The organism is uncultured Roseobacter sp. (genome assembly GCF_947501835.1).
Lineage (GTDB): Bacteria > Pseudomonadota > Alphaproteobacteria > Rhodobacterales > Rhodobacteraceae > Roseobacter.
Genome location: NZ_CANMXR010000002.1, coordinates 1 through 115051, shown reverse-complemented (window position 1 = coordinate 115051; position 115051 = coordinate 1). Strand labels below are relative to the sequence as shown.

At 58.7% G+C, this 115051-nt stretch carries 107 protein-coding genes (1 of these 107 cut by a window edge); 55 read left to right on the top strand and 52 right to left on the bottom strand.

What is annotated here, in order from left to right:
• The 8 genes from Q1A20_RS04400 to Q1A20_RS04365 all read right to left on the bottom strand — a co-directional run.
• Positions 1 to 1243: the 5' portion of an extracellular solute-binding protein gene (locus Q1A20_RS04400; protein WP_298968984.1), read on the bottom strand. It extends 77 nt beyond the left edge of the window; the window shows 1243 of its 1320 coding nt (coding positions 1-1243); its start codon is at positions 1241 to 1243; its stop codon lies off the left edge, out of view.
• Between the two features lie 189 nt (positions 1244 to 1432).
• A complete protein-coding gene (locus Q1A20_RS04395) occupies positions 1433 to 2344 on the bottom strand; it encodes a DMT family transporter (protein ID WP_299401654.1) in 912 nt (303 codons plus the stop codon).
• A gap of 192 nt (positions 2345 to 2536) precedes the next feature.
• Complete coding sequence (arfB, locus tag Q1A20_RS04390; protein ID WP_298968987.1) at positions 2537 to 2959, bottom strand: alternative ribosome rescue aminoacyl-tRNA hydrolase ArfB; 423 nt, start codon at positions 2957 to 2959, stop codon at positions 2537 to 2539.
• 9 nt (positions 2960 to 2968) lie between these two features.
• Positions 2969 to 3331, bottom strand: a complete 363-nt coding sequence (locus Q1A20_RS04385) for a VOC family protein (RefSeq protein WP_299401656.1) — start codon at positions 3329 to 3331, stop codon at positions 2969 to 2971.
• 259 nt (positions 3332 to 3590) lie between these two features.
• A complete protein-coding gene (locus tag Q1A20_RS04380; protein WP_299401659.1) occupies positions 3591 to 4211 on the bottom strand; it encodes a queuosine precursor transporter in 621 nt (206 codons plus the stop codon).
• Between the two features lie 87 nt (positions 4212 to 4298).
• Entirely contained in the window at positions 4299 to 5216 is a 918-nt protein-coding gene (locus Q1A20_RS04375; RefSeq protein WP_299401662.1) for an esterase-like activity of phytase family protein, read from the bottom strand.
• The gene (mepA, locus tag Q1A20_RS04370) at positions 5195 to 6124 is read right to left on the bottom strand and encodes a penicillin-insensitive murein endopeptidase (RefSeq protein ID WP_299401664.1); all 930 of its coding nucleotides are present in this window, start codon (positions 6122 to 6124) and stop codon (positions 5195 to 5197) included. Before mepA ends, Q1A20_RS04375 begins: the two co-directional genes overlap by 22 nt.
• Positions 6121 to 7548: an MFS transporter gene (locus Q1A20_RS04365; RefSeq protein WP_299401667.1), complete on the bottom strand. Its 1428-nt coding sequence runs from the start codon at positions 7546 to 7548 to the stop codon at positions 6121 to 6123. The genes mepA and Q1A20_RS04365 overlap by 4 nt, the downstream gene beginning before the upstream one ends.
• Positions 7549 to 7645: 97 nt before the next feature.
• On the opposite strand from Q1A20_RS04365, the gene Q1A20_RS04360 reads away from it, so the two are divergent.
• From Q1A20_RS04360 to yaaA, 3 genes are all read left to right on the top strand, one after another.
• On the top strand, positions 7646 to 7933 hold the full coding sequence (locus Q1A20_RS04360) for a YggT family protein (protein ID WP_299401669.1): 288 nt from the start codon (positions 7646 to 7648) through the stop codon (positions 7931 to 7933).
• Positions 7934 to 8066: 133 nt separating this feature from the next.
• Positions 8067 to 10112: a DNA helicase RecQ gene (gene recQ, locus Q1A20_RS04355; RefSeq protein ID WP_299916107.1), complete on the top strand. Its 2046-nt coding sequence runs from the start codon at positions 8067 to 8069 to the stop codon at positions 10110 to 10112.
• A 51-nt stretch (positions 10113 to 10163) separates the two neighbouring features.
• Complete coding sequence (yaaA, locus tag Q1A20_RS04350; RefSeq protein ID WP_299401674.1) at positions 10164 to 10943, top strand: peroxide stress protein YaaA; 780 nt, start codon at positions 10164 to 10166, stop codon at positions 10941 to 10943.
• Here the strand turns inward: yaaA and Q1A20_RS04345 are convergent.
• From Q1A20_RS04345 to Q1A20_RS04325, 5 genes are all read right to left on the bottom strand, one after another.
• Positions 10928 to 13225 carry a response regulator gene (locus tag Q1A20_RS04345; protein WP_299916106.1) on the bottom strand — a complete coding sequence of 766 codons (2298 nt, stop codon included), beginning with the start codon at positions 13223 to 13225 and terminating at the stop codon, positions 10928 to 10930. The genes yaaA and Q1A20_RS04345 overlap by 16 nt on opposite strands.
• A gap of 110 nt (positions 13226 to 13335) precedes the next feature.
• Entirely contained in the window at positions 13336 to 15378 is a 2043-nt protein-coding gene (locus Q1A20_RS04340; RefSeq protein ID WP_299916104.1) for a hypothetical protein, read from the bottom strand.
• Complete coding sequence (locus Q1A20_RS04335) at positions 15375 to 18152, bottom strand: DUF4159 domain-containing protein (RefSeq protein WP_299916102.1); 2778 nt, start codon at positions 18150 to 18152, stop codon at positions 15375 to 15377. The genes Q1A20_RS04340 and Q1A20_RS04335 overlap by 4 nt, the downstream gene beginning before the upstream one ends.
• Positions 18149 to 19030: a DUF58 domain-containing protein gene (locus tag Q1A20_RS04330; protein ID WP_299401685.1), complete on the bottom strand. Its 882-nt coding sequence runs from the start codon at positions 19028 to 19030 to the stop codon at positions 18149 to 18151. The genes Q1A20_RS04335 and Q1A20_RS04330 overlap by 4 nt, the downstream gene beginning before the upstream one ends.
• A gap of 20 nt (positions 19031 to 19050) precedes the next feature.
• Positions 19051 to 20058 carry a MoxR family ATPase gene (locus Q1A20_RS04325; RefSeq protein WP_298969011.1) on the bottom strand — a complete coding sequence of 336 codons (1008 nt, stop codon included), beginning with the start codon at positions 20056 to 20058 and terminating at the stop codon, positions 19051 to 19053.
• A gap of 68 nt (positions 20059 to 20126) precedes the next feature.
• Between Q1A20_RS04325 and Q1A20_RS04320 the strand changes: the two genes are divergently transcribed.
• The 4 genes from Q1A20_RS04320 (at position 20127) to Q1A20_RS04305 (ending at position 22612) form a co-directional block, all read left to right on the top strand.
• A complete protein-coding gene (locus Q1A20_RS04320) occupies positions 20127 to 20702 on the top strand; it encodes a DUF1285 domain-containing protein (RefSeq protein WP_299916099.1) in 576 nt (191 codons plus the stop codon).
• Positions 20703 to 20793: 91 nt separating this feature from the next.
• Positions 20794 to 21480, top strand: coding sequence for an SDR family NAD(P)-dependent oxidoreductase (locus Q1A20_RS04315; RefSeq protein ID WP_299401690.1), 687 nt, complete (start codon positions 20794 to 20796; stop codon positions 21478 to 21480).
• A gap of 36 nt (positions 21481 to 21516) precedes the next feature.
• Positions 21517 to 22281: a TIM barrel protein gene (locus Q1A20_RS04310; protein WP_299916097.1), complete on the top strand. Its 765-nt coding sequence runs from the start codon at positions 21517 to 21519 to the stop codon at positions 22279 to 22281.
• A gap of 100 nt (positions 22282 to 22381) precedes the next feature.
• Positions 22382 to 22612 (top strand): DUF2798 domain-containing protein, encoded by a 231-nt coding sequence (locus Q1A20_RS04305; RefSeq protein WP_299916095.1) that lies wholly within the window; start codon positions 22382 to 22384, stop codon positions 22610 to 22612.
• A 23-nt stretch (positions 22613 to 22635) separates the two neighbouring features.
• On the opposite strand, the gene polA is transcribed toward Q1A20_RS04305, so the two are convergent.
• From polA to Q1A20_RS04285, 4 genes are all read right to left on the bottom strand, one after another.
• Positions 22636 to 25431, bottom strand: a complete 2796-nt coding sequence (gene polA, locus Q1A20_RS04300) for a DNA polymerase I (protein WP_299916094.1) — start codon at positions 25429 to 25431, stop codon at positions 22636 to 22638.
• 84 nt (positions 25432 to 25515) lie between these two features.
• Positions 25516 to 25971: a hypothetical protein gene (locus tag Q1A20_RS04295; protein ID WP_299916093.1), complete on the bottom strand. Its 456-nt coding sequence runs from the start codon at positions 25969 to 25971 to the stop codon at positions 25516 to 25518.
• A 74-nt stretch (positions 25972 to 26045) separates the two neighbouring features.
• Positions 26046 to 26225, bottom strand: a complete 180-nt coding sequence (locus Q1A20_RS04290) for a zinc-finger domain-containing protein (protein ID WP_299403174.1) — start codon at positions 26223 to 26225, stop codon at positions 26046 to 26048.
• Between the two features lie 76 nt (positions 26226 to 26301).
• Positions 26302 to 26769 (bottom strand): DUF1203 domain-containing protein, encoded by a 468-nt coding sequence (locus tag Q1A20_RS04285; RefSeq protein WP_299401700.1) that lies wholly within the window; start codon positions 26767 to 26769, stop codon positions 26302 to 26304.
• A 290-nt stretch (positions 26770 to 27059) separates the two neighbouring features.
• Here Q1A20_RS04285 and gpmI point away from each other — a divergent pair, with 290 nt between their 5' ends.
• From gpmI to Q1A20_RS04270, 3 genes are read left to right on the top strand one after another with little or no spacing between them, the layout of a single operon-like run.
• A complete protein-coding gene (gpmI, locus tag Q1A20_RS04280) occupies positions 27060 to 28577 on the top strand; it encodes a 2,3-bisphosphoglycerate-independent phosphoglycerate mutase (protein ID WP_299401702.1) in 1518 nt (505 codons plus the stop codon).
• The gene (locus Q1A20_RS04275) at positions 28574 to 29704 is read left to right on the top strand and encodes a peptidase M23 (protein WP_299401705.1); all 1131 of its coding nucleotides are present in this window, start codon (positions 28574 to 28576) and stop codon (positions 29702 to 29704) included. The genes gpmI and Q1A20_RS04275 overlap by 4 nt, the downstream gene beginning before the upstream one ends.
• A gap of 6 nt (positions 29705 to 29710) precedes the next feature.
• A complete protein-coding gene (locus tag Q1A20_RS04270) occupies positions 29711 to 31051 on the top strand; it encodes a S41 family peptidase (RefSeq protein WP_298969024.1) in 1341 nt (446 codons plus the stop codon).
• Between the two features lie 55 nt (positions 31052 to 31106).
• Here the strand turns inward: Q1A20_RS04270 and Q1A20_RS04265 are convergent, their stop codons facing one another.
• The 3 genes from Q1A20_RS04265 to ilvD all read right to left on the bottom strand — a co-directional run bounded on the left by Q1A20_RS04265 (position 31107) and on the right by ilvD (position 34192).
• Positions 31107 to 31478 carry a hypothetical protein gene (locus tag Q1A20_RS04265; protein ID WP_299401709.1) on the bottom strand — a complete coding sequence of 124 codons (372 nt, stop codon included), beginning with the start codon at positions 31476 to 31478 and terminating at the stop codon, positions 31107 to 31109.
• A gap of 9 nt (positions 31479 to 31487) precedes the next feature.
• A complete protein-coding gene (locus Q1A20_RS04260; protein ID WP_299916092.1) occupies positions 31488 to 32261 on the bottom strand; it encodes a DUF6478 family protein in 774 nt (257 codons plus the stop codon).
• Positions 32262 to 32428: 167 nt separating this feature from the next.
• Entirely contained in the window at positions 32429 to 34192 is a 1764-nt protein-coding gene (ilvD, locus tag Q1A20_RS04255; protein WP_298969027.1) for a dihydroxy-acid dehydratase, read from the bottom strand.
• Positions 34193 to 34398: 206 nt separating this feature from the next.
• Between ilvD and Q1A20_RS04250 the strand changes: the two genes are divergently transcribed.
• The 5 genes from Q1A20_RS04250 (at position 34399) to Q1A20_RS04230 (ending at position 41405) form a co-directional block, all read left to right on the top strand.
• Positions 34399 to 37488 (top strand): ABC transporter transmembrane domain-containing protein, encoded by a 3090-nt coding sequence (locus Q1A20_RS04250; RefSeq protein WP_299916091.1) that lies wholly within the window; start codon positions 34399 to 34401, stop codon positions 37486 to 37488.
• Positions 37489 to 37498: 10 nt separating this feature from the next.
• Positions 37499 to 38398 (top strand): CPBP family intramembrane glutamic endopeptidase, encoded by a 900-nt coding sequence (locus Q1A20_RS04245; protein WP_299916089.1) that lies wholly within the window; start codon positions 37499 to 37501, stop codon positions 38396 to 38398.
• Positions 38399 to 38456: 58 nt separating this feature from the next.
• Positions 38457 to 39410, top strand: coding sequence for an acetyl-CoA carboxylase, carboxyltransferase subunit beta (gene accD / locus Q1A20_RS04240; protein ID WP_299916087.1), 954 nt, complete (start codon positions 38457 to 38459; stop codon positions 39408 to 39410).
• Positions 39407 to 40681, top strand: a complete 1275-nt coding sequence (locus Q1A20_RS04235) for a folylpolyglutamate synthase/dihydrofolate synthase family protein (protein ID WP_299916086.1) — start codon at positions 39407 to 39409, stop codon at positions 40679 to 40681. Before accD ends, Q1A20_RS04235 begins: the two co-directional genes overlap by 4 nt.
• A 193-nt stretch (positions 40682 to 40874) precedes the next feature.
• A complete protein-coding gene (locus tag Q1A20_RS04230; RefSeq protein WP_299401723.1) occupies positions 40875 to 41405 on the top strand; it encodes a hypothetical protein in 531 nt (176 codons plus the stop codon).
• On the opposite strand, the gene zapE is transcribed toward Q1A20_RS04230, so the two are convergent.
• On the bottom strand, positions 41402 to 42460 hold the full coding sequence (gene zapE / locus Q1A20_RS04225; RefSeq protein ID WP_299401725.1) for a cell division protein ZapE: 1059 nt from the start codon (positions 42458 to 42460) through the stop codon (positions 41402 to 41404). The genes Q1A20_RS04230 and zapE overlap by 4 nt on opposite strands.
• 132 nt (positions 42461 to 42592) lie before the next feature.
• Between zapE and Q1A20_RS04220 the strand changes: the two genes are divergently transcribed.
• Positions 42593 to 43834 (top strand): MFS transporter, encoded by a 1242-nt coding sequence (locus Q1A20_RS04220; protein WP_299401727.1) that lies wholly within the window; start codon positions 42593 to 42595, stop codon positions 43832 to 43834.
• Here Q1A20_RS04220 and Q1A20_RS04215 read toward each other — a convergent pair.
• The 7 genes from Q1A20_RS04215 to mbfA all read right to left on the bottom strand — a co-directional run bounded on the left by Q1A20_RS04215 (position 43831) and on the right by mbfA (position 49598).
• A complete protein-coding gene (locus tag Q1A20_RS04215) occupies positions 43831 to 44754 on the bottom strand; it encodes an alpha/beta fold hydrolase (protein ID WP_299401728.1) in 924 nt (307 codons plus the stop codon). The genes Q1A20_RS04220 and Q1A20_RS04215 overlap by 4 nt on opposite strands.
• Positions 44751 to 45668 (bottom strand): ornithine cyclodeaminase, encoded by a 918-nt coding sequence (locus Q1A20_RS04210; RefSeq protein WP_299401730.1) that lies wholly within the window; start codon positions 45666 to 45668, stop codon positions 44751 to 44753. Before Q1A20_RS04210 ends, Q1A20_RS04215 begins: the two co-directional genes overlap by 4 nt.
• Positions 45665 to 46285, bottom strand: coding sequence for an HAD family phosphatase (locus tag Q1A20_RS04205; RefSeq protein WP_299401732.1), 621 nt, complete (start codon positions 46283 to 46285; stop codon positions 45665 to 45667). The genes Q1A20_RS04210 and Q1A20_RS04205 overlap by 4 nt, the downstream gene beginning before the upstream one ends.
• Before the next feature lie 15 nt (positions 46286 to 46300).
• Positions 46301 to 46765 carry a YaiI/YqxD family protein gene (locus tag Q1A20_RS04200; RefSeq protein WP_299401734.1) on the bottom strand — a complete coding sequence of 155 codons (465 nt, stop codon included), beginning with the start codon at positions 46763 to 46765 and terminating at the stop codon, positions 46301 to 46303.
• On the bottom strand, positions 46762 to 47592 hold the full coding sequence (fghA, locus tag Q1A20_RS04195; RefSeq protein ID WP_299401737.1) for an S-formylglutathione hydrolase: 831 nt from the start codon (positions 47590 to 47592) through the stop codon (positions 46762 to 46764). The genes Q1A20_RS04200 and fghA overlap by 4 nt, the downstream gene beginning before the upstream one ends.
• Before the next feature lie 65 nt (positions 47593 to 47657).
• A complete protein-coding gene (locus Q1A20_RS04190; RefSeq protein WP_299401740.1) occupies positions 47658 to 48587 on the bottom strand; it encodes an AEC family transporter in 930 nt (309 codons plus the stop codon).
• A 36-nt stretch (positions 48588 to 48623) separates the two neighbouring features.
• Positions 48624 to 49598, bottom strand: coding sequence for an iron exporter MbfA (gene mbfA / locus Q1A20_RS04185; protein ID WP_299401743.1), 975 nt, complete (start codon positions 49596 to 49598; stop codon positions 48624 to 48626).
• Positions 49599 to 49734: 136 nt separating this feature from the next.
• On the opposite strand from mbfA, the gene Q1A20_RS04180 reads away from it, so the two are divergent.
• The 16 genes from Q1A20_RS04180 to Q1A20_RS04105 all read left to right on the top strand — a co-directional run bounded on the left by Q1A20_RS04180 (position 49735) and on the right by Q1A20_RS04105 (position 68066).
• Entirely contained in the window at positions 49735 to 50352 is a 618-nt protein-coding gene (locus Q1A20_RS04180) for a TetR/AcrR family transcriptional regulator (protein WP_298969059.1), read from the top strand.
• Between the two features lie 282 nt (positions 50353 to 50634).
• Positions 50635 to 51639 (top strand): Gfo/Idh/MocA family oxidoreductase, encoded by a 1005-nt coding sequence (locus tag Q1A20_RS04175; RefSeq protein WP_299916081.1) that lies wholly within the window; start codon positions 50635 to 50637, stop codon positions 51637 to 51639.
• A complete protein-coding gene (locus tag Q1A20_RS04170; protein ID WP_299401749.1) occupies positions 51636 to 53207 on the top strand; it encodes an acyl CoA:acetate/3-ketoacid CoA transferase in 1572 nt (523 codons plus the stop codon). The genes Q1A20_RS04175 and Q1A20_RS04170 overlap by 4 nt, the downstream gene beginning before the upstream one ends.
• Entirely contained in the window at positions 53204 to 53971 is a 768-nt protein-coding gene (locus tag Q1A20_RS04165) for an enoyl-CoA hydratase/isomerase family protein (protein WP_299401751.1), read from the top strand. The genes Q1A20_RS04170 and Q1A20_RS04165 overlap by 4 nt, the downstream gene beginning before the upstream one ends.
• A 4-nt stretch (positions 53972 to 53975) precedes the next feature.
• The gene (locus Q1A20_RS04160; RefSeq protein ID WP_299401753.1) at positions 53976 to 55511 is read left to right on the top strand and encodes an aldehyde dehydrogenase family protein; all 1536 of its coding nucleotides are present in this window, start codon (positions 53976 to 53978) and stop codon (positions 55509 to 55511) included.
• Between the two features lie 77 nt (positions 55512 to 55588).
• A complete protein-coding gene (locus tag Q1A20_RS04155) occupies positions 55589 to 56794 on the top strand; it encodes an ABC transporter substrate-binding protein (RefSeq protein ID WP_299403176.1) in 1206 nt (401 codons plus the stop codon).
• Positions 56795 to 56882: 88 nt separating this feature from the next.
• A complete protein-coding gene (locus tag Q1A20_RS04150; RefSeq protein ID WP_299401755.1) occupies positions 56883 to 57776 on the top strand; it encodes a carbohydrate ABC transporter permease in 894 nt (297 codons plus the stop codon).
• Complete coding sequence (locus Q1A20_RS04145) at positions 57776 to 58657, top strand: carbohydrate ABC transporter permease (RefSeq protein ID WP_299401758.1); 882 nt, start codon at positions 57776 to 57778, stop codon at positions 58655 to 58657. The genes Q1A20_RS04150 and Q1A20_RS04145 overlap by 1 nt, the downstream gene beginning before the upstream one ends.
• Positions 58658 to 58759: 102 nt before the next feature.
• Positions 58760 to 59872 carry an ABC transporter ATP-binding protein gene (locus tag Q1A20_RS04140; protein WP_299401759.1) on the top strand — a complete coding sequence of 371 codons (1113 nt, stop codon included), beginning with the start codon at positions 58760 to 58762 and terminating at the stop codon, positions 59870 to 59872.
• The gene (locus Q1A20_RS04135) at positions 59872 to 61368 is read left to right on the top strand and encodes a GMC family oxidoreductase (protein WP_299401761.1); all 1497 of its coding nucleotides are present in this window, start codon (positions 59872 to 59874) and stop codon (positions 61366 to 61368) included. Before Q1A20_RS04140 ends, Q1A20_RS04135 begins: the two co-directional genes overlap by 1 nt.
• Positions 61365 to 62123 (top strand): 3-ketoacyl-ACP reductase, encoded by a 759-nt coding sequence (locus Q1A20_RS04130; protein ID WP_299401764.1) that lies wholly within the window; start codon positions 61365 to 61367, stop codon positions 62121 to 62123. The genes Q1A20_RS04135 and Q1A20_RS04130 overlap by 4 nt, the downstream gene beginning before the upstream one ends.
• A gap of 9 nt (positions 62124 to 62132) precedes the next feature.
• Positions 62133 to 63725 (top strand): GMC family oxidoreductase, encoded by a 1593-nt coding sequence (locus Q1A20_RS04125; RefSeq protein WP_299916077.1) that lies wholly within the window; start codon positions 62133 to 62135, stop codon positions 63723 to 63725.
• Entirely contained in the window at positions 63722 to 64030 is a 309-nt protein-coding gene (locus Q1A20_RS04120; RefSeq protein WP_299401772.1) for a Dabb family protein, read from the top strand. The genes Q1A20_RS04125 and Q1A20_RS04120 overlap by 4 nt, the downstream gene beginning before the upstream one ends.
• 9 nt (positions 64031 to 64039) lie before the next feature.
• On the top strand, positions 64040 to 65200 hold the full coding sequence (locus Q1A20_RS04115) for a dihydrodipicolinate synthase family protein (RefSeq protein WP_299916075.1): 1161 nt from the start codon (positions 64040 to 64042) through the stop codon (positions 65198 to 65200).
• 13 nt (positions 65201 to 65213) lie between these two features.
• Positions 65214 to 66212 carry a LacI family DNA-binding transcriptional regulator gene (locus tag Q1A20_RS04110; protein ID WP_299401777.1) on the top strand — a complete coding sequence of 333 codons (999 nt, stop codon included), beginning with the start codon at positions 65214 to 65216 and terminating at the stop codon, positions 66210 to 66212.
• Between the two features lie 300 nt (positions 66213 to 66512).
• Positions 66513 to 68066: a PAS domain-containing hybrid sensor histidine kinase/response regulator gene (locus tag Q1A20_RS04105; protein ID WP_299401779.1), complete on the top strand. Its 1554-nt coding sequence runs from the start codon at positions 66513 to 66515 to the stop codon at positions 68064 to 68066.
• Between the two features lie 100 nt (positions 68067 to 68166).
• On the opposite strand, the gene Q1A20_RS04100 is transcribed toward Q1A20_RS04105, so the two are convergent.
• The 3 genes from Q1A20_RS04100 to Q1A20_RS04090 all read right to left on the bottom strand — a co-directional run bounded on the left by Q1A20_RS04100 (position 68167) and on the right by Q1A20_RS04090 (position 74499).
• Positions 68167 to 68895 carry a serine protease gene (locus tag Q1A20_RS04100; protein WP_299916072.1) on the bottom strand — a complete coding sequence of 243 codons (729 nt, stop codon included), beginning with the start codon at positions 68893 to 68895 and terminating at the stop codon, positions 68167 to 68169.
• Positions 68896 to 69052: 157 nt separating this feature from the next.
• Positions 69053 to 70765, bottom strand: a complete 1713-nt coding sequence (locus Q1A20_RS04095) for a POTRA domain-containing protein (RefSeq protein ID WP_299916070.1) — start codon at positions 70763 to 70765, stop codon at positions 69053 to 69055.
• A complete protein-coding gene (locus tag Q1A20_RS04090) occupies positions 70765 to 74499 on the bottom strand; it encodes an S-layer family protein (protein WP_299916069.1) in 3735 nt (1244 codons plus the stop codon). The genes Q1A20_RS04095 and Q1A20_RS04090 overlap by 1 nt, the downstream gene beginning before the upstream one ends.
• A 377-nt stretch (positions 74500 to 74876) precedes the next feature.
• Between Q1A20_RS04090 and Q1A20_RS04085 the strand changes: the two genes are divergently transcribed.
• Positions 74877 to 75734, top strand: a complete 858-nt coding sequence (locus tag Q1A20_RS04085) for an SDR family oxidoreductase (RefSeq protein WP_299916067.1) — start codon at positions 74877 to 74879, stop codon at positions 75732 to 75734.
• 21 nt (positions 75735 to 75755) lie between these two features.
• Here the strand turns inward: Q1A20_RS04085 and Q1A20_RS04080 are convergent, their stop codons facing one another.
• Positions 75756 to 76769 carry a LacI family DNA-binding transcriptional regulator gene (locus Q1A20_RS04080; RefSeq protein WP_299916065.1) on the bottom strand — a complete coding sequence of 338 codons (1014 nt, stop codon included), beginning with the start codon at positions 76767 to 76769 and terminating at the stop codon, positions 75756 to 75758.
• A gap of 302 nt (positions 76770 to 77071) precedes the next feature.
• On the opposite strand from Q1A20_RS04080, the gene Q1A20_RS04075 reads away from it, so the two are divergent.
• The 7 genes from Q1A20_RS04075 (at position 77072) to Q1A20_RS04045 (ending at position 84089) form a co-directional block, all read left to right on the top strand.
• Entirely contained in the window at positions 77072 to 78340 is a 1269-nt protein-coding gene (locus tag Q1A20_RS04075; protein ID WP_299916063.1) for an ABC transporter substrate-binding protein, read from the top strand.
• A gap of 104 nt (positions 78341 to 78444) precedes the next feature.
• Positions 78445 to 79290, top strand: a complete 846-nt coding sequence (locus Q1A20_RS04070) for a carbohydrate ABC transporter permease (protein WP_299401794.1) — start codon at positions 78445 to 78447, stop codon at positions 79288 to 79290.
• Positions 79287 to 80126, top strand: coding sequence for a carbohydrate ABC transporter permease (locus Q1A20_RS04065; RefSeq protein WP_298969101.1), 840 nt, complete (start codon positions 79287 to 79289; stop codon positions 80124 to 80126). Before Q1A20_RS04070 ends, Q1A20_RS04065 begins: the two co-directional genes overlap by 4 nt.
• Before the next feature lie 32 nt (positions 80127 to 80158).
• Entirely contained in the window at positions 80159 to 81202 is a 1044-nt protein-coding gene (locus tag Q1A20_RS04060) for an ABC transporter ATP-binding protein (protein ID WP_298969103.1), read from the top strand.
• 3 nt (positions 81203 to 81205) lie between these two features.
• Positions 81206 to 82486 carry a hypothetical protein gene (locus tag Q1A20_RS04055; RefSeq protein ID WP_299916061.1) on the top strand — a complete coding sequence of 427 codons (1281 nt, stop codon included), beginning with the start codon at positions 81206 to 81208 and terminating at the stop codon, positions 82484 to 82486.
• Positions 82483 to 83184: a D-lyxose/D-mannose family sugar isomerase gene (locus tag Q1A20_RS04050; protein WP_299916059.1), complete on the top strand. Its 702-nt coding sequence runs from the start codon at positions 82483 to 82485 to the stop codon at positions 83182 to 83184. The genes Q1A20_RS04055 and Q1A20_RS04050 overlap by 4 nt, the downstream gene beginning before the upstream one ends.
• Positions 83185 to 83300: 116 nt before the next feature.
• Positions 83301 to 84089, top strand: a complete 789-nt coding sequence (locus tag Q1A20_RS04045) for an SDR family NAD(P)-dependent oxidoreductase (protein WP_299916057.1) — start codon at positions 83301 to 83303, stop codon at positions 84087 to 84089.
• Between the two features lie 44 nt (positions 84090 to 84133).
• Here the strand turns inward: Q1A20_RS04045 and Q1A20_RS04040 are convergent, their stop codons facing one another.
• Positions 84134 to 84430, bottom strand: coding sequence for a DUF1653 domain-containing protein (locus tag Q1A20_RS04040; protein WP_299916055.1), 297 nt, complete (start codon positions 84428 to 84430; stop codon positions 84134 to 84136).
• Positions 84427 to 86151 (bottom strand): adenosylcobalamin-dependent ribonucleoside-diphosphate reductase, encoded by a 1725-nt coding sequence (locus Q1A20_RS04035; RefSeq protein ID WP_299916053.1) that lies wholly within the window; start codon positions 86149 to 86151, stop codon positions 84427 to 84429. The genes Q1A20_RS04040 and Q1A20_RS04035 overlap by 4 nt, the downstream gene beginning before the upstream one ends.
• Positions 86152 to 86380: 229 nt before the next feature.
• On the opposite strand from Q1A20_RS04035, the gene Q1A20_RS04030 reads away from it, so the two are divergent.
• Entirely contained in the window at positions 86381 to 87169 is a 789-nt protein-coding gene (locus Q1A20_RS04030) for a glutathione S-transferase family protein (protein WP_299401810.1), read from the top strand.
• Between the two features lie 110 nt (positions 87170 to 87279).
• On the opposite strand, the gene Q1A20_RS04025 is transcribed toward Q1A20_RS04030, so the two are convergent.
• Both Q1A20_RS04025 and Q1A20_RS04020 read right to left on the bottom strand, forming a co-directional pair.
• Positions 87280 to 87678, bottom strand: a complete 399-nt coding sequence (locus tag Q1A20_RS04025; protein ID WP_299401812.1) for a hypothetical protein — start codon at positions 87676 to 87678, stop codon at positions 87280 to 87282.
• Positions 87679 to 87828: 150 nt separating this feature from the next.
• The gene (locus tag Q1A20_RS04020) at positions 87829 to 88029 is read right to left on the bottom strand and encodes a hypothetical protein (protein WP_299401814.1); all 201 of its coding nucleotides are present in this window, start codon (positions 88027 to 88029) and stop codon (positions 87829 to 87831) included.
• Between Q1A20_RS04020 and Q1A20_RS04015 the strand changes: the two genes are divergently transcribed.
• On the top strand, positions 88030 to 89283 hold the full coding sequence (locus Q1A20_RS04015) for a bifunctional diguanylate cyclase/phosphodiesterase (RefSeq protein WP_299401816.1): 1254 nt from the start codon (positions 88030 to 88032) through the stop codon (positions 89281 to 89283).
• A 303-nt stretch (positions 89284 to 89586) separates the two neighbouring features.
• Here Q1A20_RS04015 and Q1A20_RS04010 read toward each other — a convergent pair whose 3' ends face one another.
• The 5 genes from Q1A20_RS04010 to Q1A20_RS03990 form a co-directional block, all read right to left on the bottom strand.
• Positions 89587 to 90396: an ABC transporter substrate-binding protein gene (locus Q1A20_RS04010; RefSeq protein WP_299916049.1), complete on the bottom strand. Its 810-nt coding sequence runs from the start codon at positions 90394 to 90396 to the stop codon at positions 89587 to 89589.
• Positions 90397 to 90967: 571 nt separating this feature from the next.
• The gene (locus Q1A20_RS04005) at positions 90968 to 91522 is read right to left on the bottom strand and encodes a VPLPA-CTERM sorting domain-containing protein (RefSeq protein ID WP_299401821.1); all 555 of its coding nucleotides are present in this window, start codon (positions 91520 to 91522) and stop codon (positions 90968 to 90970) included.
• A gap of 418 nt (positions 91523 to 91940) precedes the next feature.
• Positions 91941 to 92258: a polymer-forming cytoskeletal protein gene (locus Q1A20_RS04000; RefSeq protein ID WP_298969120.1), complete on the bottom strand. Its 318-nt coding sequence runs from the start codon at positions 92256 to 92258 to the stop codon at positions 91941 to 91943.
• Between the two features lie 1562 nt (positions 92259 to 93820).
• Positions 93821 to 94567 carry an ATP-grasp domain-containing protein gene (locus Q1A20_RS03995; protein ID WP_299916047.1) on the bottom strand — a complete coding sequence of 249 codons (747 nt, stop codon included), beginning with the start codon at positions 94565 to 94567 and terminating at the stop codon, positions 93821 to 93823.
• A gap of 323 nt (positions 94568 to 94890) precedes the next feature.
• Positions 94891 to 95790: a LysR family transcriptional regulator gene (locus Q1A20_RS03990; RefSeq protein ID WP_299401832.1), complete on the bottom strand. Its 900-nt coding sequence runs from the start codon at positions 95788 to 95790 to the stop codon at positions 94891 to 94893.
• A gap of 119 nt (positions 95791 to 95909) precedes the next feature.
• Here Q1A20_RS03990 and Q1A20_RS03985 point away from each other — a divergent pair, with 119 nt between their 5' ends.
• The gene (locus Q1A20_RS03985) at positions 95910 to 96695 is read left to right on the top strand and encodes an SDR family oxidoreductase (protein ID WP_299401835.1); all 786 of its coding nucleotides are present in this window, start codon (positions 95910 to 95912) and stop codon (positions 96693 to 96695) included.
• 72 nt (positions 96696 to 96767) lie between these two features.
• Positions 96768 to 97211, top strand: coding sequence for a nuclear transport factor 2 family protein (locus Q1A20_RS03980; protein ID WP_299401837.1), 444 nt, complete (start codon positions 96768 to 96770; stop codon positions 97209 to 97211).
• A gap of 172 nt (positions 97212 to 97383) precedes the next feature.
• Here the strand turns inward: Q1A20_RS03980 and Q1A20_RS03975 are convergent, their stop codons facing one another.
• Positions 97384 to 98274, bottom strand: a complete 891-nt coding sequence (locus Q1A20_RS03975) for a LysR family transcriptional regulator (protein ID WP_299916044.1) — start codon at positions 98272 to 98274, stop codon at positions 97384 to 97386.
• A gap of 132 nt (positions 98275 to 98406) precedes the next feature.
• Here Q1A20_RS03975 and Q1A20_RS03970 point away from each other — a divergent pair, with 132 nt between their 5' ends.
• The 4 genes from Q1A20_RS03970 to Q1A20_RS03955 are packed head-to-tail and all read left to right on the top strand — an operon-like array spanning position 98407 to position 100359.
• Positions 98407 to 99081, top strand: a complete 675-nt coding sequence (locus tag Q1A20_RS03970; protein WP_299916042.1) for an NAD(P)H-dependent oxidoreductase — start codon at positions 98407 to 98409, stop codon at positions 99079 to 99081.
• Positions 99082 to 99104: 23 nt separating this feature from the next.
• Positions 99105 to 99650 carry a nuclear transport factor 2 family protein gene (locus tag Q1A20_RS03965; RefSeq protein ID WP_299916040.1) on the top strand — a complete coding sequence of 182 codons (546 nt, stop codon included), beginning with the start codon at positions 99105 to 99107 and terminating at the stop codon, positions 99648 to 99650.
• A gap of 11 nt (positions 99651 to 99661) precedes the next feature.
• Entirely contained in the window at positions 99662 to 99892 is a 231-nt protein-coding gene (locus Q1A20_RS03960) for a hypothetical protein (RefSeq protein ID WP_299916038.1), read from the top strand.
• Between the two features lie 29 nt (positions 99893 to 99921).
• Positions 99922 to 100359 (top strand): nuclear transport factor 2 family protein, encoded by a 438-nt coding sequence (locus tag Q1A20_RS03955; RefSeq protein ID WP_299916037.1) that lies wholly within the window; start codon positions 99922 to 99924, stop codon positions 100357 to 100359.
• Between the two features lie 296 nt (positions 100360 to 100655).
• On the opposite strand, the gene Q1A20_RS26120 is transcribed toward Q1A20_RS03955, so the two are convergent.
• The 3 genes from Q1A20_RS26120 to Q1A20_RS03945 are packed head-to-tail and all read right to left on the bottom strand — an operon-like array spanning position 100656 to position 101846.
• The gene (locus Q1A20_RS26120) at positions 100656 to 100793 is read right to left on the bottom strand and encodes an SDR family oxidoreductase (RefSeq protein ID WP_367180871.1); all 138 of its coding nucleotides are present in this window, start codon (positions 100791 to 100793) and stop codon (positions 100656 to 100658) included.
• Positions 100748 to 101374 (bottom strand): SDR family NAD(P)-dependent oxidoreductase, encoded by a 627-nt coding sequence (locus Q1A20_RS03950; protein ID WP_299916035.1) that lies wholly within the window; start codon positions 101372 to 101374, stop codon positions 100748 to 100750. The genes Q1A20_RS26120 and Q1A20_RS03950 overlap by 46 nt, the downstream gene beginning before the upstream one ends.
• A gap of 31 nt (positions 101375 to 101405) precedes the next feature.
• On the bottom strand, positions 101406 to 101846 hold the full coding sequence (locus Q1A20_RS03945) for an ester cyclase (protein WP_299401844.1): 441 nt from the start codon (positions 101844 to 101846) through the stop codon (positions 101406 to 101408).
• 115 nt (positions 101847 to 101961) lie between these two features.
• On the opposite strand from Q1A20_RS03945, the gene Q1A20_RS03940 reads away from it, so the two are divergent.
• A complete protein-coding gene (locus tag Q1A20_RS03940; protein WP_299401845.1) occupies positions 101962 to 102852 on the top strand; it encodes a LysR family transcriptional regulator in 891 nt (296 codons plus the stop codon).
• 333 nt (positions 102853 to 103185) lie between these two features.
• Here Q1A20_RS03940 and Q1A20_RS03935 read toward each other — a convergent pair whose 3' ends face one another.
• Together Q1A20_RS03935 and Q1A20_RS03930 are read right to left on the bottom strand one after the other, a co-directional pair.
• Positions 103186 to 104211, bottom strand: a complete 1026-nt coding sequence (locus tag Q1A20_RS03935) for a hypothetical protein (protein WP_299401846.1) — start codon at positions 104209 to 104211, stop codon at positions 103186 to 103188.
• Positions 104212 to 105091: 880 nt separating this feature from the next.
• Complete coding sequence (locus Q1A20_RS03930; RefSeq protein WP_299401848.1) at positions 105092 to 105928, bottom strand: YgcG family protein; 837 nt, start codon at positions 105926 to 105928, stop codon at positions 105092 to 105094.
• A 266-nt stretch (positions 105929 to 106194) separates the two neighbouring features.
• Between Q1A20_RS03930 and Q1A20_RS03925 the strand changes: the two genes are divergently transcribed.
• Entirely contained in the window at positions 106195 to 106620 is a 426-nt protein-coding gene (locus Q1A20_RS03925) for a hypothetical protein (RefSeq protein WP_299916032.1), read from the top strand.
• 91 nt (positions 106621 to 106711) lie between these two features.
• Here the strand turns inward: Q1A20_RS03925 and Q1A20_RS03920 are convergent, their stop codons facing one another.
• The 4 genes from Q1A20_RS03920 to Q1A20_RS03905 all read right to left on the bottom strand — a co-directional run bounded on the left by Q1A20_RS03920 (position 106712) and on the right by Q1A20_RS03905 (position 109758).
• A complete protein-coding gene (locus tag Q1A20_RS03920) occupies positions 106712 to 107242 on the bottom strand; it encodes a hypothetical protein (RefSeq protein WP_299916030.1) in 531 nt (176 codons plus the stop codon).
• A 9-nt stretch (positions 107243 to 107251) separates the two neighbouring features.
• Positions 107252 to 107752: a helix-turn-helix domain-containing protein gene (locus Q1A20_RS03915; protein WP_299916028.1), complete on the bottom strand. Its 501-nt coding sequence runs from the start codon at positions 107750 to 107752 to the stop codon at positions 107252 to 107254.
• A 451-nt stretch (positions 107753 to 108203) separates the two neighbouring features.
• Complete coding sequence (locus Q1A20_RS03910; RefSeq protein ID WP_299916026.1) at positions 108204 to 108635, bottom strand: hypothetical protein; 432 nt, start codon at positions 108633 to 108635, stop codon at positions 108204 to 108206.
• 61 nt (positions 108636 to 108696) lie between these two features.
• Positions 108697 to 109758, bottom strand: coding sequence for an XRE family transcriptional regulator (locus Q1A20_RS03905; protein ID WP_299916024.1), 1062 nt, complete (start codon positions 109756 to 109758; stop codon positions 108697 to 108699).
• 150 nt (positions 109759 to 109908) lie between these two features.
• On the opposite strand from Q1A20_RS03905, the gene Q1A20_RS03900 reads away from it, so the two are divergent.
• The 5 genes from Q1A20_RS03900 (at position 109909) to Q1A20_RS03880 (ending at position 114287) form a co-directional block, all read left to right on the top strand.
• Positions 109909 to 110511 carry a patatin-like phospholipase family protein gene (locus Q1A20_RS03900; RefSeq protein WP_299916022.1) on the top strand — a complete coding sequence of 201 codons (603 nt, stop codon included), beginning with the start codon at positions 109909 to 109911 and terminating at the stop codon, positions 110509 to 110511.
• A 42-nt stretch (positions 110512 to 110553) separates the two neighbouring features.
• Complete coding sequence (locus tag Q1A20_RS03895) at positions 110554 to 110934, top strand: hypothetical protein (RefSeq protein ID WP_299916020.1); 381 nt, start codon at positions 110554 to 110556, stop codon at positions 110932 to 110934.
• The gene (locus tag Q1A20_RS03890) at positions 110931 to 112133 is read left to right on the top strand and encodes a nucleotidyltransferase (RefSeq protein WP_299916018.1); all 1203 of its coding nucleotides are present in this window, start codon (positions 110931 to 110933) and stop codon (positions 112131 to 112133) included. The genes Q1A20_RS03895 and Q1A20_RS03890 overlap by 4 nt, the downstream gene beginning before the upstream one ends.
• A 178-nt stretch (positions 112134 to 112311) precedes the next feature.
• Positions 112312 to 112599, top strand: coding sequence for a hypothetical protein (locus Q1A20_RS03885; protein ID WP_299916016.1), 288 nt, complete (start codon positions 112312 to 112314; stop codon positions 112597 to 112599).
• A 314-nt stretch (positions 112600 to 112913) separates the two neighbouring features.
• Entirely contained in the window at positions 112914 to 114287 is a 1374-nt protein-coding gene (locus tag Q1A20_RS03880) for a hypothetical protein (RefSeq protein ID WP_299916014.1), read from the top strand.
• A 44-nt stretch (positions 114288 to 114331) separates the two neighbouring features.
• Here the strand turns inward: Q1A20_RS03880 and Q1A20_RS03875 are convergent, their stop codons facing one another.
• Positions 114332 to 114670, bottom strand: coding sequence for a hypothetical protein (locus Q1A20_RS03875; RefSeq protein ID WP_299916012.1), 339 nt, complete (start codon positions 114668 to 114670; stop codon positions 114332 to 114334).
• Between the last annotated feature and the right edge of the window lie 381 nt (positions 114671 to 115051).

Sequence of the window (115051 nt, the reverse complement as noted above, 5' to 3'; positions counted from 1 at the left end):
GATCGGCCACCACGTAGTCGTGGATGCGTTTCTGCATCGCCAGCAGCAGTTCGGCATAGGCCGGCTCCTGCCAGAAGTCCTGCACCGCGCCCATGGCTTCGATAAAGTCCCCGGCAAAGGGGGCGCTGTCTTTGAACGTCGGGCTTTCCAGCACGGCCTTATGCGCGGAATAGCCGCCCAAGTCCCACCATTTCTGCTGGACCGCCGGATCGGCAAACCATTTGATGTACTCAAGGGCTGCGTCCTGCTTGTCGGAATAGGCCACGACGGAGATGCCCTGACCGCCCAGCGTGGAGCCTGCCTGATTTTGCGGCGGGTTCACAAAGAAGTCGATCTTGTCACCGCCGGTGTTGGGGTCGGCGTAAAGGCCCGGAAAGAAGGCAAACCAGTTCATCGCCATCGCCACCTGACCGGATTTGAAGGCGTCGAGCGATTCACCCATATAGGAATTCGTATAGCCCGGCGGGGTCGCGGTTTCATAGAATTCCTTATAGAACTCAAGTGCCTCAACAGCTTCGGGCGAGTTTACAGCGCCTTCCATATCATAGGAGCCGGGGGTGTTTTCATATTTGAAGCCCCAGGGGTAAAGCGCGCCGGTCACACCCATGGTGATGCCTTCGGATCCCCGTTCCGTGAAGATCGCGGCGCCATAGACGGTCTGGCCGTCGATTTCGCGTTCCTGGAAGAATTGCGCGATTTCGAGCAGCTCTTTCTGGGTCTTGGGTTCCGCCAATTCGCGGCCCGTGGCCTCCTGGAAGGCCGCTTTGATGTCGTCACGCTCGAACCAGTCCTTGCGGTAGAACCAGCCGTTGGCGTCCCCCATCGCGGGCAGTGCGTAGTAGTTCGGCGTGCCCTTCGGCCATGTGGAATAGGCGTAGACCGTCGCGTCGGCGAAATCACCCATCGAAATGCCTTCGGCATCGAAGAAATCGTTGAGTTTTACGTAGTGACCATTTTCGGCGCCGCCGCCGATCCATTGGCTGTCACCGATCAAAAGATCGCAAAGCTTGCCGCCGGAGTTGAGTTCGTTGAGCATGCGGTCCGCAAAATTCGGCCACGGAATAAATTCAAAGCTCATTGTGTGCCCGGACTGGGCTTCAAATTCTTTGCTGAGTTCAACAAGCGCGTTTGCAGGGTCCCAAGCGGCCCAGCACAATGTCAGATCTTCGGCCTGAGCGGATGCGCCCATGCTCGCGACGACGAGGCTGAGGGCGCTGACCGAAGCCAGTTTTGAATGTTTCATGTGTTACCTCCCATAAGTCCTCTCCGACCGGTCCATGCCGATTCGATTTTAGGACATCCTCAGGCTAATTGAGGGGCGTACCTCATGTCGATGATTTTCTTGAGGGGCGTACCTCAAAAATATCTAACCAAATGATTTAAAGAGAAAAGTAGTTGCGAAGGTTCATGCCGGTTGGATCGGATTACTGATCTATTCTGCAACGCTGGCTTTGCTGCGTTGTCGTAAAACCCGCTCGCGCCAGATAATCATCAGGCCTCCGGCGGCGATCAGAAGCGCGCCCGGAAACAGAGCATCGAAGGGTGTTTCGTCAAAGAAGATCCACCCCAGAACAAAAGCCATCGGAATGCCGAAATAGCTGAACGGGGCGAGATTGCTTTGCTCTGTCATCCGGTACGAAACAACCAGAAAGAGCACCGCCGTGCCTCCAACCGCTCCCATTGCGACGATCCATGCCATGTCCGTGCTATTGGCAATTGGGGTGAATCCGCCCCAGAAAAGAGCGACGACAAATGCCCCTGCGAGCGAGGTGACAGAGGAGTAGAGGTTTACAAGCGGGCTGGGCACATCATCGTCGAAGAGCCGCGCGGTGACACCTACGAGAGCATAGAGGAAGGCCGCAATCAGCGGGAGCAGCGCGTCGGTTGAAAAGGCGTCGGAGCCGGGTTGCATCACGAGGATGACGCCCACGAAACCGATCATGACCGCCGCCCACCTGAGCGGCCCGACTTTTTCGCCGAGCAAGGGCACAGCCATGGCCGTCATGAACAGCGCATTCGCGTATGTGATGGTAGACGCTGTCGCAAACTCCAGCCGTCCCAGCGACAGGTAAAAGCTCAGCTGCGCCCCGGTGACGATGGCGCCGCGCGCCAGGGCAAGCCGCCATTGACGGATGCGCAATTTACGACCGGCGTTGTGCCAGGACCGCGAGGACCAGAGCGCAATAGTGGCGGGTACCAGGCCAAACAGGTTGCGCCAGGCAGAAAGTTCGGCGGCTGAGTAGCCAGCCGATAAATGTTTGATGATCAGCCCCATTGCGTCAAATAGGGCGAGGGCAATTAGGCTGAGCAGTATCGCCAGGCCGGTGCGATCTTTGGTGGGCATGAAGGTTCCAGTTTGCTCGGCTCACCCTACGCGCGAAATATGGGATGTCACGCAAATAGGTGTGATGGACGCGATGGTGCAAAAGGGATCTTTACAACGTTTCGTGAAATACGAGGGTCATTTCTGCGCTGCCATGCGTCTTGGTCTCAAACGAAAAGCGATGTTCGGTGTCTGAGGTTTTTCCGAAACGCGTCAGGTGTCAGGATCGACCCGGCCACGCAGGGCCTTGACGTCGCCACGGACCTTCTTGGCTTTGAGTCGGCGCTTTTTGGACCCCAGGGTCGGTTTGGTGGCGATGCGGCGTTTGGGCGGAACAAGCGCCTTGCGGATCAACTCGGCCAGCCGATCACGGGCGATTACCCGGTTGCGGGCCTGGCTGCGGGTTTCGTCGCATTGGATGACCAAAGCCCCCTCTGACGTCCACCGTCGGCCCGCCAGCCGTTTCAAACGGGTTTTCACCGGACCAGGCAAGGAAGGAGAACGGGCTGCTTCAAACCGCAATTCCACGGCGGAGGAGACCTTGTTCACGTTCTGCCCGCCGGGGCCGGAGGCGCGCATGAAGCTTTCGGTCAACTCCCAATCCTGAAGGCTGATGTCATTGTTGATCTGCAGCACACGCTTTCCCTACCCATTTGCCAGGCGACCGGACACGCTGACCGAATTGCCGGACGGATCCTTGGCATTGGCAAAAACATAGCCGTCTGCGTGATGCAAGCTTCCAAAAACCAGCCCTTTTGCGGCGCTGGCGTCACAAAAGGCAGGCACATCTGCCACGGTGAAGACCAGTTTGACTGCGGCCTGACCTTGGCGCGCGCCCTTCGCTGCGGGGTGCAGCAATAGAATTGTGCCGTTGTCTTTTGGGCGCAACTCCACGATTCTGTCGTTGATCAGATCGTGACGTGAATAGCCGAAATGATCGACGTAGAATGCCGCCATTGCGTCGATTTTCCTGGTGTAAAGGATGAGGCTTCCAAGTGTGGGCGTCATGATACACTCCGATCAGGGCAACGTAAAAGGGCCACACCCGGAAGTGTGGCCCAATCGAATGGTTTCAGGAGGGGGACCGGTTAGACCGATGTCCACTCAAGTGGTCTGCCCGTCAAGGGCTGCCTCAGCAGGCGACCTCCAAAGCTGTTCCGACACCTCGCTCCAATACCTTTCTTGACACTGGATCACCTCCTTTACCTATCTGTTGACGTTGAAAGAATCGTCGCACAGGTTTCGGAAATCACCAAGCTTTTTTTCGTTAATGCGCGGGGCTCAGCCGGGCGGTGATCACATGGAAGGGGATGAGCGCCAAGAGCGCGAGGCTCAATTTCACGCCCCAGTCGGCAACCGCCAGTGACACCCAAAGCGGTGCGGCAGGACCAAAGCCCAAGATAGGGAGCACTTCGCCCGCCCAGCTGACATCGTTGGTCGGCTCAAGAAACACCAGGCTGGCGGAAAAGGCGATGGTGAAAAACAGGGCGGTGTCGACCGTGCTGCCGATCAGGGTGGAGGCTAGCGGCGCGCGCCACCAGCGCCCTTCGCGCAGTGCGGAAAAGATTGCGACATCCAGCAATTGTGCGGTCAGAAACGCGATGCCGGAGCCCAGGGCGATGCGCAGCGTCACCAGCGGGCCAAACTCACCCATGATCTGCGTACCGATCAGCGAGCAAATCAACCCAACAACGAACCCCACCAGCACAACGCGGCGGGCGGCGGCGGCACCATAGACGCGGTTCATCACGTCGGTCACCAGGAAGGCAAGCGGATAGGTGAAAGCCCCCCAGGTCAGCCATTGGCCATAGAGGAATTGCACGAGAATGTTGGAGGCTACAACGATGGCAGCCATGGCAAGAATGCCGGGAAGGTGGGCGCGTGTCATTTGAATATCCGTTTTGGCAAGGGTGCGGCACTTGGTCTGACGGGGCCAGACGCGCGGTCTTTAGGCCCTATCGAACGCCAGCGCAAGTCATTCGTTCAACACGTATTCGATCAGATCGGTGGGCAGGAGGAACAGGAAGTTATCGTCGCTGACCATGGTGAGCCGGATGCTGCCGGTGCTGTCCACCCAGACCGCAAGCCCTTCGACATTGCCATGCTGCCGCAGCGGCGTCTGCAGGATGATTTCGATGTCTTCGATCCCGGCCTCCGTCACCGTCATGCGGCGCACCTGACTGCGGAACCCGTAAGGGGTGAAGTCCCGCTCCAGAAGGTAGAGTTTTCCGTCCGGACCGAAATCGCCGCCGACCGGTGCGAAATCCGGCGTAAGCGGCAAGGTAAACGGCTGATCCCACTTGCTTTGCGGCAGACGGCGATAGACCAGCGCCTCATAGGCACCCACGGCGACCTTCTCGGGAATGGTGTAGAGCGTGCCGCCTGCATCGACGGCAACCATTTCCATCCCGGCATTGTTGAAGAACGACCGCCAGGCCCGCGTATAAGACGGCCACTTGGCGTCGCTGTCCCAGGTGTCATAGCGCAGGATACGGTGAACATGCTCGAACGACACATTCAGGCGGCCCTGAGCATCTAGCGCCAGGCCCTCGGCATCGGTATGTGGGAATTCCCGTGTTTGTCCTTTGTCATCCACCAAAGGTTGGGCGTCTTCGATCTCAACGCCCGAAAGAACGCCATTTTCCCGTTTGAGAGTGCCGCGCAGGATGTAGCCGCGATCCGTGACGGCATAGAAGGCCTGCCCATCTGCCGTGACTTCGATCCCTGATAACCCGCCAAACCAATCGGCATCATGTGTCCAGTTCAGCGTCGCGCTGTGTTGGGCGAGTTGATCCGTCGCGGCAATCTCCGGGCCCGAAGGGGGCGGATGCAATGCCAGAACCGGGGCGACACCAAGGGCCGCGATGAAAGCTACTGCAAGACTGCGGCGCATTGAGCGGGCAAGTCCGCGAGCAGGATCTCACGCTTTGGCTTTGGTTTGGGGGCGTTGGGGTCGGGCGGCGGCGGGTTCAGGATGTTGTTCACCCAGGCCTGCGCATCTGCACATCCATCTCCGGGGGGCGGCGGGTTTTGATCTATACATCCCTGTGCCCCGTCGGGACAGGCCAGTCGCACATGGAAATGGTAGTGGTGTCCATACCAGGGTCTGATCTTGCGCAACCAGCTGCGGTCGCCCTTGGCGTCATTGCACATTTGCACCTTTGCGCCCGGGAAGATGAAAATCCGGGCCACGCGCGGGTCTGATGCGGCTGCCTTCAGGATTTCGTGATGTGCCGGTGTCCAGTTATCGTTCACGAAGGCCCCAGCATTCCGCCGCATGGAGATGGAGGAAATGCTTTCGCGCGCGCTTCTGCTCAGGGTCAGGTTATCCGCGGGGCGCAGCCAGATGTCGGCATCCAGACCGATCTGATGGCTGGCATGACCCGACAGCATGGGCCCACCGCGTGGTTGGCTCAGGTCGCCGACATAAAGACCATTCCACCCCGGTTGCCGTGCGGCCTTTGCGCTGAGTTTCTGGACATAGTCCACGGTTTCAGGATGCGCCCAGTTGCGGTTGCGGGACAGGCGCATGGCTTGCCAGGTGGGGCCGGTTTCAGGCAGACGCGCAGAGCCTGCCAGACACCCCTTTGAGTAGCTGCCAAATGCAGCAGAGGCTGCTGGGGAAGCGACTTCTTTAGCGCCAAACAGCTTTTTCGCGGGCTGGTTGGCCTGAGTGTGCCCGGAGGTGCCGATGGTTGGCAGGATGGCGGAGGCCTGTTGCTGCGATTGCGGTGTGCCATGGGAGCAGGCCGCGACACCTGTTGCAAGGACGGCGATGGTGACAAATCTGCGCAGGTTCATGTTTGGAAATCCCCTTTTGGCTTGACCCATGCTAACAGGATCAGCCCAAGAATAAACAGCCCTGCGACAGGTGTAATGCCCAAGCGCTGGCTGCCGCTGATATCACTAGCCAATGCGATGAGCGCAGGCGCTAAAAAAGATGTGGCTTTGCCGGAAAGTGCATAAAGACCAAAGGCTTCGGTCATCCGGTGCGGATCTGCCTGATGGGTCATCATATTACGCGATGAGGCTTGCAAAACACCGCCTGCTGCCCCGATCAGCGCACCCGCCACATAGAACATGATGTCTGGCAGCGAAGATCCCTCGGACAGGGTGACGCCCAGAACCGATGTTGGCGTCAGCGAGATGATCAGACCTGATGTCAGGATCAGCGCAACACAGCAGGTCACAATGACGGGTTTGGGACCGATGCGGCGGTCAATGCGCCCGCCGACCCAGCAGAAAAACGCGCCGCTGATGGCGGCGAGAATGCCGAATACGCCGATTTCCGTGATCGACCAGTTCAGCACCCCCAGCGCGTAGATGCCGCCAAAGGTGTAGAGCCCGTTGAGCGCGTCGCGATAGAACATCGATGAGCCGAGATAGGCGAGAAGCGAGGGGTGTTGCGGTAGGTTTTTCAACGTGCGCCAAAGGTCGCGTATGCCCGCACCCAGTTTGAATACCGTGGCGTTGGGGTCCACGCGGTCCCGCGTGTAGAGAAAGAAGGGGATCATGAAGACGGCAAACCAGAGGGCCGTGAGCGGCCCCACTATGCGGGTGTCTGCGCCGGTTTCGACATCGAGCCCGAAAAGCGGGGTCAGACCCGCAATCGTCCGCCCGGTGTCCCCCGCCTGAAACAGCGCCAGCATCAGGATCAGCGCGAGCACGCCACCCAGATAGCCAAAGGCCCAGCCCGAGCCGGAGATGCGTCCGCGCTCATTTGGGTCATCGTGCAATTCGGGCAGGTAGGAATTGGTGAAAATCGTGGTGAACTCCATGCCAATGAGGCCGATACCGAAGAAAAACAGCGCCCAGATGACGGAGAAATCGTCGGGCGCGGTCCACCACAGCCCGCCCGCGCCAACCACGTAGAGGGCAGAGAAAAACCAGACCCACGGTAAGCGTTTGCCAGAGCTGTCAGCGACCGCGCCGAGAATGGGGGCGAGGACCGCAATGCTGATCCCTGCCGCTGTCAGCCCATATCCCCAATAGGCCTGCGCCTGCGCTTTGGCCGCCGCCACATCCATACCTTCTGCGACCAGGGCTGCGGTCGCGGTCTGGGCAAAATACGGGCCAAAGATGAAGGTCAGTAACAGCGTGTTGTAGGGTTGGCTGGCCCAGTCAAAGAAGTACCACCCCCAGATGCGTTTGCGCGCGCTGATCATTGGCCTGCCTGTGTCGCTGCTCTCGGTGGCAGGTAGAGCAGGCTGGCGCGGATCAGGCAAGCAAAGCTTTGAGCGGCGTCAACCATGACCGGCCTGTTGGTCTTGCTTATTTTAGGTGGCTTGCTTACTTGAGGCAGACGCAAAGAGAGGTCCGCCGATGCAATCGCTGTTCGAAATCCTGATGCTGCTGCTGAACGTGCTGTGGTTCTTCATCATCGCCCATGTGATCATGAGCTGGTTGATCAATTTTCAGGTATTGAACACGCGGCAGCAGTTGGTGTCGCAGATCTGGTACGGGCTGAACCGTATCCTGGAGCCGATTTATGCGCCCGTTCGGCGGGTTCTGCCCAATATGGGGGGCATTGATCTGGCACCGCTTGCTGTTTTGTTGGGCGTTGCGATTCTGCGGATTGTCTTGGTGAACAACTACGGTCTGTTTCTCTGATTTCCAAAAGAAAACCGGCCAGAAACACGCACTGATGCGGCAGTTTTTCGATGGCAGGTCGGTTGGGGGCTTGTTCACGATTCCTTAGTGTGGGACTCTGCAAAAAAGAGCAGAACCGACGTAAGGAATTCGGATGTCAGGCGCGGCCAGGCTGTTACAGGATGTCTTTGGATTTGATGATTTTCGCCCCGGTCAGGTCGAGATTGTCGAGGCTGTTGCTGATGGCGAAAACGTGCTGGCCATCATGCCAACCGGTGGCGGTAAATCCCTTTGCTTTCAATTACCTGCCCTGATGCGGGATGGGGTGACGGTGGTAATCTCGCCCCTGATTGCCCTGATGCGCGATCAGGTTTGCGCGCTGCAGGAAGCTGGTGTCAGCGCGGGCGCCTTGACCTCGGGCAATACGCCGGAGGAAACGGACGCGGTATTTGAGGCGTTGGAGGCGGGTCGGCTCAAGCTTTTGTACATGGCGCCAGAGCGTTTGGCGGCGGGTGCAGCGGTTGGGTTGTTGCGCCGTGCGGGGGTGTCCCTGATCGCCGTGGATGAGGCGCATTGTGTGAGCCAATGGGGGCATGATTTCCGACCAGACTATCTGCGCATTGGTGCGCTGCGGCGTGATTTGAACGTCCCATTGGCGGCCTTTACCGCAACTGCGGACGCCGAAACGCAGGCAGAGATTGTCGAAAAGCTGTTCGACGGGGTGCCACCACGCGCTTTCCTGCGCGGGTTCGACCGACCCAACATTCATCTGGCCTTCGCCGCCAAGGATGGACCGCGGCGGCAAATTCTGGACTTTGCAGCAGCACGCAAAGGGCAATCGGGGATTGTCTACTGCGGCACACGTGCCAAGACGGAAAGTCTGGCGGTCGCTCTGCGCGAAGCGGGACATACCACACTGCATTACCACGGCGGTATGGAAGCCGAAGACCGCCGCATCGCCGAGACTCGATTTCAGCGCGAAGACGGGCTGATCGTGGTGGCCACGGTGGCTTTCGGCATGGGCGTCGATAAACCGGACATTCGCTGGGTCGCCCATGCGGACCTGCCCAAATCCATCGAAGCCTACTACCAGGAAATTGGGCGCGCAGGACGCGATGGCGCTCCGGCTGAAACGCTGACTTTGTTTGGCCCGGAAGATATTCGTTTGCGCCGGTCGCAGATCGACGAGGGGCTGGCATCGCCCGAACGACGTGCGGCCGATCACGGGCGGCTGAACGCGCTCTTGGGTTTGGCGGAAGCGTTGAAATGCCGACGTCGTACCCTGTTGCAATACTTTGACGAAACCGATGTGTCTTGTGGCAACTGCGATCTGTGCGACCGCCCTGCAGATGTGTTTGATGGTACTACGGCGGTGCGCAAAGCGTTGTCCGCCATTTTGCGCACGGATGAGTGGTTTGGCGCTGGGCATCTGATCGATATTCTCACCGGAAATGAGACGGATAAAGTGCGCCAGCGTGGTCACCAGACCTTGCCGACCTATGGCGTTGGCACAGAATACGACCGGCGGCAGTGGCAGGCGATTTTCCGTCAGATGATGGGGCATGATCTGGTGCGTCCAGACCCGGAACGCCATGGCGCGTTGCGGATGACGGACGCGGCGCTGCCACTTTTGCGGGATGAGACTTCGATCGAGTTGAGACGCGATAGCATTCGTGCCGCCGCCTCAACCCGGCGTCCGGCGGTCAAAGCCATGGTCTCAGAGGAAGATGCCCCGCTATTGTCTGCGCTCAAGGCCAAGCGTCGGGCCTTTGCCGAAGCGGCAAAAGCCCCCGCTTATGTGATTTTCAATGACCGCACGCTGATCGAAATGGCGGAAACGCGACCGCAATCCTTGGATGACATGGCGCGCATCGGCGGGGTCGGGGCAAAGAAATTGGAGCGCTATGGCGCGGCCTTTCTCGAAGTGATCGTCGGTGAGGCCCAGCAAATGCACCCGACCCGGCGAAAACTGGCGGGACGCGAAGCAGGTACCGTCTACGACCGGCTGCTGGCGGTGCAGGCGGATTTGACCCGCGGTGCGGATGGTGTCGAGAAACCATTGAGTTGTTCAGCCTCATTGCTGGCGAAGGTGGCACAGATGCGTAACGCCGACCCTTCTGCGCTGGAACGATTGCTGGGAGACAGGCGGGCGGAACGATTTGGCCCTGCTTTTCTGGACGTGCTGCGGGAGGCGAGCTAAGTCATCGCGCAAGGGCGCCGTGCGCAGGACAGGCAAGATGGGGGATTAGGTATGTTGGTGGTGATTTCGCCGGCCAAGCGGTTGGATTGGACAGAACGGGGCGTTCAGACAACCGAACCGGCTTTTCAGGAAGATGCGGTCAGACTGGCCAAAACCGCGCGCAATCTCACCTTGGGAAATCTGCGGCGTTTGATGGATTTGTCGGATGATCTTGCCCGGCTCAACCGCGATCGTTTTGCCGCTTTCGAAGATGCGCCTGAGACTGAGGTTACACGCCCGGCCGCACTGGCTTTTGCCGGAGACACGTATCAGGGGCTGCAGGCAGATAGTCTGGATGAGGACGATCTGGCCTGGGCGCAAGAGCATTTGCGGATTTTGTCGGGCCTTTACGGATTGCTGAAACCTCTGGACGCCATTCAACCGTATCGCCTGGAAATGGGCAGCCGGTTGAAGACGCGGCGAGGTAAGACCCTCTATGAGTATTGGCGCGACGGCTTGTCCAAGGCGCTGAACGCGCAGGCGAAAGTGGTCGATACCGATACGCTGGTCAATTGCGCCAGCCAGGAATATTTTGGCGCAGTGGCGCCAAGTGCGCTGAAACTGCGCGTCATCACGCCCGCCTTCATGGAAGACAAAGGGGATGGGAAGGGGCCAAAAACCGTCAGCTTTTTCGCAAAGAAAGCCCGCGGGGCCATGGCGCGCCACATTGTCCAAAACAGGCTGACCTCACCTGAGGCTTTGCAGGATTTTGACCATGAGGGATATCAGTATCGCGCAGATTTATCCGCGGTAGACAATCCTGTCTTTGTCAGACCTTATCCAACCGCTTGATCCGGCAGCTCCGGACGCGGATTGACCGCGTCCGCCGGGCAATAAGCCATGATGTGTGTGTGCATCTCTGCCTTGCGCACGGGCTTGGACATGTAATGATCGAGACCAACCGCGAGTATTTCTTTGCTGTCTCCCTGCATGGCGTGGGCGGTCAAGGCGATGATCGGTACATGATCGCCGGTGCCTTCTTCTGCTTTGCGAATGGTTTGCGTAGCCTCTTTGCCGTCCATTCGCGGCATTGAGATATCCATGAAGATGAGGTCCGGCACGAAAGATTTGTGGGCCTCCACAGCTTCCAGCCCGTCATTTGCAAACTTCAGATCAACGTCAAAGTCCTTGAGCATTTTGCGCAAGACGAGCTGGTTGGTTTTATTGTCTTCTGCCGCCAGGACCCGCATGCGCCGTGGCCCGGTTTGCGGCGATTCAGTCTCTTCAAGAGCGGGTTTTTCGGTGGCCGTCTTGACCACTTCAAGAGGGGGATCAGCCGCCTTGCCACGCTTATGGGAAAATGTCGGCACGTCCAGCTCGGGCAGTTGATCGGGGTTGTCTTCAGCCTCTTCCACTTCAGCTGAGGACAGCCATTGCAGTATTTCGCGACGTGGAAACGGGCGCGGCGCAATGGAATTGACGGCGTCTTTCCCCGGATCGGCCTGCGCATGCCCGACATTGGAACTGAGCAGGACCATCGGCATTTCGTGTCCCGCCTTGCGCGCGGTTTCGGCGAACTCCAACCCGTTCATATCAGGCATGATGTGGTCAACCAGAACGATATCCACGCTACGGTCCAGCAGGGCCAGCGCGCTGGCGGCATCCGGGCATGAGGTTACCTTCAATCCGAGCGCTTCGATCTGTTGGCTCAGAATGTGCAGGTTGGGTTCAAAATCATCGACCACCATCACATGCCGCAGCGATGGTGGCAGCGCCGGAGTGTCAGGCTTGACCTCCTCGGCACCTTCAAAGGTAACCTCAAAACCAAAGCACGAGCCCACACCCTCCTCTGAGGTCAGCCAGATTTTACCACCCATCATGTTGATCAGGTGTTTTGTGATCGACAGGCCAAGCCCGGTGCCATCGAACTGACGATTTCGTTCATTTTCCACCTGGTTGAACTGGCCAAAGACATGATCGATCATATCTTCCGGAATGCCGATGCCGGTGTCTTCCACGGTGACGCTGAGTGTATATTTCTTGCTCGTATCGTCCAGCGCACCCCGCACTTTCACGATGACATGGCCCTGCTGCGTGAACTTCACGGCATTGCCCATCAGGTTGGTCAGAATCTGCCGCAACCGGCCCGGATCACCGATGAAGCGCGAGGGCAGGAACATGTCATAGTCGAGCGCGAGCATGAGACCCTTATCGCGGGCCGAGGACTGCAGCAGCATGATGATTTCAAGGATCGATTGCTCAAGATCGAAAGGTTCCGGATGAAGCTGCAGACGTTCCGCTTCGATCTTGGAGTAGTCGAGTACGTCGTTGATGATGACCAACAGCGCCTCGCCCGAGTTCTTGATCGTGTCGACATAAAGCCGTTGTTCTTCGGTCAGGGGCGTGTCGACCAGCACATCCGCCATGCCGACAACGCCGTTCATCGGCGTCCGAATCTCGTGGCTCATATTGGCGAGGAATGCCGATTTCGCCCGGTTCGCAGCCTCCGCACTCTTGCGGGCGGCTTTCAGCTTCTTCTCATATTCAACGGTTTCGGTGATGTTGAGCCCCAGCGAGATGATGTCGCCATCCGGCCCCCGTTGGTCGATCATCTTGATGTATTCGCCGTTCCACAGGCGAATGACCACCGGTTCCGGTTCCGGGCTCTGCACCCGTTCGATCATGTTCTGGCGCCAGTCGGCGGGTTTCATATCGCCGATGTTGACGATGCCCTCATCCGTCAGCACCTGCAGGATAGTGACGTAGTTCACCCCTGGCTTGACCTCTTCAAGCTTGTCGAAAACAGCCAGATATGACCGGTTTGCCATGATCATTTCCAGACCCGGCGTGAAAAACGCAAAGCCGTCGTTGATGGTTTCGATCGAGTGCCACAGCCGTCGTTCGACCAGCTCGATCTTTTCATGCGCGGCGGAAAGGTCGGATTTGACGCGCTGGTTTTCATTTCGGACCGTGGCCACTTCGGCACGGGTTTCGACGATTTCATGCGAGAGCTGCTTGGCGTGTTCGCCAAGTTTTCTGTTGGCGGCAAAAAGCTCCGCCTGCTTGAGTTCAAGCAGGCGTTCTGCGGCCAATCTGCCACGCCGTTCTTCTGCCAATTTGTTGGCAAGACTCATCCGACCACCGGCATTTCCAATCCTTTTGCATAGATTGGCATGGGCAGGGTGAATATCTGTTTAACTCAGACGTCAGGGCAGGGCGGGCGTTGAGCCCGATGGTCAGCGGATCAGCGGCGGCCCTCACGCAACCACGCCGCGGTGATCAAAGCGGCGGACAACAAAAGGACAAGCCAGCCGGGCAAAAGACCGGTCTGACGCACATCGCGGGTTTCAAACGCATCGCGTGGGGTCAGGCCGATCCACCCGCGCCCGGCGGCAGGCCTGCCAACGCGGATATTGCGCAGGCGTGGCAGGCCTTCTTCGATGCGGACAACACCGCCACGCAGGTCTTCGAGCACTGGCGCCATGACATCCCCGGTCGCGATGGTCTCTTCGAACTCGCGCGGCGCAGCAGGCCCAAGTCCGATCACGGCGTTCTGATCACCGTTGGCCAGCCGATAAAGGCCGATTTCGGGTCCTTCAAAAATACCCTCAAAAACGCCGGGGCTGGTCTCTGTGAGCGACAATTCCGTCTCATTGCCCGAGGGGTCGGTGATCGTTAGCGGCGGTACGGTGTCTTCGAGCGTGCGGCGCTTGATCCGCATGGTCTGCCCTGTCGCTTCTGCAGTCAGCGATTCCTCTTCGAGCTCAGGCTCTTTCATCATCCAGTGCGCCAGCCTGCGCAGCAGTTCCAATTGCGGCCCACCGCCCTCATAGCCGCGATTCCACAGCCACGCGTGATCGGAGGCCAGCAGGGCGACGCGGCCTTGGTCCACCCGATCCAAGATAAGCAAGGGGCGTTCATTCACACCGGACATCACGACGTTGCCGCGCGCTTGCGCGATATCAATCTGGCGCAGCCAGCGCCCCCAGTCGCCATTGCCTGGCAGTTCGGTTGTGACCGGATGCCGCTTGCCCAAATCGGTAATGGCCGGCAGGTAGGGTTCATCGAGCACGCGCGCGGTAGGCGAAGCAGGCAGCACCGTGCCCAGCGGTGAGCGATAGATGCTATCGGCGCCGGCAAAATCGGCACCTGCCGCCACCAGAACAGCGCCGCCTTGCCGGATGTAATTGGCCACATTGTCAAGATAGAGCGCGGGCAGGATCCCACGTCGCTTATAGCGATCAAAGATGATCAGGTCGAAATCGTCGATCTTTTCCAAAAACAGTTCCCGCGTCGGGAAAGCGATGAGGCTGAGTTCGCTGACCGGGACGCCGTCCTGTTTTTCAGGGGGGCGCAGGATGGTGAAATGCACCAGATCAACCGAGCTGTCGGATTTCAGCAGATTGCGCCAGGTGCGTCCCCCGGGATGCGGCTCGCCACTGACCAGCAGCACGCGCAGGCGGTCGCGCACACCATTCATCTGGATGAGGGCAGTGTTGTTGCGATCGGTCAATTCGCCCGCTGCCACGGGCACGGTGAATTGGATCACGTTGCGCCCGCCGTGCGGCAAGGTCACAGGCAGTTCGATGTCCTGGCCCAGAGGCACCTCAAAGCGTTGCGGTGTGTCACCATCCACGGAGATTTCCAGCGGCGCCAGCCCGGTGCTTTCCGGTGCCGCGCCCATGTCCTCAATCCGCAGTGTCAGCGTAACCGGCTCGCCGATGATGGCAAAAGCGGGGGCGTTTCGAATGCTCAGGCGGCGGTCCCAATCGGTGGATTTTCCGGTCAGCAACAGATGCATCGGGGCGGGCAGATCAACCGGCAGATCGGCGTCATGAACCTGCCCATCGCTGAAGGCGAGAATTCCTGCGATCCGGGCACGGGGCTCTTCGGCCAGGGCGCTGGAAAGCTTTGTCATCAGCTGCGTGCCTGCGTCCCCTTCGCCATCGGGCACCATGATCCGGCGCACTTCGGTATTCGGGCGGGCGGCGATCTGTGCGGCGAGGCGATCTGCGGCGGATTTTGTCTGTTCCGGCCTGTCCGAGAGTGCCTGACTGGCGCTTTCGTCTTCCAGCAACATCACGATATCGGTCAGCGGTGCGCGATCTTCCTGCTGGTAAGAAGGGCCAGTCAACGCGCCGAGGATGACCATCGCGGCCAGCGCACGCAGTGCCCAGCCGTTGAGCCCCCGCACCGCGGCCAATATCACGCCAATGGTGGCAATGACGGCAACCGCCGCGACAAGGCTCCAAGGGATGAGCGGGTCAAATATGATGCTGCCGGTCATTGGCCCAACCTGTCGAGCAAGGCAGGCACATGTACCTGATCAGATTTGTAATTCCCGGTTAGCACATGCATCACCAGATTGACCCCGAAGCGGAAGGCAAGCTCACGTTGACGCTCGCCGGTAAAGCCGCGCCCGATGGGCACCAGGGGCGCGCCCGAGGCTGCGACCGCCCAGGCCGCCGCCCAGTCGTTGCCGCCGATGACCACCGGCGTCACACCGTCATTGAGGTTGCGGAAGGGCATGCCCTCCACCTGCTCCGCATCGGGCGGGGCGGCTTCGACCCAGAGGTCGCGGCTGGTGTGGCGACCGGGGAAATCCTGCAGCAGGTAGAAGGTGCGGGTCAGCACGTGATCCGATGGCAGCGGTTCCAACGGCGGAATGTCGAGCGGCGCTGCAAGGTCCTGCAGCTTGCGCCCGTTCGGGCTGGCCGCACCAAAGCGCGCGATATCGGCGTCGCGCGTGTCGAACAGGATCAACCCACCGGATCGCAGATAGGCGTTGAGCCTGGCATAGGCCTCTGACGAGGGGCGGGGCTGATCAGGGGTGATCGGCCAGTAGAGCACCGGGAAAAACGCAAGTTCATCGGTTTCCAGATCGACGCCGACGGGTTCGGCAGGCTCCACCGAGGTGCGGAAGAAAAGCGTGTCCGACAGTCCGCGCAGCCCCGCGTCCGACATATCATCCACGCGGGTGTTGCCGGTCATCACAAACGCCAGTGCCAGTTCTTCCGTGGCATTCAGGGCAAAGGCATCGGCATCGGTGGATTGGGCTTTGATAGGTTGCGGCAAACCGAGGGGCAAGAGAGCGACCAGAGCGACCGTTGCCGCCCGGTTCACCTTGCCCAGCAGCCGCCCCGACAAAGACAGCGATGCGACAACATCCGCCAGCAGCAACAGGATCGCAAGGCTCAGAAGCCACCCGGCAACAGGTTGCTCCGGCGGTACGGCAAAGCCTTTGATCGGGATGCGCGCGGGCCAACTGACCGGCATCAGAACGCTGTCCGCGGTGATGACGTTGCGGGCCAAACGCCGGTCGCCGGAGGCATAGATGCCAGGCTGCATATTGGGGCCGGGCGGTGCGTTTAGCAGATCCGGTCCCGGCACACCGGGCAGGTTACCTGCATCGCGCAGGGAACCGAAACCGTCCATGACCTGTTCCGGGGTCCAGGTGGTCCCTTCGAGCTGGCTGGCATCGGGTTGCGAGGCTGAGGTGGAGATCGCCAGCCGCTCCAGCATCTGCACGAAAAGACCCGACAGCGGCAGCGTTGACCAATCCGCGGTGGCGGTGATGTGAAAGAGCACGATTTGCCCCTGCTCGCGGGATTTGCGCGTGACCAGAGGGGTGCCGTCCGTGAGTTCCGCGATCACCCGTTCCGCCAGAGTTGGATCAGGCTGCGCCATCACCTGTGATGTGATTTGCACATCATCCGGAATGGCCAACCCAAAGAACGGGGAGGTTTCGCGGAACGGGGCCAGCACCTTGGGCGCGCCCCAGCTCATCGCACCACCCACGGTACGACCCCCGGTGCGCAGGCGCACGGGCATCATCGGGTCCTCGTCAATCCGGCTCACATCGCTGGCCGCCACACGCGGGCCCGCAAACCGCACCAGCATGCCGCCCTCGTCAACCCAGGCGCCAAGCCCTTCCGCTTCAGACGGCGAGAGGGTTGCGATATCTGCCAGAATAATCACATCCGGATTGGCGGGCAGGATGTCGGTGATCGATCCGCGGATCAGATCGGCATTTGGCGCAAGCGCCTGTTCGATGTAGTGCAGTGGCGACAGCAGCTGCAATCCCTCGCGGCTTTCGCGTCCGGCGATCAGCCCAACCTCACGGCGGCGTAATCCGTCATCGGCGAGCGTGGTGGCGCCCGCGGACCGCTGGCCTTGCAGGTCAAAACGTGTGATCCGCGCGCGCAATTCCGAGGGTAGCGAGAGCGCGGTATCCGCGCTTGTCGCGTCCTCTTCGAAGACCGCAGTGGCAGTGGCGAGAATACTGGCATTGCCTGCGGGATCACGTCCCTGGGCCTGCACGATGACTTCGCGTTCCGGCCCGCCTGCCGCGCGTTCTGCGGTGATCTGAACCGCGCCGTCCTCGAACCCGGCAGGCCGCAGTGCGAGCACGTTTGCGGCGGTCTGATAAACCTCCACCGCGCCCTTGGCTTCAAATGCGGCGAGCACATCTTCGCGCCCGGGATAATCGAGACCATCGCTGAACCAAAGGGTGTCAAACCCGTCCAGTGTCTCCGCGAAGGATACTGCTTGCGCGGATCGCGCCGCATCCGGCTGCCAGGGGGCTGGCCTGAACCCCGGTAACCTGCTGCGCCAGGCATCAGCGGTTTGGAAAACAGGCTCTTGCGGGCGTGCCATATCCAGGAAGGCAACGGTGCGGCCTGCGCGGCTGGCACGGGTCAGCTGTGCCGCAATCGCGTCTTCCTGCTCTGACCATCTGGTCGCACCGGCCCAGCTGCCATCCAGCACGATCAGCAACGGGCCACTGCCCTGCGCCTGACCTTCATTGGGGTTCAGGACAGGACCGGCGAGGCCGAGAATGATCGCCGCCACCGCCAACATGCGCAGTAACAAGAGCCACCAGGGCGTGCGATCAGAAACGCTTTCGTCATCCTGGAGGCCCAGAAGCAGGGCAACGCCGGGAAAGCGCCTGCGGATCGGGGCGGGGGGTACGGCGCGCAGAATCAGCCACAGGATCGGCAGCGCCAGCAACGCCATCAGCAACCAGGGGGCGGTGAACCCGATGCCGCCCAGAACGGTCATCGCACACCTCCGGTATCAAGCGCGCGGTAGAGCCACAGCAGGGCCGATTGCGCCGAGGCATCGGTGTGGTGCAGCCCGTATTGCCACCCGGTCACTGTGCAGATCTTTTGCAATTCCTCTTTGCGCTCCGCAAGTCGCGCGAGATAGCGGGTTTTGAGTTCGTTGGCCTTGAGCGTCTCATGCCGAAGGCTGCCGCCGACGCTTTCAAAAATGGTGCGTCCGCGGAACGGAAATACCTCTTCGGAGGGATCGAGTACATGCATCAGAACGCCGCGCACACCGCGATCTGCGGCCTTTGTCAGCGCCAGCTTGACCTCTTCGATGTCCCCCATGAAATCCGAGATGAACAGCGCGCGGGCAGAGGGGATCATCGCCCGGTGTTCGGGGGGCGCGTAGTCCTCCGCGGCATCTGTGGTGAAACTTTCGGCCAGCCTGAGAACCTGGGCATTGCCGCGCCGGGGGGGCAATGTCGTGCCCGTCAGTCCCACACGTTCGCCGCCGCGCACCAGCAGGATTGCCACGGCGAGCCCAAGCAGGCGCGCGCGGTCGGCCTTATGCGGCAAGGCATCGTCGCTGGAAAACCGCATCGATGCCCCCTGATCGACCCAGAGCATCACTGATTGCGCAATCTGCCATTCGCGTTCACGTACGAATTCCTGATCTCCGCGCGCGGAACGGCGGTGATCGATCAGACGGCGGCTGTCACCTACTTGCGCAGGCCGATATTGCCAGAAATCGTCCCCCAATCCGGCGCGGCGGCGACCATGGTCGCCCAACAGCACCGCACCCGCGAGATGTTCGGCGCGCGCTAACAGCGCGGGCAGCGAGGCCGCCTGCTCTTCGGCCTTTGCCCGAAGCGCTGTAGGCTGGGAGGACATTTGGAGAGGGGCGGGTGAGGTCACGCGGCGGCCTTCGCTCCAGCAAGATCGGCAGCGGTGGACTCAATGAGCCCCGCAAGGCTATCGCCCCGCGCCCGCGCCGCAAAGTTGAGCGCCATTCGGTGGCTCAGAACCGGGCGTGCCATATCGAGAACGTCCTCAGCCGAGGGGGCAAGCCGCCCTTCCAGTAGCGCCCGCGCCCGCACGGTCAGCATCAGCGCTTGCGCCGCGCGTGGACCAGGGCCCCAGGCGACGGTTTCGCGCACTTGCTGCGATGCGCCTTCCTCTTCGGGGCGGAAGGCACGCACGAGGTCAAGGATCATTTCCACAACACTGTCGCCCACCGGCATGCGGCGCAGCAACTGCTGTGCGGCGATCAGTTCGGCAGCGGTAAAGACTTCTGTCGACGCGGCCTCTGACTCACCCGTCGTGGCCAGTAGAATATCCCGTTCTGTGTCACGGTCCGGATAGGCCACATCGATCTGGACAAGAAAGCGGTCAAGCTGCGCTTCGGGCAGCGGGTAGGTGCCTTCCTGCTCAATCGGGTTTTGCGTTGCGAGCACGTGAAACGGCATGCCTAGACTGCGGTTTTCACCCGCAACGGTCACTGTTTTCTCCTGCATCGCCTGCAACAGTGCCGATTGCGTCCGCGGGCTGGCGCGGTTGATTTCATCCGCCATCAGCAACTGGCAGAAAATCGGGCCCTGAATGAAGCGAAAGGCGCGGCTGCCGTCTGCTGCGGTATCAAGCACCTCCGAGCCCAGAATGTCGGCCGGCATCAGATCGGGCGTGAACTGAATGCGGTTGCCATGCAGCCCCATGACCGTGGAAAGCGTCTCAACCAGCCGGGTTTTACCCAGTCCGGGCAACCCGATCAACAGCCCGTGGCCACCGCACAGCAGAGCCGTGAGCGTCAGCTCCACGACGCGCTCCTGACCAATGAACCGCTTGGTGATCGATGTGCGCGCTTCGGCAAGCTTGTCTTCCAGCGCCTCGATTTCCGCGACCAGGTCTTCTGCTTCACTCATGACAACGTGCTCCGATGGATTATATGCTTGATGTAACTCTAACGTGCGCATGGGAAATGGCAAAAGCAATGAGTGGACAAAAAACCGTGACACCGTCGGCAGAAAGTCTTGCTGCATCATTAACTGCTGCAAAAACACGCGGATTGCCGCCCGTGCACCTTTGGAATCCGCCTTTTTGCGGTGATCTGGACATGCGCATCGCCCGGGATGGCACGTGGTTTTACCAAGGCACGCCAATTGGGCGGCCCGGTTTGGTTAAATTATTTTCATCGATTCTCAAGAAAGAGGGCGAGAAGTACTTCCTTGTCACCCCGGTTGAGAAGGTTGGCATTACCGTAGACGACGCCCCCTTTGTCGCCGTGGACTTCGAGGCGGCGGGCGAGGGTGTCGACCAGATCCTGACATTCACGACCCAGGTGGGCGACAGTGCCACTGCCAGTGCCGATCTGCCAATCCGCGTGGTGCGCGATGCGGATACCGGTGAGCCATCGCCCTATGTACTGGTGCGTGCAAACCTCGAAGCGCTGATCGACAGAAAGAGTTTCTACCGTCTGGTGGATTTGGGCCAGCATCACGATGGCTGGTTTGGCATCTGGTCCAAGGGGAGTTTTTTCCAAATCATCCCAAGCGCAGAGCTGCCATAAAGGGCAGCGCACAGCCCTTGTGCGGTGACGTGGCTTTGCCCTGTCCGAAAGGGGATTACTATCTGTGGGTGACTCACGAAAGGGATAGATCATGAGCAAGGGAACAGCGGTGATTGTTGGCGCGGGCAGCGGGGTGTCGGCATCTCTGGCGCGCCAGTTGGCGGCAAAGGGATATGATTTGGTGCTGGGCGCGCGGAATACGGCCAAGCTTTCTGATCTCGCAGCAGAAACCAATGCAAAGACCGTATCGCTTGATGGCAGCGATCCAGCCCAGATGGCGGCTGTTTTCGAGGCTTTGCCAAGCGACTTGCGGGTCGCCATCTACAATCCATCAGCGCGGGTGCGGGGCAGTGTGACCGAACTGGACCCGGAGGCGGTGCGCAACGCCATGCAGGTAACGGCCTTCGGGGCGTTCCTGTTGGGTCAGCAAGCGGCCATCCGGATGGCGCAGAACGCAGGCGAGACCAAGGGCACAATTCTCTTCACGGGCGCCTCGGCAGGGGTCAAGGGCTTTGCCAACTCCGCGCCCTTTGCCATGGGAAAGTTCGCACAACGCGGGTTGGCGCAATCCATGGCACGGGAATTGCATCCGCAGGGCATTCACGTCGCCTGGGTCAATATCGATGGCGCAATTGCCACTCCCGGGCGGGAAAACGATGGATCGGATCGGATGCTGGACCCCGAAGCGCTTGCCGTGGCCTATCTGCAACTGATCGATCAGCACCGCTCGGCCTGGAGCAGTGAAATTACACTGCGCCCTTGGGTGGAAAGCTTCTGAGCCTTAGGCTTTCGCGAAATTACGCGCAGAGGTCAGATGCTCAAACTCGCCGCCAATCTCAGTCACCTGTGGCAAGAGCTGCCCTATCTGGATCGGTTCGACGCCGCGGCAGAGGCCGGGTTCGACGGGGCGGAGGTGCTTTTCCCCTATGACATGCCAGCCAAAGATACGCAGCGCGCTTTGCTCAGATGCGGCCTGCCGCTGGTTCTGATCAACGCGCCGCCGCCAAATTACACCGGCGGAAAGCGCGGGTTTGCCGCCGTTCCCGGGCTGGAGGGCCGGTTTCGCTACGATTTGCGCCGTGCTTTGCGCTATTGCGAGGCGTTGCGCGTGCCCATGTTGCATGTGATGTGCGGTGTGGCGGAGGGCGCCGAGGCGCGTCAGACCCTGATTGAAAATCTGCGGTGGGCATCTGGTGAGCTGCCGCAGGGCCTGACCTTGATGCTGGAGCCGCTCAACGCCGAGAGCATGCCGGGGTATTTTCTGAACGATTACGGTTTGGCCGTGGACATCCTGCAAGAGCTGTCATTGCCCAATATCGCACTGCAATTCGATAGCTTTCATGCGCAATCCATCCACGGCGATGCGGTGAAGGTCTATCAAACGCATAAATCCTGGGTGCGCCATGTCCAGATCGGCGATGCGCCGGGCAGAACGACACCAGGGACGGGGAGCGTTGATTTCGAAAGTCTTTTTGAACATCTGATCGCGGACAACTACGCCGGTTGGGTCAGTGCGGAATACACACCCGGCCCCGAGACCGACGCAAGCCTGGCGTGGCTGCAAGCGCTGCGCAGCTGATCAACATATCCACAAAAATTGCGGTTTTAATGTGCGTTGACGCGCATGTAATCCCGGTTGCGGCATCCTATGTTCGGCGTGTTGAAACTGGGGGCGTGAGATGATTCCAGCAAAGTACCAGCATTTTGTATTCGGGTTCATCCTGTCGGGGTTGATGTCGTTCATGGTGTCAGGGATTGCTACGTTCCGCACCGTTGGCCTTATCGACGGGTTCGTGATGCTGTGGATCACCAATTGGCTGCCAAGCTGGTCGGTTGCCTTTCCCACCTTGCTGCTGGTTTCACCGATCGCACGGCGGATCGTCGCCAAACTGGTGCGTGCTGAGGCTTAATCCGGTAAACCGCTGTTCGGGGGCTAGTGAGCGACGGCCCAGTTAGGCCCCTGACCGGCATCGACGCTTAAGGTAACATCCAGTTTCACCACTGGATCCGGGGCCGCTTCCATCACGGCCTTCGCCGCCGCGATCAGGTCATCTTGCGCACCCTCTTCGACCTCAAAGAGCAGTTCGTCGTGCACCTGCAGCAGCATTTTCGCAGGCAGATCGGCAATGGCGTCCGGCATCCGCACCATGGCGCGCCGGATCACATCCGCCGCCGTGCCCTGAATGGGCGCGTTGATCGCGGCGCGGGCGGCAAAGCCCGCGTGCGGGCCCTTGGCGCCAATGTTGGGCGTGTGGATGCGGCGGCCAAAGAGAGTCTGTACGTAGCCGTGTTCCTTCGCAAAAGCCTTGGTGTCATCCATATAGGTGCGAATGCCAGGGAAACGCTCGAAATAGCGGTCGATGAAGCCCTGCGCCTCACTACGCGGGATGCGCAGGTTGCGCGCCAGGCCAAAGCCGGAAATGCCGTAGATCACGCCGAAGTTGATCGCCTTGGCGCGGCGGCGGATTTCGGGTGTCATCTCCTCCATCGGCACGTCGAACATCTCCGAGGCGGTCATCGCATGGATGTCGTCACCGCGTTTGAACGCCTCCTTCAGCGCCTCTATGTCGGCGATGTGGGCCAGGATGCGCAGTTCGATCTGGCTGTAGTCGAGCGCCACCAGGGTCTTGCCCTCTTCGGCGACAAAGGCCTCGCGGATGCGGCGGCCTTCTTCGGTGCGGATCGGGATGTTCTGCAGGTTCGGATCGGTCGAAGCCAGACGCCCAGTGGACGCCCCCGCAATCGAATAGGACGTATGCACGCGGCCCGTGTCAGGGTTGATATGATCCTGCAATGCGTCGGTATAGGTTGATTTCAGCTTCGATAGTTGCCGCCAGTCGAGTACGCGGGCGGGCAATTCATGCTCGGTCGCGAGGTCTTCGAGCACATCGGCCCCGGTGGCATAGGCCCCGGTCTTGCCCTTTTTCCCGCCCTCAATCCCCATCTCGTCAAAGAGGATTTCGCCCAGCTGCTTGGGGCTGCCCACGTTGAAGCTACGGCCTGCCAACTCGTGGATTTCGGCCTCCAGCCCCGCCATGCTCTGGCTGAAGGCGTTGGACATGCGGCTCAACGTATCACGGTCTACCTTGATGCCGGTTCGTTCCATCTGCGCCAAAACCGGCACCATCGGGCGTTCGAGCGTTTCATAGACACGAGTGACCTGCGCGCGGTGCAGCGACGGTTTGAACTGCTGCCAGAGCCGCAGGGTGATATCGGCGTCTTCGGCGGCATAGGGCACCGCGTCCTCCAGCGGCACCTTGTCGAAAGTGATCGCGGATTTGCCGGAGCCCAGCAGCGGTTTGATCGGGATCGGCGTGTGGCCCAGATAACGGTCGGACAGCGTGTCCATGCCGTGATTGTGCAGGCCGCCGTGCATCGCGTAGGACATCAGCATGGTGTCGTCTATGGGCGCGACATCAATGCCCATCTGCGCGAAAATCTTGGCATCGTATTTCATGTTCTGCCCGATCTTGAGGATTGACGCATCCTCAAGCACAGGTTTCAGCATCTCCAGAGCCTGGGCGACCGGCATCTGACCGTCGGCCAGATCGTCGGACCCAAAGAGACCATCGCCCTGATTGGCTTTGTGGATCAGCGGGACGTAGCAGGCCTGCCCGGCTTCGACGCAGAGGGAAATGCCCACTAGATCAGCGGTCATTTCGTTCAGACCCGTGGTTTCTGTGTCCACGGCCACATAGCCACGTTCATAGATCCGGTCGATCCAGAGTTGCAGCTCTTCTGCGGTGCCGACTTTGCTATATCCCGCGCGGTCAAACGGGATGTCTTCGACCTCCGGCGCATCTGGGGCCGCGGCGGGTGTGTCATCGATGGCGGGCGGTTCGACCCCCAACTGATCCGCAATCCGTTTTGTCAACGTGCGGAACTCCATCTCGGCCAGAAAGGGCATCAGCTGATCGGGGTCCGGCGTGCGCACCTCCAGATCGTCGAGCGTGAAATCCAGCGGGGTCTCTTCGTCCAATAGCACCAGTTTGCGGGACAATCTGATCTGTTCGGCGTGGTCGATCAGGGTCTGTCGGCGCTTGGGCTGTTTGATGTCGCCCGCGCGCTCCAAGAGCGCGTCCAGATCGCCATATTCATTGATCAGCAGGGCGGCAGTCTTGATTCCGATGCCAGGCGCGCCGGGGACGTTGTCCACGGAATCGCCAGCCAGGGCCTGCACATCGACAACGCGGTCGGGGTAAACGCCGAATTTCTCAAATACGCCATCCCGGTCGATGCGCCTGTTCTTCATCGCGTCCAGCATTTCGACGCCGTCACCGACCAGTTGCATCAGGTCCTTGTCGGAGCTGATGATCGTGCAGCGCCCACCTGCCGCACGGGCCTGCACCGCCAGCGTCGCAATAATGTCATCGGCCTCGTAGCCTTCTTTCTCCTCGCAGGCGATGTTGAAGGCGACCGTAGCGCGGCGGGTCAGGGGGATCTGCGGGCGCAGGTCTTCGGGCATCGCTTCGCGGTTGGCCTTGTACTGGTCGTACATCTCGTTGCGGAACGTATGGCTGCCCTTGTCGAAAATCACTGCCACGTGGGTGGGCGCATCGTCGCCCTTGGTTTCCTCCAGCATCTTCCAGACCATATTGCAGAAGCCCGAGACTGCGCCAATCGGTAACCCGTCCGATTTCCGCGTGAGCGGGGGCAGCGCGTGGTAGGCCCGAAAGATAAAGGCCGACCCGTCGATCAGATGTAGATGATGCCCTTTGCCAAATGCCATGTCTGTGACCCCCTTGTCGCGCTACACCGTTCATGGCGTGCGCGCGACGTGAAGTCCAGAACCTGATCTGGTTGCCCGCGCCGATCAGCCGAGAATGGAATCCAGATTTTGCATGATGCCGATCAAAAGCACCACGCCCGCGATCAGCAGAACGGCGTAAAGCAGAACCTGTATCATCACAGCCATTGCACCGAAGGCGACGCCACAGAGAACCAGCTTGGTCGGTTCTTTTCGGATCATGCCAACAAGCGCCACGACAATTGCGAAAACGCCCATCGTTGGGGCGACGGCTCTAAGAATGCGGTCAATGTCCCAGGCGCGGGCGACCGGTGCCGGTTGTTCCTGACCCAGCAAGGCGCGTTGTGCTGAGTCGCGAATACCGGCAGCAATCTCACCGATCGAAACCTCTATGCTTTGCGTTGGTGCAAAAGGACCCGCAAAAGTGTGGATCAGTGCGATTGCCATCGCGAGGGCGGCCAGTCCAATGCCAACCAGTGCGAAAGGCGCATGTAGATGTTGGGGGGCTGGTTCAGCCGTCATGCCTGTTTTCTTCCATCAAATCCACTGTAGTTGTCTTCTGCTACAGCGACATGAGGGCGGAAATGGGGCGAGACCTAGACCTTACTTTCAAAATCCTTGTGGATGTATTTGCAGTCGCAATAGCCGCATTCGACCCAACCGGTGTCCTTGGGGATCTGCAGCCAGACGCGGGGATGGCCCAAAGCGCCTTCGCCGCCATCACAGGCGATGCGAAAACTCTCAACAATCTTTGTCTCGGGCGGTTGCTGCATGATGGGCGTGTCCTTTGGCTCTGCGGTGCTGTTATGACCAAAGCGCAGGCGTGGAGCAAGCCCATGCCGTTGCAATTGGTCAATCGCGTTCGATCCGCGCCTGATAGCAGTTGTTGCGGGCAGAGCGGACGTGGATGAAGGCGACATCAGGGTTTTGGAAAACATCAGCAACTTTGGCCTGGATGTCTTCGGTCGCGACGACCTCGCCGGTACCGTAGACAATGCGCTCATCCGCTGAATAACCTTTGACCAGATAATCGGGAGAGGTCGTCAGGATCGGCGGCAATGTATCTGTGTCGCCGCCACGGGGGCAGGGGTTTGCACACAAGAAGATGGGGCCCGTTTCGGCATAGGCATGCACACCCTCAAAGGGTCGGTGCGCGAGGATCAGCATTTCCTCCCCCGCAGGGACGTCTTTCAGGCAGTGTCGGCAGGGTGTGCCCTTGCCATCCGAGATCTTGCGGTCGGGTATCTGACCATGAACGTCTTTGCCACCATTTTGCCAATGGCGCGCGATATCAGTCTTTAATGCGATGAACTTGTGCATGTATCTTCTCCATCTCCGGGGTTTGTTTTGAGGTGAATATCCGGGCACGGCGGTAAAAATCGATCCGAATGATGCGGTTTCGACAGGGCTTTGCAGTGCCTTACGGCGGCGCTGGGCGTGCAGGCGAGTGCACCGCCTCTGGTGCAATTGTGGTCCGGGGCAACGCCCCTGGCTGACAGGAAGGTAGTGGGAGATTTTCAGCCCTGAAGCAGGCAGACCCCGTGAAAGAGGTTCACCCCGCGCGCCGCAACCGCTAAAAGGCCCCCAAACCCGTCAGAGGAGATGAGCAGATGAGCGCGCGCAAACCGGTGGTGTTATGCATCCTCGACGGCTGGGGTCTCAGTGATCGCCGCGAAGGCAATGCGCCCTTGCTGGCAGAGACGCCGACGATGGATCGGATCATGGCCACATGTCCCAACGCGACACTGACGACTTTTGGCCCCGATGTGGGCCTGCCCAAAGGGCAGATGGGCAATTCCGAGGTGGGCCATACCAATATCGGCGCGGGTCGCGTTGTTGCCATGGATCTTGGCCAGATCGATCTGGCCATCGAGGAGGGCGCATTCGAGAAAAACGAACGCTTATGCGCCTTTATCGACCAATTAAAAGGCACCGGTGGTACCGCGCACCTGATAGGCGTTGTCTCGGACGGCGGTGTCCACGGGCATCTCAATCACATGATTGCGGCCGCCAAGGCGCTGGATGCAGCAGATGTGCCCGTCGTCATCCACGCGCTGACCGACGGGCGCGATGTCAGCCCGTCTTCGGCGCTTGGGTTCTTTGAAACGCTTCAGGCCAATGCGCCGGATGCCGTCCGGATTGGCACGGTCACGGGGCGCTATTTCGCGATGGACCGCGACAATCGCTGGGACCGCGTTGAAAAAGCCTATCGCGCCATCGTCAGAGCGGAGGGCGCGCAGGCCGCGTCAGCCCCTGCTGCCGTTGAAGAAGCCTATGCGCGCGGCGAAACGGATGAGTTCATCGCGCCCACGGTTCTGGATGGGTATCGCGGCGCGCAGGATGGGGACGGCGTCTTTTGCCTCAACTTCCGGGCAGACCGGGCGCGTGAGATCATGGCGGCGATTGGGGCACCTGACTTCGACGCTTTCGACACCGGGAAGCGCCCGGATTGGGCCAGCCTGATGGGCATAGCGCAATACTCCGAGGCGCATTCCGAATACATGTCCGTGGTCTATCCCAAGCCCGAGATCATCAACACGCTGGGCGATTGGGTGGCGCAGCAGGGATTGAAACAATTCCGGCTGGCCGAGACCGAAAAATACCCGCATGTGACCTTCTTTCTGAATGGCGGCGAGGAGGTGTCCTTTGACGGTGAAGACCGCAAGATGCCGAAATCGCCTGACGTCGCGACCTACGATCTGCAACCTGAAATGTCGGCGGGTGAGGTGACGGATGCGCTCGTCGGCGCGATTAAGGCAGGCTACGACCTGATCGTCGTGAACTACGCCAACCCCGATATGGTGGGTCACACGGGCGATCTTGAAGCGGCCATCAAGGCCTGTGAAGCGGTGGATCAGGGTCTCGGCCGGGCGGTCGCGGCGCTGGAGGCCGCAGGTGGCGCGATGATCGTGACCGCCGATCACGGCAATTGCGATATGATGATCGATCCCGAGACCGGCGGTGCGCATACGGCCCATACGCTCAATCCCGTGCCGGTTGCCGTGCTCGGTAGCCCGGACGGCATGCATTTGTCCAAGGGGCGCTTGGCAGATCTGGCGCCCACGGCCCTATTTTTAATGGGCCTCGAGGTGCCGCCGGAAATGACTGGCCGGTGTTTGCTGTCATGAAATGGGTCTGGCTGATAGCCGTGCTGATGCTGCCGACCATCGGGGCCGCGCAGCAGGACAATGTTGAACGCGCGCGGGCAGCGATGGACATGCTGGAAGCGGCATCACAACAATTGGTGGATGCAGAGTCTGCACGCGACCGTGTCCGCGCGCTGACCAGCACAATTCAGGCCTTTGAGGAAGGGTTGAGCGCTTTGCGTAGTGGCTTGCGACAGGCCTCTGTGCGGGAAGAGCAGCTCGGCGCGCAATTGCAGGCGCGCGACGAAGAAATCGCCGGTTTGCTGGTGGTATTGCAGCGTATGGGCGCAGGTCCGTCGCCGGTGGCCCTGCTGCATCCGGGGGGACCAACAGGCACGGCACGCGCAGGCATGCTCCTGGCGGAGATGACACCAGCCCTGAATGCACGAGCCTCACATTTGCGCCGCGACCTCGAAGACTTGCAGGTATTGCGCGGCATGCAGACGGATGCGGCGGGTCGTCTGGTGGACGGATTGCGCGAGGTGCAGGACGCGCGCACCGCCCTCAATCAGGCCATCGCGGAGCGGACAGAGCTGCCGATGCGGTTTATCAATGATCCCGTGCGCGAGGCCATCCTGATTGCCTCCGCCGAAACGCTGGAGAGTTTTGCCAGCGGTCTTGAACGTGTTGCGGTCGATGTCAGGGCCACTGCACCCGCCCGGATCAGTGGCGAAAAAGGGGACTTGCCGCTGCCCGTTCAGGGGATCGTGCTGCGGGGGGCGGGCGAGGCCGATGCTGCGGGCATCACCCGGCCGGGCATCATCCTGGCGACCCTGCCGCGCGCCATTGTGACCAGCCCGGTCGCCGCGACGATCCGCTATACCGGCCCGCTGTTGGATCTGGGGCAGGTGGTGATTCTGGAGCCGCAGGCGCAGGTGCTCTTTGTGCTGGCGGGTTTAGATACCGTTTACGGTACCGCCGGAGAAGTCATTGACGCGGGCGCGCCACTGGGGCTTATGGGCGACGCTGCGGCGGAAAATCGGTCAGAGCTGTCAACAGATGGTGATGACACTGGCGCTGAGCGCTCAGAAACGCTCTATATAGAGGTAAGACAGCAAAACTCGCCTGAGGACCCGAGCCTCTGGTTCCGAACCGATAAGGATGGATAGAGAGACATGAAAAAATTTGCCATGGCGGCAGCGGGCGGTATCGTCGCAGGTGTCGTTGCCACAACCCAGATTGCGGGCCCCCTGCTGGCGCAAGAAGCGGCAAAGTCGAGCGGTGTCTACGAGCAACTGGATTTGTTTGGCGATATCTTTGAACGTATCCGCGCCCAATATGTCGAAGAGGTGGAAGCCGGTGAACTGATCGAAGCCGCGATCGACGGCATGCTCACATCGCTTGATCCCCACTCCAGCTACCTTTCGCCGGATGATGCTGCCCAGATGCGGGTACAGACACGCGGCGAATTTGGCGGGCTGGGGATTGAGGTTACCCAGGAAGAGGGCTTTGTCAAAGTTGTTTCGCCCATCGATGGCACCCCGGCGGATGAAGCCGGGGTCGAGGCGGGCGATTTCATCACCCATGTGGATGGCGAATCCGTTCTGGGTCTGACGCTCGACGAGGCGGTTGAGATGATGCGTGGCCCGGTTGGATCGGAGATCCTGATCACCGTCGTGCGCGAGGGTGAAACTGAGCCCTTTGACGTCTCGATCATCCGCGACACCATCAAGCTGACGGCTGTGCGCACGCGGACCCAGGGCGATACCGTGGTCTTGCGGGTCACAACCTTCAACGATCAGACCTACACCAACCTGGAATCCGGTCTGAGCGAGCAAATCGAAACGGCCGGGGGCATGGACAAGATCAACGGCATCGTCGTTGACCTGCGCAACAACCCCGGCGGCCTCCTGACACAAGCAATCCGGGTGTCCGATGCCTTCCTGGATGAAGGTGAGATTGTCAGCACGCGGGGCCGCAACATTCAGGATGGCGAGCGTTTCAATGCGACAGAAGGCGACCTGGCACAGGGCAAGCCGATTGTCGTGCTGATCAACGGTGGCTCCGCCTCGGCCTCTGAAATCGTTGCGGGTGCCTTGCAGGATCACCGCCGCGCCATTGTTGTGGGCACCAAAAGCTTTGGCAAAGGCTCCGTGCAAACGGTCATGCCGCTGCGGGGTGATGGTGCGATGCGCCTGACAACGGCGCGGTATTACACACCATCGGGCCGCTCGATCCAGTCGCTGGGCGTTTCGCCGGACATCGTCGTTGAACAACCACGGCGCGCGCCTGAAGCTGAGGAAGAGGACGAAGATAACGCGGCACGTTCCCTCCGGTCGGAGGCAGATTTGCGGGGCAGTCTGAACAACGACAGCCTCACCGACGACGAGATCAAACAGATCGAAGCGGACCGTGCGAAGGCAGAAGCTGCCGCCGCGCTGCGCGAAGAGGATTATCAACTGGCCTATGCCATCGACATCCTCAAAGGTCTGAATGCATTGGTGCCCGTCGAATAATCTGACGGCTGCTTGAACGAAATGGCCCCGCTGGTTTTCCGGCGGGGTTTTTTTGTCATGTGGTTTCGACACAATGCCGCCGAAAGGCGCGCTTGAGCATGTCGAGTTCAGCGCGTAGCAGGTCCACTTCAGCGCGCAAATCATCGCCAAGCGCTTCGCCCGCGATCAAAGTGAAACTGGCGAGGCGTTCATCTGTTTCCCGATCAGAAATCAGAATTGTCTGCACCCCATCGGAAATCGCATCCGCGGGCACCGGTATCTGCAAAAGCCAGCTGTCGGCCTCGCTGGCCGCAACGGTGGTCACATCCGCCACCGGATTTTCCAGAAAAGTGACGCTGAGGTCGGGTGCCGCCCCGCCGGGCCCGGTCACCAATCCCTGCCAGATACCGTTCTGCATCCTGGTCTGTGTCACCACCCATTGGCTCATCGCGTCATCCTACATCTGTGCGCGCTGGCAGCGCGAAAAGGTGGTGTCACGGAGCGTGACCATGTTCATCTCAGGTCCTTCAAAGATGAAATCGACCCATGCTTTTTCAATCCGTTTCTCGTTCAGGTTCGAGTAGGCCAGATCGAATTCGATGCTCACCTCTTTGTCGTTCAGATCAAACTCGCGCACGATCTGTTCCGTGTTCGGCCCGTGACGGATGTTCAGGCGCGCGAATATCTCAATGGGTTTTTCCATTTCGATGATGCTGTTCACACGCAGGATATGCATGCGTTTCAGACCATCCGTCGCCGCGCCTGGCAGATCGACGACGATGGACAGGAAGGACCCGTCGAACTTGAACACATCGACCCGCAAACCGTAGGGTGCGAGGTCTTCCTGTCGGGTGTTGCGCACCTGGCGCAGCGTGATCTCCGACCGTCCGCAGTCGTGAAACAGGGTCACCTCATCGCCCAGCATGGATTTGTTCTGCACCGACGAGATGCCGGGGCTCGCCAAAGGACCACGCCAGAGTTCCGGCCGCCACGCCCAATCCGCGTTATGTGGTTTGGGGAAGCTGTTGGAGCCCACAACCGGCAGGGCCAGCCTTGCGTCAGCAGTGTGGATCAGCTTGTCGAGATGGGCACGCAAAAGCCTTGCGCGCGTGCGCTGCTTGCGCAGAACGTTTAACTTCGAGGTGCTCGCCTTGCGCGCCGACAGCGCCCAGCGTTGCAACGCCCGCCGATAAATCGCCGTATCCCAGAAGGTATCCCCACCTTTGCCCATCGGTCTGTGACTGCCTTTGTGCCGCTCTTTGCCCTTATCTAACGAAAGGGTTGCTGACATATAAACCAAGAATTCCGGACAATGCGCCGATTTTTTGGGAATTGTTGCTTTCAACCCGAAAGCGGGCGGATCTGCGCGCCGGAAAAGACGCGCAGAGGGGCGGAGCGTTAAAGCGCCATATAGTCGTGGCCTTCTTCCTTGGCGCCTGGGTGGGTGACGGCGCCAAGATAGGTCGGCCCCACCAGTTTAGCATATTTCCACAGCGCGCCCGCGCCATAGATGGTTTGGCGTGGCCCTTTCCAATCGGCTTTGCGCGCGGCCATCTCATCGTCAGACACATCCACGGAAATGGTGCCTTCGATCGCATTCAGGGTGATCATATCGCCGTTTTTCAACAGGGCGATAGGGCCGCCGTGGGCGGCTTCGGGGCCAACGTGCCCGACGCAAAAACCCCGGGTCGCGCCGGAAAAGCGGCCGTCGGTGATCAGGGCGACTTTTTTGCCCATGCCTTGGCCGGACAGGGCCGCCGTTGTCGCCAGCATTTCGCGCATGCCTGGTCCCCCTGCGGGGCCTTCGTTGCGAATGACAAAGACATCACCCTCTTCATAGGTGCGGTTCTGAACGGCTTCAAAAGCGTCCTGTTCACATTCGAAAACACGCGCAGGGCCGGTGAAGAGCTGGTGCTGCGGTTCCATCCCGGCGATTTTCACGATGGCCCCTTCCGGCGCGAGGTTGCCTTTGAGGCCCACAACACCGCCGGTTTTGGAGAGCGGCGCATCGACGGGGTAGATCACGCGGCCATCGGCCTCCAGCGTGACCCTGTCGATCTCTTCGCCAATGGAATAGCCGGTTGCGGTGATGCAATCTTCGTGGATCAGGCCCGCCTTGCGCAACTCCTTCATCACGACCGGCACGCCGCCTGCCTCATAGAGGTCTTTGGCCACATACTGCCCGCCGGGTTTCAGATCGACGAAATAGGGCGTGTCGCGGAAGATCTCGCAGACGTCTTCGAGGAAGAAATCAATGCCCGCCTCATGCGCCATCGCGGGCAAGTGCAGGCCCGCGTTGGTTGAGCCACCAGTGCACGCCACGATGCGCGCGGCGTTCTCGAAAGCTTCGCGCGTGCAGATGTCACGGGCGCGGATGTTCTTTTCGATCAGGTTCATGACTGCCGCCCCAGAGGCCTCGGCATAGGCATCACGGCTTTCGTAAGGAGCTGGCGCACCTGCCGAGTTGGGCAGCGCCAGGCCAATCGCCTCGGACACACAGGCCATGGTGTTGGCGGTGAACTGACCACCACAAGCCCCGGCAGAAGGGCAGGCCACACGTTCGAGAATTTCCAACTCCGCCTCGGTGAGCGAGCCACTTTGCTGGCGGCCCACGGCTTCGAACATGTCCTGCACGGTCAGATCACGGTTGGCGAAATCTTCGGGGATGGCCGAACCGGTGGGTGCCCGACCCGGCAGGATCGACCCGCCATAAAGGAAGACCGATGGCACGTTCAGACGGATCATCGCCATCATCATGCCGGGCAAGCTCTTGTCGCAGCCTGCCAGACCCACGATGGCGTCATAGCAATGCCCGCGCATGGTCAGTTCAACCGTATCCGCAATCGCCTCGCGCGACGCCAGCGAGGAGCGCATGCCCTCATGCCCCATGGCGATGCCGTCGGTGACGGTGATGGTGGTAAATTCGCGCGGGGTGCCGTACTCGCGTTTTACACCCATTTTCACCGCCTGCGCCTGCCGGTTCAGCGCGATGTTGCAGGGCGCGGCCTCGTTCCAGCAGGTCGCCACGCCAACCAGCGGCTGGTGAATTTCCTCATCCGTCATGCCCATGGCGTAGTAATAGGACCGGTGCGGCGCGCGCGCGGGCCCTTCGGTCACATGGCGGCTTGGCAGTTTGGATTTATCAAAACGCTGGCTGGACATGGGTATTCTCCCCTTCAAATCTGTTGCACCCGAATAGCCAACCGCCATAGGGCCTGCAAGGCTCTAGCGTTCAGATATGCACAACCCTTGACCGTTTGCGCGCTTGTATTGGGAATTGTGCGGACATAAGTTGGGTGAAGCCGCACGAAAGTGCGCTTGGCGACCCGCAGTGGCTCCCACGTCAGCCCCATACCGAAAGCCGTTTCATGGAATCTTCACTCTTCGCGTTCATTTGGAAGTTTTCCAAGCGGGAACAACTGTTTCTGCTGTTCTTTACGCTGTTCACCTTCCCGTTCCTCTACGCGACGCTGGAATTGCCCAAGCGGATCATCAACGACGCCATCGGGGCACAAAGCACCACCGTGACCGTGTTTGGTGTCACGATGAGCCAGACGCAATTCCTGATGGCTTTGTGTTTTGCCTACCTTGGCGCTGTGCTTTTGCACGGGCTGCTCAAAATGCGCCTGAATACCATGAAGGGGGTGCTCGCGGAGCGGCTTTTGCGGCGGTTCCGGTATCAGCTGATCAACCGGATGACACGGTTCCCGCGGGCCTATTTCCGCAGCACCAGCCAGGGGGAATTGGTCTCGATGGTGACCTCCGAGGCGGAGCCGATGGGCGGGCTGATGGGAGACGCCGTGGCGCAACCGGTGTTTCAGGCCGGGCAGATGCTGATCATCGTGATCTTTCTCTTTGCGCAAAGCGTCTGGTTCGGGCTCGCGGGCGTCGCGCTGATCCCGCTGCAGGCCTATGTGATCCCGATCCTGCAACGGCAGATCAACCAGCTGAACAAGAAACGCATTGTCGAAGTGCGCCACTTTGCATCCGAGATCGGCGAGACCGCCGCCGGTATCGGTGATCTGCGCACCAATGGTGGTTTGCGGTACCGCCTGGCCGCGTTTACGGATCGGTTGGGCCATCTCTTTGAGATCCGGTTCCAGATCTACCAGAAAAAATTCTTCATGAAGTTCCTCAACAACTTCATCACGCAGCTGACGCCGTTTTTCTTCTATTCCGCGGGGGGGTATCTGGCGATCCGCGGGGATATCACCGTGGGCGCGCTGGTCGCGGCACTCGCCGCTTACAAGGATCTGAGTTCCCCCTGGAAAGAGCTTTTGACCTACTACAACCAGGTGCAGGACATGTCCCTGCGCTGGGAGATCGTGACCGAGCGCTTTGCACCCAAAGGCATGATCGATGAAAAGCTGATGGAGGGTGAACCGACCGAGATCCCGCATCTGGATGGCGCCATTTCAATTCACAATGTCACCGTGCGTAACTCGGACGGGAATGCCGTGATCGAAAACATCAATCTGGAGATCCCGGCAGGCGCACGCGTGGCCATTCAATCCAGCAGTCAGATCGAACGCACGGCGCTGGCCGAGGTGCTGACCCGTGAGGTGATGCCAGCGCGCGGCAGCGTCACCATCGCCGGGCACGATCTGGCGGAAATGCATCAGTCGGTGATCGCGGCACGCATCGGCTATGCGCATTCAAGGCCCTATCTCTTTGACGGGACCTTGGGTGACAACCTGCTGATGCCGCTTAAATCCAGCCCGAAAACCGTGCTCTGGGACCCCAATCAGAAAGACAGGAACGGCATTGAGGCCAAACGCTCCGGCAACAGTCTCGACAGCATCAAGGCCGATTGGGTGGACCCCGGGTTGGCCGGGCTGAACACGACAGAGGAAATTCGCGGCTGGTGGTTCCAACTGGTTGAGGCGATGGGGCTGGACGAGTTCATGTTCCGCCGCATGCTGGGGTCGCGCATCGATCCCGAGACGCATACGAAACTGGCTGCGTCTATCGTCAGTCTGCGCGCCGAGGTCTATGACAAACTGGTTGAACGGCAGCTGGACCGCTTCGTCAATCGGTTCAACCCGGATGAATTCAACCCCTCGATCCCGCTGGGTGGCAACCTGATGTTTGCCTCGCCAAAACGCGATATCTCGCAACAGGGCCTTGCCGCAGAGCGGAGCTTTCTGGCGTTGGTATCCGAACTGGGCCTGGCCGAGCAGGGCATTGCGATCTCGCAGACGCTGATCGAGACATTGCACCAGACCTTCGGCAGAGACGGCACCAACCATCCCTTGTTCACTGCATTGGGGATCGAGGAGGAGCTCTATGAACGATTGGTGGACATCGCGACACGACGTCAGGAAAAAGGCGATCAGGCGCTGACCGAAGAGGAGTTTTCCCTGCTTCTGACGGTACCTTTTGCCTTTACCGCTGAACAGATTGGCCCCGGTTTCCCGGAAAGTTTCAAGGAGGAAATCCTCGAAATCCGCAAGGAAAAGAGCGATGAGATGCGCGAGCGGATGCGTGGAATGTTTGTGCCGGTGGCCCCTGACAACTACTTGCCGCGTCTAACGCTGATGGAAAACGCGCTTTATGGGCGCATCTCAGCGATTGCCGGTGTGCAGGGCGAATTGATCGAAGACCTTGTAGCCGAGGTCGTGGCGAAGCATGAGCTGAAACGTCAGGTGGCGGAGACCATTCTGGACATCAGAACCGGCCTCGGCGGGACCAATCTGGCCAGCGCCTTTCAGGAACGGGCTGCCTTCAGCCGTGCCGGGATCAAGCGCCCGGATATCCTGATCCTCGATACAGTTCTGGCCAGCCATGATGCGGCGAGCCGCAAGAAAACGCGCGCCAAGCTGCGGGATCTGCTGCCCAAGGCGACGATGATCTTCCTGGAGGACAAATTCGAAAATCCGACCGCCTACGATATCTTTGTGGACATCAAGAACGGCCGGATCGATGGGGTGGAACAGCCGGAAACTCAGGACGGCGAAGACAGTGGCTCAGACGATCTGCGCCGCAAGATCAGGGTGATCTCTCGCACCGATCTTTTCGCCAATCTGGATTCGCGCAGCCAACGCCTGCTGGCCTTTTCCGCGCAATGGTACAAGGCCAAGGCGGACACGCGCATCTTCACCATGGGCGAACGCGCGGATGCGGCGTATCTGTGCCTGTCCGGCAATGCGATGATGGGGTACCGCGATGACGATGATAACTGGCACGATGTGACGGCGGTGGGCCCCGGGCGGCTTATTGGTGATCTGGCGATCATTCTGGATGAGCCGCGCCAGCTTGATCTGATTGCGCAGGAAGACACCAAATTTCTGCGGATCGGGGCAGATGAGTTCCGGTCGGTGATTGCCACGGATCCAACCGTGCTCATGCACTTGTTGCAAACGGTGGCCGGGCATTTGACGGGCGCTGCCGAACTCTTGCGCGAAGCGCGTGTCAGCATTCCGCAGGACACGCAAGACACTGAACGTACAGACGCGTAGGGTGCTGCTGATGATATTGCGCCCCGCGTATCGCGCGCATGAACATTTGCTCGCCCCGGCGCGTGAAACCGCGCAGGTCTGGCGTCTGATCATGGGGCTGATCATTGCATCGGGTGTCTACCTGATCTGCAACCAGACGATGTTTCGCACGCTCTACACCTGGCAGGGGAAGAACGCGCCGGCTTTTTCCGAAACCCTGATCGCGGGTACCACGCCGTTTGCGATGTACGTCCTGTTGCTGAGTTTCGGGTTCATGACCCTGGGCGTCGCAGTGGCGCTCAAGGTGGTGCACAAACGGGGCTTCCCGGAAATTTTGGGCAATGCCGCTCTGTTCCGGAGGCAGCTATGGGCGGTGCTGACCATTCTGGTGCTGATCAATCTGGCGATCTGGATTCTGCCGCCGTGGGATATGGGGGCGCCGCTGGTTTCCAACATGAGCCTTGGCGGTTGGTTGATCCTCTTACCAGTTTCCCTTCTGGCGGTGTTTGTCCAGGTCAGTGCCGAAGAGGTCCTGTTTCGCGGTTATATCCAACAGCAGCTGGCGGCGCGGTTTCGCTCGCCGTTGGTCTGGATGGCCGTGCCCGCGCTGCTTTTTGGCGTTGGCCACTACGTACCGGAGGAGGCGGGTTCGAACGCCACGGCAATCGCGCTCTGGGCGGTTGTTTTTGGCCTGCTGATGGCAGATCTGACCGCGCGCGCCGGGACGTTGGCGCCCGCCATCGCGGTGCATTTTATGAACAATGTCACGGCCATTCTGATCATTGCCCTGCCGGACAATCTGTCAGGGCTCGCGCTTTACATCAGCCCGTTTTCGCTCTCCGATGCGGAGGCGGTGCGTGCCTGGCTGCCGGTGGACTTCGGGTTCATGATCGTCAGCTGGCTGGCCGCGCGTCTCGCAATCCGGCGCTGATTGCACTTTGCCCAAGAGGCGACTAATTAGAACCTGAGGGACGCCAAAGGAACGCCACATGAACTGGATCACCAACTATGTCCGGCCGAGGATCAATTCGATTTTCTCGCGCCGCGAGACGCCGGACAACCTGTGGACCAAGTGCCCTGAATGCGGGACCATGCTGTTTCACCGCGAAGTGTCGGACAATCTGAATGTCTGCACGAACTGCAACCATCACATGCATATCACGCCGCGGGATCGGTTCACCGCGCTTTTTGACGGTGGTATTTTTACGGAAGTGAAGGTGGAGGCACCCAAGCCCGACCCGCTGAATTTCCGCGACCAAAAACGCTATCCCGACCGTTTGAAAGCCGCACAAAAGCAGACCGCCGAGGCGGAGGCGATGCTGGTCGCCAATGGCGAGATCGGGCGCACCCCCATTGTGGCTGCCGCACAGGATTTTTCCTTCATGGCCGGATCCATGGGCATGTATGTGGGTGATGCGATCATTGCCGCCGCCCAGGAGGCGGTGAAGCTGAAGCGTCCCCTGATCCTGTTTTCGGCTGCGGGTGGTGCGCGGATGCAGGAGGGCATCCTAAGCCTGATGCAAATGCCGCGCACCACGGTTGCGGTGCAGATGCTGAAGGAAGCAAGGCTGCCCTATATCGTTGTGCTTACGCACCCGACAACGGGCGGGGTCACCGCCAGCTATGCGATGCTGGGCGATGTGCATATTGCGGAACCAAACGCCTTGATTTGTTTCGCCGGTCCGCGGGTGATTGAACAGACCATCCGCGAAAAGCTGCCCGAGGGCTTCCAGCGCGCCGAATACCTGCTGGATCACGGGATGCTCGACCGGGTGACGCACCGCGGCAAGATGCGTGATGAGCTGATTTCGATCACGCGGATGCTGCTGGGGCTGCCCCCTGCGGTGCGGGGTGATCTGCCCGCGCCTGAACCGGGCGCGGACCTGCCGCATGCCCTGTCCGAGGACGAAGCAGCACCAGAGACCGAGACCGCCAAGAAATGACCGCGGCCACATCGGACGCCATCCTTGCACGGATGATGGCCCTGCACCCGAAAATCATCGACCTGACGCTGGACCGTGTCTGGCGGTTGCTCGACGCATTGGGCAACCCTCAGGATAATCTACCGCCCGTGATCCATATCGCGGGCACCAATGGCAAGGGGTCGACGCTGGCGATGCTGCGCGCCGGGCTGGAGGCATCCGGCCACAAGGTACATGCCTACACCAGCCCGCATCTCGCGCGCTTTCACGAGCGGATCAGGGTTGCCGGTCAGCTGATTTCCGAGCCGGACCTGACAGCGGTTCTGGATGAGTGTTATGCGGCGAACAAAGGCGAAAACATCACCTATTTCGAGATCACGACCTGTGCGGCACTGCTCGCCTTTTCGCGCGTGCCCGCAGATTACACCTTGCTTGAGGTGGGCTTGGGCGGGCGTCTGGATGCCACCAATGTGATCGCGCGTCCGGCGGTTAACGTGATCACGCCTGTTTCCATCGATCATCAGCAATTCCTTGGCGATACCCTTGGAAAGATTGCATTCGAGAAGGCGGGTATCCTGAAACGCGCGGTACCTTGTGTTGTCGCGCGACAGGATAACGAAGGCCTTGAGGTGATCGAAGAGGTGGCAGACCGCATCGGTGCCCCGCTACTGGCCTACGGTCAGCATTGGCACGTGGGACCGGAACGGGACCGCATGACCTATCAGGATGAAACGGGTCTGCTGGATGTGTCACGTCCGAACCTGCCCGGCGCGCATCAGATCATGAATGCCGGTGCAGCCCTCGCCGTGCTCCGCCATCTGGGCGTCGGACCCGAGGCGTGCGAAGCGGCGGTCACCCAGGCAGAATGGCCAGCGCGGATGCAGCGCCTTGTGACTGGACCATTGGCAGACGCAGTGCCAGGCGTGGAGCTTTGGCTGGATGGTGGTCACAACCCGGCGGCGGGACAGGCACTTGCAGAACACCTCCAAAGCCTGCCCAAGCGCCCGACCTATCTGATTTGCGGCATGCTCAACACCAAGGACATCGGTGGATATCTGCGCCCGCTTTCCCAGGTTGCGGATGGCCTGGTGGCGATTTCCATTCCCGATGAGGTCAATACGCTACCCGCCGAGACAACCGCCGACGCGGCCCGGGCCGCCGGGTTCGATGCGGATATTGCAGAGAGTGTACGAAACGCCTTGTCCGGGATCGCGGCAAAGGCTCCGGAGGCGCGGGTGCTGATCTGTGGCTCCCTCTACCTTGCCGGGAGTATTCTGCGCGAAAACGGGTAAAATACCCAATTTTACAACTCCAGATTTAGAGATTTCCTCTTTATATTGACGGATTTGCAGATGCCCACCTATATGTTGCGTCGGGGAAGAAATGCACCTGAATGGCGCGGTAAAGTGCAGGGGCTGCATAGTGGGGGTCACTAACATGCCACAGGATGATCGGGGGTCCGCCTCCGAACTGGACTTGAGTCGTATGATCACGCGGCCGCATGCGCCATCGTTCGCGATATGGTGGCCCTTGGCGGGCCTGTGCCTGCTGGCGATCGTCACTGTATTCAGCCCATCGCTCTTTGGGATGACGACGACCACCGTAGCCCCTGAAGACTCCTCGAAGGCGCCCAATCCGTCCCCTCAGGTGTCGCGGGCTGCGACCAGCCTGCTGGAGGTGCCGGAGCTTACACATTTGCAGCGCGATTTACCTGTCAGCCATCTGTTGCGCCACCCCGTGCGGCTGACGGATTACTCGGCCGAAACCCATGACTTGCTACAGACAACGGCCCGGGCACTCGCGCGTTTCGGCCACCATCCAACAGATGACGATGTTCTGCACCAGCTGCTGGTCAAAACCCTGGCCGAGGGCCAAAGCGACGCTTATATTGACGCGGTGCTGAATGCGGCCCTGTCGCGGGCCGAATTTGCCGCACCGATCGCGCTGACCACACCCTTTGGAGAGTTGGATACCATGCGCCTGCTCGCGGCGGTTCTGCAAGAGGTGCCGCGTTAAAGGCCCCAGCCTTCCGATTGCATTTCACGCAGGCGCGACGCGGTGCGTTCGAATTCAAACGTCCCTTCACCTTCAAGATAGAGCATTTCGGGTTTGGCCGCCGCTGAACAAATGAGCCGGACCTTGGCCTCGTAAAGCGCGTCAATCATCGTGACGAAGCGTTTCGCCTCGTTGAAGTTGTTGCGCGACAGGGCGGGCACCCCGTCCAACATCAAGACTTTCACCGCCTCCGCCAGCGCCAGATAGTCCCCCGGGCCCAGCGGTTTACCGCATAGATCGTGAAACCCCGCGCGGGCCACGCCATTGCGAAAGGCGGGCACTTCGACGTCGCGCCCTTTGACCTTGAGCACGAGCACCTCGCCTTTGCCGCCCGCAAGATCATCCCATACCGCATCCATCGCGGCACGGGCCTCGGCGTTCACCGGTGTGAAGTAAACCGGCTGCCCCCCCAAACGGTCCTGCCGGTAGTCCGTGGGGCTGGCCAGTTCGACCACGTTCATCTTTTCCTGGATCAGGGCGATGAACGGCAAAAACAGGTCACGATTCAGCCCGTTTTTATAAAGCTCATCCGGCACCCTGTTGGAGGTGGTGACCACGACCACCCCGTCTTCAAAAAGCGCCTGAAAGAGCCGGCCCACAATCATCGCATCCGTGATGTCGGTGATCTGCATCTCGTCAAAGGCCAGCAGGCGCACGGAGGCGGCAACATCGGCAGCCACCGGAGCAATAGCATCCTCAACCCCGGTCTTGCGGACCTCATGCATGGCGGAATGGATCTCCTGCATGAAGGCATGGAAGTGGACCCGGCGCGCGGGAATACCCTCCAGATGCTCGACAAAGAGATCCATCAACATGGATTTGCCACGCCCGACGCCGCCCCAAAGATAGAGACCCTTGGGCGGTTCGGGGGCCTTGCGAAACAACCCTTTCTTGACGGGCGCGCTGAGCTCGGTTCGGATCCGTTCGAATTCGGGCATGACGTTCAACTGCGCGTCATCGGGCTGAACTGTGCCGACCTCAATCAGGTCCTGATATATGGCGCGCAGGGTTTGCATGAACTTTCAATAGCTTGCGGATGTGCCGGTGAAAAGAGCGCTGACACATCAGAATATGTGATGCGAGCGTCAAAACCTTTGAATTGACCCGCAACGGGCCTGCGGTACTGTCGCTCCAACGGAGGACCCTGCATGCAAAGCCGCACGCCTTTATTCACACCGGTTCTGATTGTCGGCTGCGTCATTATCATCGTCAGCTTTGCGATCCGTTCGACCTTTGGTGTGTTTCAAATCCCGATTGCCGAAGAATTTGGGTGGCTGCGTGTCGAGTTTTCGCTGGCGATTGCCATTCAGAACCTCGCATGGGGGGTAGGCCAGCCGCTCTTTGGCGCCTTGGCAGAGAAGATCGGCGACCGGAAGTCCATTGTGCTGGGCGCTGTGATCTACGCACTGGGGCTGATGCTGACGGCGCAATCCACCACGCCGGTGGAACATCAGCTTTACGCCTGGCTCGTCGGTTTCGGGATCGCGGGCACCGGGTTTGGAGTGATCCTGGCGGTGGTTGGTCGTGCAGCCTCCGATGAAAACCGGTCTATGTCGCTGGCGATTGTATCGGCGGCAGGCAGCGGCGGGCAGATCTTTGGCCCGCCGACGGCGGAATGGATGCTGGGGTTTCTGACGTGGCAGAGCACTTTCATGCTCTTCGCGGCTGCGATCATCCTCGTTCTGCTGACCTTGCCGATGATGCGTGCACCAGCGATGGCCAGCAAGACCGAGCTGGATGAGAGCCTCGGCCAGATTCTGGTGAAAGCCTTCAAGGACCCCTCCTATACCTTCATCTATCTGGGGTTTTTCTCCTGCGGCTATCAGATTGCCTTCATCACGGCGCATTTCCCGGCCTTCGTGACGGAGCTTTGCGGGCCGATCATGCCGGGCGGGACGCTCGACAGCATGGGGATCAGCACAACATCGGCGCTGGGGGCCCTCGCTATTTCGCTGATCGGTATCGCCAATATCGCGGGCACGCTGCTGGCGGGCTGGGCGGGCAAGTATTATTCCAAGAAATACCTGCTGGCGGGCATCTACACCGGGCGGACCATCATCGCGGCGCTGTTCATCATGTTCCCGATCACCCCCACCAGCGTTTTGCTGTTTTCCGTTGCCATGGGCATGCTGTGGCTGGCGACCATTCCGCTGACCTCCGGCCTTGTCGCGCATATCTACGGGTTGCGCTACATGGGTACGCTTTACGGCATTGTGTTCCTCAGCCACCAGGTGGGCAGCTTCTTGGGTGTCTGGCTGGGCGGGCGCATGTATGACGTCTATGGCGACTACACGCTGGTGTGGTGGGTCGGGGTTGCGGTGGGCGCGTTCAGCGCGCTCATCCATCTGCCCATCCGCGAACGGCGCCTGGAAGGGCTGCGCACGGCCTAGCCGCTTTGCTGCGTAAACTCTGTAATATGCGCCAGCACCTCGACGGTGTGCGAGTAGGTCAGGCCATGGCCGGCGCCGTCGATCACCACATTCTGGACAGAGCTGTTCCAGTCGCTGATCGTTTCGGCGCAGGACAGCGGGATCACGTCATCCTCGCGCCCCCAGATGGCGAGCACGGGCACCGCTTCGCGTTCCAGAACTGCATGATCGGGCGCAAGGTTTTCCGACAGCATGCCGCGCAGGCTCGCTCTGACGCTGGGCACAAACCCGCGCCAGTTCAACTCCGCCTCTTGCAAGGCGTTGATGTTCTCGACACTGGTTGGCGTGCCTTTTTCCGCCTTGAGGCCCTTGCGCAAGATGGTCGGGTAGAGTTCCAGCATCAGCCATGTGCCGATGATCGGCGTGCGGGCCGCAAACCCGACGATGCCCTTGCCAACAGGGCGCATACCCGCAGGCGCCAGCAGGATCAGCTGCCGGATACGGTCGGGCTGGTCCGCGGCAAAGATCGTCGAGATGGCGCCCCCCATGGAATAGCCGATCAGGGTAATGTCATCCTCGACCCCCTGATCCGCCAGCAAATCGTTGAGCTGCTGCAAAAAGAACGCACGATCCTGAAGGCCACTGGGACGGTCAGAATACCCACGCCCAAAAAGGTCATAGACCAGAACCCGAAAGCCCATCAGGGCCAGCCCTTTGGCCAACCCCCGCCAGACGAAACTCGGCGTTGTCAGACCATGGACACAGACAGCGACGGGCCCGTTTTCGGGACCGTACCATTGATAGTGAGTGACGCCTTGTGACAGCTCGGTAAATTCACCCGGGGCATCCACGCGCGCGGCATCGTTCATCTGTTTGCGTGTGGCTTCGATGATCAACGGCGTCGCGACGAGGGCGGCCAGGACCAGATACAGCCAGATCAAACGCCCGCCTCCCATTGGTCCAGAATGTAACGGCAGGTCATCAGGTCCAGATGCGCCCCGCCGCCATTTTTAAAGATCGTGATCTCGTCCTCCGAGCCGCGTCTGAAATCCTCGGGCGCGTAGTAATCCGCGACGATGTCCTGCGCTGTAATCACGCCTGTTTCAATCGGGATTTTGATCTCGCCGATGTGCCCGACGGTGGTGTCGAGGCTGTCGACAAAGAGGCGCGCGCGGGTCAGGGCGGTGTCATTCACCTCGCGCATGTCAGGGCGATAGGCGCCGATCAGATCGATATGCTGCCCGGGCTGCAGCCACTCACCGAGGATCAGAGGATTTGTGGACATGGTGGCAGAGGTCACGATATCAGCCGCGCGCACCGCCGCCTCCAGATCTTCGGCGACCTCAAGCCCCGGAATTGTTTCCGCCATCTCGCGTGCCTTTGCGACGGTCCGGTTCCAGACAGTGAATGTCGCCTGTGGAAAGGCGGCACGATAGGCCGCGTGCAGCCCATGCGCTTGCGTCCCCGCGCCCACAATCAGGATGTGTCTGCTATCGGGGCGCGCCAGCCGTCTGGCCGCCAGCAGGCTGTCGCCCGCGGTTTTCCACTTTGTGACCAGATGGAAATCGATGATCGCCTGCAATCCGCCGTCGGCGTCCGAAAATAGCATCACGCCGCCGTTGATGGAGGACACTCCTTTGGCGGTGTTGCCGGGAAAGATCGTGGCGGATTTCACTGCAAGACCCAGCCCATCAATCCATGCCGCGCGGTTCAGCAGCGTGTCGGGATCGCGATACAGAAATGTATCGGCAATCTCCGCCTTTGGCAGCAGGTGACCAGCGGCAAGGGCGTCGGTAAGGGCGATCCAATCCAGCCGGGCCTCGCCCGCGTCAAAGGGAATAACAGGTACGCTCATTGCGCCTCCGCCTGTGTCAGCAATCCGGCGGCGACCAGCCTGTCCGCCCATCCTTGCGGACCCTCAAAGAGATGGGTCTGCCAGCCGTATGTCTCCGCGATGTGAATGTTGTCGGTGCGATCATCGGTAAAGATCAGCTCGGTTCCGGAGAGACCGGAGGTTTCTTCGACACGCCGGTAGATATCCGGGTCGGGTTTGGTCACGCGCATGTGGCCGGAAATGAAATCGCGGTCGAACTCACGCAGGAACGGGTAATGCGTGGCCGCCAAATCATAGCTGTCGATCCCGAAATTGGTCAGCGAAAACACAGGCACGCCCTTGGCCTGCAGGGCCTTCATCAGTCGCACGGAATGATCGATCACAGGGGTCGCCATTTCAATCCAGCGATCATGCCACATGCGGATTTCATCGCGCCACACAGGGGTCGCGTCGGCCTGCGCATAGATGGTTTCGGCGAAGGGTTCGCCGCGGTCGACCAGTTCGTTCATGCCGTGCAGATCGACCTGCGCAAACATCGCGCGCCTGCGGTCCTCGCCGATCACCGCGTCGTAAAACCGCTCCGGTTGCCATTCGATCAGCACATTGCCGATGTCAAAAATCACCGCTTTTGGTTGCATGCAGCACCTCGCCCTTCAGGCCTTTCGGATGGTTGATTTCGCGCTGCGCAAGGCCCGCTCCAACGCGTCCAGAAAACGGGACCGGTCGGCCTTTGTAAAGCCTTTGCCACCGCCCTGGCGAAAGGGATCAGCGGCGCGCAGATCAGCCATCAGGTCGCGCGTGGCCAGCACATTGCCGATATTTGCCGCCGTCAATGGCTCGCCGTTGTGTTTGAGGACCTGTGCGCCTGCTTCCACACATTTTGCGGCCAGTGGGATGTCGCTCGTCACCACAACGTCACCGGGGCCGCAGCGTTCTGCGATCCACATATCGGCGACATCCGGGCCGTCCGGCACAATGACCGTTTCCACAAGCGGGTTTTGCGAGGGCCTCAGGCCGCCGTTCGAGACGACGAACATCTGCACGCGGTGCCGCGTGGCGACCTTTTCGGCCTCGGCTTTGACCGGGCAGGCATCCGCATCGATGTAGAGCGCGGTCATGCGTAGAGCGCATCCGCATGGAAGGCCACGTGTTCCTCCATGAAGGTGGAGACAAAGAAGTAGCTGTGATCATAGCCGGGCTGCAGCCGTAGTGTCGCCTGTTGTCGCCGGGCCGCGACGGCCTGCGCCAGGGCTTCGGGTTTCAGCAGGTCGATGAACTGATCATTGGTGCCGGTGTCGATCAGGATCGGCCCGTCAAACCCCTTTTCCTGCATCAGCAGCGTGGCATCATGCCCGGCCCATTTGGTTTCATCGCTGCCAAGATAGGCGGACAGCTGTTTGCGACCCCAGTCGCTGGCGGTGGGGTTGGAAATCGGCGCGAAGGCCGAAACCGACCGGTAACGCCCCGGCAGGGCCATCGCCATGGTCAGCGCGCCGTGCCCGCCCATCGAATGGCCGGTGATGGATTGCCGGGACATATCCAGATCGAAGTTGCGTTCCAGCAGCTTTGGTAGTTCTTCAGTTACATAGTCCCACATCCTGAAATGCGGTGCCCAGGGTGTTTCGGTTGCATTGACATAGAACCCCGCGCCCTGACCCAGATCATAGGCGTCGTCATCGGCCACACCCTCACCGCGCGGCGAGGTATCGGGAAAGACCAGCGCGATGCCCTGCTCCGCAGCCCAGGCCTGTGCGCCGGCTTTGACCATGGCGTTTTCATGGGTGCAGGTGAGGCCGGAAAGATACCACAGCAGCGGCACCGGGCCGTCCTTGGCCTCCTGCGGTACAAAAAGCCCGAAGGTCATATCGCAAGCGCAGCTTGTCGAGGGGTGAGAATAGACGCCCTGTGTCCCGTTAAAGCAGGCGTTTTCCGAAATGGTTTCCATGACAGGCTCCTGATGCTGGTCCCTTGTTGGCTACCCCGCGCGTGCCGAGGCGGCAAGCGTTTTGGTCAGCCGGGCGCCACCATCGCGATAATCCCGCTGACCGTGAGAATGCTGATCGCGGTGGAGACGAGGATTGCGGCGGAAACGCGATGTGGGGCCACGCCGTAGTGCTGCGCGAGGATATAGACGTTGCCTGCTACAGGTAGCGCGGCGGCGGCGATGATCACGGCCGCGAAATAGGGGTCGGCGGGAAAGAGATAGAGCACGCCGATGGCCACGAAGAGCGGATGCAGCCCCAGTTTGCAGAAGGTCAGCCACCCGGCAATGTGCAGGCGCTCGGCGGATTTGGTGGCAAGCGATGCGCCGATGGCAAAAAGCGCCCCCGGTGTTGCCGCAGCCCCCAGAATGGCGAGGAATTCATTGGCAGGAGCGGGAATAGGCAGATCGAAGAACGACCACATCAGCCCTACGACAATCGCAACGATCATCGGATTTTTGATGAGCCCAAGCCCGACGGTGCGAAAGATGCCGAAATTCAGCCGCCCATCACGCGATCCGGTGATCAGAATGACGATGAGGCTGGAAAAGACGATCAGATCGACGGCGAGCGCCATCATCACCGGGCCAATCGCCGCCTCGCCCATCAGGAGGGTCAGCATGGGCACGCCCAGAAACCCGACGTTGCCGATGGCGGCGCATTGCGCCTCGACCGCGGTGGTGGCCACGTCGAGTTTGCGCAGATACCCCACAAGCGTTGCGATCAGATAGACCGCCATGGTGCCCGCGAGATAGCCCGCGACAAGATTCGGGTCCCAGACGTCTTCAAGGGACAGATTGGCCGAAAACCGAAAGAGCATGGCCGTCAGGGCAAAGTAGAAAACGAATTTCGTGAGATAGGCGGTGGCTTCTTCGGTGAAAAACCGGGTGTACCCGGCCCAGTACCCCAATCCGATCAGCGCAAAAAAGGGGACAGTCTTGAAAAAGATTTCAACCATGATCGGGTGTTAGAGCGAACCGCCGGGCAGCGCAAGCTACCCCGACCCGATCAGAACACCCGCCGCAAACACAAGCGCGCCGCCCAGGACGACCTGCAGCGTCGCACGCCAGAACGGCGTGTCCATATAGCGGTTTTGGATCCACGCGATGGCCCAAAGCTCCACGAAGACAACGGCGATGGCGATGACCGTCGCGGTCCAGAAATCCGTGATGAGATAGGGCAGCGCGTGGCCCAAACCGCCGATCGTTGTCATGATCCCCGATGCAAACCCGCGTTTGATGGGCGAGCCACGACCAGACAGCTGCCCATCATCGGACGCGGCTTCGGTGAAGCCCATGGAGATACCGGCGCCGACAGAGGCCGCGAGGCCCACAAGGAAGGTCGTCCAGGTGTCCTGTGTGGCGAAGGCGGTGGCAAAAATCGGCGCCAGCGTGGAGACGGAGCCGTCCATCAGACCGGCGAGGCCCGGTTGCACCCATGTCAGCAAGAATTGCCGGTGCGCCGCCTCTTCTTCACTCTGGCGGGTTTCCGCGTCGAGGTGCTTGGCCTCCAGACCTTCTGCTATCGCGTGATGCCCAGCCTCTGCTGCTGCGAGGTCGCCCAGCAGTTTTCGTGTCGCCGCATCTGTCGCAGCCGCCGTGGCGGTCACATAGAATTGCTCGGCTTCGCGTTCCATCGCTTCGGCTTCGGCGCGGATGCGGTCCAGCCCCAGGTTTTCGACTAACCACACAGGCCGACGCTGATAGTATCCTGCCACATGTTCGCGGCGGATCAGGGGGATCACATCGCCGAAACGGTCCCGATGCAGGTCGATCAGGCGTTGCCTGTGTTGATCTTCCTCCCGAGCCATATCTTCGAAAATATGGGCGGAATCGGGAAATTCGTGCCGCAGAGTTTCCGCATAGCCGCGATAAATGCGGGCGTCGTCTTCTTCTGACGAGATCGCGAGGGCAAGGACTTCCTGTTCGCTCAAATCACGGAACCGCTTGCGGGCAAAGGAAAAACGCATGGATCAAACCTCTAGTTTAGAATGATTCTAATGCAAGTATGTCTATGGAACAACCGGCCTCTGCAATGGTTTTTGGGAATTTGCTTGGAACTGAACAGTTCGGTTTATATTGTTGTGGCGTACATCCGGGGGCGCCATGACATCCACAGCCGAAATGATCCGCAAGGGGCGCAAGTTCGATCAGGTGCTCGAAGGCGCGCGGCGGGTCTTTATGGCGGATGGGTTTGAGGGGGCCAGCGTTGATGAAATCGCGCGGGTGGCCAATGTTTCCAAGGCGACGCTTTACAGCTACTTTCCCGACAAGCGGTTGTTGTTCCTTGAGGTCGCGACGACCGAATGCCAAAGACAATCTCGCGATGCGTTGGACAGCATCGATATGGAGGCAGAGCCTCGTGAGGTGTTGCAACAGACCGGGCAACACTTTCTGCGCTTCATCACATCCAAGTTCGGACAGCAGATTTTCCGGATCTGCGTGGCGGAATCGGATCGTTTTCCGGAGTTGGGGCAGAAGTTCTACAATTCCGGTCCTGCCGTGTTCCGGGCCGAGATGGCGGCGTATTTCGACCGGGCCGTCGCGCGCGGGCAGCTGCGCATCGAAGATCGTATTCTGGCGGCAGATCAGTTTGGCGAACTTTGCAAGGCAGATGTCTGGCCGCGTCTGATTTTCGGCATGACCAAAGTCGTGACGCCCGCCGAGATCGACCGGGTCGTCAATGGGGCGGTCAGAACATTCATGGCGCGTTACGGCGTCTAAGGGTCGCTGCGACCTGTATTTCTCACGTTTCTTTCGCGTGCAAGTCAGCTAATCAAATCCGGTACTCCTGTTATTCCAAGACTAACGGCCTGCACCTGCGGGGTTTTTACCGGCATGATTTTTCCGCGTGCATTCGCGTGACGCACAGCGCTTCAAGCCCTCACTGGTAACCCTCCAACGCTGCAAGACCGATCTGAAGAAATGCACGATTCAGAAACACGCTTGCCAAATTTAGAACGATCCAGTAATCTTTTGGAACGATCCAAAATAGGACTGCGAATCGTGAAATGGATATTTGTCGGCGCCAGCACAATTGCTGCGCAATACATGATCGGCGCCGTCAGAGCGCAAGCTGGTCAGGACGTGGCCTGGGTCGTCAGCGGATCTGCGGATCGGGTGGCAGGCTGGGCGGAACGCCACGCAATCCCAAACGCGACAACAGACCTGGCGGCAGCATTGGCGGACCAGGACGCTTCTGCCGTCTATATTTCCTCAACCAACGAAAAGCACTTCGCACAGGCGATGGCAGCGATCTCATCCGGTAAACACGTGCTGTGTGAAAAGCCGTTGGCCCTGAATCAGGTGGAGGCGCTCGAAATGGTTGCCGCAGCGCGAGACGCCGGGGTGGTCTTTGGCACCAACCACCACCTTCGGTGTTCGGGGACACATCGCGCAATACGCGAGCTGATTGTCTCCGGCAGGATCGGCAAGGTTCTATCGCTGCGCATCCATCACGCGGTGCATTTGCCGCCCAACCTGCAGGGATGGCGGATCAATGATGCCGCCGCCGGAGGCGGTGTGATCCCGGATATCACGGTGCACAACGCCGATGTGGCGCGGTTCCTGCTGGGCGAAGACCCGCAAAGCGTTGTTGCGCAGATGGCGTCTTCGGGCATGGGCGAGGGCGTTGAGGATTCCGCGATGTCTGTCTGGACGATGCCGTCGGGCGCCATGGTGATGTCGCATGAAAGCTTCACGCATAGATTTGCGGGCAACGGGCTGGAAGTGCATGGAGAGACCGGCTCCATCTTCGCGCAAAACGTGATGACACAGGAGCCGGTTGGATCGGTTGAGTTGGTCACGGAGGACGGGCGCGAAACCATCTCCTGTTCTGAGCATTCGCTCTACGCGCAGGGGGTGCGCGATTTTACCAAGGCCACATTGGGCGAGGGTCGCCCGGCGGCGGATGGGATCGACGGTGTCAAATCGCTCACCGTCGCGTTGGCCGTTCGCGAGGCCGCGCGCACCGGCAAACGGGTGGATGTCGACTATGAGGGCGTGTCGTGAGCAAACTTGTCTCCGCAGCCGAGGCCGCAGCGCGTATCCCGGACAATGCCGTTGTCACCGTCTCGTCGTCGTCATCGCTTGGCTGCCCTGACCTTGTGCTCAAAGCCATCGGCGCGCGCTTCGATGCCGAGGCGCATCCGCGCAACATCACCTCCCTGCATCCGATCGCGGCGGGGGATATGTATGGCGTCAAGGGCATGGACTATCTGGCCAAGGATGGGCTGCTGACACGGGTGTTGGCCGGATCCTATCCCTCGGGCCCCTCCAGTCTTGAGATGCCCGAGATTTGGAAGATGATCGTGGAGGATCGCGTGGCGGCATACAACGTGCCGTCGGGCATCATGTTCGACATGCACCGCGAAGCCGCCGCGCGCCGTCCCGGGGTGCTGACGCAGATCGGTCTGGAAACCTTCGTGGATCCGCTGCGGCAGGGCTGTGCGATGAATGAGCGCGGCGCGGCAGAGCCCATCGTTTCGCGGGTCGAATTCGCGGGTGACACCTGGTTGCACTTCCCGAATGTCGTGCCGAACGTCTGTATCCTGCGGGCCACGACCGCCGACGCGCGCGGCAATCTCACCTGTGAGCATGAGGGGGCTTATCTGGGCGGGCTGGAGCAGGCGATTTGTGTACGCAATCACGGTGGTCTGGTGATCGCGCAGGTCGAACGGGTGACGGCGGCGGGCAGCTTGCGCCCGCATGATGTGCGGGTGCCGGGGCATCTGGTCGATGTGGTGGTGCTTGATCCGGATCAGAAGCAAACTTGCGAAACGCCGTATGATCCCGCGATTTCGGGCCAGATCATGCGCCCCTGGGACAGCTTCGCCCATGCCGAGCATGGCGTCGAAAAGATCATTGCCCGGCGCGCCGCACAGGAGCTGCGTTCCGGCATGACGGCCAATCTCGGCTTTGGGATCAGCGCGATGGTGCCGCGTATCCTGCTGGAGGAAGGCCACCCTAATGCGGTCACATGGGCCATCGAACAGGGGGCTGTCGGCGGCGTGCCCCTGACCGGGTTTGCCTTTGGCTGTGCCTCGAACGCGGATGCTTTTGTGCCCTCACCCCAGCAGTTCATCTACTTTCAGGGTGGCGGATTTGACGTGTCCTTTCTATCCTTCCTTGAGGTTGATCTGCAGGGCAATGTGAACGTCTCGAAATTGGGGAAAAAGCCTTATCTTACTGCGGGTTGCGGTGGCTTTGTGGACATCACCGCGCGGGCAAAGAAAATCGTGTTTTCGGGCTGGTTTGAGGCCGGGGCGGAGATCGATTTGAGCGAGAACGGTATCAAAGTCACCAAGCCCGGACGGTTCACCAAAATGGTCGATCAAGTGGAGCATGTCACTTTTTCGGGCGACCGTGCGCGGGCCTTGGGGCAGGATGTGCTCTACGTCACCGAGCGCTGCGTGATCAGGCTGGCGGAGGAGGGACTCATCGCGACTGAGATCATGCCGGGCATTGACGCACAGAGGGATATCGTTGCGGCGTCCTCGGGTCGTGTGCAGGTTGCGGAGAATGCCAAAGCGATGCCCAAATCGCTGCTTGGCGCGCACCCTATGGGGATGACGCTATGAGCGACGTTCAGCTCCATATCGACGGTGATGTTGCCGTGCTTACCCTGCAAAACCCCGACAAGCTGAACGCGCTGACAACGCCGATGCTGGACGCTCTGGGTGCGCATCTGACGCAGATTGAACGGGATACCACGCTGCGCTGTGTCATTCTGACGGGAACCGGTCGTCGCGCCTTTTGCTGTGGTGCTGATATCGCCGCCTGGGGTCATCTGAGCCCGGGCGCGTTTGCCCGTCATTGGGTCCGCGACGGGCACCGGATTTTTGATCGTTTGGCGCGCCTTTCTATGCCGACGATTGCCGCGCTGAATGGTCATGCCTTTGGCGGCGGACTGGAGTTGGCGAGCGCCTGCGATATCCGCGTGATGGTGCCGGGTGCGACGCTCGCATTGCCCGAAGCGCGCGTTGGGATCGTACAAGGCTGGTCCGGCACGCAGCGTGTTTTGCGCCTGTTCCCGGAACCTGTGGTCAAGGAGATGGCGCTTTTCGGGCGGCGTATCCCGGCGGAGCGGGCGGTTGCGCTTGGGTATGTAGCGGAAATCGCCGACGATGCGCTGGCTGCGGCGCAAGAGATTGCAGCCTCCCTTGGCGCGCTGTCACCCCGCGCCGTGGAGGTGTCGAAATATATGCTGCACGCCGCGACGGGTGAGGACCGCGCTGCCATGGTCGAAGCCTTGGGCAGCGCCGCCATTGCCGCCACCGATGATCGTGTTGAAGGCGTGGCCGCCTTTCTCAACAAACGTCCCCCGAAGTTTTCAGGACAGTGAAATCATGAAAGACCTCACCATCCTTCCCGCCATCGCCGCCGAGCTGCCCAAGATATTTCAGGGGCGTCACCTGATTGACGGCGTCTGGTCTGCCAGCGCAGATGCGCAGGTGTTTGAGCGGGTGTCGCCCTCGCATGGTGTGGTGGTCAGCCGCTCTGCCAAGGGTGGCATTGCGGAATGCGAGGCGGCGATCACTGCGGCGCGCAACGCTTTTGATGCCGGGCACTGGAGCCGCCTATCCGGGAAGGAACGTGCGACTGTGCTGCTGCGGGTTGCGGCGCTTATCGAGGCTAATGTGGACCGCATCGCAATTCAGGAAACGTTGGAAAGCGGCAAGCCGATCACGCAGTCGCGCGGCGAGGTTTCCGGTGCCGCGGACCTATGGCGCTATGCCGCATCGCTTGCCCGCACGATGCATGGCGATAGCTACAACACGCTGGGCGATGACATGCTGGGTATGGTTCTGAAGGAACCGATCGGTGTGGTGTCGATCATCACCCCCTGGAATTTTCCTTTCTGGATCCTGAGCCAGAAACTGCCCTTTGCCTTGGCGGCGGGATGCACGGTGGTCGTGAAGCCGTCCGAAGTCACGCCATCCTCCACCGTGATGATGGGCGAGCTGTTGCACGAGGCCGGACTGCCAGCGGGTGTTTGCAATATCGTTCTGGGCTTCGGCGCACCGGTCGGCAGCCTGATGTCCATCCACGAAGACGTTGATATGGTAACCTTCACCGGCTCCACGGCTGTCGGCAAAAAGATCACGCAAGCGGCGTCCGGCACGTTGAAAAAGGTGGCCCTTGAGCTGGGTGGCAAGAATGCGCAGGTGATCTTTCCCGATGCCGACCTTGAGGATGCCGCCGATGCCGTGGTTTTCGGTGCCTATTTCAACGTTGGCCAATGCTGCAACGCATCGAGCCGGATCATCGTCCACGAAGATATCGCATCCTCATTTGTGGAACGGGTCGTTGCCCTGTCGCGCGCTGTGTCATTCGGCGATCCGCTTGATCCCGAAACACAGGTTGGCGCGATTGTAACGCCAGACCACAACGACAAGATCGACGGGTATGTAAAAGACGCCATCGCTGCGGGCGCCAGGCTGGAGTTGGGCGGTCATACGCTCGATGTCCCCGGCTTGGGGGATCAGTTTTACCAACCAACGATCCTCAGCAATGTCTCTCCGGATATGCCGATTGCGCGCGCCGAGGTTTTTGGCCCGGTGCTGACGGTTTTGACTTTCAGGACGCTTGATGAGGCCATCGCTTTGACCAATGACACGTCCTACGGGTTGTCTGCCGGGGTGTGGAGCGAGAACGTTCATACCTGTCTTGAGTTTGCACGGCGCGCCGAGGCGGGTACAGTTTGGACAAACACCTGGATGGACGGCTATCCGGAATTGGCCTTTGGCGGGATGAAGCAATCCGGTCAGGGCCGGGAAATCGGACGCTACGGATTTGACGAATTCCTTGAGGTGAAATCGGTCGTGATGCGTGTGGGACGCACGCGCGCGCCTTGGGTGAAGACACGTGAGAAAAGCGTGTGAAGGCAATGTTACGCGATAAGGGAGGATACCAAATGCGTGTACTATTGAAAACGAAGGCTGCTGTTGTGGCGGTGTTGATGGCATCGACCACCATAGGAGCGGCGGAGGATGTGGAAGTCCTGCACTGGTGGACATCGGGCGGTGAAGCTGCGGCCCTGAACGTGCTGAAACAGGACCTTGAAGGTCAGGGCATTGGCTGGACTGATATGCCGGTCGCGGGGGGTGGCGGGGAGCAGGCGATGACCGTGCTGCGTGCGCGGGTCACCGCGGGCAATGCGCCGACCGCCGTGCAGGGTCTGGGATTTGATATTCTGGATTGGGGCAATCAGGGCTCGCTGGCAAATCTGAATGACGTGGCCGCGAAGGAAGGCTGGGACGATGTGGTGCCGGATGCGCTCAAGTCCTTTGCGAAAGTGGACGGCAAGTGGGTTTCCGCGCCTGTGAACGTGCATTCGACCAACTGGGTCTGGGCCAACAAGGCGGTGCTGGATGCCAATGGCATTGCCGTGCCGACCTCATGGGAGGAGTTCACCGCCGCGCTGGAAACGCTGAAGGCTGCGGGTGTCACGCCCATTGCCCACGGTGGCCAGGCTTGGCAGGACGCGACCGTCTTTGACGCGGTTGCCATGTCTGTGCTGGGGCCGGATGGGTACAAGGCTGCCTTCATCGATCTCGATGAAGAGACGCTTGGTTCGGACGGTATGAAAGAGGCCTTCGACCGCATGGCGGTGATCCGTGCGAATGTCGATGACAACTTCTCGGGCCGGGATTGGAACCTTGCCACCGCGATGGTGATCAACGGCGAAGCGGGCTTCCAGATGATGGGTGACTGGGCCAAGGGGGAATTCCTGAATGCCGATAAGGTCCCGGGCGAGGACTTCCTCTGCTTTCGCTTCCCCGGCACCGCGGATCAGGTCACGTTCAACGCCGACCAGTTCATGATGTTCGACCAGGGTGGTGCGGTATCTGCGGAACAGGCCGCGCTGGCCTCTGCGATCCTGTCGCCATCCTTCCAGTCGGCATTCAATGTCGTCAAAGGGTCGGTGCCCGCACGCACAGATGTCAGTGACGCGGATTTTGATGCCTGCGGCAAACAGGGCATGAAGGACCTTGCGGCAGCAGCCGCCTCGGGCAACCTCTTCGGGTCGATGGCCCATGGTCATGCGGCACCTGCATCGGTCAAAAACGCGATCTATGACGTGGTCACGGCGCATTTTAACGGCGAATACGATAGCGAAACCGCTGTCGAAGAGCTGGTGGATGCGGTCTCGATCGCCAAGTGATCCTCCCGGTGGGGTGGCACAATCTGTTGCCCCACCGCCTTGCGCGCCCGCCGCGTAAAACAATCCCGTCTCACAAGGAGGGCGCGTGATGGCTCATACAGCCGACGCGGATTTCAAGACACGCCTGCAGAACTGGATCCCCAAGCTGGTGCTGTCGCCATCGATTGCGATGATGCTGGTCTTTGTCTACGGCTTCATCCTGTTTTCGGTCTACCTGTCCTTCACCGACAGCCGCCTGCTGCCGAGCTACGGCTGGGTGGGCCTTGAGAATTACTCCAAGCTCTGGCGTCTCAGCCACTGGGAAGTATCGCTCAAGAACATGGGCATTTTCGCGGGGCTCTACATCGTCATCTGCACCAGCATTGGCCTCGGTCTGGCGATTTTCCTCGATCAGAAAATCCGCGGCGAAGGCCTGCTGCGCCCCATCTATCTCTATCCCATGGCGCTCAGCTTCATCGTGACCGGAACCGCGTGGAAATGGTTTCTGGATCCGGGCATCGGCCTTGAAAACGTCATGCACACCTGGGGTTGGGAGAGCTTTGAGTTTGACTGGATCAAGGACCGGAATTTCGCCATCTACACGGTGGTGCTGGCCGCCGTCTGGCAGACCAGCGGCTTCGTCATGGCGATGTTTCTTGCGGGCTTGCGCGGCATCGACAATGAAATCCTCAAGGCTGCACAGATGGACGGGGCCAGCAATTGGAACCTCTACCGACGGATCATCATCCCGCAACTGCGTCCTGCCTTCCTGTCAGCTTTCGTGATCCTGTCGCATCTGGCGATCAAGACCTTCGATCTGGTGATCGCGCTGACGGGCGGCGGGCCGGGGCGGGCGACGGAATTGCCTGCGACCTTCATGTATTCCTATACCTTCACGCGAAATCAGATGGGGATCGGCGCGGCCTCTGCCACGATCATGCTGATGACCATCGCCGCCATCATGATCCCCTACCTCTATTCCGAATTGCGGGAGAAGCGCTGATGTCTGTCGCCTCCCAGGATACCGCCATCCGCACCGGTCGGGTCACGCGCACGCTGATTTATGTGGTGCTCATCCTCTTTGCGCTTTTCTACATGCTGCCGCTCTACGTGATGGTGGTGAATTCGGTGAAACCGCTCTCCGAGATTACCGGTGGCGGCATGATGAACCTGCCGCGCGAGTTTACGCTGGAACCCTGGTTCAAGGCCTGGTCTTCCGCTCAGATTGGGGTCGAGCCCACCGGGCTGTCGCCCTATTTCTGGAACTCGATCAAGATGGTGGTGCCAGCGGTTGCGATCTCGACCGTGCTGGGGGCGCTCAACGGCTATGTGCTGACGAAATGGCGGTTCAGATATGACACCATCATTTTCGGGCTAATGCTTTTTGCCTGTTTCATCCCGTTCCAGATCGTGCTGATCCCGATGGCCCGCATGCTGGGTCTGATGGGGCTGGCGGGGACCACCTGGGGACTAACGCTGGTGCATGTGGTCTACGGGATCGGCTTCACGACGCTCTATTTCCGCAACTACTATGCGGTCTTTCCCACTGAGTTGATCCGGGCAGCCCAGATCGACGGGGCGGGGTTTTTCCAGATCTTCTGGCGTATCCTGTTGCCTTCGTCGGGGCCGATCGCGGTAGTGTCGATCATCTGGCAATTCACCAACATTTGGAATGACTTCCTCTTTGGCGCCTCCTTTGCCGGGGCCGACAGCCAACCAATGACGGTGGCGCTCAACAATCTGGTGCAGGCCTCGCACGGTGTGAAGGAATACAACGTTCATTTCGCAGGCGCGATCCTGGCCGCCATGCCAACGCTGCTCGTCTACATCGTGGCCGGACGGTATTTCGTCCGTGGTCTGATGGCAGGTTCTGTGAAGGGGTGAGAGATGATTTTGCATCGTAAAATAAAGAGCGCCAGTGGCGCGTTACAAGAACCGAACGCGCAGGCCACCGCGCCGCGCCGGGCAATCTGAAGGATTGAGACGATGGGTTTTCTCGACATCGACAATACGACAAAGGCCTATGGCAGTGTCGAAGTGCTGCACAACGTCGACATTTCCGTGCAGGAGGGCGAGTTTCTGGTGCTTGTCGGCCCTTCGGGCTGCGGCAAGTCCACGCTGCTGAACATGATCGCGGGGCTGGAGGAGATCACCAGCGGCGAAATCCGCATCAAGGATACGGTGATGAACGGGGTGCATCCGTCCAAGCGTAATATCGCGATGGTGTTCCAGAGCTATGCGCTCTACCCCAACATGACCGTGGGCCAGAACATCACCTTCGGGCTGGAGATGCATGGCACGCCCAAACAGGAACGCGAAAAGGCGATGCATGAGGTCGCCAAGCTGCTGCAGATCGAACAGTTGCTGGACCGCAAACCCGGGCAATTGTCGGGCGGCCAGCGTCAGCGCGTTGCCATGGGGCGGGCGCTGGTGCGCAACCCGGACGTGTTCCTGTTCGACGAGCCTCTGTCAAACCTCGATGCCAAGCTGCGTGTTGATATGCGCACCGAGATCAAGAAGCTGCACCAGAATCTGGGCACCACGATTGTCTATGTGACGCATGATCAGATCGAGGCGATGACGCTATCGACACGCATCGCGGTGATGAACGGCGGCTATGTGCAACAGCTGGGCACACCGCAGGAGATCTACGACAGCCCGGCGAATATTTTTGTGGCCACCTTCATGGGCTCACCGGCAATGAATGTCCTCCCGGCGACGGTGCGCATGCAAAACGGCGTGCCGCAGGCAGAGATTTCCCTGCACGATGGCAGCAAGGCGCTCCTGCCCTTCAGCCAGGCCAATCTCGCCGCATGGGAGGGTAAGGACATCCTGTTGGGCATTCGTCCGGAAACCATCACGGACATTGATGGGGCGGACCGAAAATCATCCAATATTGCCCAGATGACCAATCGCATCGTGGTCACGGAACCTGCCGGGTCCGATACGTTTGTTTCAATGCAATTGGGCGGCAAGGACGTGATCGCGCGGATGCGGTCCGATGCCGAAGTGCACGCGGGGCAGGATTTTGAATTTGCGGTGAACATGGAAAAGGCTGTGGCCTTTGACCCACAGTCCGAAGACCGCATCGCGCCCTGATGCAGCCGGATGTCATCATAATCGGATCGGGCATGGGCGGTGCCACACTGGCCGCTGCACTGGCCCCGAGCGGTCGCCGCATTCTGATCCTGGAGCGTGGCGAAACCCTGCAACCGTCGCCTGCGGATCGGGATGCGCGTGCCATCTTCGAGGCAGGTGTCTTTCGACCGGACGAGCAATGGTTGGATGGGTCAGATCAACCTTTCAGCCCGGGAAATTACTATTGTGTCGGCGGCAATTCTAAATTCTACGGCGCGGTGTTGATCCGGTATCGGGAAGCGGATTTCGCAAGTATTCAGCATCGCGGGGGCAGCACCCCGGGTTGGCCGATTTCGTATCACGATCTGGAACCCGACTATCTGGCGGCAGAGCATCTCTATGAAGTGCGGGGCACCACTGGCGAAGACCCAACGGAGCCACCGCGATCGGGAAGGTATCTCCACGGGCCAGTCGCCGATGAACCAGATATTTCGGACCTGCGGCAACGGTTGAAAATCGCGGGTCTTACCCCCGCGTCCTTGCCGCTGGGCGTCGATATCGACCGCTGGCTGGCGGCGGGGCAAGATCCCTGGGATGCCCATCCCGACACCTGCGGTGGCAAGATGGACGCGGAGACCATCGCCATCAAGCAAGCGTTGGAACACGCGAATGTGGAGTTGCGAACGGGCTGTCTGGTCTCGGGATTGTCCGTCGGTGATGATGGGCGCATCTCGGGTGTGACTTGCGTGATGCGGGGGAAAGTACAGACCGTCACGGCGCCCACCGTCGTTGTTTCGGCCGGGGCGGTGCAGACAGCGGCTCTGCTGCTGGCCTCGGCGAATGACAATCACCCAAACGGTCTGGCCAACAGGTCCGGTCAAGTGGGCCGCAATTTCATGAACCACAATTGCTCGGCGTTGATGGCCCTGCACCCGCTGCAAAAGAACCGGGCGATCTATCAGAAAACGCTGATGATCAACGACTTTTACCTCTCGGATGGACAAGGCGGCATGCCCATGGGGAATGTGCAATTGCTGGGCAAGATTTCCGCCCCGATCCTGACCGCGGCCTCCCCCTTGCCAAAATGGCTTGCCCATCTGATCGCCGCGCGCTCCTTCGACTTCTATGCCATGTCCGAGGACCTGCCCCATCCAGACAGCCGCGTGATGCTCAAAGACGGGCAAATCAAGCTCAACTGGCAGCGATCCAATTGGGCAACGCATGAAGCCCTGGTTGCCACGCTGAAGACATATCTGCGCAAGGCCGGATTTCCGATTGTCCTGTCGCGCGCTTTTGATCGGCGCACGCCCTCGCATCAATGCGGCACCGCGCGCATGGGGCATGACCCGGACACCAGCGTGGTCGACACCTTCTGCCGCAGCCACGATCACCCCAATCTTTTCATCGTTGACGCCTCGGTGCTGCCGACATCCGCTGCGGTGAACCCGGCGCTGACGATTGCGGCACTGGCGCTGCGCAGCGCCCGCCACATCACCGAAACGGAGTTCGCAGCATGAGTAAGATTGCGCTGGTCACCGGCGGGCAACAGGGCATTGGGCTTGGCATTGTCGAACAACTTATCGCGGCCAACTACCGGGTTGCCATCGCATCGCGGTCTCCGGGCGATACGCCGATTGTGCAATCCGCCTTGGCCAAATTTGGCAGCGCCGCGCGTTATTTTCAGCATGATGTCGCAGAGATCGGGCACGTCCCCGCGTTGCTCAATCGGGTGGAGGAGGCGTTTGGCCCTGTGACCACGCTGGTCAGCAATGCGGGCGTCGGCGCCCCGGTGCGCGGTGATATGCTGGATCTCGCGCCGGAAAACTGGGATTTTGTTCTCAACGTCAACCTGCGCGGGGCGTTCTTTTTGGCGCAGGCCGTGGCCAAGCGCATGTTGGGCACACCTTCGGAAAGCTACCGTTCCATCAGCTTCATCACATCGGTCAGCGCCGCCATGGTATCGACGGAGCGCGCGGAATACTGCGTGTCCAAAGCCGGTGCCGCGATGATGTCGGAGCTTTTCGCGGTGCGTCTGGCCCCGCATGGCATCGGTGTGTTTGAACTGCGCCCCGGCATTATCGAGACGGAAATGACCGCCGGTGCGCGTGACAAATACACGGCACGCATTGAGGACGGTCTGGTGCCTGCCCGGCGTTGGGGGCTGCCGCAGGATATCGGGGAAATCGTTCTGGCAGTGGCTGAGGGGCAGATGCGGTTTGCCAATGGTGCCTGCATTCCGGTGGATGGTGGTCTGTCCATCGCGCGCCTGTAGAGAAATGCGATGACCGAAGGATATGATTTCATCATCATCGGCGGCGGATCTGCAGGATCCGTGATTGCGGCCCGCCTGAGTGAAGACGCGCATGTGCGTGTGCTGCTGCTGGAGGCGGGAGGGCGGGATCGGCATCCGTTTTACCACCTGCCTGCCGGGTTCGCCAAGATGACCAAGGGCATCGGCAGCTGGGGGTGGACCACAACGCCCCAGCGCCACATGCGAGGCAAGGTGTTCACCTACACGCAGGCAAAGGTCATCGGCGGTGGGTCGGCGATCAATGCCCAGATCTACACCCGCGGTGCTGCGCAGGATTACGATGAATGGCGTCAACTGGGGTGCGAGGGCTGGAGCTTCGCCGATGTGCTGCCCTATTTTAAAAAGTCCGAAGACAATGATGCCTTTGACAATGAATTCCACGGTCAGGGCGGTCCCCTTGGTGTGAGCAGGCCAGCAGCCCCTTTGCCGATTTGCGATGCCTATATCGCGGCGGCGGGCCAGTTGGGCATTCCGGAAACCAAGGATGTAAACGGCGCGCGTCAGGATGGCGCCGGGTACTATCAATTGACGCAACGCCATGCGCGCCGGTCCTCTGCGGCAATGGCTTTTCTGGCGCCAAACAGGGATCGCGCGAACCTGACCGTGCGCACGGGGGCTCAGGTGCGCCGCATCCTGTTCCAAGCTGGGCGCGCGACCGGTGTTGAGATGGATGACGGCAGCCGGGTTATGGCGGATCGAGAGGTGATCCTTTCCTCGGGTGCTATTGGCTCGCCAAGGCTTTTGCAGCTGTCCGGCGTCGGACCTGCGGATGAGCTGCGCGCGCTTGGCATCGAGGTTGTCCTTGATCAGCCCAATGTGGGGGCGAACCTGCAGGATCACCTCGATCTCTACGCGATTTGTGAGGTGACCGGCCCGCATACCTATGACCGCTTTGCCAAACCGCATCTCTCCGCGCTGGCCGGGCTGCAATATCTTTTCACCCGCAAGGGACCGGTGGCGTCCAGCCTCTTTGAAACAGGGGGTTTCTGGTATGCGGACCCCGACGCCCGCTCCCCCGATATTCAGATGCATCTTGGTCTTGGCACCGGGATCGAAGCGGGCGTGGCGGCGATGCCCAACGGTGGCGTGACGCTGAATGCGTGTTTTCTGCGCCCACGCTCACGCGGTACCGTACGCCTGCGAACGGGTAACCCGGCGGATATGCCGTTGATCGATCCCAATTATCTGGCGGATTCCTATGATCGGGAGATGTCGATCCGCGGGCTGAAGCTGGTGCAATCGATCCTGGCACAGAACGCGCTGAAATCCTTCATTCTGGCGGAACGCCTGCCGGGACCGGACGTGCAGACAGATGAAGAGTACTTCAATTTTATCTGCACGCATTCCAAGACTTCGCACCACTGTGCCGGTACCTGCCGCATGGGCGTTGACGACGGCGCGGTGCTCGACCCGCGCCTGCGCTTCAATGGCATCGACGGTCTGCGCGTTGCGGATGCCTCGATCATGCCGCACGTCAATTCGTCCAACACCAACGCCCCGTCCATCATGATCGGCGAAAAAGCGGCCGATATGATCAAATCAGACCAAGGAATTTGCCAATGATCCGCCATATCGTCTTGACCCGATTTGCACCTGAAACTGCCGAAGGCACGATTGCCGAGATTTACGCCGGTCTGTCTGGTTTGAGCAAAACCCTTACAGGGGCGCATAATTTCGGCGGGGGGCGCTCACAAAGTCCCGAACAGATCGAGCGTGGCTACATGCATGGCTTCACCATTGATTTCGACACTTGGGACGATCTGCAGGCCTATGCCGACAACGACGCGCATCAAGCGCTGGGGACCCAGATCGTTGCCAATGCGGTGGGCGGTCTCGATGGCGTGCTTGTCCTCGACATCGAAGTGTGAGGCCTGCGCATGCTGAACCTGCCCACCGAAGACGGTCGTCTAGAACCCTATACGCTTTCCGGAAACCCGCTGATACCGCGTGCTCCCGATGTCCCCTTGACGCGAACAGCTTTTGCGGCGGCGCATGTTGTTTCCGACCCGCTGCGGGAAAGAAACCCATGGGACACCCGACCGGCAGTCGACTGGGATGCGACGCTCGCGTTTCGGCAGGGTCTTTGGGATCAGGGGCTCGGATTGGCTGAGGCCATGGATACCGCGCAGCGGGGCATGGGGGTGGACTGGCAAACTGCGCGGGAGCTGATCGAGCGCACGTTGGTGGCGGCCAAAACACACCCGCTGAAACCACGTGTTGCCTGCGGGGCGGGCACCGATCACCGGCCTCTTGAAACTCTCACGACGGCGGCGCAAATTCTGGCAGCCTACAGCGAACAGGCGGAGGCCATCGAGGCCGCTGGCGGCCAATTGATCCTGATGGCATCGCGCGCATTTCCCGCCATGACTGCTACGCCTGATGTCTATCACAGGGTCTATCGGTCCTTGATCGATGGCGCGGCGGAGCCGATCATTCTGCACTGGCTGGGGGATATGTTCGACCCTGCGCTGACGGGGTATTGGGGCCATGCGGATGTGGCAAAAGCCAGCGATTTTGTCCTCGACCTGATCGCGGAAAACCCGAAACAGGTGGACGGCATCAAGATCTCCTTGCTCGATCAGGCGCATGAAGAGGCGTTCCGCACCCGCCTGCCTGATGGCGTGCGTCTCTATACCGGTGACGATTTCAACTATGCGGATCTGATCGCCGGGGACGGTAAGTGTTTTTCCCATGCGCTGCTTGGCATCTTCGCGGCGATTGCGCCTGCCGCTTCTCAGGCGCTGGAGGCATTAGCACAGGAGGACGTCGCGAAATTCCACAGCCTGCTTGAGCCGACCGTGCCCCTGAGCCGTGAGATTTTCAAAGAACCCACGCGGTTTTACAAAGCGGGCATCGCGTTTCTCTCCTGGCTGAATGGCTATCAGAGCCATTTCATCATGCCCGCGGGGTTCCAATCCAGCCGAGACATCACTCATTACGCGCATGTTTTCCGCCTTGCCGATCAGTCCCGGGTGCTGATCCGCCCCGATCTGGCAGAGGCACGCATGAAAACGCTGCTATCTCTGCACGGCATCTGATACGGACACCGCCATGGAGCGAAGACCAACAATCAAGGACGTGGCAAGAGAAGCGGGCGTTTCGAAATCAACCGTCAGCCTGGTCTTGCAACGCAGCCCGTTGGTCAAAGAGCGTACGCGCCTGCAGGTTCGTGAGGCGATGGCGCAGATTGGCTATGTTTACAATCGGTCCGCAGCTAACCTGCGTTCTTCCTCCACCGGCTTGATCGGGCTGATCATCAACGATCTGCGCAACCCGTTTTTCACAGAATTCGCGGCGTCCTTGCAAATGGCGCTGTCGGATCAGGGCTACGCGGTTGTGCTTGCCAATATCAACGAAGATGCAGAGATGCAGGCAAAGATGATCGGCACCCTGATCGAACATGGGGTGTCGGGTTTTGTTGTTTCGCCCGCCTATGGCCCGCAGGAAAGCCCGTTCGACGCAATTGCGCGCGCGGGATTGCCGGCGATCCAGGTGTTTCGGAAAGTCGATGATCGCGAGGATCAGTTCCCGTTTCTCGCCCCGGATTATCAATCCGGCAGCCGTCTGGCCACGCAACACTTGTTGGATCGAGGGTGCCGCCGCATTGCCTTTGTCGGCGGCTTGGCCGGTCGTGCCGTGACGCAGGAAAGAATGTCTGGCTATCTTGAGTTCATGAGCGCGAACGGGGTCGAACCGGTGATTTTGACCGGCGCGGCAAGCCATGAGTTTGGCGTCCAGGGCGCTCATGAACTGCTGGCGCACCACCCTGATGTCGACGGCGTTTTATGTTTCAACGATCTTGTCGCGCTCGGCCTGCTTACGGCAAGCAACGCACTTGGCCGCACCGTCGGAACGGATTTGCGGGTCGTTGGGTTCGACAACATCGAGGGGTGCGAGCAAAGCGTCCCGCAACTCTCTTCCGTCAGCTGTGGCATCCCGGATTTCGCAGAAGCGATTTCGCGGCGCATGCTGACCTGGTTGATCGACGGCGTGTCGCCTGAAACGGGGATCCGGACGCAGGTTGAGCTGGTGGTCAGAGCGTCCAGTTGACGGCGTGATATAGGTAAAAATCTCGATCGCGACGGCGATTGTGGCTAAATGCCTCTCCGTCCATCGGGCAATCTGATTCGCACCGAATGTGCACAATACACGCCTAAGTATGCCCTTTGCTGAAGTTTTCAGATCAGAAAACAACCCCGGCGTGCGCGATCAGATCAGGGACGGCCAGAATTTCTCGGCAAACTGGTAAATCCAGAATCTAATGCTGCAAATCGCGGGTTTGTGTATGATCAGTTAGTGGCGTTTTCGCGTCTTCGGGCAGTATAGTCCGCTGATAGGCAAGAATTTTTTATGACCAACAACATTCTACGGTACTGGCAATCCATCAAGTCCGACGATCCCATGCAGGGGCTTTTTTCGGCCGCTCCCATCCTGATGCATTCGATTGATGAAAGAGGGATCCTGCTGAAAGTCAGTCAGTTCTGGGCGGATAAGCTTGGCTATTCTGTGGATGATATGGTTGGGCGGGCATCCACTGATTTTCTCAGCCCGGCCTCGAAGGAATATGCCGAAAAGGTCGTGTTGCCAGAGTTCTTTCGGACCGGGAAGATTTACAACGTCGAATACGATTTCGTTCGCAAAGATGGTCAGACGCTACCGGTTCTGATGTCTGCGATGGCGGAGTATAATGATGGCGGGGCCTATGTGCGTTCGCTGGCGGTGATGTTCGACAATACTGAGGCGAAGCACGCCGCCGCTGAATTGAGCCAAAAACAACGGATGGAGGCGATCGGGTCCCTCGTCGGTGGCGTGGCGCATGATTTCAACAATCTGCTGGCCATTGTGCAGGGCAATCTTGAATTTCTGAAACGCGATCCCGACGATAAGGACCGTGGGGAGTTTATCGACACCGCTCTGAGCGCGGTGCGGCGCGGGGCAGGGCTCACCCAGCAGCTTCTGAGCTATGGACGCAAAGCACATCTGACGCCCACACGGATAAACCTCAATGAGATCGTCAAAGGTGCCGACCGCATGGTGAAGCGGCTGATGCCCGCCAATGTCCTGATCGAAACCGTAACGGATGCAGGGCTCTGGGAAACCGAAGCGGACCCGGCGCTGCTCGAAACGGCGATTTTGAATATCTTGAATAACGCACGCGATGCCATGCCCGATGGCGGGCGGATCACGATGGAGACCTGCAACGTGCGGATTTCCGGGGATTACATTCTGTCGCGCCAGGAGGAGCTTGAACCGGGTCGGTATGTCATGCTTGCCATTTCGGATACCGGTGCGGGCATTGATGCTGCCACGCTGGCACAGGTGTTCGAGCCATTCTTTACCACTAAAACCGTGGGGCAGGGATCGGGTCTGGGCCTCTCTATGGTTTTTGGGTTTATGCGGCAGTCAAAGGGAACCATTCGCGCCTATAGCGAAGTGGGTGTTGGAACGACGTTCAAACTCTATTTCCCGGCGGCGAATGCGGCCAATGTGCCAGTTTATGCGCCGCGAATGGAACGCCAGGCGGTGCCCGCTGGCGAGACCATTTTGGTTGCGGAAGACGACCTCGAGGTCCGCCGTGTTCTGGTGCGCCAGCTAAGTGACGAAAACCTGACCGTTGTCGAATGTGCGAGCGGGGACGAAGCGCTCCGCCAGATCGAAGGGGGGGTGCGGCCAACCATATTGCTGACGGATATTGTCATGCCAGGGTCGGTGCAGGGCCCTGAACTTGCGGCCCGCGTGCGTGATATCCTTCCGGACATTCACGTGCTCTTTATCTCCGGCTATCCGACCGAAGCCGCCATTCATGGCAACGGCGTCAAGCCAGAGGACAAATATCTGGTGAAACCGGTGAATAAGTCGGAACTGATCAGCGCGGTGCACGACTTGCTGCGCAAGGATGATTAGGGGGTGGCCTGCTCCGACGGATGCAAATTCTGTTTACCCTTCCAGGATCCTTTGCAAAAGCGGGCTGTTTGCAAGAGCGCTTCCGATACGCGAGCTTGAGTCAACGTATCAGCGATAAGGCGTTTCGCGCATTGTTTGCGCTATGAAGTGCAGGCTGCAACCGGCCCACTTCTGCACGGATTGCATCAGCGGAGAGGATAAATGCCTCTCTGGTCCGGCGGTTATCCTCGCGGCCCTCCCTGAGGGCGGCGACCATGCCGACGAGCTGCCCGTTTCTGTCGAACACGGGTCCCCCGGAAAACCCTCTTTTGACCCGGGGCATGCTTGCAATCACCCCACGGCCGAATGGTGCGAGCGTACGTCGCTCCGAGGCCACGGTGCCGCTGATCACGAGACGGCGTCGCGGGTTGCCATCAGCGACAATGCCGACGGCATAAATTGGGTCGCCACGGGCGTCCCGGGCCCGGCCTGCGGGCGCAACGGGCAAAAGGTCTGGGTCTATGGAGAGGATTGCAAGGTCCATACGAGGGCTTATGGCGAGAATACGTGCCGTGCCGCGCGGTTTCCCCGGTGCCAAGAGGGTGACGACCTCACCAATACCGCGCCGCCCTAAAACATGCGCGTTTGTAACGGCGACCCCATCTGCTATCATGAAGGCGGAACCGGTGATGGCGCCGTTGAGAAGGGTCGCGTGATAAGACAGAGACCGGGGAGGTTCCGCCGCCTCCGCGCCGCGCCCCAAGGCGAAGAGTAACAATGCAACAAGCATGACCTGTCGCGCAAAAGCCAATACCCGTGCGGCAACACAGGAATAATCCCCGAAAAACATAACGCGCTCCGACCCATACTGCCCGTCACGAGCAGTCCCGGTCGCAATGCTGCGCCCGGCGGGTTAAAGCGTGGCTAACGCCGTGTCACGACTTTCAGAGAGTTTTAGTCGACCTGTCGAGGATCGCAGGGGCCAGAGGCGTGAGAGGTATCCGATATCAGAAGCGCGCGACCGCGCCGATGAAAAACCGTGTTTCCTGTGAGGGATCAACGGTATCGCGTGGCGTTCCGCTGATTTGCCGCACGATCTGAGGCGTAACCGACAGCCATGGATTCAATGAAATCTGCGCGCCGATCCCAATGGATCCGAGGTTTTCCCATTGCTGTCCGTCGCGCGCGATTGATCGGTCGTAGGCACGTCCGTAGTCAATGAATGCGTATAGGCTGGCAGCGTCCGCAACGGTGCCCAGGCTGTCCGGACTGATCGCCCGGCGCAATTCCGCGCGGCCTGCATAGCCGGTGTCGCCCGAGGTGTTTCCGGGTGCAAAACCACGGCCAATCGATGAGCCGCCCAGATAAAACCGTTCTGAATTTGGCTGGAGGCCGCGCGACATTTGACCTGTTATCTCGCCAAAGACCGACCAGGGGCCGCTGCCCAGTGCCTGCAGCCGCGATAGGGTCACCTGAGCGGAGGTGAAGTTCAGATCACCCGCTGCCGGGCCTGTCGCCGAAACCCGCGCGCCTGCGACGTCAAGGCCCTGGCGGATGGAGACATCGACAAGGCTGATGCCTCCCAGCCTGTCCGCGAAATCCCAGGCGAGGCCTGCTTCCAAAACGGCGAGCCGGTCTTCTTCAACGGTTGTGAGCCCGACCAACCCGGTTTCCGTTTCGCTATCGCGAAAGGTCAGACCGAACCGCCCGAAAATGTTTTCCGACCGGGCACGGACAAAGGGTACCACAAGCTGAGCGTTCAGTTCCGTCTGATCGGATACGGTTGTCAGACCAGCGGTAGCGCCAGCCTCTTCAAGGTCAGGGTCGCCGCGGAAGATGTTACCACCGAACCTGAGCCGTGCACCATCCAGCCAGGTGCCCGTCAGACCGCGCAACGGCACGTCGGCGGTGATCGACCCAAACGCCAGTGAGGTTCCCTGCGGTGCCAGCGCAAAGTTACCATCCAGCGTTTCATTGAGCCCCAGCAGATTGAACGCCCGCGCGCCCGTGCCAAGCGTCCAGTCGCCATAAAGGCGCGAGCCGCGATTATCGATGGACACATATCCGGAAACGGGCTGTTGTGCGATCTGCACGTCCAGATCGGCGGCCCCGAAGGTGTCGGGCGACGGCCCGAGAACCGTCTCAACCGATCCCGTGTTCACACTACCCACCGCGTCGCGCGACAGCAGTACGCTGCGTTCCAACGTGGTCAGACGCAGCGGTTGGTCATCGGCAACCGGGCCAAAATACTCGGCAACCAGATCCTGCTGATTGGCCGCGCCGCCGCTATAGGTGATCTTATCGACAAACCCTTCGACCACCACAATCCGGACAATGCCGCCATCAACGGTTTGAGCGGGCAGAATGGCCTGCGACAAGACATAGCCGCGCTCGCGGTAGGCGGCACTGATCTGCCGGGTCACCTCATCCAGCGTCTGCACGGTCACGCGCTGGCCAATCAATTCCTGCCAGATCGGGCTGATGGTTTTTTGGTCCAGCGCTGTGACACCTTGCAAAACGATGCCGTTCAGCATGAAAGAGGGGCCGCTGCCCCTTGCTGTGACGGCACCTGTCTCTGTTCGAGGGCGAGGCGCTTCCACCTGACGCGAGGTATCGGGTGCGGTTTCAGGTAGGGGTGGTACCTGCGGAGCCTGCGCGCCAGCAGTCAAGGGGGCCGCAGCCATCGCAGCGGCGACGCTCAGATGTCGGATGAATTGCATTATTGCTTGTCCCAATAGGATTCGGTGATCACCACGCTTGCGCAGCCATCGCGGCCCGCGCCGCCGAGATTGACAGCAACGCCGCAATCGCCGGATGCTGTTGCGTCCAATCCGCCTGCGGCGGGTACAAACCCTTCTGCTGCGGCATCGGAGATGGGCTGGAACGCAATGACCTCACCCAGAGAGTAGTTCAGCGCAAAGGGATCCGCGCCGGCAAGCCCGATGTCCCGCTCGCTTGTGCGGAAGGCCGCATCGCCCGGTGTGACCGGTGCCGCCCGCGGGCCGCTGCGGCGCTGTGCAATTGCGCCACCATCATTGACGTCGTTCACTGTGCCGCCTGTCGAGGCACCAGTGCCCGCCGCCGCGTTCACGGTCAGAATACCGTCGACAAATGTGATTGCGTAGTTTGAGCTGGTCACGCCAGCGGGCGTGATCGCGAAGCTCCCCGCCGGGCTTGCTGCGGTTGCCGGGGTGGTCAGGGCCAAAACCCCGGAAAGGTCGGAAACGGTTTCGCCCAGAACAAACCCGGAGAATTGCGCGGTGAAGGCCGGATTGGACGCGCCCACAGCACGGCTTGCATTGTCTGCCGTGATTGTCAGAGCCGCAGGATTAACGGTCAGCGTGCCGTCGACCACGGTCACATTGTAGCCCTGCGTCGATGCTGCGGCCGTGGCGGAGACTGTATAGGGGCTGCCCACAACCGGGGCATTGGCGCCCGCGCCCACGCTGGCGAGTGTCACAGGCGCGGTCAGAGCGGTTGCCTCGCTGTCGCCTGTGCGCAAGCCGGTCAGCGTGAAGGTCAAGGCGCCCGTCAGATCATCCCCGTAGGTTTTGGTTTGAGCATCCGCGGTCACTGTCAGGTCTGGCTGTTCGCCATAGACGATGCGGTTGCCGGTAAAGCCGCCCAGAGAGGCCGGAGTGGTTGCCGCAAACGACCGATTGTAGAGATCGAAGGCGCCCGAGGCGGGGGCTGTCCCGACGAGGCTGGCGAATTGATCCATATAGAGCAGCCAGCGCGCGGAAGGGTCAGTGACCTGAAGGGCACCTGCGCCCGCGTTATTCTCAAACCGGTTGCCCGCTGCAACGATGACGGCATTGCCCGCGCCTGTCCCGGTGATCTGTGCACCGCCGTCGAGCGTGACGCCGGTATGGGATTCCAGCGTGACCTGAGGCGCATTGACGGTACCGCCGACGCCAATCGTGCCACCGGTCGTTGTGACCTGCAGCGGCACACCGGTCGCGGTGAAGCTGCCGGTTGGATTTCCGACGTTCAGATTGAAATCGGCACCGTCGATCAAGTCGAATGTCGGTCGCGCACTGGCAGTGATGTCCCCGATGAGGGTCACATCGCCCCCGGTCGCACCGGTGCCACTGCTGCGCACCAGACCGTCCCAGGTCTGTGTGGCGGCATCCAGTGTGAGGGTCGCGCCATTACGCGCCTGAATGCTGGCCAGCGCATTCGCGTCACCGCTCTCAATATCAATCTCGTCGGCATCGATGCTGATCGACCCGCCAGAGCCGACAATGATCTGCGCAGCGCCCTGCGGGACACTGTCGCCCGCGATGACGGACACTTTGGGCGCCGTCAGCGAGATGTCAGACGCGTCGCCCGCGCGGCCGATCCGAACAACCTGTCGGTTGGCTTCGCCGCCCTTCAGTTTGATTTCAGTACCCGCCGTGATGTCGATCTCGCCGGAGTTCGAGTAAATCTGTGTGTTGCGCAAGCGGGTGTTCGTCCGCTCCAGAATGACACTCCCAGCCGTGGCCTCGACCGTCAGATCGCCGCTGTTTGTGCTGATGCGTTGATTGCCGTTGGCGCCGCCCATGGCGACATCGCCTGTGTTCGATCGAATGTCTATGTCGCCGTCGCGGCTGGCGATGACATTGTTGTTGAGCGTGATCGCATTTTCAGCGCGCAGGGTCAGGTCACCCGCGCGCGTGGTGCGCAGACGTTGATTGACCGTGATAGCGTCGCCTGCGTCGAGGGTCAGATCGCCCGCACCGCTGATTTGTGTCGCCCGGTTGACCAGGATCGAACCATCGGCTGTGGCCGTGATGTTACCTGCCCCTGTCGAAGATACCGCGCCGTCAAATCTGATGTCCGCACCCGCCTCGATCCCGATGTTGCCGGTGCTTGTGGTCTGCACGGTCCGATTGATGTCCACGGTCTCAACAGCGCTTAGCGTCAGGTTGCCTGCGCCGCGCGTCTGAACCGTCTGATCGACAAAGATGGACCCATCCGCGTCGAGGGTGAGATTGCCGTTTCCTGTCCAGCTCAGGCTCGCCGCGACGGTGATGTTTCCGGCATCAGACGATGCGGGCTGCTCGGTGGTGATTGTGACGTCTGAATTGCCGTTCAACGCCGCAACGATGGAATCGCGCCTGATCTGGTAGTCTCCTGCACCCACGGGCGGATTGTTCACGCCTGCGGAGGCGTTCGCGCCGCTGGTCGCGATCCTCACGTTGCGGGGGTCCAGCAGCCATGTTCCGCCATCGCCAGCCGTTACGGAGGCATTGTCGCCGGTGCCCAGGTTGATTTTGCCGGAGGTCTCGACCAGACCGCCTTTGGTGGCTCCGGTGGTGCTGATGCTGCCATCGAACCAGGTGGAATCGTCCGACCAGACAACGACCGTGCCCCCTTCGCCGGATGTGCCGTCGGCCTTGACCACGGAACCCATGTTCAGCACTGTTTTTGTCGCGCGGCGCAAATCGCCACCACCCTGAAAACCGCCACCGATCAGGATTTCACCGCCAGAGATGTCCCCACTCGCGTCGACGCTGGCCATCCGCGCAAGATCAACGGATGCACCGGTGATGTGTACGGTGCCGCCCGACGTCTGCCCGGTCGCATCTATTGTGCCCGCCACCTGCACTTTGCCGCCGCCGCGCCCAATCAGCTCGACCCGTCCACCTGACCCGGTTCCGGAGGTGGCGCGAATGATGCCGGATGTATTGATCACGGAATCGAGCACACCCGCAGCGCCGCCAGCTGACAGCAGAACGCGACCACCTGCAACATTGATGCGCCCTGAATTGGCGGCGCGGCCCTTGTCGGGATTGCCCGATACGGCGATCTGGAAAACACCGTCACCGGCCAGATCAATCGTGGTCTGCTCGCCAGAGGCCAAAACTACGGTGCCCAAATGGGCGATGATCGTGCCCGCGTTTTCGACGTTGCTGCCGACCAGCGCTGCGAGCCCGGCGTCGCCAATGGAAAATGTCCCTTCGTTCAGGACGCGCGCGCCGGGGCGTTCGCCGCCGCCAATTCGGAAGTTGCCGCTGTCCATGAAATGTCCGGGATCGACCAGTTGGCTGGAAGCGATCAACCCACCGGTGTCAATTTGCGCGTCGCCGGTGAAGAGCACCCCTGCGGTATTTTGGATAACAACAGTACCCGGGGCGTTCACGGCGCCCTGGATGACGCTGGCGCTGGCTGAATTCACGCGGTTCAGCGTCGCGGATGTGCGACCCGGTTGATTAAACGTAACCGTATGGTCGCGCCCGACGTCGAAGCTTTGCCAATCGATGACTGCGCGTTCGGTTGTCTGGTTGATGACAGATTGCTGCGCCGATTGTGAGATATTGGCGGTGCCGCTTGCCACCACCCCGCCCTGTGGCGATTGCGCGTATGCCGCGGGCGCGGTCAACAAGACACCTGACGCCAGGGTGGTCACCAGCAAATCTCGCGATCCGAACGATGTCTGGCGTTCGTCCTTTGGAACAATAAATCTCATAACAACAAACTCCAGATAACCGAAACGTAGCAGAAGTTGTTTAGAGACTATAAAATTTTACTCAATATTGATTTTCATTATTGGTGAACGCCGTGTTCCAAATACCATACGCCCCTGTCTGCTCTGGCGGTGTGATTACAGCGGTTTTCAGGGGGTGACCGTCTGGCGAAAATCTGCGCTGAGGCATCTTCCGTTGGGAAACTATGTTGACTTGCCAATACAATCACGAGCAATTTGTGAGTGCATGCTCATTTAAAATCTGAATAGTCTGCATCGAACTCGGTTTTGGCGAAAGCCCACTGCTTCAGGCGCTGAGGCCAGACAGTTTCTTTGCGCGCATGATTTCAGACCCCAACCCACGGAACAGGAACACATAGATGTCCAAAGTTGTAATCGTCACTGGCACGTCCACAGGGCTGGGGATCAGTATCTCGGTAAAGGCAGCTCAGGCTGGCCACAAAGTCTATGCCACAATGCGGAACTTGAAAAAGCGCGATGCGCTGGACGCCGCGGCCACCGCCGCAGGCGTTGCTCTCGACGTATTGCCTTTGGATGTTCAGGACACGGCGTCGATCAACACTGCGGTCGATGCGGTCATACAAAAAGAAGGGTGTATCGACCTCTTGATCAACAATGCGGGCGCCGGGTACGTGCGCACAACTGAACAGGCCAGTGAGGAAGATATTGACTGGGTCATGGATGTAAACTTCAGGGGCGTCGTTCGGTGCACGAAGGCCGTTTTGCCGCACATGCGCCAGCAGCGTAGCGGGCATATCCTTACGGTTTCTTCGGTGGGCGGATTGGTTGGGCAGCCGTTCAATGAAATCTATTGCGCGGCGAAATTTGCGGTCGAAGGCTACATGGAGGCCCTGGCGACCTATGTCACCGCGCCTTTTGGCATCCATTTTTCCGTGGTTGAGCCAGGGGGCATCAGCACAGAATTCGCGGCGAATGTTCTGGAACATGTCCAGCAAACCGGGGGGATGCTGGAGGATGAATACCTGCCGATTTTGCAAAAATACATCGGCGGTGCGCAAAACCGTCAGGCCGGGTCAGACATTTATCAGACGCCGGACGAGGTCGCGGATGTCATGATGACATGCATCAACGCGGATGAACCGCCCATTCGCATGCGTACGTCGAAATGGGCGGAAGACTTTGCGTCGCTGAAAACCGGGCTAGATCCGGATGGGCAGCAACAGCGGGCGCGTGTGATTCAGGAGTTCCTGAGCTAGCGGGTCGAGCAACAGCCTGCATCAATCGGATGCAACGGACCCTGTTGTGCTGCGTACGACCAGTTCTGCCGAGATTTCAGAGGTGGTCACCGGCGCGTTTGGTTCGCGGATACGTTCCAACAGGACACGGGCCAATCTGCGCCCGAGCTCGTAAGGGGAAACGGCCATCGTTGTCAGGGGCGGGGTCGCGACCGCGGCATCCTGAATATCATCGAAACCGACGATAGACAGCGCCTCGCCCGGCACCAGACCGTCGCGCTGCAAGGCCAGACAAGCGCCAAGGGCCACCGTGTCGCCGTTGCACACCACCCCCGTCACGTTGGGGTGGGCCAGACGGAGCGCCTGCATCGCCATCAGACCAGCCAGTTTGTTGTCCTGACAATCCCAGATGATCGGCGGACCGAGGTTGGCCGCTGCAAGCGCCGTGGTGTACCCGTCGATACGCTCCCGGCGAACACTCGTCATGATATCGCCGCCAAGATAGGCAATGTGGCGATGTCCCCGTTCGACAAGGTGCCGTGTTGCACAAACCGTCGCTTCGGCATTTCGAATGCCGACGTGATCGAACCCGCCCATTTCGGTACGGCGCAGGAAGGTCACGACCGGGATACTATGTGCCCTGAGCAGTGAGAAGGTTTCCGCGGGTGTATCCAGCGCCGGCAGCCAAAGCAGCCCGCCACGGCCGTTGCGGATGAAGGCTTCGAGGTGCCGTCCCTGGCGCTCGGTATCGTCGCGCGCGTCCAGAACGGAGACGAGGTATCCGTCTGCTTCGAGCAAATCACTGACGCCAAAGATAACTTCGGCATTAAACGGGTTGGAAATCTGATTGATGACAAAGCCAATCTCGCGATTTTCACCGGATCGCATGGCGGCGGCACGCGAGTCCGGCACATAATGCAGTTTCTTGGCCGCCTGAAGCACCTTTCTGCGGGTCTGTTCGGAAATTCGGCCAGTCCCACGCATCACCTGACTCACGGTGGGAATCGAAACGCCCGCCTCCTTTGCGACGCTCCCAAGGGTCGGCTTGCCTGCCATCGAAACTCCGTTTTGGTGATGTAACGTTATGCCTGATTTTGTCGGTGTAGGCCAAAGGAATCAAGGCAAATCTCCCAAAACCGCAAAGATGAGCCCAATAGGAACGAAAAAATCATTTGACTAAAGATATATCGTTATATCATGATGGCGACCATCGGTTGAGTCGTTCTCGTAATACGTGAGGATGGCTGACCCGGTGACGGACGTGGCCTGAGCCCCGACCCCGAGGCAAAGCTACGGCCGTGGATATGATGGGCGCCGACAACGCATTCGGCTCCAAAATCAGCTACGGGAGGAAACCAATGACCCTACATACGAAAATCGCCGGTGCAGCCACCGGCATCGCGCTCGCCCTGTCGGCCAGCGTGTCGCAAGCCGATGTGCTCTTTTGGTCGACACAGGCCAAACCGGTGGAAGAGGCGCAGGCCATGCGCGAACAGGTGCTGGGCGCGGCAGATCAAAACGTTGACTACCAGCCCAATGATGGCGGACCTTGGCTGACACGGCTTCAGGCGGAGCTTCAGGCCGGGTCGGGCACCATTGGCCTGCTGGGCGCGCTGCATGGTGATTTCTCGGCCATGAACCCCGATGATCTTGTAGATCTCGATGAATTGGGCCTTGCGTCGGCCAGCGGCACCTTCAACAGCCTCGCCAAACTGGGCACCGATGGGATGCAGTATATCCCGTGGATGCAGGCCAGCTATATCATGGCGGCGAACAAGGAGGCTTTGCAATATCTGCCTGACGGTGCCGATATCGACGCGCTGTCCTATGACGAGTTGATTGCCTGGGCCGCCAATGTACACGAAGCGACGGGCGAGCCCAAATTCGGCTTTCCTGCCGGACCCAAGGGTCTGAAGCATCGGTTTTTCCAGGGCTATCTCTATCCCTCTTACACCAACGGCGTCGTGCGGACTTTTGCATCTGATGAAGCCGTCGTGGCTTGGGAGAAATTCCGCGAGCTTTGGGAGCATACCAACCCGGCCTCGACCAACTTCTCGTTCCTGCAGGAACAGCTCCTGTCGGGCGACGCGTGGATCGTGTTTGACCACACATCGCGCCTGGCGCAGGCCTTCAACGAGCGCCCGGATGATTTCGTGGCCTTCCCGGCTCCAGCCGGTCCTGCGGGCCGTGGCTTTATGCCGGTGCTGGCCGGTGTGGCGATCCCGCGTACCGCGCCGGATATGGATGCCGCCAAATCGCTGGTTGCGCACATGTTGAAACCGGAAACACAGATCGCGACATTGCGGGCGACCAACTTCTTCCCGGTCATCGATGTGGAGCTTCCGGCGGATCTGCCGACCTCTGTTCAGGCGGCTGGTGCGGCTGTCGCCAAGATGAGCGGTTCCCCGGATGCCAACCCGGGTCTGCTGCCCGCCGGTCTCGGCGATAAGGGTGGTGATTTCAACCGGGTCTTCGTGGACTCGTTTGAGCGCATCATTCTGGCGCGCCAGGACATCCGCGCCGTGCTCGATGATCAGAAGGGCAAGCTTGCCGCGATCATGAACGAGACCGGCGCACCCTGCTGGGCGCCCGACGCCCCATCCGAAGGTGCCTGCCCGGTCGAATAAGGCCGCAATTGCACCCCTCCCGGTATCCGGGCTCGCATGCGGCCCGGATACACCTCCTCCCCTGATTTCACATGCGCGCGCTGCGCTATGAAAGGAGCGATCCGATGAACGCTCGGCTTTTGCCTTACGTCCTGATTGCACCGGTCACGTTGTTTCTTTGCCTGTTTTTCCTTTATCCGTTTGTTTTGGTGGCAAAACAGGCCTTCAGCACCGGCGCTGGTTTTTCGATGGATAACTTCCGCGATGTTGTGACCTACTGGAAATTTCCGATCTCGCTGAAGAATACGATGCTGCTGGCGGTTGCCGTGGTGCCGGTGCAGGTGGCGCTGGCGCTCTTGATGGCCACGATGGTCACCCGCATGCAGAAAGGGCGCGATCTTGTGCTCTATGTCTGGACCATTCCGCTGGGCATTTCGGATCTTGCTGCCGGGATCATCTGGCTGGCGATCTTCGAGCAATCCGGCTTTCTCAACACAATGATGAATGGTCTTGGCGTGGTGGACAAGCCGGTGAACCTGCTGAGCTACCAGAACCCGGGCATCGTCTTTTTGGCCATCGCCCTGGCGGAGATCTGGCGGGCAACGGCGATCATGCTGGTGATCCTCGTGGCGGGCATCGGTCTGATCCCCAAGGAATATTACGAGGCCGCCGAAGTCTTTGGAGCCTCTCCCTGGAAACGCTTCATCCGCATCACATTGCCGATGCTGCGACCCTCGCTGCAAACCGCGCTGGTGCTGCGGGTCATTCTGGCCTTTGAGATCTTCGCTGTGGTGGCAGCCCTGGGCGGCACGCTCTTCCCGGTTTTGATGGGCGAGACCTATGCCTATCAGTTCGACCTTCTCAACAGCGGTGCGGCTGCGGCGATGGCGCTGATCATCCTCGCGATCTCCATCGGCTTCACCCTGATCATCCTGCGCATCCTGCGCGTTCCGAAAGGAGCTTCGATATGACCGATGCTGCGATTGTCGACACCTCTGGCGATACCCGCAAGACAGGCCGTTACGTCTATGTCTCTGCCGTCGTCCTGCTCTGCGCTTGGGTGCTGGTCCCGATCTACTTTCTGCTGATCAACACCCTGTCGTCGCCGGATACCGTGAACAGTTTTCCCAAACCGTTCTTTCCGGAGTTTGACCTGGGCTCGCTCACCTTCTTCGCCAATTTCGCGGGCATGCTCACGGCGCTCAAGAACTCGGTGCTGGTGGCGGGCATCACCATGGTGCTGTCGATCCTGATCGGCGCGCCCGCGGGCTACGCGCTGTCGCGGTTCGAGTTCCGCGGCAAGGAGCTTTTCCGGCTGCTGATCCTGCTGACCCGCGCCTTTCCCCTGCCGCTGCTGGCGCTGCCCTTGGCGGTGATGTTCATCCGCACCGGGCTCGATGATACGGTGTTTGGTCTGGCGCTGGTGCACACGACACTGGCGATCCCCTTCGCGGTGCTGATCACCTTTTCGCTCTTCTCCGGCATTCCGCTGGAACTTGAGGAGGCCGCCTGGACCCTGGGTTGCACGCGGATCACGGCCTTTACCAAGGTGGTGCTGCCGCTGATCCTGCCGGGGATCACCGCTTCGGCGATCTTTGCCTTCGTGATCTCCTGGAACGAGGTTTTTGCGGCGGCGGTGCTGACCATCGAGAACCGCACGCTCACCGCCTTCCTGCTGCAGAACCTCGACACCTCACCGCTGCACCTGAAGTTTGCAGGCGGCTTCATCCTCGTTGTGCCCGCGCTGATCTTCATCTTCGCCGTGCGTAAATACCTCTTTGCCATGTGGGGCATCGCCAACCGCTGAGCGGTATGCGACAGATATAAAGGAACACAGATATGGCTGAAATTCAGATCAAAAACGTCGCCAAACGCTTCGGAGATTACCAGGCGTTGCACGACATCAACCTGACCATCGCAGATCAGGAGTTCATGGTTTTGCTGGGCGCATCCGGTTGTGGTAAATCCACGCTGTTGCGCATCATCGCGGGGCTTGAGACGGCATCGACCGGTGAAGTCTGGATCGGCGGGCGCCGGGTGGATCACCTCTCGCCCAAGGATCGGGGCATTTCCATGGTCTTCCAGAACTACGCGGTTTTCCCGCATATGACCGTATTCGAAAACATCGGTTTCGGCCTGCGGATGCAGAAACTGCCGGATGAGGAGGTGACACGCCGGGTTGAGCGCACGGCGACCTTGATGCACATCGAACAGCTGCTCAAACGTTATTCGGGCGAGTTGTCAGGTGGTCAGCGGCAACGTGTGGCCGTCGCCCGCGCGCTGGCGATGGAGCCGGATGTGATCCTGATGGACGAACCGCTCTCTAACCTCGATGCGCTGTTGCGGATGGAAATGCGCGCCGAACTCAAGGGCGTTCTGGCCGAAAGCAAGACCACCGCGATCTATGTGACCCACGATCAGGTCGAAGCCATGAGTATGGCCGACCGGATCAGCGTCATGCATGAAGGCAAGATCGTACAGGCGGCCTCGCCCATCGAGGTTTACCGCAACCCGGCCGCGGAATTTGTTGCCGGTTTCATCGGCAACCCGCCAATGAATTTCCTCAAGGCAACTCCTGTGGGCGCAGGAAAATGGTCCGTGGCGGGACAGGTCGTCGAGGGTCCGAACACCGGCCCAGGGCCGCTGCAATTCGCCATTCGGCCCGAAGACATGCAGCTTGCGGAAAGCGGGCTGGCCGCAACCGCCAAGGTCGTGGAGCCGTTGGGGGCGCATCTTCTGGTGACTTGCGAGGTGGAGGGTCACATGTTCCGCGCCGTGCTCGACAGCGATATGACCGTGCGCACCGGGGAGACGTTGACGCTGGCGCCGCTGCCTGATCGGGTGCGGTGGTTTGATCCCGAAACCACGCTCGCGGTGGCTTGAGCCATGGCCAGCAGAAACGACATGGCCAATCAGGCGAAAGAGGTGCTGCGGTTGAACGACCGGGGCACCTATACGGTGCCGACGCATGGGCTCTATCCGTTCCAGTGGAACTGGGACAGCGCGCTCAGCGCTATCGGTTTCGCGCATTTTGACGAAGCCCGCGCCTGGACGGAGATCGATACGCTTTTTGCCCATCAATGGGAGGATGGTATGGTGCCCCATATCATCTTTCACCAACCGGATGAGGGGTATTTTCCCGGCCCGGAGGTGTGGCAAACCGGGCGTGACGTGCCCACATCCGGAATCACACAACCACCCGTGACCGGCTTTGCCGTGCGCCGGATTTTCGACAGGGCGCAGGATAAAACGCTGGCGACCCTGCGCGCCACCGCGCTTTTGCCGAAGATCCACGCCTGGCATAAATGGTTCTTTCGCGCGCGCGACCCTCAGGAGACTGGGCTGGTTGCGATCATTCATCCCTGGGAATCCGGGCGCGACAATTCGGTGGATTGGGATCGCGCGTTCGAACGCGTCCCAATCGAAGGCGTTGCCCCTTTCACCCGACGCGATACCAGTCATGCCAACCCTGCACACCGCCCCACCGACGCGCAATACAAACGCTACATCTGGCTGGTCGAAAAATTCCGCAGCCTGGGCTGGGACAATACGCAATTGCACGACGCCTCGCCGTTTCGCGTGGTGGATCCGGGTTTCAATGCGATCCTCACCCGGTCCTGCAGCGATCTTGCCGATCTTGCGGATCGTCTGGGCGAGCCTGAGATCGCGGATCAATCCCGCGCGATGGCGGCAAAGGGCATTGCGGCCATGGAGACGCTTTGGAGCGATGCACATGGTCAATATCTCTGCGAGGATCGGACGCTTGGCACCCTGATCGACAGCCCGTCCATCGGCGGCATTCTGGCGACCTTTGCCGCGATCCCGGCGGATCGGGCGAGGGCCCTTGCCCAGCGGATTGATACCCTTGCAAAAAGCTGTGATTTCCTTGTCCCCAGTCATGATCCCACCGCCCCTGATTTTGATGGTTTGCGGTACTGGCGGGGTCCTGCCTGGTTGATCGTGAACTACATGATTGCCGATGGGATGAAACAGGCGGGCCAAACTGCGATTGTCGACAAAATCATGTCGGACTGCGTGCGCCTCATTGAGAAAAGCGGATTTGCGGAGTACTACGACCCGACCACGGGCGCGCCCTGCGGGGGGGCACAATTCACCTGGACGGCGGCCATGGTCATAGAAATTCTGCAAACCCACGAGGCTGCATGAAACGCTCACGCATCAACGACATCATGGCCGAAGCGGATGAGATGATCCGCTCATACGGCTTTGTCCTGCCGCCTTTTGCCAGATGGACCCCGGATGAATTCCACGTCCGCCGCGATGACGCACGTCAGGTGATCGCGGCCCGCTGCGGGTGGGACATCACCGATTATGGTGCCGGGCGTTATGACGAGATGGGTCTCTTTCTCTTCACATTGCGCAACGGGCGGCTGGCCGATCTGCAGCGCGGGGGTGGCATGTGTTATGCGGAAAAACTGCTGATCTCCAAACAGGATCAGCTGAGCCCGATGCATACCCATGTGATCAAAGCCGAGGACATCATCAATCGCGGCGGTGCAACGCTGGTGATCGAGCTTTTCGGATCCGACGATGACGGCAAATTCGCCGAGGATCGTGGCGGTACCGTCTGGTGTGATGGTATCGAGCGTGTTTATGCCCCGGGCGAGAAACTTGCCTTCGCGCCGGGGGAAAGCGTGACACTGATGCCTGGGGATTGGCATGCGTTCTGGGGCGAGGGCGGCGACGTGTTGATTGGCGAGGTCTCGACCGTGAATGACGATGAGACGGATAATATCTTTCGCGATCCCATCGGCCGTTTTGCCGAGGTCGAAGAAGATGTCGCGCCAACGCATCTGCTGGTCAGTGACTATCGCAGTTGGCTGGGCGGTGGATCTCCAGGCTAATCGCGTTGGCGGCTCTGGTGTTCTTCTTTAAAGATCAAATCGGGCCGAAAGTCTTGCAGCGATCTCTGGGAGAGCTACAAGCACAGGCGCACTAGCGCCCATCGAAAGGATCCCACATGTCCAAGACCATCCTCATCACCGGATCAACCGACGGGATCGGTTTGCTGACCGCGCAATTGCTTGCATCCGAAGGGCATACCATCCTGTTGCACGGCCGAAGCGCGGCCAAGCTGGCGACTGCTGCCGCGCAGGTCGACGGCGCTACTGAAAGCTATGTGGCCGATCTGTCGCGGATGGATGAGGTCGACGCCATGGCGGTGGCGATTCTACAACGTCACGAAAAGCTGGACGTCTTGATCAACAACGCTGGCGTTCTGAAGGCGCCCGAAACACAGACGGCGGAGGGGTTGGACATCCGCTTTGTCGTCAACACGCTCGCACCCTATCATCTGGCCCGCCGCCTGTTGCCGATCATCCCCAAGGATGGCCGCATCGTGAACCTGTCTTCCGCGGCGCAGGCGCGCATCGACGGTGATGCCTTGGCCGGTCAGATGATGCTTGATGACATGGCCGCCTATGCGCAAAGCAAGCTCGCGATCACGATCTGGACGCAGGAGCTTGCCAAGGAGCTCGGCGAGGGCCCTGTGGTTGTTGCCGTAAACCCGGGCTCCTTGCTGGCCTCAAAGATGGTCAAGGAAGGATTCGGGATTGCTGGGAGCGATTTGAGCATCGGTGCCGAAATCCTCTGTAAGGCGGCGCTTGATCCAAGCTTTGCTACCGCGTCCGGCAGGTATTTTGACAATGATGCCGGTCAGTTTGGTCCGCCAAATGCAGCGGCTTCGGATCGTGATCACGTTGGAATGGTGATGCAGGGGATCGAAAAGACGCTGGCACGATTGATCTAGCACGGACCCGCATGGATCGCGCGGTGAAGATGCCTGCCGCGCGCTCAGAGTGCCGTATCGGTTTCTGGTCCCAGGCTTTCAAAACGCCCGTCAGCGAATTCCGCGGCGGAACGGATCCAGACGGTGCCTTCAGCATCATCATAGATGACCGCTTGCGTGCGATCCGCTTCCAATATCCCGTGTCCGACGACCCGGTAGAGCCCACCCTTGCGGTGCCTGTGGGTTGGCACCCAGTTTGCGTCAGGTGACGGTGAAGGGCCGCCCGGTTGTGAAGGGTCAGGCGCGGGGGTGCCGGGGTCATTTCTTCGAAATACCCGCGCCAGATTTGTCATCAGCTTCATGCGGACAGAATCGATCCTGTAACAGGGTTTGGTCGATAGGTCGTACACCCCTTGCAGCCGGAGTCGAAGGCCTGTCTGTAGACGTCTTCGAAGACCGCGAACGGAATGTCTTCCGGACAATTCACCGTCTTGGATATGCCACTATCCACCCAGCGCTGTGCCACGGCTTGCATGCGGATGTGATCGGCCGGGCGCAGGTCCTGCGCGGTCACAAATGCATCGGTCAGCGGCGCGGATTTCCCGAACATCCGGTAGTAGAGCCAGACCGCGTAGTCCTGGATCAGCTCTTCGCTTTTGGTACCGTCCGGGCGGGTGATCTTGCGGGTGTAAGACGTCGCAAAAACAGGTTCGATCCCGGAGGATACGTTGCCGCCATACATTGACGTCGTCCCTGTCGGGGCGATGGTGGTCAACACGCCATTGCGCAGGCCGTGATTTGCAATGGCATCACGGACATGTGGATCAAGTGCCTGGATGCCGGCCCGTTGCAGGTGTTGCTCTGCGTCATAGAGCGGGAACGCGCCACGCACCGCCGCGAGTTCTGCGGAGGCAAGATATGCGGCGTTCTGGATGGTCTGCAGCCAGGACCCGACCTGCCGCACAGCCGAAGGGGTGCCGTAGCGCACACCCATCATGATCAGCGCATCGGCAACGCCGGTGACGCCAACGCCGATGCGCCGCTTGGCCTGGGCCTCGCGCCGCTGCGCCTCGACGGCAAATCGCGACACATCGATGACGTTGTCCAGCATGCGCACGGCGACCGTGACCAACCGGCGCAATTCTTCCAGATCAAACGTGGCTTTCGAACTGAACGGACCGGACACCAGTCGCGCCAGATTGATCGAGGCCAGAGGGCAGGTGCCGTTGGGAGGCAGCGGTTGTTCCGCACAAGAGTTGGTGGAGGAGAGATGTTCCAGATACCCCAAGGGGTTCGCGGCGTTGATCCGATCAATGAACAGCACCCCGGGTTCTGCCGCGCTATAAGTGCGCGACATGATCTTTTCCCAGATATCGCGCGCCTTGACGCTGCGGACCGGCTTGCCGTCCCAGATCAAATCCCAGTCGGCATTTTCCTCAACCGCGGCCATGAAACTGTCCGTGATCATCACGGATGTGTTGAAATTCCGCAGTCGCAGGGGATTGGCTTTTGCGGTGATGAAAGCTTCGATATCCGGGTGGTCGACGCGGATGGTTGCCATCATTGCGCCGCGCCCCATGCCGGTGACCAGCATCCCGCAGACCGTGTTGCAGATATCCATGGCCGCCAGCGGACCTGCCGCCGGACAATCAAGACCGCTGACCAGCGTGCCCTTCGGCCGAAGGGTGGAAAAATCAAACCCGATCCCGCCGCCCATCTGCATGGTCAGGGCCGCGTCTTTTACCGTGTCCATGATGCCTTCAACCGAATCGGGAATCGCGCGCATCACGAAGGTATTGGCCAGGGTGACATTTCGATGTGTTCCGCTGCCTGCGAGAATGCGACCGGCGGGCAGCAATTTGAAACCCTCCATCGCCTGATAGAAGGCCAGCGAAACGTTTTGCCGGTCGCTGGGCTTTTCAGGTTGAGCAAGGCTGTTCGCGACGCGCAGCCATGTGTCGTTGACGGTGATATCCCGCTCCTTGCCACCAGTGATGTACTGGTATTTGGAGCGCCAAATCTGTTCCGAAATAGGCTGGTCGAAAGATGCGGGTGACAGGATGGTTTCTGGATAACTTAACATCGAATCTCACTGTTTTGTTCGAATTAAACTCACTAACTGGCAACTCGCATAACCGATTAACTATTTGTTAACCAAGAGAAAAATATTTTCAGACACTTAAAATTTGGTTAACGGTCATTATCAATGCCGAAAGTTTCATCAAACGGGCTGCGTTAACGAATTTTTCGGGGGTGCGTTAAGAAAATCAGGGTCGGATTACGCGTATGACCTTACTCAGCACAGCTCCAGGTTGCATTTCTCCTCGGCGGTGGATCGTTACGGTCAGGCGGACCCAAGACCGCGCCAATTTAGTACGTATTCGAAATTGGTTTGGGCCAGAAATTCAGACCGCGTTAACGGCAATTTCTTAACCAGAGGGGAAAAGTTAAAAGAGAAGGGAAGTCTCGTGACAAAACTTTATGCGTGTCTGGGGTCCGGTAATTGCTTCAAGCCATGGCTAGCCATGCATCAACTTGGCCACCCTTTTGAGGTGGTGCTGATCGATGTTTTGAGAGGTGAGCAGAAATCACCAGAATATCTCGCGATCAATCCGCTTGGCGTTGTTCCGCATCTGCAAACGGATACCGGACAGGGCATCGGTGAAAGCAATGCGATGCTTTGGTATCTTGCCGAAGGGAGCTACCTGATGCCCGCGACCCGCGAGGCGCGCGCCGAGGCGCTTCAGTGGATGTATTTCGAACAATCCAAGCTTGAGCCCTTCATTTCCCCGGCACGGTTTTTCACAACCATTTTGCCAGACCAGCGTGAAGCGCGAGCTGCCGACATCAAAACCTGGCAGGCTTCGGCCGATATTGGACTGTCTCGGTTGGATGCGCATCTGGAGAACCGTGAATTCATGTTGGATACCGGCTATTCAATCGCGGACATTGCCACCTTCGGATACGTGCATGTCCTCGAAGAAGCAGGGCTTCGCATGGCTGACTATCCGGCGATTGCGCATTGGGTGAATTCTGTTGCCCAGACAAAAGGGTTTCGTCCGCTCGCTGAATTGGGACAGGCCGAAAGCAAGGCTGCCTAAGACATCGTTGCTGGAGCAATGGTTCAATGCGCAACGAAAAAATAGATCATGGCGCTGCGGTGTCGTCGCCACGTCTGGCGGCAACACCGACAGATACGTCCGACGAGGTGTTAATCGCAGCACAGCGGTTGAAAGCCGCTGTCTGGATCTACGATGTGGACAATTCGTGCATTCTTTTTGCCAACGCATCGGCATGCACCTTGTGGCAGGCAAAAAGTGAAGAAGACTTGCGCAGCCGCGACCTGTCCAAAGATATGTCGCCGACCGTTGCCAAGCGTTTGAAACAATATCAGATCGACTTCATTGAGCGCGACGCAAGCTTTAGCGAGATGTGGACGCTTTATCCGAACGGCACACCCACAAGCGTTATGGTCATCTATCGTGGCTATCGCCTTGCCGATGGCCGGATGGCCATGCAATGCGAGGTTGTCGGCGGTGCGGAAGACGAACCAGACAACCTGCGCAGCGCGGAAGCCTTGCTGCACACGGATGTCATGATCGCTCTGCATGACGCGAGCGGGCCACCCATTTATATGAACCCGGCCGCCCGCAATACAGCGACACACGCGCAGCAAAGTATCGCGGAGAAGTTTGTTGATCCATCCGACTATGACAAGATGGTTGGCGAATTGGAGACATCGGGCGAGCATCGCATGGTCTCAAAGGTCAACACCGGGATAGGCCCGCGTTGGCACGATCTGACCGTCAAACGATGCTCGGATGCGGTGACCGGTAATCCGGCAATCCTGCTGACGGCCATCGATGTGAGCGAACTCAAAATCGCGCGCGACAAAGCGCGGTATCTCGCGGACCGTGATCAGCTCACGGGGTGCTACAATCGATCCTATCTGCAGCAGCACATGGCGACGCTTGCAGAATATCAAACCGAGCGCTGCGCACTTTTGTGCTTTGACATCGACCGCTTCAAGCAGATCAACGACCGCCTTGGCCATGAGATGGGAGACGTTGTTCTCAAGGAGATTTCTGAACGGGTTTTCGCAACAATTCGGAGAACGGACACGTTCGTGCGGTTGGGTGGGGACGAATTCGTTATCGTTCTCGAGGATATTCCCTCCGAACTGGAGCTTGCCGCAAAACTTGAAGATCTGCGCGCCGCCATCTCCAAGCCGATCTGTCACGATGCCACCCGGGTGAGCGCAACGGTGAGCATGGGGGTCGCGCTCTTCGTGCCTTCATCCGCCAATTACACGGCCATCATGCGCGAGGCAGACATCGCGCTTTATGCATCCAAGCAAACCGGGCGCAATCGCGCGACTTTCTTCAGTGACGAAATGGGCGCTGAAGCAAAAGCGCGCGATATGGTCGAAATTGAGCTGAAGCGGGCCATCGAAAATCGCGAATTCACGCTGCACTATCAGCCGCGTTTCAGCCTGAAAAGCAGCAAGGTCGTGTCAGTCGAAGCGCTTGTCCGCTGGCAAAATCCGGATCGCGGCTTGATTATGCCAGCAGATTTCATCCCGATTTGCGAAGAGACAGGGATGATCGAGGATCTTGGACAGATGATCCTGGAAATGGCCTGCGCTGAAGCTATTTCATGGCATCAAAATGATTGTTATATCGAGCTTTCGATCAATATTTCGCCGCGCCAATTCGACGACAAAAGACTGCTGCAATCTCTGGCATCATTTGCCGAGCGCCCGGATTTTCCGAGGGGAAAAATCGAATTGGAGATCACCGAAAACGTATTGATTGGTGATCACGATCTTATAGCGGAGAAACTGCAAGCCATCTCACAAATGGGATATCGAATTGCAATTGACGATTTCGGAACTGGCTATTCCAATCTGTCCTATATCTCGCGCTTTCCATTGAATTGCCTCAAGATCGATCAGTCGTTTATCGCCCAGCTTCCAACGTCAGGGCCTATTATCAGCCTCATCCTCACATTGACGAAACAGATTGGTGCGACGATCGTCGCCGAAGGCGTTGAAACAAGTGACCAACTCGATTGGCTTTGCAAGCACGATTGCGATCAGGTTCAAGGGTATTATCTGTCGCAACCCGTGGAAAGCCGCGAGCTTATGGGCGTCATCGCAGAGCTGGATGCCATGGGGCTGACTGATGGTAAAAATGATCGTATTATCATTCCCTGAAGAGTAAAAATTGAGCGAGGTCATGAAAAGTCACCTCGGGCCAACAAGCTCCAACCTCCGTAGACCGATGAGTAGCGTAATGCTGAAGTGATCAAGGGCGGATCCGCTTTATCATGAAGGTTTTTATGTGCCTCTAACAAAGTCGGAATTGCTCCAGGTCTTTTGACAAGAGCACCTAAGCTATCCGTTCAGGCGGGACTTTTACTAAATTGACGGCTGCCTCATGGTTCAAAAGGAGTCCATATGGACTGCTATATTTGTCGTCTTGGAGCCATGTTTAGCGTCAAAACGGAACGTGGCTGTTTATGGGCGCGGCGCCGCACTCAAACCGTATTTCTGTACACTTTCGGTCCATTCTTCAGAAAGCTTCAATCGCAATATGGCCTCTTGGAGGAATTCATGCAGGGACTCTAAGTGCGGTTGGACCATAATGTATCGTTGATAGGTGGAGTGAGGCTGTTTTGAAAAGTGAATCGCATCACTCAAATCCAGCTCTCTGACAAAGTAGCGCGCCGCTGAGTTAGCAATAATCGCGACCTGACCCCGACCGCTGGCGACGAAACGCATCAACTGGCCTTCAGCATTCAGATCAATTCGGTTGACAAGGCCTTCTTCCACCAATCCGTCGACTTCCGTATAGCTATGACCTCTGACCCCAATCAGGGTCATGCCGTGAAGCGATTGCGGCCCTTCATACTGGAATGACGCCCCCTTTGGTGAGACGATAACATTTTTGTCCGTAAGGATTGGGTTGGTCCAAAGAAACCGGGTTCTGTCCGGGTCTCCGAACCAAACATGGTTCACCCACAGCACAATTCCCGGGTCTCCGGACATGAAGCGTTTTTCCAGCCTTGGCCTCGGGAGTACTTCTACATTGAACTGAAAACGTCCGTCCGACATTTCGGTCAGCAACCGGACCAAATCATAGCTAATGCCCTCCCTTTCGATTGCGTTCACAATGTAGGGCGGAAAGTTGTGATAAACCCAAACAGAAACGTCCTCGGCTGCTACCCTTGTTCCAGCCGATATGGTTGTCGCGGCAAAGAGCAGAAGGAAAAAGAAGTGCCGTGCCCGGGCATTTTTTGAGTCGTGCTTGATTATCTTGCCCTCCAAGTCAGTGTCCAAAGGCATGTCTGACTTTGATGGTCTCGTATACCGCATTTTCTGCATTCCCAGAACTTGTTCTCCAACGTCAGAAGATATTGAGCATTGGGGCGGTCGGGTTTTGGAGACTCAGGCTCGTTTATGTGATCGATCTTTCGCCTGTATCAGGTGCGTCTGCTTCAATATTTGGCACGCCATACCCCCGCCAGTTCACCATATGCTCAAGCGTTGCCTCGAACGCGCAGACAGAGTTTAGCAAGATTGTGGAGGGTGAGCGTGGGACGGGAGCCATACGGGTACTAAGACGCCTCTTAGACGCGCGTGGAGTGTCGAGTTCGAGGCGCTCCACGCAGTGCTTATCCGAAGCTGTGGCCAAGTTTACAAAATTATGTGCTGCGAGCAGACCAATCCAGACGGCCGCATTTTGCGTGGTTCGACATGAGGTCGTTTCCTGCGTAACCGCCGCTGGTAGTTGCGAGGTCAAATCGAGGTTGCTAACACCTTCGCCCGCACATCGGCTTAACGCCACGCGCAATGCAACCGGTTGAGTTTAACAGAACTCCTAAAGGTTTGAGGTCGCTCAGACCCTGGCGTGTCTACGCACAAGCACAAGGCCACCCAGCCCGGCAATCAGAAGCGGGAGCGTCGCGGGCAGTGGCACTTCAGGCACCTTTGCTACGACGAACGAGCCACTCAGTTCAAACTCAGATAGAGTCGTCCCCGGTACGTTCACCAAAATCCCCGTCAAGACCCCCGTGTCGAAGCTGCAAAGCCCATCAATACAGAAATAGATCGCTTCTGTATCATCATCATTTCTAAAGCCGCCAATGAAGCCTGGCGCGCTCGCGGAAAAATCGAAGACCAGTTTGTCCTCCGTCAGAATCCACGGCGAACCCGCCCCGCGCACAAAGTCGTAATTCGGACCGACAAACGTGAAATCAAAGCCCGGAACCGATACGTTCAAGCTAAAATCTAGGAACTCATCAACGCCATCGACCGCTCCCAGCGTGCCGTCGGTTGTGATGAAGCCGCCGACAGAAATGTCACCGGCGGTAAAGTCGACGTTGTAAGTAGTGGCATTGGCAGACGACGCAATGAATATTGCGGTTGCCGTTGCTAGGGCGGATTTGTACATGATTTTGTCCCAAAATTGGATGACCGAGGCCGTATCTATGGTGCTTAGCGCAGCTACATAGAGGTGCCATCTCGGGCGCCGTGTCGATTGTCGGTGGCGAATTTGTCCGAAATATCACCATTTTTGTCCGATATGGAGCATGCGAGGCCTGTTTAAGTCTGGTTCTATCAGCATCAGATCAAAGCTATGGTGTGGTTTTCCAGTATGGGTCCGTTAGTCGCGACGCACTTGGGAATCTGCACTTTACCGCTGTCAAACAGAGATCAGTTCGCAACTCAATTCCAAAAAGACGCGTTAAGCGCAGCATCCAGCGGCATCTTACGCACCCGGGGGATAGCAAGGGCGTCCGTACGGCCCGGCAGCGCCAGCGCGTCAACCATGCTGCCCACGATAGCGTACCCTTAGCCGCCGAGGGGATCTAGCCTGTGCCGGTAATTTCGACTTTTCCCAAGACCTTCGCGCCACTCTCGGTGGTCATCGTCTCGGCTTTTACATCGGCCTGAACGCTAGATGTCGATGCAAACGTGACATCATCGCAATTCAGGCTGCCTTTGTGTTTACCTTCGATAACGATAGTCTTCGCAGACACCGCGCCCTCGATTGCTCCACCTGAGTTGATAACAACCGCGGTGGCAGTTACGTCCCCTAAAACGTTGCCTTTTATTTCCACGCTTCCTTCATTTGACTTGATGTTACCCTTTATCGTCAGTTCACTTTGAATGATTGAGCTAGCCACTTTGAGTTCCTTTATATGGCAATCTCAGCGACAGTAGATTGTGGGCAATGTTAAGCACAGGTCGCTTGGAAATGAGCTGTGCTCTGAGCAAAAGGCCGCCAAAAGCCGTGAACCAGGTCAGCGGGAATGGCTGCACGGTTGGTTACCTTCGTCGGTGGCAGCGCCCCTTTGATAGCTAGTAACTTACCTAGACGCGAGATTGGTTCAAAAGAGGAAAAGCCTGTCGCAAAGAAAAAATCACGTGTCGTTTGGCAGTTGGTGTCAGTAACGCATAAGAGTGCAATTTTTGACCCTCTCCAATCGAAAGAAACGTAACTAGCTGACAATATGAGAAAAATTGCTACACTTTCGACCACCTAACCATATGTATACAGGCGAAACTCACAAGTTCGCAGAAATTCATGTGGGCCGAAAAGAAACACCCCTGAGCCGCAACTCAGTCACGGTGTGAATGTCATTCTTAGCCAACGTACGCTTGGCGAGGATTGAAAGAGATGTGCCTGAGATTCCTGCGTCGTCTGTCACGAATGGCCTTGCAAGAATTGGTCGCCAGCAAGCAGAAACTGCCTTCAAAGATTTCATACATGAGTTTTCGGGCAGCAGCGCGTACAGAGCTGCCATTCCAGTCCGATATTCAGCTGACGAACGGTTCAGAGTCCGGCAAGACACTTGATGCAAGAGTTGATAGCCGCTGCACCGTGAGCCGTTCCACCAAGCTTTTCGACTGGCCGTGCGCGTGGGAGCGCATCTTCGGGATTACTGCTAGAAGTGGCTTGGCCGGGTGAAATTGAGTAAGTTCCAAGGGCTTGGACTTCTTGCATGCAAGAGTCTACGACCGGCTCTTCCTGACTAGCTGAGAATGTTGGGTGTACGGTACAGCCAGTTTTGGTCAGAGCTGCAAATGATGCAACTAAAATGGTCTTTTTCATTTTTCACCTGAACTTATGCGATATCGTTTTCATCTAAGCGTGAAGTGTCTTGCGAAGTTGGCTGGCGTGAGGTCTTCGTGCGTTCACAAGGGAGCTTTGTTGGAACGTGGGATCTAGTCGGATCGATCCTTAACACCCCATTTCAGAATCTTTGAGAGATCGCGCTTGCCTCGATTGAATGAAGCACACAGCCCGAATGGCTGCCATTTCAGCCGCGTTGCAGATAAATTTGTTACCGCAGTGCAACAAGAATTCTTTTGCGAGTGCGTGCAGCAAGATTTGGACACTTCGCTATGGGTTCGGTGCGGACTTTAGCGATCATAGGCAGAAGCAGCACAACTCCACCGCCTAGTTGCTCCAGCAAACCCACTCATCTGCGCTTCCCGGCCACATGCATTGCTGCGGGAACAAGTGGGCGTGGTCCATGCCAACCAAAGCCTGCGCTTCGGCTTCGCTATCAGCACGCACGTATCCTTGCCGTTTGTTAGGTATTTGCGGATCTGGATAGATGCAGCCTTTCCAAACATTCATTTGGACATCTCGCTGACACCAGTGTTAACGCCAAGCTAAATGCTGGTGGGCCGGAGAAAGCGCCTTTTCGCTGCGCTTGCGTGTGAATGTCAGCTTCTAACACTAGCTAACTGTAAGCTCATCGATTGACGATGCCAGCTTCACTAGGTCGGCTTCATAAAAGCCGGCGGCATTGATGCAATTCGCTTCAAGCATCTTCAATCCATCCTCGGTGCGACAGATGTCGATAACATAGGCGGGCGCGTAACTTGGGTTGGCCTCCACCAATCGCTTGGCAAATTCTAAAGCGTCCTCATCAATTTCGTGTCGGTAAACGACGCGCGCGCCCACTTTATAGAGAGAGTACGTGACAATCTCATCTCTTATCGCCCAAAGTCGCCATTCTTTAAAGATGCGAACGGGTTTGGTGAACATCAATTCAGTATCGTGACGAAGTGAACCTTTAGGAATTTCGTGTTCTTCAAGCGCGAGCACCTTGTTAGCCAAATCAATGATTTCACCAGTAGACTTTACGTTTCCCGGCTCTTCTTTGCTGTCTTCTACTGGACGCAAGAACCAGTATGTCCCGTCATCGATAAGGCGCTCGGGAACATCTCGCAATGCTAAGAAAAGCGCATCCGCGCCGTTAAGAAGGAACGGGTGCCACGGTGCTTCATGAACAAAAGGCCTTATCTTGAAGACGCCGGGCTTCAGGCCATTGGCCTGTGCGTATCGCCATAGGGTATAGGAACCGAACATGACCACAGCGTCTGGGTCACTAACAATCGGAGCGGGTGTCAGTTCACCTACGAAAGGAACAACTTTGTGCCATGTGTACGGAATTTCGAGCCGATCAAGTGCGTTAGCCATCTTCCGGGTGTCCTCAAAGTCCTGAAGTACCCATTGCATGTATCTGTGCTCAATTCTGACAATCTTTCTGCGCACCTAGAGAACACCATTCGGGCAAATGCTCAACAGCAGATTTCCGAGCAGCGCATGATCTCGGTAGGTAAGGGCTCACCGCAGACATTGAGTCCCGATGTTTCATCTCCCGATGTCGGCAACGCAGGACGAAGCTGCCGTTAGCTAAAGCGCAGCATCTGACTAGCACGATGGCGGCGACGCGGAACAAACCTGACGTTCAGTTGGATGGATTTAACAACCGCTTTTGGATGTGCCAATCTTTACGGTGGTCACTCAGAAATCGCAGCCTTGGAACGAACCGACTTTTTCATGAAATCAATGAATGCCCTAACTTTGGCAGGTACATAGCTGCTAGGAACATACAACGCGTGAAGCGGAAAAGCGTCCAACTCGAATTCAGACAGCACCTGAACCAACGATCCATCGTTCAAACCGTCTTTGAACACCCAAGTGGGACCCAGATGCAAACCCTTGCCCGCACATACGAGCTTTCGGATCGCCGACACACTGTTCACCGTGAGGTTGCCTGACATCTGCATTGTGGCTTGTTTTCCGTTCTGGCGCATCTTGATGACGGTGTTGTTCTGTTCCGGTCGATAGATGATGAACGGGTGCGTTTGTGCCTGGTCCGGCGTTTCCGGCACGCCATGTCTTTTGACATAGTCTTTGGACGCAACGATAACTCTTGTTACCGATCCAAGCCGCCGGGCAATTAGGCTGGAATCCGGCAGGCGCCCGATACGGATGGCCACGTCGATGTTTTGTTCCACGAGGTCCGAAAACGTGCTGCCAAGCAGCAGTTCAATTTTCAGATCCGGGGCCTGCTCTTGTAGCTGGCTCAGAACGGGGGTGACGAACTCGGCCCCGAAATCGACAGGTGCGGTCACGCGCAGTTTTCCCGTGGGCGTATCAACCAAGCCCGCAACGCGCGCTTCGAGGGCGGATTGCTGTTCGATCAGCGCCCGTATCCCCTCATAATATCGCGCGCCCGCCTCGGTCGGTGTCGAGCGCTTGGTTGACCGATGCAGCAGTTTCACGCCCAGCCTGTCTTCAAGGGCGGCAATCTTGCGGCTCACCGCCGAGGGGTCGGCATGCACCTGTTCGGCAGCGGCCTTGAGGCTGCCTGCTTCCACGACACGCAGGAAAAGCTGTTCGTTCGTTTCGATCATTAATTGCGTTTTTCGCATGTAGTAAATGATTTTTATGTATCTACATGAATAAAACTCCCCGCGCCATCTTCTTCTTCAAGGCAGGAATGATCTTGCTTCTAACCAAATGAAGAAAGAAAATGACAACCGACACAACTACATCCCCGACCTATGGCCGCGACCTTGAAGGCAAGGTCGCCTTGATCACCGGATCCGCCCGCAATATGGGCCGCGCCTTTGCCGTTTCGCTCTCGCAGCGTGGCGCCGATGTAGTGGTTCACCACCATTCGGAAAGTTCGGCAAACGACGCGGAAGAAACGGCGCGTCTGGTGCAACAGGGTGGCGCGCGCGCCCTGATCACCAAGGGCGATCTGTCCGACCCGAAGGCCGTCGAAGCAATCTTTGCCGAGGCAAAGGACGCCTTTGGCCGGATCGATATCGTGATCAACAACGCAGGCGTGGTGATCAAGAAGCCGTTTGCCGAGATCAGCGAAGCGGATTTTGATCGTGCCTTCGGGATCAACACCAAAGCGGCCTTCTTTACGATACTGGAAGCCGCCAAGCACATCGAAGACGGTGGCCGGATCATCAACATGGGCACGACCCTCCTGGGGGCGACCACAGGCATGTATGGGGTCTATGCAGGCTCCAAGGCGCCGCTCGAAGACTTCACGCGGGCGCTCGCCAAGGAAATCGGCAGCCATGGTGTGACGGTCAACGTTGTGGCTCCGGGTCCGATCAATACCGCGTTCTTCCACGGCGAGGAAAACGAGCAATCGACGGCCTATCTCAGTAACATGAGTGTCGCCGGACGCCTGGGTGAGATCACGGACATCGTGCCCTTGATTGACTTCCTCGCCTCCAGCAGCAGCAAGTGGGTGACCGCGCAGACGCTGTTCATCAATGGCGGGTTCCTCGCGCGGTAAAGCGCAGCGGACAATCAGCCCGGCGCGGATGATCGCACCGGGCTGAAGACACATCCCTGAAGGAGATATAAAATGAAACGCATTGCCACACTCATAGCTGCAACGCTGCTGCCGACCCTTGTCGCTGCACAACATGCCGCCATCGTCGACCCAACCAGCTGCACCGACACCAAGTTGCAAGTTCTGCTGGACCGTGAAGAAATCCGTCAGGTCATCACCAACTACGGCCTCGCGTTTGACATGCAGGACTGGGAACTGCACCGCTCGGTCTTCACCGACGAAATCCAGATGGACTTCACCGCCTCGCTTGGCGGCGGACTGCAGACCATGGCGGCCGACGATTGGGTCGGCGCGGTTCGGCCCTTCTTTGCCAATCTGAATGGCACACAGCACATTGCGATGCCGCTGACGATCACGGTTGAGGGGGACAGCGCTTACGTCCTTTCAATGCTGCACGCCCAGCACCACTTGCCAAACGCAAGGGGCGGCCCGGTGCAGACCATGATCGGGTACTAAGACAATTGGCTTGTCCGCACGGATGATGGCTGGAAGATCACCAAGATAGTCCATACCATCACCTGGAACGAAGGCAACTGGTACATCGTCGAAAAGGCCGCAGGATTGAGCGAATGACCGTCGCGCGGGCGCGCGATTGTGACCCGGTGCTAGGTCCACTGCTGAGCGCGCGTCAACGGCTTCTCGCTATCCAATGCTTGTGCACGTCCAGAAAGGCCTTAACGGCCTTCGTTTTCCGGTCCGATCTCCACATTAATCCGATGGAGATCGGATCGAAGCCACTGACAGGTCGGCGCGTCAAGCCCGCTGGTACATCGGGCAAGACATAGGATGCATGCAGAAAACAGCCCAAGCCATCGCGCACATATTCCGGACCTGTTGACGGTTGGGAGACGTGATAGGCAATGTGCGCCTCTGGGTGTGCGGACTGCATCAGGCGTAGCACCTTGTCGTAGAGCGGTGGGTTGAGATGCCGGGCAAAGGTGATCACGCTGTCGCCGGCGAGCCGGTCCAGCGGAATCTCGTCGAACTGCGACAAGGCGTGGTCCTCCGGGATCGCCGCCATCCAGACGCCGCTCATGGTCTCACGCCCCGCAAGATCGGGATGGTCCGGGGGCAGGAAGCCGACACCAACCTCGATGTCCCGGGCAACAAGCGCATGCAGCACAGCGTCGGAATGCAGCTCTGACATTTGCACGTCGATGTCAGTGTGTTTCTGCATCAGATCACCCAGGATCTGGCTCAGATGCGGGACCTTCAGGTACTCAAGAAATGCGATCCGCAGCAGGTTGTCCTCCTGCGCCGACAGGCGCTTGATCTCAGCCTCTGCCGCCTGCAATTGCACCAATGCGTTTTTGGCGGCGGGCAACAGGGTTTTGCCTGCCTCTGTCAGGCTGACCTTGCGCCGGTCTCTTTCAAAAAGCTTCGCTCCGAGCGATTTTTCCAGGGCGGCGATCTGTTGACTGAGCGCGGGCTGCGTCATCGCGACCTGTTCGGCCGCTTTGCGAAAATGCAGCGTCTCGGCGACCGCCACAAAACACTCATATCGCCTGAGCCCTGACATGGTTCAACTCTGCCAAAACAGCAATTGATAAGCAACGCCTATCACAGATCGTCCCATTCGAATTGGCAATCAACGGTTCACGCAGCGATGTTTGTGAGGACCAAACCAACACACAAAACGGAGAACCCAACCATGAAACCGCTCAACAAAATCATCTACATCGAAGCCTCGCCGCGCAAGGAACGCTCGCATTCCATCGCGCTGGCGACGCAGTTTCTGGCCGACATCCAGACCGCAAATCCTGACGTCGAAATCGACCGGATGGACCTGTGGGCCAAGGACTTGCCTGCCTTCAACGGTGCGCTGATCGACGCCAAATATGCTCTGCTGAATGGTGAGGATCCGTCGTCTGATCAGGCGCGTGCCTGGAAAAGCGTGACGCAGGTCATCGATCGCATCGCCGATGCGGACCTGATCGTGATCTCGACCCCGATGTGGAACTTCGGCGTTCCTTATGTCCTCAAGCATCTGATCGATATCATCGCACAACCCGGCTACACCTATCAGCCCCGTGCGGATGCTCCCTATGAGAACTGGGGGCTGCTCAGCGGCAAATCCGCTGTGGTGATCACCGCACGCGGCGGCACCGTCGCCCCTGGAACCGGCGTCGAAGACTGGGATTTCCAAGCGCGCTATCTCGACTATGCGCTGAAATTCATCGGCATCCGGGACGTCACGCAGGTGGCCGTTGAACTGACCGCCGTCGACAAGGAGCACTTGCCGGACCGGCAGGCCGCCGCGGCGCAAACGCTTTCACAACTGGCCACACGACTGACCAAAGCGGTAGCTGCATCCGTGGCCGCCTGACACACATCGAAAGGAGCAAGACCATGACACAGTTTTTCAAAACCACCGCCCTGGCATCGGCCATCGCCCTCGGCATTTCTGGCTGGGGACAGGCGCAGGATGCCGCGGACGACGCGCAATTGCGCCAATTGACCGGCGCCTGGGTGACGGGCTGGAGCACCAGCCCCGACGCCCCGTTCTCGATCGACCAGATCGCCGATCTCTACGTCCAGGACGAACGCCTGTTTTCGTATGACTTCGGCCGCCCGCACAACGGTGTAGAAGGCTGGGAAGCCGCATCGCGCTACTATGAAGGCTTCATGGCGCTGCCTGCGGAATGGACGCTGGTCCCCGCGGACGACATGCGTGTCACGGTCAGGGGCGACATCGCCTGGACCACCGTATCGCTATCTGGATCGGGCGCGATGCCCAACGGGGATCCGATTGCCTTTCCGGAGGCCCGCGTGACCCTGATCTTTGAAAAACAGGAAGATGGGGCGTGGCGGATCATCCACGAGCACGGCTCGTCTGCTGTTCCGTTCCCAGACGCAGAGACAACCCGGTCGCTGATCAGCGATGATGGTCAATGAGGAGCAAGGCCATGACGACGCCAATCCTGATCAACAAATCAGCGCTCCGGCGCGCTGTCCTTCTATGGACAACCGTCTTCCCCCTCATCACCCTGGTGCTGGCCCTGACCGGGCCAGTCATCGGGGACTGGCCGCTGATCGCAAGAACGTTTGTTCTGACGTTGATCGTTGTCCCGCTTCTGAACTTTTGGATCATGCCACGCCTGCTGGCGCGTTTCGGCCGCTGGGTCGAAGCCGTCTGAGACAATGCACAATGGAAAGGACTGAAATCATGACACAGCGCGCGCAGATTACGGAAGGCATGAACACATGGTTCGCGGCCTGGAACATCGGCACAAACGCATTCGATGTCGACAAGCTGCGCGCGCTGTTCTCGACCGGCGAGATCCATGTCGTTGACAACTTCGACGATAAGGTCGTGGTGCTAAAAAGCTTTGACGCCTACGCCCGCACTTGGACCTTGTCGGGGTTCCGCAGCTGGTCCATCGCGCCCATCGGAGAGCCCCAGATCCGCATATCGGGCGACCTCGCCGTCGTGACATTCGCTTTTGCGGGTGAAGGTATCTCCACCAGCGGTGGCAAAATGTCGGCAGCACAGCACGGCACACATGTCTGGGTGCGCGAAGGCGACGGATGGCGGATCGTGCATGAGCATCTCACGACCGACAAAGTCGAGAGCGCTATGAGGTCGCTGAATTCTGCAGCCTAGGTGGCAAAATGAGTAATCGCGGAAGCTCAAAAGCGGATTTAGTTGCCTTTTGCCGGTGCAGCAAATGTTCACGCAGCATTGGCTAGCTGTTGCGGCAGGTTCGTCACTGAGTTGCAGCTTTTGTCGTCAATGAAGCCGTTTGAACTTACCTGTACCGGTGGATTTCAAACCGACCTTTCGCTCTAAGATATTTGAACAGACAAGACGCGCGACGATACGGACATTGGACGGGGCAGCGACAAAGACCACTTCAGAAAAATCAACGACTTTGGAGGCACAGGTCGTACGACCTAGCCTCACATCGTCGCACCACCGTTTACCAGCATGTGCTGGCCGGTGATCCATGCGCCGCCATCGCCCGCCAGAAACGAAACCACCTCAGCAGTATCTAGCGGTGCACCGAGGCGTCGAAGAGGCGAAGCCGCGGCGGCCACCTCGCGCAGATCCGGCGCAGCAAACTGAACATGCCCGGTATCGTCGGGCCGGGCGAGACGGTATTCACGGTGATTTGTCGCGACCCCAGTTCCTCTGCCAGCACCTTTGCCCAGGTACGGACGATGGCCTTGCTGCCAGCATAGGTCGCCATGCCAGTGCTGGGAAAATCGACAAGCGAGGATGAGATAGCAATGATCCTGCCGTGATCGGCAACTGTTTTTGCGGCCTGTCGCAAGACTTTGAATGTCGCCTTGACGTTGGTGCCGAGGGCCGCGTCCAAATCCTCGTCGGTGATGTCCTGGAAAGCGGCGGCGGGCGCTCCTGCGCCAGCATTCGCCACGACGACATCCAACTGACCAAAGCGGTTCAGCACGGTCTGGAACAGGACCTCCACCTGTTTGGTCCGGCGCAGGTCAGCCTGAACGGAAATCGCTGTCCCACCGCGCGTCTCGATGGCGGCGACACAGTCGTCGGCACCGGCTCGGTTCGTACTCCAATGGACAGCCACCACCATCCCATCCGCTGCGAGTTTCTGCACGATGGCGCCACTGGCGCCGGTCACGAGGGCGACACGCGTCACCCTCGTTTCTGCTTTTCTCGACTGTTCCATATCAGGAACCAGCCGGGATCGCGCCGACCTGCTGCATCAGGCCAAGAGCATCCACGAACACGTTGTCTTCGGCGATCTTGCCGTCGCGCAGCCGGTAGAGGTGCATGACGTTCCAGAACAGAGGCTTGTGGGTCGCCTCGAACGGTCCCAGCGGTCCCTCATGCCTTCCGCCAAAGCGATCATAGACCATCACGATGTCGCCTTCCGCGATCATGTCGAGCGTTTCCGCTTTGACGTCGGGGATGCCCTTGTAGAACCCCTCATAGACGGCGCGCATGCCCTCCGGGCCGTGGGCTTCTTCGGGTGGAAGCGCCGCCACCGGCTTCAATACGAAGTTCTGCGTCAGCACCTCGGGCAGAAGGTCGAGGTTGCGGCCATTGAACACCTCTTCCAGCAGGCGGGTGACGACGGCTTTGTTGGCTTCGAGTGTTGAGTTGGTCATTGGTCTTCTCCGTTTGCTGTGGTGTGAAGAAGATATGGACCATTTGACTAATTGTGATAATCTGGCATTCAAGCGAATGAATATCCAGAATTCTGTATAATGAGATTGCTCCGATATGAGTGACCTCCGTGACAGACGCGCCTTCTGCCGGGTGGCTGAGCTGACATCCTTCGCCGCCGCCGCTCGCGATCTCGGCCTGCCGACGGCGACGGTCTCCGCCGCAGTCAAGCGGCTTGAAGATACGCTTGGTGTTCGGCTGCTGGAACGCACCACACGCAAGGTCTCGGTTACTGAGGACGGACGGACCTATTATGACCAGATTGCTCCCTTGCTGGATGATATCACGGATGTCGAGGCGCGGGTACACAGCCGCGCCGATACCGTATCGGGCCGGGTCAGGATCGCAGCCCCCCGACATCTGGCCTGCGCGCTGCTGGTGCCAAACATCGCGACCCTTGTGCGCCAACACCCGGAAATCGAGTTGGATTTCACACTGGCCGACGCCGCAGTGGATTTGGTGGGCGAAGCCGTCGATATCGCCGCCCGCATCGGTCCGCTGCCGGATACCTCCGCGAGTGCAATCCGCATGGGTGCATTCGAACAGGTACTCTGCGCCGCCCCGTCATGGATCGAAACGCATAGCACCATCGCACATCCAGATGAGACACCTGATCCACTTCCAATAGCCTACAGGTTCCCGGGATCAGCGCGCGGCTACCCTTGGGTGTTTACCAAGAGCAACGAGGTGATGGAGATCAATCCCCAAGCCATCATCCGATTCGACGATCTTGACACCTATGTGGAAGCGGGGCGCGCCGGGCTTGCACCAATCTGCGTCCTGTCGTTCCAGGCAGCAAGCTATCTGGCCGGTGGAGAACTCATTAATGTGCTACCGGACTGGCGTGGGGCAACCATCGACGTCCATGCACTCACCCCAGAACGCCGCCACAGATCTCGACGCGTCGAAGTTGTGCTCGATTGGCTGAGGCAATGCGTTGCAATCTAAAACGGGTGCGAGGCGTGTCTTAATGGAGCCGACGTTCGAGGCAATGCAGAAAATCGGTGCGTTGGGCTCAATGCGGTCGTCCGACGTTTTCGGTCAAGTTTGCGGACTGTCTCCGCGAGGTCAACGGCGGTAGGCGGGACAAACCTGTCGTTTGTTGTTTGTTCTTCAAGGTCCGCTTTGCACGCTTCCTAACTGCGACAATCACTCCGTTCGGTGAGAACCCATTGCACACATGATTGGTCTGACCCTGCAGCTTCGGTTTAATCGCGCCGTTGCAGGGAGGTGCCCATTCCGAATTAAGTCAGCAATCGCGGCAAGTAGCCCTCTCTTTGGTCAAAATCCGAACGTCACGGGATCATGCCGAGCCTCCGGGCGTAATCGCATTAGCGCTTTCGGCAGTAGGATATCAAGGCGCTCTTCTATCAGATGCGCCCGCACCCCAGCATAGATCGCGGCCAGCCCACAAAGCGCGATGATCCCAGCGGCGACATAAAGGTTGTCCCAAGCCTGAAACCAGTCACCAAGGTAGATAGCGAGCGCTAGCATGCCACCTGACACGCCTCCAGGGCGGCGAATATACACAGAGAAGAGCATCATCATCAGGCCGGTGGGCAGCAATAACCACAGATGCGGCGTGGATCTCGGAAAAGAAAAACTGAACACCAACGTAAATACGAGAAATGCAAAAAGCCCTGCTTTGTTCACCCAAAAGCCGTGGTTCCGACGCGCATTGAGGTCAAGCCACCAGCCAAGCGCGCAGCAAAAGACTGTCGCGAACAACCACAGTGAATAATCAGCGTACAGATGGTCAAGCTGTTGGCCATAGAAAATGTCGGTGATGTACATACCAAGTACGCACAAAACCCCAAGCCACGCAGGCAGAAAACTGCGGGACCCGATCAGGATTGCCGAGACTACCAGAATCGGGAAAAGCGGTAAGTACATCGTCTGCAAAATAATCGGCACATCTTCCAGACTGTTCCATGCTTGCCCTGGCCCGTTTAGCCCCCAATTGGCATGTAAATACGCCGCGACGGCGAAGGCCAAGGTAACCCCCATTCCTGTGACCAATAGTGATGACAAAAGGCGTAGACCAAAGCGAGGCTGTACCACCCTGTCCAAAGCAAAAAGTCCCCCGCTGTATACCAGGCACACCCAAGTCAGACGCTCCATATCGCCTTGCGAAATCTCTGCAGCCAACAAAGTCAGGGCAAAAACGATCAAACTTACCCCGCAGAGCCAAAGCAAATGCACCATCGATAGGCGTAGGCCGGATTGCTGCGCATCCAGCTTTTCAATGGCTTTGCGTTGCGCTTCGGAAATGATACCGCTTTCGACCGCTATGCGTAATTGTTCCATTGCAAACTCCACTCCCCTAGCTTGAACTATGTTCATGAACATAGTTCAAATCAACCCGAAACGTTACGTCAAACCAATGAAGAGCGCCTGTGCCACTCTCACCCTTGGCAAAAAAACTACCTTTGGTTTGGGTGGCTTTTTTCGGCAACGACTTGAGAAACCGGACATTCGTGCAATCAGCAGCATAAAGTAGTTTGGATGGCAGCGCTTTCAGTTGGCCTTGGGACTGACGCTGCTTTGATCAGCGTAGCTACAGCGACACTTGGATGTGCTCTGATCGGGTTTCTCGTTTACGCGGCCTATTCGGCTGCCTTTCCGCTTTCGGTTCTCATGAATAGTTACTTGAGGTTCCGTCGTTGGATCGATGGAGTTGTTTCGGCTCTATTCGCCATTGCAGGGATCGCGCGCATCCGGTCAGCTTTTGCAAGAACATGACAATGCCCAGTGGTGGCATGCTGACTTGCGCGCACGCGAAAGCGCCCCATTGGGACTGAGTACTCAATTGGTCAGGTACGCGCTCGCAGCGGTCGTCGGACTTGGCGCAGCATCGCATCTAGGTCGGTTCCTACGAACATTGAGGACGGCCCAATCCAGACATTGAATGCTGCCTTCACTTTCTGCGGTCTCAGTCCGCCTTGCAGACCGTCGCTGCAAGCGCGATCCCTGGGGCAAGGCTAAGTTGCAGTTTGCTGACGAAACCGACCTTCGCAGCAAATGCGCCAATGGGCGGCGTTACTGGTCTGAAGTGAATGAAGAAACGTTCAGCCTAAGATTAACGTCTTTCGGAACGGCGAAGCGGTAAATTACGCGCTCGACCAAGCTGATGACAAAAGTGGGGCACCGATTGATTTCAACCCCCTCTTGTTTTGGGGGCATGTGTTTAGAATCGCCCTGAAGCACCGCCTCCACCAGAGCGGCCACCACCGAATCCGCCTGAGCTGCTGCTCTTTTGCGGGATGACAAAGACGTGCGTTTCGACATGGTCGCAATTTACGCAGCGCCTTGTGCGAACGCCGGAGCCGGACATCGTTCGGCTGGCTGGCATTGTTGTCTGGCGCGTTTGCCTTAGGCCGCGCTGGCCACAGCTAGGGCATTTTCGTACTCGGGCCAGTTGATCACCGATAAGGCCGCGCCCATAGCTTAGCACCGCGAAAGCACCAAAAAGAACCAGTGCCCAATTGTTGAGTCCGCCAGATCCGCTGCGCGGGTCTTGCCCGGCAAGGAAAGGCATGACGATTTCGTCAATCGTGGCCGTGGTACCTTCTTGTAGTCCGCGCACGTAATCGTCGTTCGAAAGAGCGGGTACGAAGCGATTGTCCACCACCCTTTTAGCGTCTCTGTCCCAATCGTTTGAGTAGGCCGCACCAAGTTCGATGCGCATTTCGCGGTCTTCGGTAAGGATAAGGATAAGAACACCGTTATTGCTGTCGCGGTCGCCTATGCCCCATTTGTCAAAGAGCCCCGTCGAGAACTCTTCGAGCGTTTGGTTTGGGGCATAGGGGCGTTTGCTTTCGAGGGTTAGCAACGACATTTCGACCCCGGTTTCGGCCTTTAGGGCGCGAAGCTGGGCCGCGATTCTCGCCTCGATGTCGGCTGGAAGAACTTGCGCGTAGTCGTTGACGGTTGTGCTTTGATAGATCGGATAGGATTGACCGAGGGCAGTGCTTGCCAAAAGACTAAGAACCAGAACAAAACTCCGCAATTGCTTACCTTTCATGATTTCAGCTGAACTATATGTATGTATTCATTAGAAAAATTCTATGTTCTTTAGCGGGTAATCGAAGGGCAAAATTCCCCTAGGTCAATTTGTGGGGCAAATTTCTTTTTGGGTTTTACTCCAAGTGTCTGACGCCGAATTGGTTCGGCCGCATATAAGGGTCAGCTACGGGTTCTTCGCTGTCATCCAATGCAGCGCAGCATCCGTAACCGAGTGGTACTGGGAGCATCGAACGGCCCTGAGCAGACAGTCGCCATGACATCTCAATGCCGCGGTCGCAGCCCGCATTGCCGCCATTCGCTGCGAGTGCAAAGTATCAACCTAGTCGCATTTACGAACTGCGGACAGAATGGACATTTGATCATGGCGCTCAATTGCCACTTGCTACACTCAATTTCGACTCGGATATGGACCAGCACGGCTTATCTGAACGTTGGGCGTGCGAGCTTGCCTATCTGCATCTGTCAGTCTTCCATGATCGGGGCGATGACGATTTGCGAAAGTGGCTGCAGGAATTGGCAAATGAACGACCTGAACGTATGACCTGTATGTTTCTGATTGGTAAGACGATGCAGGTATGCAACCGCCAAGACACTGGTGTCCCCCAGCTTCTTGATTTGTTTACGAACAGGCCCTATGCTTCCTTTGTCGCCTATGAGCGGGTGAGCCTGATTCGTCAGGCAATACGGTGACCATATCGCTTCGGCGGTTCTCTGTGAGACGCAAGATGGACTCGCGCACTTCTAGACTACGGACGTAGGCCCCATGTGGGCCTATTTTCGTTTAGGCCCTCTTGATCTTGGTTGCGGGACGCAATGGAAGAACCCGATCTTTTGCCCGTGCCATCACCATTCGAGGGAACTTAACCGGCGACGCCCAACTGGTCATGCCAGGCTTTGGGTAGGCAGAACTGACGTTGATCACAACATCAACACCATCCTGATTTGACTTATATGATCGAAAAAACACGACATACGGAACGGAACCTCCATCAGCAGCAGCGGTTCGGATGAAAAAGAAGCTTTCCTTTTGGGTGTGATACACCGTTTGGTTGCCTAAGGTTTGGAAATACTGCGGCAAGGCTGCCGAGAGAGCATGACGGTCCACGCAGAAGGCCCGAGTTTCCCCCGCAAAGGAGTATCTCACATCTACATGATGCGCGGCTGCGTCAAATTTTTCCGTAAAGCAATGACAGGAGAAATGGATCAGCGTCCGAAAGGTTTCACCTTCGAACTCAACATCGATGGTCAGCGCATCGAGATGCGTCATGTCATAGGTGACACCGTCGAGAACTTTTGAAGGAAACTTTGGCATGGGCTTGGATTAATCTGTCGTCTTGGGGACAACACGCAGCTTCGACTTGCCCTTCTTTGAAGCTTTTGCGTCCCGCGCGGCTTCGAGAGCCTTGCGCTCCTGGATTTTCTCGGCCGCAAATGGGGTCGCTTCTGTGATCAGCCCTGTGAATTCATAGAGGTTGGTCTTGCTGCCGACACCGGGCACGCGCCGCTCAATGCGCCGGATCAAACCACCGGCTTCCATTCGCGCGATGCGACGCTGAATCGTTCTGGGTTCCCGACCAATGGCATCTGCAATGCGTTTTTTGCCCGGGTGAGGCAGATCACCGGCCTTCCACCAGTACGAGGCAAGATGGAGCAGGATATTGATATCGATCGCATCAAGACCAAGCGCTTTTTGGCGCTCAAAGATAACGTTCGGGATCATGGTCCATCCCGCGTCTAGAAGTGGCTTTGTCCACTTCTTCTCGTTCTCACGCAAATGCTTCGTGTTTTGTTCGGTTTTCTGCTTCGCCATGTTGATCTCCAATTCGCCTGTTGAACTCGATATCGGGCATGCGCAGTTGGAAAGCAAATCGACTGGGGCGACATCAGTGTCTGGGTCCTGGTTTGTATTGGATGTTCATCACTTCGTCTACGTGGATGGAGTGTGGTTGAATGGATACAGCTTTGTAGGATACTCATGTCCCGCCTGGGGGCCACTCGTGTCTGGGAGTGGAGAGGCGTTGATGACCTGCTGGGTAGGCGTTGTTGCCTCCAGGGTCAGCGTGCTTTTCTGCTATTTTTGAACGCTGTTGTCCAAATCGCATCGGTCCAACACCCATATCATACCCCCGAACAAAACCCTTAACCACCACAAACTCGCGTGTACGCGTCTGACGAAGACCGCGGTGCCCGTAATCCACTTGCGTCACGGTCCAAGAAAGAACTGGGCGCAAATCGCGATCAAAAGGCAGGTGACGCGGCAGACAACCGCACTGTCAATACAGCCGGAGGCGGCGGTTTATTTCCCGCACAGGCAATCTGCATCTGGGATGATCTCGCAATGCTGTCAGGCCGTCGCGCAAGTCTTCAACCGGGCAAGCACCGCTGTTTTGCAGCTGATCAAACACCCAAAGTACCCCATACATCTCAACCCGTTGGCTTTGGGCTTCCATGCGTAATGCACCATCACCCGTCAAAAGCGTCCATCCTCGCTCGGCTGCGAGCGAAAATGCACACACATCCGGGATCGAAAGCACTGCCCTATTTCGACGCAGAAGAGCAGCGCGTTCAACTTCATGTGGTTCGAGTTCCACGATGCGTAGCCCCAGTGCGACCAGATCCGGACCGATCCAGTCCAGAAACTCTTCTTTGTAGAGAATATCCGGAACAACAAATTCAAAGGGAAGATCAAAGAGCCTCGTGGTCAAAGAGGCTCTTTCGACGTCAATCAGAACAGAGGTATCAGATACAAGGATTTTCACCCTGCCTTTATGTCACATGGTCCAACTGTTGTTCCAGCTTTCGCACCGGTATTTCCAAAAGTTCGGCTGCTCGCGACAAACCGATAAGGTCTTCCGACAGGGCGCGGAAACACAGGCGCTTGAACCGTTCAGGTTCTTCGACATCCCACTCCAGCGAATTTGGTTCTTCAAAGGGCTCGCTTCGCCATCCGCGTTCTTTATAGATACTGAACAGCCGTCCAAATGTGGCCTGAGAAATGATACCCAGATCCTTGCATCGGTATGTCAACGCCTGGATGCTGACCCCAAAGCGATCCTTGAGGCTTATTAATTCTCCCAAGCTGATTTCCTTGCGCTGCGCGCCGATCTCCTGCCGCAAAACCTCTGCTGGGATCAAAAAGGCTCCGGCAAACCGGTTGGCAGCGCGCTCAGCATCACAGTCTGGCATGACATTGAGCACGATATGACCAAGTTCATGTGCAAGGCTAAACCGCTTGCGTTCTGACCAGGTGTGTTTCCGGATCATGATGATACGGCCAGAATGCTTCCCTTTGCGCGAAACCTTTGCTGCGAGACCATCAACATTCTCAATATCGAGCGAAAACACCTTGATGCCATGCTCTTCCAAGAGCTCTGACAGCATCGGGATTGGATCCTTACCCAAAAGCCACGCATCCCGAAGGCTACGCGCCGCATCTTCAGCATCGCGCGGTTCCTCAACCCGGTACGGAGCACCTTGAGGCGTGTCCCAGTCTTGGCTCGACAGGTTCAGCAAAGATTCAACGGCCAGATATTTCTCCACACGGCTCAAGGCCTGCGCCTCGATCCTGGCGACCTCCTTGGCAGAAGAGCTTGCCGATTTTCGAAACTCAACGCCCTCAAGCTCCAACTCGTCGTCGCTCAATAAAAAATCCACGGAGACCTCAAGCGCGCGCGCTAACGCGATCAGCACGGATGACCCCGGCATATCTTCGTTGCGCTCATATTTGCCAATGGCTTGCGCTGAGACCTTGTTTTGCATGGCATCTGACAACGCACGCAACGACAGGCCCGACCCTGCCCTGGCACTCTTGAGGCGTTTACCGATCATGACTATCTCCCGCTAGTGGGTTTACATAACTAAAGATATTATTTATTTTGTAAACCGCAACACTCGAAAATGCGGCAAATTGTATCTATGTGCATAGCATAAACAGAATGTAGGTGCAATTTTGTAAACCGACTAAAATAGGCCGCGACCATGAGCAGTGACAAAAATGACAGGCAGATTCGCCGTATTCTCTCCATTGATGGAGGTGGGATCAAGGGCACCTTGCCGGCTGCGTTTCTTGCTGGTCTGGAGGAAGACCTAGGTGAGCCGATCGGACAATATTTCGATCTTATCGCAGGCACATCAACTGGCGGGATCATCGCACTGGGCCTTGGTTTGGGGCGCACAGCAAAAGAGCTTTTGGAGCTCTACGAAACCCGCGGCCCGGTCATCTTCGACCAGGAAGAGACTGCACAAGCACCGCCCGGTAGAGCCAGGCGCTTTATGCGCAAACTTCGCGCCGGTCGCCGCCACATCATGCAGCCAAAACATGATGCCTCAATCCTGGAGCGCGAGCTGAAAGCCGTTCTCAAAAATGATGTGATCGGCCAGTCGAGCACTCGGCTGATAGTCCCGGCCTGGGACGCTGATCAGCGCAGCCCATACATCTACAAAACTGCGCACCACCCTCGCCTTCAAACTGACTATCGCAAAACCGCACTGGATGCTGCTTTGGCGACAGTGGCTGCACCCACCTATTTTAGACGTCACCGCACGGTCGACGATATTGGACTGACAGATGGTGGCACATGAGCCAACAACCCCACGGCCATCGCGGTCCTAGAGGCGATAACCTTGCTGGGATGGCATCCCTCGGATTTGCGGGTTCTCAGCCTGGGCTGTTTGGATGAGGTCTACATGCTGCCCGAAGAGCCGGGCATCGCTGGATTGAACCTTAAAGTTCTCGATCTCTACGCCGATGGCCAGTCAAATGGGGCGCTTGGAATGGCGAAACTTTTGACCGGGCACCCCTATGACGGGGACCGCATATTCCGATACTCGCCCACGGTCCCAAGTGGCTTTTTCTCACTGGATGACACGTCGAAAATTGGACAGCTTAAGGGTCTTGGCATGTCTGCGGCACGCAACGCCAAGCCGCATTTGGGACCGATCTTTTTCCAAGACCCCGCCGCGCCATTTGAACCCGAATATCAGATTATGGAGGATGCGGCATGAACCAGGTGTTGCGACAGCCCCTGACCGACAGTGACATCCTCAGGCGTTCACAGGTCTTCTCAATCCTTGATGAGATTGGCGAAGCTTTGGACCTGACCGAAAGCCAGTTCGAAAAAGCACGGCAAAGCTACGGTGCAGTCGGTGACTGGATTTCGGGTTCAGATGACCAGTTGCTGGCCAGCGCTCATGTCTACCTTCAGGGATCGAGCGCCCTCGGTACGGCGGTGAAACCTATTCGTCGCAGGGAATTTGACGTCGACGTCATCTGTTTTTGTGCCGGGGTCGCCTCGGGCGTCTCCCCCGCTGTGCTGAAAGCCGCCGTTGGTAACCGGTTGAAAGAACATCGCACCTATGCGCGCGTCCTCGAAGAGAAAAAGCGATGCTGGCGGCTCGACTATGAGGGCGACTTTCATCTTGATCTGTCACCTACGATTTCCAACCGGTTTTGCGCCAACAATGGCGAGCTGGTCCCCGATAGGAGCTTGCAAGAATGGCACCCCACGAACCCGCGTGCCTATAAGGTGCTGTTCGACGAGCGAGCCGCGCTCAAACCCACACTTGTACGTACGCGCGTCGCCATGCAACGCGATGAGGCGACAGTTGAGCCCTTTCCTGTCCGTGAAACAGTGAAAGGCATCTTGCGGCGCACTGTCCAGTTGCTGAAGAGACATCGGGATACGTTCTACGAAAACAGCACTGAAGAGATCGCGCCAATTTCCGTGATCATCACCACGCTGGCGATGCGCGCCTACGCGTATTGCGTGCGGCGCCATGTGTTCGAGGACGAACTGGATGTGCTGGTCGAAACGATCCGTATGATGCCCCACTTCATCGAACGACCCATTCTTGACGGCCAACGCGCTTACGCCGTTTGGAACGAGACAACAAATGGTGAAAATTTTGCGGATAACTGGAATAAGGATGAGCGGCGGGCACCGACATTTTACACTTGGCACCGTAAAGCATTGTCGGATTTCGAGAGCCTGCGGGATGCAGTCGGCCAAGATCGTCTGTCTCTCAATATGGAACGCTCCTTTGGCAGCCGCGTTACCAATCAAGTTTTCGACACGCGCAGAGGAGTAATATCGACCGGCCGCAAAACCGGTGCCCTTGCAGTCGCACCACTCATCGGTCTCACCACCGAAAAAGCAACGGCTTCAACATCTGTGCCTCAAAACACGTTCTTCGGCGACCAATGATCGGACGTGGTGGAAAGCAAGATTTGACGCTGTCGCAGCAACTCCTGTTTCTACGCGCGAACCCCGCGACCGATGGCGACGGAGCGGTAAGGACCAATGCGCTTGCATGGCACATGTCAGTCCAGCCAACCCCATTGGCACGCACCTATCAGGCCTCAATCCAGTATGTGCCCGGCAAATGCCTACTGTCCGCGTCAACGAGCCCGATCTGGAACTCCTCGCCCAAGATCGCGACCTCCCACATGTGTACAACGATCCGCTGCGATTGTGCCTCTACCTGCCCGGAACCTGTGAGTGGGCTGCGACAAAGCGGATCGATCAAACGATCATCCCATGGACATATCTTTGGCTGTATTACTTTGAGGACTGGCTGGCGACAGATGATTGGAAAGGTGGCGGCCAGCATCCTGGCGATGAACCACATGATCCTTGCAACCGCGCGCTGCGGCGCGCGCTTGCAAGGTGAAAGACCAAGACATGGCCAGCCCGTTGATGATCAATTTTTTAAGGCCGCGGCGGCCGGGATGTGGGTGCTTGAACCTTATCGCCAGATCACCTACTCTGTTACCAGCTTACATAGGGGCTGGCGCGCTGTAATTTACAGGTTGGCGCAGCAGGTGAAAACCAACCCTGCGAACCTGATACGGGCCCAATGGATCCTGGTTTGCCTAGCCCACACACAAATTTCGGTTTGCTCTCTCATCTTGCGCATTTGCCGGATCCTACCAATGGGCCCATGGTTTAAACTGGATCTGCCAAGTGCTTTTGAGGAAAGAGCTGATGACAACACACTCCGACATGCCACATGGCGAAACGCTCGCTGTTAAGTTTGACCAACTCTCCAAAGGTATCGACCGCGTTTTGGACCGCTGGACGGGTGACAACCGTCCAACCAAACTCACGCTACTCAATGATTTGGCTGCCTCTATCCGCCCAGGAGCGAACTGGAGCGCTTTGAAAGCTGACGCAACTAAGGTCGCGGGTACCCCTCTTGCGACCTCTCACGCGTCTCTGATCCCAATGGTCAAGACGCCTGAGGCGGACTTTCCGGCGCGCCTTTGCCCTGTCAGATCAGGAGAACACGATCTTCCCCTCGCCGAGTTGATCGAAGAAGTGCAGCCATTGTTCTCACTCCATCATGACGGAGACCCAATCATCGGACTGGAGCTGAGCGTTACCGATGGCAACGGATATTGTGACGCATCGATTTACAACCGACTGATCGTGCTGAGGGATGGTGTGGCGCGGGTAGACGGCGTCCATGCCTATGACTTGTCCCCCGATGCCGCACGCCTGATCTACTGCGCCATTCAAAACCTGCAATCCACCGAGCTCTACCCGGTCTTCGCGCAATCTGCTTGTGGATCTCTACGGGTGTTGATCGGGCCCACCTCCTGCGCTGTTTCGCTCCCGGAAATCTACGCACGGGGAGCGCCTGCAAGTCTTCCATCTCAGGGGCTACGGGTGCTCTTTGATGAAGGTGATGTGCCCTCTGCGGGCAATGTCGATATTGCGTTGCGCCTGGCCTCAGCCGCCCTGCCCCATCTGGGTCTGGGGCAGTTTCCAGCTGACGCGCCGGTCCAGTTCAAACTGTCAGAACCTCTCACGGGTGTCTGGGCCTCAGTTCCATTCGATTTTTCAGACGCTCTCGATGACCGTCCGATGTTTCGCGAGCCCGGAACTCAGGATTGGACGCATAACGCGGATCTTCTCTATGACGCAGGAATCCAACCGCACGGAACGCTGGGGGAATCCTTGGATCTCGCCCTGGCTTTGATCGATGTGGATGATCCCTATATCTACCTGAAGGTATCGCTCATATCCGGCCCCAAAAACCCAAGAGGATCCTCTGGTCTGAAACCTGGCTGGCGCGGTGGTTTCCACCGCGCATGGGAGGTTTTGCGTCTTCGCCACGGCCATCCCGCTGAATGCTTGTCGCTTGACGCGGCAACCCGGCAGCGGTTTGAAACGGGCTTCAATGGTTGGGCACTCCGCGAAGGCTATAGTCTGACCGATGATCCGTCATTGGTGAAAGCCGAGGCGTTGATTGCCCGAGACAGCCGCCGCGCGTCACATCACTTAAAGCAGGTGGCTGCCATCATGGAGGGCGCTGACCCAACGGATGACGCTTTGATGAAATCGCTTGAAAGCTGACCCTTTCGGTGCTCCGCCGCGCGATGCGGGGCACCGCACGTTTCTCATCCGCCGCTGTGCCGCCGACAATACTCATTCCGGTGCATTTTTTTCCGCGTCGGCAGATCACATTGCGATGCAACCTGATTGCTGCACAGATTGCCGCCCTTCAGCGTCTCCATGCACAATGCGCGCCCGTCTGAGGCCTGCCAGTCTTCATATTCCGCCGGCTCAATGCCTTGTAGCCTGAGCACATAATCCAATCCCTCTTCAAGGTAGGTCACGACTTGCTCAGGTGTCAGGTTGACATGCGTTGGACGGCAGAAGCCGCCTCCAAATTGCACAGAGACCACCATCCCTGCCTCTTGCATTGCACGCACCGTCTCTATGTCGAATTTTGTCATTTCTTTTCTTTTGCTCCGAAAACAGAGGCGTGCGTGTCTCTTCGAGGATCAGATCTACACGACACATCCAATATGGAATTAGCATTTTGCCAGTTGGTATCTTGTAAGTCTATCTGAAGAGTTGGAGTAGGGGCTGGCCCCAGTACACGTGCAGCGCATCGCGCTCCAAAGCCAAGGGTCCGGAGTTTTTCTCTCCAACAAGGAAGGCATCCCTTCCTTGTTGGAATAATTTCGCTACCGAATGTCTGCTTTTCAGAGGAACTGGCTAAAGTGGTGCTGTTGCAGCGAACGTCTCCTATCCGCCTATTTTGTTGAAGAAGTCGCTTTGATTTGGGAGGATGGCCGCCTCGCTGCGTTGGTCGCGGGCTTATTGTTCCGCCC

Bases quoted from the DNA above. Each gene is read 5' to 3' on its own strand.
- Q1A20_RS04155 (WP_299403176.1), top strand. From the start codon at position 55,589: ATGGCATCGACCACCATAGGAGCGGCGGAGGATGTGGAAGTCCTGCAC.
- Q1A20_RS04085 (WP_299916067.1), top strand. From the start codon at position 74,877: ATGTCCAAAGTTGTAATCGTCACTGGCACGTCCACAGGGCTGGGGATC.
- Q1A20_RS04345 (WP_299916106.1), bottom strand. From the start codon at position 13,225: ATGAGTCTTGCCAACAAATTGGCAGAAGAACGGCGTGGCAGATTGGCC.
- Q1A20_RS04220 (WP_299401727.1), top strand. From the start codon at position 42,593: ATGCAAAGCCGCACGCCTTTATTCACACCGGTTCTGATTGTCGGCTGC.
- Q1A20_RS04325 (WP_298969011.1), bottom strand. From the start codon at position 20,058: ATGAGTGAAGCAGAAGACCTGGTCGCGGAAATCGAGGCGCTGGAAGAC.
- Q1A20_RS04275 (WP_299401705.1), top strand. From the start codon at position 28,574: ATGAAATGGGTCTGGCTGATAGCCGTGCTGATGCTGCCGACCATCGGG.
- Q1A20_RS03880 (WP_299916014.1), top strand. From the start codon at position 112,914: ATGACAACACACTCCGACATGCCACATGGCGAAACGCTCGCTGTTAAG.
- mbfA (WP_299401743.1), bottom strand. From the start codon at position 49,598: ATGCGTTTTTCCTTTGCCCGCAAGCGGTTCCGTGATTTGAGCGAACAG.
- Q1A20_RS04120 (WP_299401772.1), top strand. From the start codon at position 63,722: ATGATCCGCCATATCGTCTTGACCCGATTTGCACCTGAAACTGCCGAA.
- Q1A20_RS04335 (WP_299916102.1), bottom strand. From the start codon at position 18,152: ATGACCGTTCTGGGCGGCATCGGGTTCACCGCCCCCTGGTTGCTGATG.
- Q1A20_RS04230 (WP_299401723.1), top strand. From the start codon at position 40,875: ATGATCACGCGGCCGCATGCGCCATCGTTCGCGATATGGTGGCCCTTG.
- Q1A20_RS04045 (WP_299916057.1), top strand. From the start codon at position 83,301: ATGTCCAAGACCATCCTCATCACCGGATCAACCGACGGGATCGGTTTG.
- Q1A20_RS04340 (WP_299916104.1), bottom strand. From the start codon at position 15,378: ATGACCGGCAGCATCATATTTGACCCGCTCATCCCTTGGAGCCTTGTC.
- Q1A20_RS04245 (WP_299916089.1), top strand. From the start codon at position 37,499: ATGATATTGCGCCCCGCGTATCGCGCGCATGAACATTTGCTCGCCCCG.
- Q1A20_RS03925 (WP_299916032.1), top strand. From the start codon at position 106,195: ATGCCGCGGTCGCAGCCCGCATTGCCGCCATTCGCTGCGAGTGCAAAG.
- Q1A20_RS03935 (WP_299401846.1), bottom strand. From the start codon at position 104,211: ATGGAACAATTACGCATAGCGGTCGAAAGCGGTATCATTTCCGAAGCG.
- Q1A20_RS04040 (WP_299916055.1), bottom strand. From the start codon at position 84,430: ATGAAGCTGATGACAAATCTGGCGCGGGTATTTCGAAGAAATGACCCC.
- Q1A20_RS04315 (WP_299401690.1), top strand. From the start codon at position 20,794: ATGAGCAAGGGAACAGCGGTGATTGTTGGCGCGGGCAGCGGGGTGTCG.
- Q1A20_RS04070 (WP_299401794.1), top strand. From the start codon at position 78,445: ATGAACGCTCGGCTTTTGCCTTACGTCCTGATTGCACCGGTCACGTTG.
- Q1A20_RS04285 (WP_299401700.1), bottom strand. From the start codon at position 26,769: ATGCACAAGTTCATCGCATTAAAGACTGATATCGCGCGCCATTGGCAA.
- Q1A20_RS03995 (WP_299916047.1), bottom strand. From the start codon at position 94,567: ATGGCTAACGCACTTGATCGGCTCGAAATTCCGTACACATGGCACAAA.
- Q1A20_RS04015 (WP_299401816.1), top strand. From the start codon at position 88,030: ATGGCGACGCTTGCAGAATATCAAACCGAGCGCTGCGCACTTTTGTGC.
- Q1A20_RS04295 (WP_299916093.1), bottom strand. From the start codon at position 25,971: ATGACGGCTGAACCAGCCCCCCAACATCTACATGCGCCTTTCGCACTG.
- Q1A20_RS03875 (WP_299916012.1), bottom strand. From the start codon at position 114,670: ATGACAAAATTCGACATAGAGACGGTGCGTGCAATGCAAGAGGCAGGG.
- Q1A20_RS04090 (WP_299916069.1), bottom strand. From the start codon at position 74,499: ATGAGATTTATTGTTCCAAAGGACGAACGCCAGACATCGTTCGGATCG.
- Q1A20_RS04025 (WP_299401812.1), bottom strand. From the start codon at position 87,678: ATGCAGAGCGATCATGACATCCGTGTGCAGCAAGGCTTCCGCGCTGCG.
- Q1A20_RS04330 (WP_299401685.1), bottom strand. From the start codon at position 19,030: ATGTCCTCCCAGCCTACAGCGCTTCGGGCAAAGGCCGAAGAGCAGGCG.
- Q1A20_RS04005 (WP_299401821.1), bottom strand. From the start codon at position 91,522: ATGTACAAATCCGCCCTAGCAACGGCAACCGCAATATTCATTGCGTCG.
- Q1A20_RS04130 (WP_299401764.1), top strand. From the start codon at position 61,365: ATGAGTAAGATTGCGCTGGTCACCGGCGGGCAACAGGGCATTGGGCTT.
- Q1A20_RS04270 (WP_298969024.1), top strand. From the start codon at position 29,711: ATGAAAAAATTTGCCATGGCGGCAGCGGGCGGTATCGTCGCAGGTGTC.
- Q1A20_RS03940 (WP_299401845.1), top strand. From the start codon at position 101,962: ATGAGTGACCTCCGTGACAGACGCGCCTTCTGCCGGGTGGCTGAGCTG.
- gpmI (WP_299401702.1), top strand. From the start codon at position 27,060: ATGAGCGCGCGCAAACCGGTGGTGTTATGCATCCTCGACGGCTGGGGT.
- Q1A20_RS04210 (WP_299401730.1), bottom strand. From the start codon at position 45,668: ATGAGCGTACCTGTTATTCCCTTTGACGCGGGCGAGGCCCGGCTGGAT.
- Q1A20_RS04100 (WP_299916072.1), bottom strand. From the start codon at position 68,895: ATGTTTTTCGGGGATTATTCCTGTGTTGCCGCACGGGTATTGGCTTTT.
- Q1A20_RS04200 (WP_299401734.1), bottom strand. From the start codon at position 46,765: ATGACCGCGCTCTACATCGATGCGGATGCCTGCCCGGTCAAAGCCGAG.
- Q1A20_RS04050 (WP_299916059.1), top strand. From the start codon at position 82,483: ATGAAACGCTCACGCATCAACGACATCATGGCCGAAGCGGATGAGATG.
- Q1A20_RS04395 (WP_299401654.1), bottom strand. From the start codon at position 2,344: ATGCCCACCAAAGATCGCACCGGCCTGGCGATACTGCTCAGCCTAATT.
- Q1A20_RS03900 (WP_299916022.1), top strand. From the start codon at position 109,909: ATGAGCAGTGACAAAAATGACAGGCAGATTCGCCGTATTCTCTCCATT.
- Q1A20_RS03905 (WP_299916024.1), bottom strand. From the start codon at position 109,758: ATGATCGGTAAACGCCTCAAGAGTGCCAGGGCAGGGTCGGGCCTGTCG.
- polA (WP_299916094.1), bottom strand. From the start codon at position 25,431: ATGGCATTTGGCAAAGGGCATCATCTACATCTGATCGACGGGTCGGCC.
- Q1A20_RS04375 (WP_299401662.1), bottom strand. From the start codon at position 5,216: ATGCGCCGCAGTCTTGCAGTAGCTTTCATCGCGGCCCTTGGTGTCGCC.
- Q1A20_RS04310 (WP_299916097.1), top strand. From the start codon at position 21,517: ATGCTCAAACTCGCCGCCAATCTCAGTCACCTGTGGCAAGAGCTGCCC.
- Q1A20_RS04095 (WP_299916070.1), bottom strand. From the start codon at position 70,765: ATGCAATTCATCCGACATCTGAGCGTCGCCGCTGCGATGGCTGCGGCC.
- Q1A20_RS04165 (WP_299401751.1), top strand. From the start codon at position 53,204: ATGAGCGACGTTCAGCTCCATATCGACGGTGATGTTGCCGTGCTTACC.
- Q1A20_RS03930 (WP_299401848.1), bottom strand. From the start codon at position 105,928: ATGAAAGGTAAGCAATTGCGGAGTTTTGTTCTGGTTCTTAGTCTTTTG.
- Q1A20_RS04260 (WP_299916092.1), bottom strand. From the start codon at position 32,261: ATGGGCAAAGGTGGGGATACCTTCTGGGATACGGCGATTTATCGGCGG.
- Q1A20_RS04065 (WP_298969101.1), top strand. From the start codon at position 79,287: ATGACCGATGCTGCGATTGTCGACACCTCTGGCGATACCCGCAAGACA.
- Q1A20_RS04380 (WP_299401659.1), bottom strand. From the start codon at position 4,211: ATGACACGCGCCCACCTTCCCGGCATTCTTGCCATGGCTGCCATCGTT.
- Q1A20_RS04235 (WP_299916086.1), top strand. From the start codon at position 39,407: ATGACCGCGGCCACATCGGACGCCATCCTTGCACGGATGATGGCCCTG.
- Q1A20_RS04360 (WP_299401669.1), top strand. From the start codon at position 7,646: ATGCAATCGCTGTTCGAAATCCTGATGCTGCTGCTGAACGTGCTGTGG.
- ilvD (WP_298969027.1), bottom strand. From the start codon at position 34,192: ATGTCCAGCCAGCGTTTTGATAAATCCAAACTGCCAAGCCGCCATGTG.
- mepA (WP_299401664.1), bottom strand. From the start codon at position 6,124: ATGAACCTGCGCAGATTTGTCACCATCGCCGTCCTTGCAACAGGTGTC.
- Q1A20_RS04055 (WP_299916061.1), top strand. From the start codon at position 81,206: ATGGCCAGCAGAAACGACATGGCCAATCAGGCGAAAGAGGTGCTGCGG.
- Q1A20_RS04035 (WP_299916053.1), bottom strand. From the start codon at position 86,151: ATGTTAAGTTATCCAGAAACCATCCTGTCACCCGCATCTTTCGACCAG.
- Q1A20_RS04320 (WP_299916099.1), top strand. From the start codon at position 20,127: ATGAGTGGACAAAAAACCGTGACACCGTCGGCAGAAAGTCTTGCTGCA.
- Q1A20_RS04135 (WP_299401761.1), top strand. From the start codon at position 59,872: ATGCAGCCGGATGTCATCATAATCGGATCGGGCATGGGCGGTGCCACA.
- fghA (WP_299401737.1), bottom strand. From the start codon at position 47,592: ATGGAAACCATTTCGGAAAACGCCTGCTTTAACGGGACACAGGGCGTC.
- Q1A20_RS03955 (WP_299916037.1), top strand. From the start codon at position 99,922: ATGACACAGCGCGCGCAGATTACGGAAGGCATGAACACATGGTTCGCG.
- Q1A20_RS04125 (WP_299916077.1), top strand. From the start codon at position 62,133: ATGACCGAAGGATATGATTTCATCATCATCGGCGGCGGATCTGCAGGA.
- Q1A20_RS04140 (WP_299401759.1), top strand. From the start codon at position 58,760: ATGGGTTTTCTCGACATCGACAATACGACAAAGGCCTATGGCAGTGTC.
- Q1A20_RS04180 (WP_298969059.1), top strand. From the start codon at position 49,735: ATGACATCCACAGCCGAAATGATCCGCAAGGGGCGCAAGTTCGATCAG.
- Q1A20_RS04060 (WP_298969103.1), top strand. From the start codon at position 80,159: ATGGCTGAAATTCAGATCAAAAACGTCGCCAAACGCTTCGGAGATTAC.
- Q1A20_RS04080 (WP_299916065.1), bottom strand. From the start codon at position 76,769: ATGGCAGGCAAGCCGACCCTTGGGAGCGTCGCAAAGGAGGCGGGCGTT.
- Q1A20_RS03970 (WP_299916042.1), top strand. From the start codon at position 98,407: ATGAAACCGCTCAACAAAATCATCTACATCGAAGCCTCGCCGCGCAAG.
- Q1A20_RS04110 (WP_299401777.1), top strand. From the start codon at position 65,214: ATGGAGCGAAGACCAACAATCAAGGACGTGGCAAGAGAAGCGGGCGTT.
- Q1A20_RS03990 (WP_299401832.1), bottom strand. From the start codon at position 95,790: ATGATCGAAACGAACGAACAGCTTTTCCTGCGTGTCGTGGAAGCAGGC.
- Q1A20_RS04105 (WP_299401779.1), top strand. From the start codon at position 66,513: ATGACCAACAACATTCTACGGTACTGGCAATCCATCAAGTCCGACGAT.
- Q1A20_RS03960 (WP_299916038.1), top strand. From the start codon at position 99,662: ATGACGACGCCAATCCTGATCAACAAATCAGCGCTCCGGCGCGCTGTC.
- Q1A20_RS04250 (WP_299916091.1), top strand. From the start codon at position 34,399: ATGGAATCTTCACTCTTCGCGTTCATTTGGAAGTTTTCCAAGCGGGAA.
- Q1A20_RS04150 (WP_299401755.1), top strand. From the start codon at position 56,883: ATGGCTCATACAGCCGACGCGGATTTCAAGACACGCCTGCAGAACTGG.
- Q1A20_RS04385 (WP_299401656.1), bottom strand. From the start codon at position 3,331: ATGACGCCCACACTTGGAAGCCTCATCCTTTACACCAGGAAAATCGAC.
- Q1A20_RS03980 (WP_299401837.1), top strand. From the start codon at position 96,768: ATGAAACGCATTGCCACACTCATAGCTGCAACGCTGCTGCCGACCCTT.
- Q1A20_RS03945 (WP_299401844.1), bottom strand. From the start codon at position 101,846: ATGACCAACTCAACACTCGAAGCCAACAAAGCCGTCGTCACCCGCCTG.
- recQ (WP_299916107.1), top strand. From the start codon at position 8,067: ATGTCAGGCGCGGCCAGGCTGTTACAGGATGTCTTTGGATTTGATGAT.
- Q1A20_RS03975 (WP_299916044.1), bottom strand. From the start codon at position 98,274: ATGTCAGGGCTCAGGCGATATGAGTGTTTTGTGGCGGTCGCCGAGACG.
- Q1A20_RS03920 (WP_299916030.1), bottom strand. From the start codon at position 107,242: ATGCCAAAGTTTCCTTCAAAAGTTCTCGACGGTGTCACCTATGACATG.
- yaaA (WP_299401674.1), top strand. From the start codon at position 10,164: ATGTTGGTGGTGATTTCGCCGGCCAAGCGGTTGGATTGGACAGAACGG.
- zapE (WP_299401725.1), bottom strand. From the start codon at position 42,460: ATGCAAACCCTGCGCGCCATATATCAGGACCTGATTGAGGTCGGCACA.
- Q1A20_RS03885 (WP_299916016.1), top strand. From the start codon at position 112,312: ATGCCTACTGTCCGCGTCAACGAGCCCGATCTGGAACTCCTCGCCCAA.
- Q1A20_RS03890 (WP_299916018.1), top strand. From the start codon at position 110,931: ATGAACCAGGTGTTGCGACAGCCCCTGACCGACAGTGACATCCTCAGG.
- Q1A20_RS04075 (WP_299916063.1), top strand. From the start codon at position 77,072: ATGACCCTACATACGAAAATCGCCGGTGCAGCCACCGGCATCGCGCTC.
- Q1A20_RS04190 (WP_299401740.1), bottom strand. From the start codon at position 48,587: ATGGTTGAAATCTTTTTCAAGACTGTCCCCTTTTTTGCGCTGATCGGA.
- Q1A20_RS04145 (WP_299401758.1), top strand. From the start codon at position 57,776: ATGTCTGTCGCCTCCCAGGATACCGCCATCCGCACCGGTCGGGTCACG.
- Q1A20_RS04115 (WP_299916075.1), top strand. From the start codon at position 64,040: ATGCTGAACCTGCCCACCGAAGACGGTCGTCTAGAACCCTATACGCTT.
- accD (WP_299916087.1), top strand. From the start codon at position 38,457: ATGAACTGGATCACCAACTATGTCCGGCCGAGGATCAATTCGATTTTC.
- Q1A20_RS03985 (WP_299401835.1), top strand. From the start codon at position 95,910: ATGACAACCGACACAACTACATCCCCGACCTATGGCCGCGACCTTGAA.
- Q1A20_RS03965 (WP_299916040.1), top strand. From the start codon at position 99,105: ATGACACAGTTTTTCAAAACCACCGCCCTGGCATCGGCCATCGCCCTC.
- Q1A20_RS04265 (WP_299401709.1), bottom strand. From the start codon at position 31,478: ATGAGCCAATGGGTGGTGACACAGACCAGGATGCAGAACGGTATCTGG.
- Q1A20_RS04160 (WP_299401753.1), top strand. From the start codon at position 53,976: ATGAAAGACCTCACCATCCTTCCCGCCATCGCCGCCGAGCTGCCCAAG.
- Q1A20_RS04305 (WP_299916095.1), top strand. From the start codon at position 22,382: ATGATTCCAGCAAAGTACCAGCATTTTGTATTCGGGTTCATCCTGTCG.
- Q1A20_RS04205 (WP_299401732.1), bottom strand. From the start codon at position 46,285: ATGCAACCAAAAGCGGTGATTTTTGACATCGGCAATGTGCTGATCGAA.